This window comes from Pseudarthrobacter sp. PH31-O2 (assembly GCF_030063265.1).
GTDB lineage: Bacteria > Actinomycetota > Actinomycetes > Actinomycetales > Micrococcaceae > Arthrobacter.
Window position 1 is genome coordinate 178947 of the sequence record NZ_JASIST010000002.1, and the last position, 115343, is coordinate 294289.

A 115343-nucleotide genomic window follows, 5' to 3' on the forward strand; every position below is an offset into this window, starting at 1 on the left:
GTCGACGTGGTATCCGGCGAGGTCCGGTTCGGTCCCGGCGGTCCAGGCCAGGTTCACGGTGTTGGTCCCGGCGGTTGCGCTCAGCCCGGCGGGGGCCGCTGGCGCCGTGGTGTCCGGAGCACCGGCGGGGATGATTTCGATGGCGGAGATTTTTGGTTCGTCGGTGGTGGCGGTGAAGTCGAGGTTGAGGGTGCCGTCGGTGATGTTCAGTTGTTGGGTGATGGTGTGGGCTGTCATCGGGGCGACGGTGGCGTTGAGGTCGAGGTTGGTGATTTCGGGGGTGCCGCCTTCGAGGTTGACGTTGAAGACGCGTTGTCCGGGTCCGCCGGGTCCGCCGCCGGTGGCTCCGTGCCAGATTTCGGCGAAGTGGAGTTTGACGGTGTAGTTGCCGGGTTGGACGGGGATGGCGTAGCTGAAGCCGCCGGCGCCGCTGTGTTCGCTGAGGAAGAGCGGGTCATCGGTGGTTCCGGCGATGGCGGTCACTTGGGGGTTGGTGTAGGACTTTCCGCCGGTGAAGTAGGTGTCGGCGAGCCAGTTCACGCCTCCGGTGGTGAGGGCTGGTCCGCCGGCGTTGATGCGGATGGGTTGTTGGGTGGCGGGGGCTGTGGTGGTGGCCGTTGCGGTGGCCGAGGGGGCCGAGGCGTTGGCGGAGGTGTCGATGGCGATGATGCGGTAGAGCAGGGTTGTGTTGGCCGGGGGTGTGGTGTCGGTGTAGGTGGTCCCGGTGATGGGGGTGGTCCCGGTCAGGCGGTTCCAGGGGCCGGCTGCGGTGGTGGCGCGTTCGACGTGGTATCCGGCGAGGTCCGGTTCGGTCCCGGCGGTCCAGGCCAGGTTCACGGTGTTGGTCCCGGCGGTTGCGCTCAGCCCGGCGGGGGCCGCTGGCGCCGTGGTGTCCGGAGCACCGGCGGGAATGATGTTAGTGATGAGATAGACGTTGTCTTGGTAGTCGCAGTTGGCTGAACCCGCGGTGCAGTCGTTCGCCGAGTACATGTAGTCCTGGGCTACAACGTAGGATCCGGGGACCAGCTGGCCTGCCCTGTCCTTGACCGGCCAGGTCTTTACGGCAAGGTAATTGCTGTTATCGGTCGACTGGCCCGCGATTTTGAGGGGGAACGCGCCGGCCGGATTTGCATCGAACTCGAGCGGACCGGTCACCCCGAGGTTGAGCGGCAGGATGGTTTGGGCGTAGAGCCCGCTGGCGTCAGCGGCTGTGCCGTCAATGTCGATCCTCTCGCCGGAACTGCAGCAGCCATGGAAGGACGCCAATTGACGGACGGTCACGGCTTTGGTGCTGTCCGCGCGCTTCCAGAACGGGGAGCGGACTTCGTCTCCGTTCAGTGCAGAGCTAGGAATCTGGGCGCCCGGCGCGAGGGTCCCGTAGGCGGTGGTGATCCCAAAGGCCTGGCTGATCTGGGATAGCGTCAGTTCGTTCGTTCCTTCGGGTGCAGTCATAAAGATGCCGCGCAGCTGGACGGTCCTGACGGCGGACACGGTGTCGCTGGAGCTGATCTCCAGCTGGGCGGCACGGACTCCCTTGCTTCCGGCGGTTTCCGTGAACTGCGCCGTCAACGGCGCTGAGCCGCCCGGACCGATGACCAGGGGCAATACCGGGGGTGCTGCGAGGACGAATCCGCTGGCCCCGGTTCCGGTGATCGCCATTTTGGTGATGACCAGATCCTTGTCACCCGTGTTGCTCAGGGTTACCGAGGCGGAGTCCGTCACTTTATGCTGGACGACTCCGCTGTTGAGCCGGTGCATCACGAGCCAGTCGTCGTAGAAGCCGGGGACGGGCTGTCCGGCCCGGCGGGTTGCCTGCGTATTGCTGAGTGTCAGCGTCCCGCCGACATTTTGGACCACGAAGGACGCGCTGCGCGTTGAGGTCCGGCCGGCATCGTCAACGGCGGTAACCACCAGGGTGTGGGTACCGTTGCCGATGCTAAACGGGGCGCTGTAGCCGGCGGCTGGTGCGCCGTCGACTGCGTAGCTCAGTGTGGTGATCTGGGAACCGGCGGAAGCTTGTCCGCCCAGGGAAACGGTCGCCTGGCCCCCGGCGTAGTCACCGGCCAGGGTTTGCCCGTTGACCGTCACCGAGATCACCGGGTTCAGCAGGTTGGCGCCCTTGATGGTGACCCAGTTGATCTTGGTGTTGGTTCCGGCCGGGGAAAGGGTGAGCATACCGTCGGTGACGTTGACGGTGGTGGTGCCCGTTTTGAAGGGAGCCGTGCCGCTGGGGGTGAACGGTGCAACGAGTGCGGTGCCTTCGACATTCAAGGCATGCGTGGAGTCAAGATAGCCCGCGTCGCCGACGGAGGCACTGACTTCGTAACTGCCGTTGGGAACCGCGCGCTGCCACACGCCATCGGTGCCGCCCTTGCTGGCCGTCTGCATCTGAATCAGTGACTGCAGCAGCGGATCCGAGGGAAAGGTGATCCCTGCCGCCGCGGTCGTGCGGTTTCTTGCTTCCAGCGTGCGGTCCGTCGGGGTGCCGTTTACCAGCCAGCCGAAGCCGCGGGCGTCGTACATCCCACCGGTGTCGGCGGTCCACCCGCTGGGGGTGATGGCTCCCGGCAAAGTGAAGTTGTACGCGGCCGTGGGTACTGTGGGCGGCTGGGTGTCCAGGCCCGGACCCTTGATCGACACCCAGTTGATCTTGGAGTTGGTGCCGCTGGAGGACAAGGTCAACTTGCCGTCAGCGACGGTAATCTGCCGTGATCCGGTCTGGAAAGGCGATGTTCCGGTGGGAACGAAAGTGGCGATCAGCGGCTGCCCTTCGGCAGCAATCCCGTGGGTCGAGTCAAGGTAACCGGCGTCGCCGGCCGAGACTGAAACCGTGTAGGTGCCATTAGGGAGCTCGTACTCCCATACCCCGGTTGTCACGTTGCTTGCGGGTCCCATCGTGTTCAGCGACTGCAGCAGCGGATCCGACGGGTATGCGATTCCGGGTGTGGCCGCAGTCCGGTACCGGGTGGCGGCGCTCCGGTCAGTGGGCGTGGTGCCGACCAGCCAGCCGAACTTTCGCTGGGCCTGGAAGGCAGCTCCGGTATCAGCGGTCCAGCCGGCCGGCGTCGGAGCGCCGGCAGTCTGGAAATTCACCTTGACCTGGGCGCCGACCGTCGGATCGCCACCGGGATCGGTAGGGGCCGGAACGACATCGATGTAATCAATTTTGGTGTTGGTCCCGCCGAGGGCGTCAACGGTCAGAAAACCGTCGGTCACAGTCACCCGGGTCACAGCGGTGTTGTGCCGGGTGCCGCTGCCTGCGGCACCGGACGGGGCGAAGCGGTCGATGACCTTTTTGCCTTCCAGATTGATGGAATGCAACTCCGGCGCCGTCTGCGGTGCAGCATCTCCGACAGCCACCGTCACGTCGTAGTCGCCGTTGGGGACCGCCGCCTCCCAGAAGGCGTAAGTGGACAGGCCGTTGAAGGCTGCCAGGTCCGCCGACTGCATATGCATCAAGGTGTTCAGGCGCAGGTCCGGCTGGGTGGTGCTGCGAAGCCGGCCGTTCCCGGGACCCGCAGTCCCGGCCGTGGAAAGGTCGATCGGGGCACCTGTCGCCTGGCTCTTCCAGCCGTAGCTGAGGCCCGTGCCTTGGTCGGTGCGGGTCCTGGGGCCGAACGGCTCACCGAAGTCGCGGAGGTACCCGGTGGGCAGACCGGCCGCCAGATTGGAGAAGTTGACCTTGAAGGCTCCGCTACCGACCGGAGCGGCGGTGGCGGGACGCAAACCCGTGACCAGGAAAACGTAGTCCTGGAAGTCGCCGTTGCTGGCGTCCTCGAAAGCCACAATGTAGCTGTTGGCGATGGCCACTCCGGCGCGGTCTTTCGCCGGGTACACCCGGGCGCGGTGGGCCACGCCGCCGGTGTTGAGCCGGTCCTCCGTGTAGCCGGTCCGCAGGAATGCGTTGGAGTAGTAGTACAGCCCGAAGCTCTGGCTTCCCGGATCGAAAGTCTTCACCGTTCCGGGCGAGGACGGCGGCAGCAGTGACTGATATCCGGCGGTATCGATCGAGCCGAGCTTGTGCAGCTCCGCGGGCCGTCCGTCCCCGGTGTACCACCCGAACGGGAGGTCTTCCTTGGGGGCGTACTGGGCCAGTGGCGTCATTGAGACGGCTCCGGTGCCGGACTTGACGAACAGCGGCTCCAGCAGTTCGTCACCCTTGGCAATGGCCTGGGTGCCGCCTTCGAGGTTGCTCCAGCCTACGTTGATTTTGTACCCGAGGGTCCCGACGACGTCCTGAAGGGTTGGTTCGTTCAGCCCCTCAATGCCGTTCATCGTCAGGCCATAGAGTCCGACGTCGAGTGCGTTGCCACCGGCTGTGATGCGAAGGACCGCTGAGCGCTGCCCGACGGTGGTACCGGGTTTGAAGGTTGCCTGGATGGTGACGGTGGCGCCTGGAGCCAGCGTGGTCCCGTTCCCGCCTGTGGTGGTGAACTCGCCCGGGTTGGCCCCGGCGATGCTGGTGCCCAAGGCCGCGGGAGCGGACCCGGTGTTGGTGATGGTGACGGACTTTGTTGCTCCCGTGGTGCTCTTGACCGCCGAGAAGACCATCTCGGGCGCCGAAGAGGTGAGCGGCGCGGCTTGCTGGCCGGCCGGTACCCGAAGCAGGAACATGGCCTGGTTGCTGCCGCTGCGATCGTACTGGTTGACGTACAGGTTGCCGGTTTTGGGGTCTTCCACGACTTCCAGGGGGTCGTTGAAGCCGTCGACGTTGCCGATTGCGGAGTCGGGAACCCCGGTGATTCCCAGTGAGGTCTGCTCACCGAGGACCTTGCCGGTGGCGGGGTCCACCTGCATAAACAAGAGGTCATTGTTGTTGGAGAACCGGGTCACAATAAGCCGGCCTTTGAGCTGGCCGCCGAATGAGCTGCTCTTGTACTCGATGGACCCGTTGGGCGACTTGTTGAAGCCGAGGTCATAGGCGAAACCCCGGTAGTTTGGGTCGGCTTTGGTGCCGGTGGGGTATTTAGTGCCGCCCTGCCCGGGGGACACCGGCGGATTCGCCGGGTCGTTGCCTTCGTTCAGGACCCACTCACAGCGTTCCGGGTTGGGATGGCCATAGTAGCCTCCTTGCACGACGTCGAAGAGGAAGTCGCGCTGGGTGGGCTGGTTGCCGATCGCGGGAACCGAGCCGCCGGTGTATCCCCGGCGCAGGCACTGGGAGGTTACGTCCAGACCGTTGACGGAGCTGAATCCGGGAATCCCGGCCGCCGCCACCCTGGTGTAAGTGCCGTTGGAGTTCTTGATGACACCGGGGGAGTTTGCGCCGCCGGCGGTTCCGTTCGTGGGCACGTACAGGTGGCCATTTGAGTGCCACACCAGGTCGTAGGCATTGCGTATGCCGGTGGCATAGATCTTCAGTGGCGCACCTGCCGCGTAGGGGTTGTAGGTTCCCCCTCCGGAGGTCTGAACGCTGATCGGCGTCGCGGTGGAGATGGCCTGCTGCACGGCCGGGTCCGCCGGGTCGAAGACCAGAGTGGCCGCTGTGAGCAGTTTCTCGCCTCGCTGGCCCCAGGAGTTATCCAGGTCGCCGGCGCCTTGGTTGGATCCCTGCATAAAGTACAGCCGACCGTCCGGGCCATACGCCATCGAGTTGGTGAGGTGGTCAGCCTGGGAGCGGGGGAGGCCCGTGAAGACCTTGGACTCGGTCTGCAGCGAGGCCCCGGAGAGCATGCTGACGCCCGAAATCCATTCACCTTGTTCGTTGAAGGTGTTGGCACTTGTTGACGTAATCCACAGCTTCGGGCTGGCTGCCGTTCCGGTTTTGTCGAAGACCAAGCCGATGATGGCGCGGCCGGCATAGCCCAGGCTTTCCATGTTGGCGAGGGATCCGTCGGCTGCAACCGTGAACCGGAAGAGGCCTTGTCCGATGGTGGACGCATACATTTTGCCGTCCGGGCCGAACGCCATCGATGACCAGTATTTCCCTGCCGCCACCGGCTGTTCGACCTTGTCAAAGGACACCCCGGTCAGGGGTGAGTAGTTCGCGCCGGTACTCGTTCCACCGGAACCGGTGGTGAAGACAGAAGTGAAAGGGACGAATGCGGCACCGTAGTTGTCCTTGACGTTGCCGGTCACGACGAAGCGGTAGCTTGTGTTGGCCTTTAATGGGCTGCTTGCCTGGGTGGAAATCACATCGTTGCCACCGGAGGTTCCGGTCGATGACGGCACCTCGACACCGGTGGATGTTTCGTAGAGGTGCACGTTGCCGGGCAGTGTTGTGGCATCCACACCCACGCCGGCGTAGGGGACGCGGATGGTTGCCGATACGCCGTCGGTGGGATCCTGCCCGGTTGAGCGGTTGTCCGGGCGCATCGTGTCAACATGGGGCGCCCGCTCGATGCCGACAATATCGATGTAGGCGATCTTCGTGTTGGTTCCGCCCGCGGCGGTCACGGTGAGGGCGCCGTCCCAAACACCGACGACGACGGTCGTGGTCTGGTACTCCTGACCGGCTGTGCCTTGGAACTTCTCAATGCCGACGCCCGCCTCGACGTTGAGGGCATGAACGGAGTTGTACCCTGCCGCGAACGCCATGTCCCCGGCCGCGATCGTCACCCGGTAAAGTCCGTCCGGTACCGAGGCTTCCCAGACGCCTTCGGTTTTGACACCGTTAGTGCCTGGGTCGTCGCCGTACTGCATGTGCAGGATGGAATCGAGCCGGTCGTCGATGCCTACCCGGCCCCTGTCACGGCCATTGCCGACCAGGCTCAAGGGATTTCCGTCCGGGGTTTTCCAGCCGTAGGTCAAGCCCGTGCCCTGGTTGGGTCCGGTGCGCGGACCGAAGGATTCGCCCCAGTCAGCGGCGTAGCCGGGAGCCGGAAGGCCTGATGTGGTGGTGAAATCGACCTTGATATTGGTCGTGTTGGGTACCACCGGAACGGCGTGGGCCTCATTGGAGGGTCCCGATTCGTTCGCCGAGAGGTCCACGGCAGTGACCACGTAGAAATACGTGGTCCCGTTGGTGGCGGTGGTGTCCGTGTAGCCGGTGGCCGTGACGAGCGCCGAGCCGGACAGGAGGGAGCCGGTATCGCCAACGACCGGCTGCAGCGAACGGTAGACACGGTAACCGGCAAGGTCCGCTGCGGCGGAAGCGGTCCAGCTCAGCGTTACTTTTGTGTCGCCGGAAACCGCTGAAAGCGCCGCCGGCGCCGGTGGCGGAGTAGCGTCCAGGGCCTGGATCGTGGCACGGGCCGACGAGGTCCGCTGTCCGGCTGCTTCGTTCGAGCCCGCGGAGACATTCCCGGCGCCGTCAACGGCGGTCACCGCGTAATAGTAGGTCGTCCCCGAAACGGCGGAGACGTCGCTGAATGAGGTGCCTGCAAGGGTTTCCGTCCCGGTCAGCGGCAGTCCCTTCAAGTCGACGCCGCTGCTGGTGGCCCGGAAGACCCGGTAGCCCGTGACGTCGCGGGAGCGGCTGGCTGTCCAGGCCAGATCGACGCCAGCGGACCCACCGGTGGCGACGAGCTCCGTTGGCGCAATGGGAGCCTCGCTGTCCACCCCGTCCTTGGAGTAGCCCACAGAGATCAGAGCGTCACCGTAGGCCTGGAAGTACTCCACGGTCACCAGGTGCGGACCGTCGGCCAGGACAACATCAGTGGTTTTGACTGCAGAGGCGGACTGCTGAACCCACTGGTCAACGATCGTCCGGCCGTCAACTATCAGTCGAAGTCCGTCGTCGGCCCGGGTGGTGAAGCTGTAGGTCCCGGCACCGGAGGTGATCGTCTTGGCCCAGCGGGCCGAGTATTGCTCGGGACCAACGCCGGCAGGTCCGGAGCCGGCGGTGAAATTGAAGCCAATGTCGGCATCACAATCCGCGCGAACCGGGGACCCGGACAACGAGGTACCGATGAAATACTGCACCTGCCATTCGCCTGCGAGGCACGAGCTGTTGTTCACGGCGGTGGCGGCGGCCGGTTCTGGCACAGGGGTGGAGCTGATCGTCGGCGTCGGCGTCGGCACCGGCGAGGCGGTGGTGGTCGGCGTTGCGGTCGGCGTCGGCGTGGCGGTGGTGGTCGGCGTGGCGGTCGGCGTCGGCGTGGCGGTGGTGGTCGGCGTCGGCGTGGCGGTGGTGGTCGGCGTGGCGGTCGGCGTCGGCGTGGCGGTGGTGGTCGGCGTTGTGGTCGGCGTCGGCGTCGGCGTGGCGGTGGTGGTCGGCGTTGCGGTCGCTGCGGGCAGTTCAGCCGAGGCGAAGTCCTGGAACACTGCCGTCATGGGGGTGGACGCGGGCAACGCGCCCCGGCTGGCCAGGATCCCGGCGAAAGTTGCGACGTCCGTCAGGGGGGACGGCTTGAGGGCGGAACCGTCGATGAAATTCGCTGGCAGGTCCAGCCGTCCCACCGGAACGGGTGCGTCAGCGCCGATCTGATAGGCGGCGATCAGGGAGTTCTCGGCAGGGTTGACGTCCAGGGTCAGCTGAACCGGACGGTTCCCGATCAGGCTCTGGCTGGTGCCGACTGATACCAGATCCGCGGAGGTCGGCGCAGCCGTGGTGGCGGGCTCGGACACGCCGTTCCGTTCGCGCTTGAGCTCGATTCGGCGCTCGCCGGCTGTTCCTCCGCCGCCCAACATCAGGGTCGCGAGGTTATCGTCGTTCGGACCGAACCATAGGCCGAGCTGGGCGCCGCCGGCAAGATCCGCGGGACTGATCACAGTGGTGGATAGCCGAAGTGTCCTCGTGGTCAGTTTGAGTCCTACGCCCAGCGCGTTGTCCTGGTCGTTCGCGGCTCCTGACACCGTTCCCGGTGTGGCGACGACGTTCAGGGCGCCGTTCGCGGTGGCGAGGTTTTCCCGGGCGAAGTAGGGTGTGCTGCCCGTGGCAGCCGAGGGAAGCACGGACGTAAAACCGGTCCCGGCGCCGTCGGGGGTCTGCAGGCCGCCTGATATCCCCGCGAAGTCCAGGGATACGGTGTTACCGGCCGCAACGACCCCGTTTGGGGGCAGCGGAGAATAAGGCGAGCTGTCCCACTGTGCGGGATCGGCGGGGTACACAGCCGTCGGGGCTGCACTCGCGGTAGTCGCTGAAAGCGTCGCCGCGAGGACTGCGGTGGTGGCGATAACTGCGGTTCCTTGGTGGAGCCACCCACGGGTCCGCGGGTCCACGGCATTGACGGCTTTTCTAGACACAGGCTGTCCTTCCCCACAAAACATTTGTTGGCCGGCCGGCGCGAGGCGCGGCGGGCCATCCTAGTAATCGAGACCTCTGCAGAGCGGCTGTAGGAAGGCTGGCAGTGTGTTTTCCGGCGTCATTGACGTCACTGCAGCCGATTCGTGGCCCACTTCACTTCAACAATCTCTCAGGCCTGCGGACGGCTGAACATACCCGCTGGAAAAGACACGTAAGGAGCTTTTTGAAGCAAGTAGCATCACGAAGCTACCTAGGTAATACACGGTCCCCTGCAGCAAAAGGGCGCACGAAAAAGGGGCCAACCGGCTAGTGCCGGTGAGCCCCTTTCAGTGGGTCGGACAGGGCGCCGTCTCAGGATGTACGGCCCGCCCTGGCTCCGCGCCGCTGGCCATCAACCAGGACTGGAATCGTGTCCTGCGGCGGCGTGCCGGGTGCGGGCACGTTTACCGGCCTTGGCGCACGGGCCGCCGCGGCGGCCTCCTTGCTGCGCCGGCGTTCCTTTCGAGCGGCGGCCCTGAGCGTGCGGGGTGTTGGCCCATAGGTTCCGTAGCCGTAACGGTGGGCATCCGGCCCCTTCGACGGCATCCGGTTCAGCACTACCCCCAGCACGCCCGCATTGACCATCTGCAGGGAAGAAATTGCCTTTTTCACGTCGGCTATACGCGCTTTCCGGGCACCGACCACAAGGAGCACCCCACCCACTTCCTGCGACAGAACTGCGGCGTCGGTCACCGGGAGCAGGGGGGGAGCGTCGATTATCACAACGTCGAACCGTGCCTCCAGTTCCTGGAGGATCTCCTTCATGGCGTCCGAGCCGAGCAACTCGCTCGGGTTCGGCGGGATCTGGCCGGATGTGAGCACATGCAGCCCGTGTTCACCGTAGGGCTGCAGGAGATCATCGAGCCGGGCTTTGCCGATCAATGCGGTTGTCAGGCCAGCTGCGTGCTCCATGCCGAGATAGCCGGCCAGCCGTGGACGGCGGAGGTCGGCATCGACGACTACCACGGACTGGCCGCTCTGAGCCATGGTCATGCCCAAGTTGAGGCTGGTGCTGGTTTTGCCTTCCCCGGGCACCGATGAGGTCACAAGCACCGTCTTGGACTTATTGCTGACGTGGGTAAATTGCAGGTTGGTCCGCAATTGCCGGAATGACTCGGCCCGCGGTGAACTTCCCGCTGTTGCGGCGATGAGGGGCTTTTTGCTGGCCGTATTGTCGAAAGGAACTCCGCCAAGGACCGGCAGGTCGCTGATGCGGCGGACGTCGGCTTCGCCGCGGATCTTCGTGTCCAGTATCGTTCGGAGGACGGCGAGTCCGATCCCGAGGGCCAACCCGACAATAAAGCCGATGGCGAGATTCAGGCGGGTGTTCGGTGAAGCCGGCTCGGACGGAATATCGGCCGGTGTGACCACCGTAAGCTTCAACGGCGATTTTCCGTTGTCAGCAGCCGTCTCAAGGGTATCAACGGCTTCAATCAGGCTTTGTCCTACCCCACGGGCAATTGCCGTGGCGCGTTCCGGGGATTCATCGCTGGCCGTGATGGTCAGGACAACAGTGTTCAGCTCTGCCGTGATGGCCACCTTGGAACCGAGCTCGGCGGCGCTCATGGGAAGGGCCAGGCCGTCGACCACCGGCTGCAGGACAAGCGGCGTCGCGGCGGTGATGGCGTACGACTGCACGCGCTGTTGGCTGAAGTTATTTCCCTGCTGCAGTTCTGAAACGGACCCGGAATTCTGAATCGCCACGAACAGCTTGGTGGTGGACTTGTACACCGGTGCCATCGCCGCGGAGGCGGCACCTGCAGACAGCAAGCCTAAGGAAATGCACACCAGGATGAGTATCCAGTTGCGGCGCAAATGCCGACCGTAATCGCCTAATTCCAATTTTCCCCCTCGAGTGGATGATTTTTCGAGACCAGTTGTGTCTCCGCGAAGACCTTCGGCCGCCGCCATGAGGGGCGGTCGCGAGTGCGGCACCTGCATGTTCAGAACCTATCCGCAGGCCCAGCGAGGTGGCAATGGAATCCGGATAAAGCAGGGAGTTGGGCCAACAAACAGGTAGTGGTTTTGTGCGCTAACAAGTAGAAACCGGCCGAACTACTCATGGCTGTGCCGGCGGTCCGGCGCTAGGGTCTTAACAAGTTCCGTTTCTGCTGCGAATGAGTCGGCCCGGGGGGTAGCGACACCAAATGATTTCTATGCTCTCGCGGTCGTCGTGCTGACCCGCAGATTCACTGACGTAAGGGGTGCGGCGGCTGTTGCCGCCGCTTTCGTCGCGGTTGTCATTTTGTCGTGGGCCGCTGTCTGGGACGTGACCGTGCTGGTGATCCCTGCCGGCCTCGCGGCCCTGGTGCTCACCCTGCGCTATCCGCAGCCGGTGGCGCTGCTCCTGCTGCTCGTTGGGCCGCTGCTGACATCCACCTTCAAGCTGGGAGCGGTGAGCCTGGACAACGTGATGGTGATTGCCGGGCTCGGCCTGGTCGCCATCCTTGCCCTCATCCGGCGCCAGCTGCCCTTTAACCGCTGGTCAGTGCTTCCCCTGGTTCTCGCCGCGGCCATCTTTGTGACCGGGAATCTTAATGGGTCACCGAACTGGGAGGCCTGCCTGCGGTTCATTTCGCTGGCTGCGGTGCCTTGGGTTGCGAGCGATTCTCCGCGCAGTTCAGCGGCCAACCTGCGAATCTTCCTGGGAATTATGACCGTCGGTGCCCTCACGGTGTTTTCCCAGCCACTGATTGGGTACCCTCATCCGTTCAAGGACACCGAAAACACCGGCCTTCGGTACGGCGGACTTTTCGGCCATCCCAACTTTGCGGCCTACGCGCTCTCCCTGTCCATCCTCTATGTGCTGTCCCAGAAGCTCAACACCTGGCGGGTCGGATATCTCCTGATGGCCGGCGGAGCCGTGCTCACGACGGGGAGCATCACGGCGACCATGATGCTCTTCGGAGCCGCCGGCATTCTCCTGGCCCGAAACATCAAGCGGCTGATGGCCGGGCTGCTGGTCCTGGGCGTCTTTGTGGCCACCGTTGGCCAGACGCTGCTGAGCAGGCTGGATTTTGTCAGCCAGACGACGGCCGGGCCGGCTGCTGGCGGCAATTCCGGGACGTGGCGCGTCGGCCAGTGGCAACGCGTATTTCGGCTGCTCGAAGGCAACGAGGCCACCGGTATCGGTTGGGGAGAAATACAGCTGAAAAATGGAAACAATCTAGGCGCACACAATGCCTACGTCCAGCTGGCAGTTGAGCTGGGCTGGGCGGCGTTCGTCGCGGTGCTGCTGATCGTGGCGGCGTGTCTGGTGGCTTCGCTCCGGAACCGTATCCAGCTGGTGGCCTGGATTTACGTGCTAGCGACCTCTATGAGCGATCCGGTGCTGTTCTACCCGTCATCCATGACGATCCTGCTCTTTCTGATGGCCGCGACCGCCAATCTGAAGCCTTCCACCGACACAACGCCGGACAAAACACGGGAGGAATTTCCGTCGACCGGTTCATCCGAGAAGGCCGCGACCACCCAATCGGAGCGCGGTGTCCGGTCTGCTGGTTAAGCGTGGAAGAGCGGGCCTCCGAGATTCAACACTGCGGAAGCGGGCTATTTGGGGTTGCTCGCTGAGGGTAAACGGACATTCCTTACCGATACTGGGGTTCTGCGGCGAGTCTGACGCCTTTATGGATTCAACTGACTGCCGTAGACTTACTTCGCTTTCTTCCATATAGTGGCTTTGGAATCCGCCTTTCTAGTGTCGCCTCCCGCATCATTGGGGCTGCCGCCTACATCGTCGAGGTGATCCAGGTCCTAAGAAATTGGCGACTCACCCAAGTGGAGGAAACGCAGTGTCGGAAAGTGTTCAAATTTTGGAGGATGTCAGAGCTAATAGGGGTCGTCCGCACCTTCAGTTTGCTTTGCTTCTGTTTCGATTGGCTCAGGCGTCCAGGGCCCGCTCCGGGCTCCTAGCCCAAACATCTAACGTTGTATTTACCGCCGCTTACCGGGCGTATGCGTTGTCTGTACTCTCGCTGGACATTCCGGTATCGACCAAAGTCTCGCCGGGGCTAGTCATTCATCACGGGATGGGATTGGTGGTTCACAATGATGCAGTCATCGGGCGCGGCGTCACTCTGCGGCAAAACACCACCATCGGTGCGAAGCCCGGATTGGGTGCGCCGAAGTTGTTGGATGGGGTCGATGTGGGGGCAAATTCAGTCATTATCGGAAATATCACCATTGGGGAGAATTCTGTTGTTGGCGCAGGTGCCGTCGTGACCGTGAGTATTCCCGAGAATAGCATTGTGGTTGGCAACCCGGCTAGGATCCTACGTGTCCGCGAACTTGACGAGAGCCAGTAGGTGGAGAGTTGGTGTGAATACTTTTGAACAACCAGAATTTGCTATCCGCTGAATTGGCTTGGGTCACCCTTTGCGGAAGGCCTCCAGCGCGTTGGTGGCGACTTGGATGACGCGGAACGGATCGAAACGGATGGCCGCGTTTGGGGCGTTGGCCCTCATTGGTTGAGGAAAGCCGGCCCCAAATCCCTGCTGACTGCCTCTGGCGCCGCCGTGTTCGCCGCTCCGATCTTTTAGAAGAATTCGTCCAGTGTGGCCGCGATATTCCCTGAGGCGCCCCACAATATTTGGAGGTGTAGTGGACCGCGTCGAGGGTCATGCAATGGTGATGCCTGCGCAAGGAAATCTCTTCTACCCCGATCTTGACTAGGCCTTCGTGCCGGGTCATATCGAGTTGTTCGGCAACGACCGTTCGCAGATCGCTTCGTCGGTTCCGCCACGCGATCCGGGCGAAGGCACCCTCAGAAACGCACCAGGAAACTCCCACTAGGCGTACATCCTTTTATCACCGGCAAGCTTTCGCCGGAGCACCGTGAGGAACTGCGCAGGGCTGGAGTTTGCCCACATCAGGACGAAATGGTAGGCGGCGAGATGCTGGCGCTGGCCTACGTACCGCTGGGCGAGATGCACTTCCCGTTTAAGGGCTCGGAGCTGGCCTGCGTTTAATTGGGTGCTGTGCTTCGAGATGTATTTCTGGATGCCCGCGGCCCGCCTCGCGCTGCGGGAGGACAAATGCTCGTCGCCGTCGGCTGTCTGAATGAACAGTTCCTCATCCACAACCGCGTAGTGCCTCCCGGATTGAAGGTACCGGACGAAAAAATCCAAGTCGTTGAAGACCGGGAGGGTATCGTCGAATCCGCCGATGTCCTCGAAGGCCGTCCGGCGGATCACAAAGTTGCTGCCCGTCACTCCCGGGTTCCATGCCAGGCAATCCCGGGCGGTAACCGGGCGTGAGCCCAGCCATGGGCGCCGCGTGCGCTCCGCCCCGATTTCTACGGCGCCGGCGACGGTGACCAGATCAACGTCCCCGAGTTCGAGCCTGGCCACGCACTGCTCCAGGAACCCGGCCTCCCAGCGGTCATCGTCGTCGAGAAAAGCCAGGTACTCCGATGAAGCGAGAACTGCCCCGGCGTTGCGTGAGGAGGAGGCGCCGGGCCGTTGTGTGCCGGAGTTATCCACATAGGTGATGTCCGGGTGGCCGGTTCGCTCCCGCGTCAGCTGGCGGGTGTCCGGGGAAGCCACGTCGTCGACGACGACAACAACGGCAGGCGTGTGGCGCTGTTCGACGATTGACGCAAGGGCCCGGGCCAGCGCGGCATCACGCCGATGCGTCGGAACGATGCAGGTCACTGAGCCTGTCGACATCATTTGTCCTTTCAAAACCGCCGCTGTCGAGGCGGGGCTGCAGTTGCGAGTAGACGAGTTCCAGCCGCGCGGCAATCGATTCGTTGGAAGTATGGGCAGCACTCCAGATGGCTGCGGCCCGGCTGCGGGCCGACTGCTGCGCCGGGGCGGTGGCCAAAAGGTCTTCGATGGCGTCCTGGAGGGATGAGGCCTGGGGTTCGCAGTAGTACACCGCCGAGGAGGCCCGCACAGAATCAAGTTCGCCGGCGTGGGAGGCTACTACCGGGACACCCAGCCGCAGGGATTCGAGCACGCTCATCGGCAGGACCTCGCGCCGGCTCGGCAGGAGCAGCGCCTCTGCGCCTCGGAGCAAGGACTGAACCTCTGCCCTGGAAACGGTGCCGTGATAGCTTGTCTGCGGAAGCGGCTGCGTGATGTCAACATCGGCGGCCGGACCGCAGACGTGCAGCCAGAGATCCGGGTGATTCCTGGCGATGCCGGGCCAGATTTCCGCAATCAGGTCAAAGCCCTTTCGGGTGCCGACCTCGCCGGCGAAAACGAAATGCCGGGTGGCAGGACCAAAGGGCCCCGCCGCATCCAGGGAAGCAGCCGGGGCCGGCCCGCTCGGGTTAAAAACGACCTCGGTGGGGACGTCCGGGACGATGCCCGCCACAAGTTCCTTCTGCTTCGGTCCCAGGCAGATCAGCTGCGAGGCACGCGAGAGAACGGCCTTTGTCAGCCGTGGATATTTTTTGACCGAATCGCCGAAATCGGCGCCATGAAGGGAAACACACGTGGGTATCCCAAGCATCCGGGCCAGAACGATGACGGCACCTTCCCGGACGAGGCTGCCGGACTCGCTGACATGAACATGGAGGAACTGCTGGGAGTGCTTGCCCCGCATCATCGAAAGACCCAGCTTTGCCGTCCTCAGGACGGACCCTGCCTTGGAGCCGGGCGCCCACGTGGCGTAGCTGGTCATGGTGAAGTCGCTCATGCCGAAGGTCAGGTACTCGGCGATGACAGACGCCATACCGCCTTGGGTCGTGACGTCCGGCCCGACGTGGAGGACTACCCGCTTAGGCCGTTCCGCGGTAGTGGGTGCCGGATCCTGGCGGGGCGCGTTCCAGTAGCCCAGAGCGGCGATGGCCAGGACCGCCCGGCGGACGGGTGCCTTGGGCCGGGCACGCAGCGCAAGCCCGTAGGCTGCAGAACGGAGCACGTAGGGCAGGATTCGGGTGTTATCGAGCAGATAGCGGCGCCACAGCCGCCGAGGTTCCTGGACAAGGCGGAAGAGCCATTCCAGCCCCAGGGTTTGGATCGCCGCCGGTGCCCGGCGGACTGTTCCGGCCGCGAAGTCCACGGCTGCCCCGACGCCGAGAAAGCAGCCCTGCAGCTCAGCAAACCGCGCAAGCTGGTGATACAGCTGCTCCTGCTTGGGCGAGCCGAGGCACAACGCAACAATCTTGTCCGGTTCGGCGGCAAGCCGATCCGCCAGGCCGCGCACGTAGTCGTCGTCGGCGAGCTGCGCGGGGGAGGGGGAGTCGAGGAGGAAGAAGCGCAGGCCCGGGCGTGAAAGCGACAGCTGCGCGGCCGCGGCTTCGGCAACACCGTCTTTGCCCCCGATAATGGCGACCGGAACCCCTTGGGTTGCTGCGCGGTCCATGGCTGACATAAAGAGGTCGGATCCGGTCAACCGGGTGGCACCGGAGTGACCCTCGAACCTCGCCATCAGCGGCAAGGGGAACCCGTCGGGGAGGACAAGCGCCGCCCCGTCATAGAGTGACCGGAAAGCCGCGGAGCGCTGCCAGCGCAGGAAGTGGTCCGAATTGGGTGTGACCACAAGCGCCGCCCGGGGGCCGCGGGCGAGATCCACAACGGAATCAGCCGCCTCCTCAAGCGTGACATCGTCGATGCGCAGGCCGTGCAGTACGTAGACCTTCGCTTTGTCTTGCATCATGACGGTCCCCTTTTTGCTGTTAGCTTGCCGAGTTGGTGAGCCAGATGACGGCGCTCCGTGCCGGAGAGGTGCCCGCAGCGCGCGTCCAGGAAGGACGAGAGTTCCGCGACAAGACGCGCTTCGCCGGTAAAGTGCGCTCCCTGCACCACAGCATCGAAGAAGTCCGGACCATCCCAGCCAACGGACGCTGCAAGGGCCCGGTGGGAGGACCGGAGGGCCGGATCATCGAGCACCCGGCGCTTCCAGTCGGCCTCTTTTGTTGTCTGGGACTGGTGATGGCGGTAGGCGGTGAACGGCACTGCGGTGCGGCGTAGCCGGTAGCCGGACGCCGCGAGACGCATCCAGAGTTCGTAGTCCTCGGCAGGTCCGGCGATGTACCCGGACATGCGGCGCAGTGTCTCGGTGGAGCCGTACATCGCCGAGTGGAACAAGGGATTCCCCAGCAGGAGGAAGTACGGCATAGCCTCGGCAGTGATGCCGATCGGGATCGCGGGCTTCCAGTTGCCGATTCGCGGGCCGAAGTTCACGACGGAGGTGAACGTCACTTCGTGGTCGCTGCCGAGATGGGTACGCTGTGCCGCGAACCTGAAGGGCATGGCGAGGTCGTCGGCGTCCATTCGGCCGATGTAGGGGGTTCCGGCGCGCCAGAGCAGCGCATTAAGCGTAGCGGCCACCCCAAGGGACTTTTCGTTCCGGAAGACCGTGAGGCGAGAGTCCCTGAAACGGCCGAGGATTTCCGGCGTTCCGTCGGTGCTGCCGTCGTCGGTGACCAGCAACTGACCCTCCCGTGGCAGTGCTGCCAAGGTGGACCTGACGGCGGACTGGATGGTTTTGCTGCCGTTGCGCACCGGCATAAGGACGGACACTGCGGGGCGGCCGTTTCGTTTCACGTCATCACACCGTTCCGGAGGGGGCCAGGCGCGACTGCGACGGGACCGTGATTGGGGTGGCTTTTGCGCTTTGCAGCCGGCCGAAGAGGACCAGGGACTTCGCCGAATAGACTATGGCGACCCCTGCGGCGGCACCGGCGGGGCCCCACAGCAGTGCACCGAGCAGGACACCGCCCAGGTTCAGGACGGCGAAGATGATGCCGTTGGTCGCGACGAATGCCTCAAGGCCCTGGCTTTGCAGCAGTCCTCCCAACGGTGGTGCCAGGGAAAGGAACGGCAGTGCCGCGACGGCAAAAGCAAAGGCCGGGGCGGCTGCGGCAAACTCGGACCCGAATAGCAGTTCAACGATTGCCGGGGACCAGATGATGACGGGAATCAACGGCAAGCTGGCGAGGAGGGCCGCCAAGGACAACTTCTGGCCCAGTTTCTTGGCTTCAGGGAGTCCTTGCCGTGACGCGTGGGGCAGCACAACGGCGACGATGGAGCCGGAGACCAGCATCAGCGGGTTGATCAGCCGGAAGGCCGCGGAATAGAGCCCGGCAGAGGCTACGGAGCTGGCCGCCCCAACGATGGCGGAGTCCAGTGTTCGGGCCTGGGAACTCAGATTGGCCAGGAAGTACGGGATCAGGAACTTGTACATCTCCCGGGCGCTCGCGGCGCGGGCCCGGCCGGCCAGCCGCTGGTGCAGAACACGCAGCACGTGCGCGATTCCCACCGCCGAGGCTGTAGTCAGTCCGAGGGAATAGGCGGCAATAGTCTCAAGGCCCAGGGCGTAGAGCGAGACGAACAGGCCAAAAGAGGTTACTCGGCGCAGCACCAGCGAGATGACCAAAGGCGCTTTCGCTTTGTCGGCAATCGGAACTGTCAGCCCGACCTCAACGAATTGCTCCAGCGCAAGTGCCACCGGGACCAGGATGAACCATGGATTGAGGCCGGTCGTGGCGGCCACAGCGGTGAGGACCAGTGCCGCGACGCTTCCGGCGGCTGCGTTTCCGATCAGGTCCATCTTTAGTCCGGTGGCCACCTCGGCGTCGCGGCCCTTGGCGCGTGCCCGGGGAATGTAGGAGGACAGCCCCCAGTCGGCGACGGTAAAAAGGACAGCACCGACGCCGGCAATCACCGCCACAATCCCGAAGTCCCGGACGCCGGCCCAACGCGCGAGCAGGATAAACGTCACGGCCTGCATGCCGGTGGCAAAGACCCGTGCCGACACCAGTACCAGGAACTGGGTCTTCATGCATCCTCCCTCAGCCAACGGTGCAGGTTTCCTCCATTAGCTAACAGCGCCGGGTTCCCTCCGAACAGCGAGGCAGGGACTGGTCTTTGGCGGCGGCAGCACGTGGCCGGGGCCGATCCCTACTCAGCATTTTCGGGCTTTCTACCTGCACTGCCACAAACGCCTACTTGGGGCCGCCGGGGCACCTACTGGACTTCCGGATCGGCCGCCATTTGCCATTGAAGGCCCCAATCCCGGATGGATAAACTGCGGCCAAGACCGAACCACACCACCACCCTGACAAGGACCAGACATGACCGGAAACGCATTCCAGAAACCGGCAGTGAACTCCTCCCGGTCGCCTTTGCCGGACTATCAGGTGGGCAGGCGGACCGCCGTCCTGATGGGCTTGGCGGCCTTCGGCACCGTCACTGTCGCATCCCAGCTCAAAGCCCAGGCAGCAACACCGGCAGCAATTCGCATCAACGCCGGCGGACCCGCTGTGACCACCGGCGGAGTCGTGTGGTCGGCCGATCAGTACTTCAGCGGGGGCAAGGCGTTCACGAACCCAGCTGTCTCGTCGATCGCCGGCACAACGGATGATGCCCTGTACCTGACCGAGCGCAGCGCCACCAGCAACCTCGGCTCCTTTAACTACTCCATACCGGTCCCGGCCGCCGGCAGCTACACCGTCAACCTGTATTTTGCGGAAATCTGGTTCGGAGCTCCGGGGGGCGGCCCCGGCGGTGCCGGGAAACGTGTGTTCAGTGCCAACCTTCAAGGCGGCGCCGTGGAACTGGTCAACTACGACCTGTTTGCGAGCGTGGGGGCCGTGGCGGCCGCTGTAAAGACCTTCACCGTGGATGTCAGCAACGGTGTTCTGGACATCGCGTTCTCCGCGGCCGCGGACCAGCCCAAAGTCTCGGCCATCGAAGTTGTCTTCCCGACAGGCACCGTCACACCCCCGCCGGCGGGCGGAGCCACCCTGCGGATCAATGCAGGGGGCCCGGCCCTGGTCAGCGGTGGAGTGTCCTGGTTGGCGGACCAATACTTCACCGGCGGCAAGGCCTTCACGAATTCAGCGGCCACCGCCATCGCCGGAACCACCGATGACGTTCTGTACACCACGGAGCGCAGTGCGACAGCAGACGGCGGAAGCTTCGGGTACGCCGTCCCGGTCACGGCGGCGGGCGCCTACACCGTCCGCCTGCATTTCGCTGAGATCTGGTTCGGGGCCGCCGGCGGCGGTCCGGGCGGAGCGGGTAAACGAATTTTCAGCGCAAACCTCGAGGGCGGCGCGGTGGAGCTGGCCAATTACGACATCTTCGCCGACGTGGGTGCCGCCAGTGCGGCCGTCAAGGAATTTACGGTCGACGTCACCAACGGCGTCCTTAACCTGGACTTCACGGCCACGGTGAACCAGCCGAAAGTATCGGCAATTGAAATCACCTATCCTTCGGGCGCACCGCTTCCGGTGCCGGGAAACACCCCGTGGCCTGCCAGTTGGGCGGCCGGAAAATCGTCCCCCGTCGCCTGTTTTGAAGCGGCCGGCCTTGCGCTGGGAGGCATAATCTACCGTTTTGGCGGCTTCGATTCGAGCTTCCGGGCCATTAGGTCCTACTCCAGCTTCAACCCGGCCACGAACACGTGGACCACGCTGGGGAGCCTGCCCGCAGGGATGGCCGAGACCCATCTCGGCATCACGGAGGATGGCCGCTACATCTACTTCGGCGGTGGTTTTGCCGGCAACCTGGACACCACCAAGACGCCCACCCAGACGGTGAGCGACCGGGTCTACCGCTACGATCCCTCCACCAATTCCTTTACCCTGCTTACGCGCTTGCCGGCGGGCCGCGGAGCCGGTGCGTTCGCTGCCCTCAACGGCGAGCTGCACTATATCAGCGGTAATCCCGCGGACCGCGTGACGAATGTGGGAGACCACTTTGTCTACAACCTCACGACAACGCGGTGGACTGCTGCGGCGCCGTTGCCCAATCCGAAGGACCATATGAGCTGTGTGGTGCTCGGCGGGAAGATCTACGTTGTGGGAGGCGAACACGGACACGACAAACTGCACCTTCAGCAGGGAGACGGACACGCCTACAACCCGGTAACCAACAGCTGGACGCAGATCTCCAGCCTGCCGATGCCCAAGAGCCACATCGAGGCGGGCACCTTCGTGGCGGACGGCAAGATCATTATGGCCGGCGGCCAAATGGACAACTTCCAACCGACGTCCCAAGTTGTTGCCTACGACCCCGTCGGCAACAACTGGTCGGTCCTGCCCTCGCTGCCGGTCGCACGGCAAGGGGCCATCGTCCAGCGGGTGGGCACAAAGGTCATCCTGGCCGTCGGAGGCGCCCAGACCAACCAGCCCCAGACGGGTGTATGGCTCGGAACAGTGCAGTAATCGTCGCGACCATCGCCGATCATCTCATCGGCGGGTGTACGTCAACTTTAACCATGGGGGGAAACATGATTCGCAAGGCAGTCATTCCGGCGGCAGGGCTGGGGACCCGCTTCCTGCCGGCAACCAAGGCAGTTCCCAAGGAACTGCTGCCGGTGGTGGACAAACCGGCCGTCCAGTATGTCGTCGAAGAGGCGGTAAGGGCCGGACTCGAGGACATTCTGATGATCACAGGCCGGGACAAAGGGGCACTGGAGGATCACTTTGACCGCTCGCCGCAGCTGGAGCGCATCTTGGAATGCAAGGGGGACCTCACGAAACTGGCGGCGGTCCGGCAGGCCTCGGAGCTCGCCGACCTGCACTACCTCCGCCAGGGCGAGCCCCTGGGGCTGGGCCACGCGGTGCTTATGGCCGAAAAGCACATTGATAACGAGCCGTTCGCTGTCCTGCTCGGAGACGACTTGATCGACGAACGCGAGGACCTCCTGGCGCGCATGATTGAGGCGCAGGCGATCAGCGGAGGATCCGTAGTGGCCCTGATGGAAGTCGACCCGGAGCAGATTTCAGCCTATGGTTGCGCAGCGGTTGACGTTGTGCCGGGCCAGGACTATGTCCGGATCACCGGAATGGTCGAGAAGCCTGAACAGGAATGTGCACCCTCGAATCTCGCCGTGATTGGCCGCTACGTTCTGCACCCGGAGATATTTGCAGAACTGTCACGAACCAAACCGGGACGCGGATGCGAAATTCAACTCACCGATGCCCTGCAATCATTGGCAGCGGCAGGCAGCACGGGCAACGGTGTATTCGGCGTCATCTATAACGGCCGCCGATTCGACACCGGGGATAAGTTCAGTTACATCAAAGCGGTGGTCACTATTGCTTTAGAGCGAGATGATTTCGGCCGGGAATTACGCAAATGGATGCAGGAGATCGTCGATATCAGCGAATTTTCCGGACCGTCGTACATAAGCGGGAATTCGCCGTTCTCCAATAGTGGTTTCTTCGCCTCAAAGGAAGCCTCGCCCTATGGGTAGGGGTGCCGGGATACTTCGGGTTGCGGGCCTGACGGGTCTGGTGGCCACCACCATTTTGACGACGGTCACGGTCCTCACCCCACCGGTGGCCCCGCCGCCGGCGGCTGACCTGGATCGAGCTGATGCCTACGTAGCCCAGGTCGAGTCACGAATGGCCCAGCGCGCCGAGGCTGCCCTTGATGCAGTGACAGTCAAGGTGGTTTTCCCGCCGGACCGGCCCTTGCGGGTGCTGCTTGTCGGAGATGCGATTACCCTTGGCTCCTCTGCGTCCACGGAGGGGACTCGCTACCGGTCCCTCCTCGCAGCGGGGCTGGAGTCCAAGGGGCCGGTGGAGTTAACAGTGCTTGCGTCGTCCGCGACGGGGGGGACCCTGAAAACCGACGAGCTTGCCGCGAGGCTCCCCGCCAGGAAGGCATTCGACCTGGTTCTGGTGATGGTCGGGACGAACGAGGCTGCCACGGCGGACCTCGCTGGATTTACCGCGGCCTACCCGGGGCTGGTCTCGGCGATACGCGCCGCTTCCCCAACGGCCGGGTTGCTCTGCCTGGGTGCGTGGGGAGACAAAAAGTCGACAGCGGAATTCGACCGGCTCGCTGAGGATGCCTGCGGCCGGAACCAAGGACGGTTCCGGCCCCTGAACGGTCTCTTCCAGTCCGAGAAGAACCGCTGGGCTGACAAAAAGCTGCCCGACGGGCGGGCCACGGACAACTTCTTTCCAAGTGATCTTGGTCATGCCGCCATTGCGAAAACCATCCAGGCGGCACTCAGGTTTCCGGACCCCAAAGGCGCTCCCCAATCGATGGCTGACCAGCGGGTCCATTAACGCCCAGGCGGGCCGATCGGTACGATCCTGCCGGTAGAGTACCCGCCCCGTCGTCGCCGTCGTGCGCAAAATTAAGTGACGCAGATCACCTTCCGATTGGCCGTGCGGTCCGGCGCGTGTGTAACGTTCTGATCGTAAACACCCAACAATCAACATGCGGGTAGACGTCGCGGGAACACAAGTTCCTGCGACGTTGTGTTGTCGGCTTGGGGGCGGACGCATTCCGCAAGAGGTCATGAATGTCACACGAAACTTCACACAAGAGTACGAAAAACCACCTGAACGGCGTTCGGTCCGCCGTCTTCTCACGTAGTTCGTTCCTCAAAGGTCTCGCGGCTTCTGCCGTAGCCGCCGCAGGTATGGGCGCCACCTCAGGTTCGGCGATGGCAGCCACGGCAGGTGCTCAAGCCGCCGCCACTGCCGGTTCACGAAGCGTCTTTCGTCACCCCTTCAGCTCCACGTCATTCTGGAACACCGCGCTGGGTTCCGCTGCCGTCTTCGAAAGCCCGTCAGCGGCCAAGACCAGCAGCCTGCTGTCCGGCGGCTGCTACATCAACTGCGAGCAGTGGTCCATTCCCGTGGTCAACGCAACAACCAGCGATCCGACAGCGTCCGTGTCAACCAGCCCGACCTGGACGTGGAACTACCGTGTTCCCTCGAACGCCCAGGTCGCCATCGGCACTGACGGCCACTCGGTCATCACGCAGCCCGATGCTGCCACCGCCTACGAGAACTGGACAATGAAGAAGGTCTCCGCGACCGCTTGGAAGTCCGGTTTCCAGGTGAAGACGGACCTCAAGGGCGACGGCGGCACCAATGGGGTCCGGGCAGCAGGAGTCAGCGCACTCGGGGGCCTGATCCGGGCCCACGAGATCCAGGAACTGCAGATTCCGCACGCCTTGGCCATCGCGATTCCGCGTTCCAAGCTCAAGCTGGGTCCGGTCTGGCCGGCCAAACGCCAGGACGGCAACGCCAGCTCAACGTACAGCGGTCCGATCCCGATGGGTACCCTGTTCGGTATTCCCGGAAACGTCAATGTGGCCGCCCTTCCCCTCAGCCCGGAGGGCCGTGCGCTGGCCGAAGCCCTGCAGAACTTTGGGGCCTACGTCGTTGACGCGGCAGGTGGGACCGTGCTTTACGCCGAGCCCGCGGCGGCCGGCGCCGCCTTCAACCGCATGCGCAACGACTTTGCGGCCATCCGGCAGTACCTGCGTGTTGTGTCGAACAATTCGGCCACCGCTGTCGGCGGCGGCGGAACCCCCCGGGTACCGCAGGCTGCCCAGCTGCTCTAGCCAGGATCGCCGGCGCTGATCGTCCGCTGCACGGCCCGGTTCCCGGGACGGGGCAGCGCCGGTCTGTCCATTGTGATCACACGGAAGGGGACTGCCTGTCGGCGGTCCCCTTCCGTGCGATGATGGGCGTTGGCCCACTCGACCCGACCGGAGGAGGCAAGGTGTTACCTGTACCGATGTCACGGACCCAGGCGCCCCGGCTGCCCGCGCTCAACGACGACGAAGTGCTGCGCATCCGCAACGATTTCCCCATCCTCTCCCGCTCCGTTGGCGGGCGTCCGCTGGTGTATCTCGACTCCGGGGCGACATCCCAGAATCCGGTAAGCGTTATCGACGCCGAACGGGAATTCTACGAACAGCGCAACGCCGCAGTCCACCGCGGCGCCCACCAATTGGCCGTCGAAGCGACGGAGTCCTTTGAAGATTCACGGGAAACGCTGGCAGCCTTCGTGGGTGCGGCGGCCGCGGAAATCATCTGGACGGCCAACGCCACCGAAGGGCTGAACCTGCTCAGCTACTCCTTCCTCAACGCCTCCCTGCCGGGTGCGCCCAGCGAGGCGGCCCGGTTCGCGTTGGGCGCCGGTGACGAGATTGTGGTCACGGAAATGGAGCATCACGCGAACCTCATTCCGTGGCAGCAACTTGCCGCACGCACGGGCGCGGTCCTGCGGTTCATTCCGGTTGACGACGCGGGACACCTGGATATGGCCGCCGCAGCCGGAATCATCAATCCTGCTACCCGGCTGCTCGCCTTCAGCCACGCCTCCAACGTCCTTGGCACGATCAACCCGGTCAAAGACCTGGTGGCACTTGCCCGGGCCGCCGGTGCGCTGACTGTCCTGGACGCCTGCCAGTCGGCGCCGCATCTGCCTTTGGACATCAAGGATCTCGACGTCGATTTCGCGGTTTTGTCCGGTCACAAGATGCTCGGGCCAACCGGAATCGGTGTGCTTTACGGCCGGGCAGAACTGCTCAACGCCCTTCCGCCGTTCCTTACCGGCGGCTCCATGATCACTACCGTCTCGATGGAGCGGGCCAGCTTCCTGCCTTCCCCGCAGCGCTTCGAAGCAGGAACGCAGAAGATCTCCCAGGCGATCGCGCTCGCCGCCGCAGCCAACTACCTTACTGAGACCGGGTTGGAGCGCATCCATGCGTGGGAGTCCCTGCTCGGGCAGCGCCTGGTGGAGGGCTTGACCGGCATCCCCGGGGTGCGGGTGCTTGGTCCGGCTCCGGGCGTGGATCGGATAGGCCTCGCGTCCTTCGACGTCGAAGGCGTCCACGCCCACGACGTTGGGCAGTTCCTCGACAGCCGCGGCATCGCGGTGCGGGTGGGCCACCATTGTGCGCAGCCCCTGCACCGCCGTTTGGGCGTAACAGCCACGACCCGGGCCAGTACTTACCTGTACAACACCACCTCGGAAGTGGATTTTTTGCTCGCCGCCGTCAGTGAAGTCCGCGCCTATTTCGGCGCATAAAGGAAGAGTCCCATGAGCCTTGAACAGCTCTACCAACAAATCATTCTCGAGCACGCGAAACTTCGTCACGGCAGCGGCCTCGGCTCGGCTGCGCTCCCGCCGGGGTCAACGTCGGGCCAGTCGCACCAACTCAACCCGGTGTGCGGGGACGAAATAACCGTGCGCCTGGCCCTTTCCCACGGCAAGGTAGAACAACTGCGCTGGGACGGCGCGGGCTGCTCCATTTCCATGGCTTCAGCCTCGGTGCTCACCGATCTTGCCGAAGGGATGGAAATCGAAGCATTCCGGGAGATGATCGGCAGTTTCCGGGACGTGCTCCGCTCGCGCGGAAAGCTCGCCGCTGATCCGGAAATTCTTGGCGACGCGGCGGCCTTTGAAGGAGTCTCCAAATATGCTGCGCGGGTCAAATGCGCGATGCTCTCCTGGGTTGCCGCGGAGGAGTCCCTGGCCCGGGCGCTGCCTGACTGAAGCGCCTAAGGGCGGCCCATTCCGCGGTACGTCCACCCGGCAGCGCGCCATTTGGCAGGGTCCAGGACGTTCCGCCCGTCGAGTATCCGGCGCGAGGCGACCAGTGCGCCGGTCGTGTGCGGGTCCAGGTCCCGGTATTCCTTCCATTCAGTGAGCAGCAGCACTGCGTCGGCATGCTGGAGGGTGGATTCAAGATCAGACTCCATTTGCAGTTCCGGGAACCGCTTGGCGGCATTCGACAACGCCTGGGGATCGGTCACGGTCACCACTGCGCCCTGGAGTTGCAGCTGCGCGGCGGCGCTCAGCGCCGGAGAATCCCGGACATCATCACTCTCCGGCTTGAACGCGGCACCGAGCACTGCGATGCGCTGGCCCATCAGGGTGCCGCCGCAAAGTTCGCGGGTGACTTCCACAACGCGGGTTCGGCGCCGCATGTTGATGGCGTCCACTTCGCGCAGAAACGTCAAGGCCTGGTCCGCCCCGAGTTCGCCGGCCCTGGCCATAAAAGCCCTGATGTCCTTTGGCAGGCAGCCTCCGCCGAAGCCGATGCCGGCGTTCAGGAACTTCCGGCCGATCCGGTCATCCAGGCCGATGGCATCGGCCAGCCGGGTAACATCGGCCCCGGCGGCCTCACACACCTCGGCCATGGCGTTGATAAATGAAATCTTGGTTGCCAGGAACGAGTTGGCGGCCGTCTTGACCAGCTCAGCCGTGGCAAAATCCGTTATCAGCCTCGGTGTTCCGGTGGAGAGCGCCGTCTCGTAGACGTGATCCAGCACCCTGACGGCGGGGTGGTCTTCGTTGCCGTCCTCGACGCCGTAGACGAAGCGGTCCGGGCTCAGGGTATCTGATACGGCGTGGCCCTCACGGAGGAACTCCGGGTTCCACGCGAGATGTGCGTCCTTTTCCGCATCCTTGATGATTTCCGCCAGACGGGCAGCGGTCCCGACCGGGACGGTGGACTTCCCGGCCACCACATCGCCGGGGCTCAGCTGGCCCGCGAGCGAATGTACGGCAGCATCGACGAACTTAAGGTCCGCGGCGTTCTCACCGCGCTTTTGTGGCGTTCCGACGCAGATGAAGTGCACCTCGCAGCCGCGTGCCTCTTGTATATCCGTGGTGAACCGCAAGCGGCCCGACTGGGCAAGATCAACAAGGAGATCATCGAGTACCGGCTCATAAAACGGTGCCTTGCCTGCGGCCAGTGCGGAGATCTTTTTCTCGTCGAGATCGATTCCCACAACATCGTGCCCGAGCTTGGCCATACAGGCGGCATGGACGGCTCCCAGATAGCCGCAGCCGATAACGGAAATTCGCATTTGCAGATCCCTTTCATGGAGCAACGGAATTTACTCAGTTTTCCACAAAATTTGCCATTTCGAGACGTCACAGCCAACATTTCTTGACCTGTTCCCTAGCATTTAGGCGATTGTTGGAAAACCTTGGCTCCACGGTAATTCGCCGGCGTCCGGAAAGGGCGGGTTGCGGCCTCGGGTCAGGGGGCGGAGCGGTCCGGGCGAGCGCTGCCCCGATCGCGCCGCAGGGAAGGCAGACGGCGCGCGCCGGGACCGATTTTGTGCCAGAGCAGGTAGCTAAGGGCGCCGCCAAGGACTCCTCCGGCGGTGTTGGCGATGACATCGGAGAATGTCGGGAACCTGGCGGGCAGGAAGAGGAACTGGCCGAGTTCGATGGCCCCCGAGGTGATCAATGCGGCGGGCGCGGCGACCCACCAGCAACTGCGTCCGAGGATCCATACCAGCAGCACTCCGAGCGGGACAAACAGCAGGATGTTGGCAACGCTCTCGGCAAGGTCGTAGTTGATCCACTGCGGCGCTCCCCAGCTGTGGAGCTTACGCAATACCCGCGCGAGGAGGCCCGCGGCCGGGGCATCGACCGGGGAGGGCCAGAATGCGATCAGGGCCAACACGGCGAGATACGCGAACAGTTCCCGCTTGGCCAGCCGCTTGGATGGCATCGGCAATTCCCTTCGAGACCGAATCGATTCACAAAAAGTATGCCGCGTCCCACTGGGTCGCGTTGGCTGCGACGGTGCGCACAGCAGGTGGAACCTTACTCTAGTCCTGAGCAGGCCGCGGCGGAATGTGCCGCCGTGTATGCCGGACCGGATCGGGCCTTGCGCTCAGCCCAGCAGGCCGGCGATCCCGATGGCCGCCGTCGCCGCGCCGAAGAGCAGCGAGATACTGACCAGGGCCACGTGCACGGTCAGGAACCGGGTGGCTTTGCCGTTGCCGTCGTGGGCCCGCGGGTCCTTAAGGACCCGGCGCAGGAAGGGCGGCCAGACCACAAGGGACCAGATGCCGGCGACGAGCAGGACGACGGCGGGAAACCCCGTCAGCGCCATCGGCTAGTGGCTTTCGAGCCAGGCCCGGGCCTGGGTGGACTGGATATTAAGTGCTTTGCCCACCATCGGCTCGGCCGCCTCGGCGATCTTGCCGCCCAGGAACGGGACCGAGGACGTGACTGTTCCGTCCAGCTCGATCCGGGTGCCGCCGCCGTCGGCGACGAGCCGCTGGACGGCCTTAACGTCCAACGGCGCGCCGGAGACTTTCAAGGTGATGTTGCTCAACCGGGACCCATCGGCCGCGGGGGCGTCCCAGGCCTCCAGCTGCGTCACCTTCAAGGTTTCGCCAACGAACTTCCGGGCAATATCCGGCATCCGGGTGGTCGGGATGGTCCGGACCGTAGTGGTGCTGAAGGCGCCGGCGGTGTCACCGTCCACGGTGAACGACTCAAGGGTGCCGCCGACAAGTTCACTTGTGTGGCGCAGGAAGTCCTGGTTCACGAACACAGCTGTGACGCTCTCGACGCTGTGCGGAAGGGTAGTGGATGCGCTCAATGCCATTGGGGGTCCTCCATTGGGGTGGAACTCGTCGTTTGGGCTCCAAACATCCTACGCGGTGTGACTTGCCGGCTTCGATTCCTCATCCTGGAGAGCCTTTGCCGCGGCCGTGATGTTTCGCGACATGGCAGGAAAGATCAGGCTGTGGAACGGCAGTACCGCGAGCCAGTACAGCCGCCCGCTGAGACCTTTCGGGAAGAAGATCGCCCGCTGCCGGTAACGGCTCCCGGTTCCCTCCGGCTCCACCGAGAGCTCCAGCCAGGCACGTCCCGGGACTTTCATTTCCGCCCGGAGCCGCAGGAGGCTGCCGCGTTCAACCCGCTCGGCCCGCCACCAGTCAACCGCTTCGCCTTCGGCCAGCAGGTGGGGGTGCCGGCGCCCGCGGCTGAGCCCGGCGCCGCCGGTGACGCTGTCGATCCAGCCCCGGACACTCCAGGCCAAGGGCATGGAGTACCAGCCGTTTTTACCGCCGATGCCCTCGATGATGGTCCAGACATGCTGTGGGGCCACGTCGCTGCTGAAGGAGCGGTCATCAAGGTACACACGGTGGCCGGCCCAATCAGGGTCACTGGGCAGCGGGTCCGCGTCGGCCCCGGCGTTGGACCATACGGTGGTCACCTGGCCGTCGCGCTCCCGTCCCAACGCCAGCGACACGGCTGAGCGGAAGTCGGTTAGGCCGCCGTCGGGCTGCGGGATGACGGCGTCGATGTCGTGTTCCCGGGAGACTGCGTCGTGTTGCAGCGATTCCACCAGCGGCAGCGACATCGACAACGGAATGGGTGTGGTCAACGCTACCCACATGCCGGCGAGCTTGGGCGCGGGAACCGGCAACGCCAGGACAAACCGCTTGGGCAGACCGGCTTCGGCGGCGTATTCCTGCATCATGCCCGCGTAGCTGAGGACCTGCCGGCAACCGATGTCGAAGGTCCGGTTGACCGGGCCCTTGAGCGAAGCCGCCCCGAGCAGGTAGTGCAGCACGTCGCGTACGGCGATCGCTTCGATTTTGTTGCGCACCCAGCTCGGGGCGGGCATCACCGGAAGCGCCTCGGACAGGTGGCGGATCATCTCGAAGGACGCCGAACCGGAGCCGATCACAACGCCTGCCTGAAAAACGACGGCGTCAACCGGACTGTCGAGGAAAACCTGGCCTACCGCCTCGCGGGACCTCATGTGGGTGGACAGCTCGACGTCGGAAGGGTGCAGGCCGCCGAGGTAGACGATCCGGTCCACGCCGGCCTCGACCGCGGCCTGCGCAGCGGTCCGGGCCATCGCTTTTTCTTTGGCTTCGAAACCCGCACCGCCGGCCATTGAGTGCACGAGGTAATAGAACACGTCGACGCCCTCCAGCGCAGCGCGCAGCGCATCGCCGTCGTCAAGACTGCTTTGGATGACCTCGACGTCGGCCAGCCACGGCACGCCGGCGATTTTGGCCGGGGTCCGGACCAGGACCTTCACCCTGTGACCGGCTTCCAGCAGCCGGGGGACCAGCCGGCCGCCGATATAGCCGGTCGCACCGGTGACCAGCACCGTCTTCGCAGCGGTGATTGGCGCGGGTGTCTTCTGCTGGTTTTCGGGCATGCCGGTCATGCTGACTCCTTCTCGTCACTAAGCCATTCGGAGCGCCAGGCCGTTTGGACGGCCCGGTATTCAGCCAGCCTAGTCCGGGAGCCGGCACCGCTCTGTCCGGGCTGCCGCGACGGCTCGGTGCGGCGTGGTGTCCGGGCTGCGCGGTAGGCTGGAGGTACCCGGAATTCTCGCGAATTTCGGGTATTTGTGTTGCCTGCACCCCGTGATCCCTTCAGGAGCAACAGCTATGAGCCTCAACGGCCCCACTCTCACCGGTCTGCGCCGTGTCCTTGCCGAAGACCGGAACTACGCCCGCGTCCGCGCCGAAGCCGCCCGCGGTTTCGCGGACCGCAGCGAGGACTACCAGATCAGCGCCCCCGCCGGCCTGCGTTCCGCCCTGCTCGCGGAAATGGCCGACGGACTGGCCGCGGCAGGGACCAGCACCGAAACCCCGGCGGCCGGCAGCACCGATGGCGGCGGCCCCGCGCCCGTCGTCCTGGCGATCACCGCGACGGGCCGTGAAGCCGAGGACCTGACCGAGGCGCTGCGTGCCTTCCTTCCTGCCGACGCCGTCGCCGAGTTCCCCAGCTGGGAAACCCTCCCGCACGAACGGCTCTCGCCGCGCTCGGATACTGTGGGCCGGCGCCTGTCGGTACTGCGCCGGCTGGCACATCCCGAATCAACCACCGCCGGCACGCTGCGCGTGGTGGTGGCCCCGGTCCGCGCCGTGGTCCAGCCAATCGTGGCAGGCTTGGGCGAACTGGCCCCTGTCACCCTGAAGGTCGGACAGGAAGTCCCTTTCAGCGACGTCGTCAGGAACCTGGCCGACGCCGCCTACGCCCGGGTGGACATGGTGACCCGCCGCGGTGAGTTCGCCGTCCGCGGCGGGATGCTTGACGTTTTCCCGCCCACCGAGGACCATCCCATCCGGGTGGAGTTCTTCGGCGACGAAGTAGACCAAATGCGTTGGTTTGCCGTCGCCGACCAGCGCTCGCTCACCGCGCCCGGGGTGCACCACCCCACCGAACTGCACGCCCCGCCGTGCCGCGAGATTCTGATCACCCCCGCCGTGATGTCCCGCGCCGCGACGCTGAAATCGCAGCTCCCCGCCGCCGCTGACATGCTGGAAAAAATCGCCGGCGGCATCGCCGTCGAGGGTATGGAATCCCTGGCCCCGGTGCTCGTGGACGCCATGGTGCCGTTCCTGGACCAGCTCCCGGCCGGTTCCATGGCGGTGGTGATTGAGCCCGAGAAGGTCAGGACCCGCGCCCATGACCTTGCAGCCACGAATGAGGAATTCCTTGAGGCGGCATGGTCCACCGCATCCGACGGCGGGACCGCGCCGCTCGATTTGAGCGCCGCGGCGTCCGAGGCGCTGCACTCGGCCAGTTTCCGCTCGCTCACGGAAACCCGTACCGCTGCCCTGGCACACGAGGTGTCCTGGTGGTCGATCACCTCGCTGGCCACCGACGAGGAATTGTTGCCCGACGTCGATGTGCTGAACCTGCACGCCCGCGAACCCCGCGGCTACCAGGGCGACGTCGCCGAAATGATGGACTTCATTGGCTCGCGGGTGCGCGGGCAGTGGCGGATCGTTGTGGTCACTGAAGGCCCCGGCCCGGCCCAGCGGCTCGCGGAACTCTTCCACGACCACAACATTCCCTGCGCCCGGGTCGACGCCCTGGACGAGGACCCCCAGGCAGGGCTGATCGAGGTGACAACGGCCGCCGTCGGACGCGGTTTTGTCCTGGACCCGCTCAAGGTTGCGCTGCTGACCGAGGCCGACCTGCTGGGCCGGACGTCCGCGGGGTCCACCAAGGACATGCGCCGGATGCCGTCCAAGCGGCGGAACGCCGTCGATCCCCTGCAGTTGGTGGCCGGTGACTCCGTAGTCCACGAACAACACGGCATCGGCCGGTTTGTGGAGCTGATCCAGCGCAAGGTGGCCGGCGGCGGCGACGGGGTGCGCGAGTACCTGGTGCTCGAATACGCGCCGTCCAAGCGCGGCGCCCCGGGCGACCGGCTTTTTGTCCCCACTGACCAGCTTGACCAGGTCACCCGCTACGTCGGCGGGGACACCCCGGCGCTGAGCAAGATGGGCGGCGCTGACTGGGCAAGCACCAAGTCCAAGGCCCGCAAGGCGGTCAAGGAGATTGCCGGCGAGCTGATCCGGCTCTACTCGGCCCGGATGGCCTCCCGCGGGTACGCCTTCGGCGCGGACACCCCGTGGCAGCGCGAGCTTGAGGAAGCGTTCCCGTATGTGGAGACCCCGGACCAGCTGACCACCATCAACGAGGTCAAGGCCGACATGGAGCGGGAGATCCCGATGGACCGGCTGATCTCCGGTGATGTTGGCTACGGCAAGACCGAGATAGCGGTGCGGGCGGCGTTTAAGGCCGTCCAGGACGGCAAGCAGGTGGCCGTACTGGTGCCGACGACGCTGCTTGCCCAGCAGCACTATGAAACGTTTACCGAGCGGTTCTCCGGCTTCCCGCTGGTGGTCAGGCCGTTGTCCCGTTTCCAGAGCGGCAAGGAAGCGAAGGAAACAGCCGAGGGCGTTAAAGTCGGTTCCGTGGACGTGGTGATTGGGACCCACCGGCTGCTCTCCAAGGACTTCGCGTTTAAGGACCTGGGCCTCGTGATCGTGGACGAGGAGCAGCGCTTCGGCGTCGAACACAAGGAGGCGCTCAAAAAGATGCGCACCAACGTGGACGTCCTGGCCATGAGCGCCACCCCGATTCCCCGGACCCTGGAGATGTCGTTGACGGGAATCCGCGAGACCTCGACGCTGGCCACCCCGCCGGAGGAACGCCACCCGGTCCTGACGTATGTCGGCCCGTACACGGACAAGCAGACGTCAGCAGCGATCCGCCGGGAGCTGATGCGCGAAGGCCAGGTGTTCCTGGTGCACAACCGGGTCTCCAGCATCGACCGCACCGCGGCGAAGATCCGCGAGCTTGTCCCGGAAGCCCGGGTGGAGGTGGCGCACGGGCAGATGTCCGAGAGCCGGCTGGAACAGATCATCGTGGACTTCTGGGAAAAACGCTTTGACGTGCTGGTCTGCACCACCATCATCGAGACCGGCCTGGACATCTCCAACGCCAACACGCTGATCGTGGACGGGGCGGACAAGTACGGGCTTTCGCAGCTGCACCAGCTGCGCGGACGGGTGGGCCGCGGCCGGGAACGGGCCTACGCATACTTCCTGTATCCCGTGGAAAAGCCGCTGGGCGAGGTGGCGCTGGAACGGCTCAAGGCAGTTGCCGCCCATAACGAGCTTGGCGCCGGTATGCAGCTGGCCATGAAGGACCTTGAGATCCGCGGGGCCGGTAACCTCCTGGGCGGGGAACAGTCCGGCCATATCCAGGGCGTTGGCTTCGACCTCTATATCCGCCTGGTCGGCGAGGCAGTCGCGGAATACCGCGGCGAGGCCGAGGAGAAAGCCGCGGAAATGAAGATCGAGCTGCCGGTCAATGCGCACCTGCCGCACGACTACGTGCCGGGCGAACGGCTGCGCCTCGAGGCGTACCGGAAGCTCGCCGGGGCGATCACCTACGTGGCGATAGATGAGGTGCTCGCCGAGCTTGTGGACCGCTACGGCGAATTGCCGCTGCCGGCGAAGAACCTGCTGGACGTTGCCCGCTTCCGGGTGGGGGCCCGCGAGGCCGGGCTGTCCGACGTGGCCCTGCAGGGCAATTTCATCAAGTTCTCCCCGGCTCAGCTGCCGGAGTCCAAACTCATGCGGCTCAGCCGGATGTACCCCGGAGCACAGTCCAAGCCGGCCCTGGACGCGGTGCTCATCCCGAAGCCGAAGACCGCCCGGATCGGCGGCCGGGACCTGCAGGACGCCGAGATCCTCGAATGGGCCAACGGCGTCATCCGAAACATCTTCTCCGACGCGCCACTAGCTGCCGCGCCGGCGGTGACGTAGCCGGTGATGGGAGGACACCACGCCGCGTCGGGAGCCGCGGCGTGGGTTGCCGTTGCGTCATCGGGCCCCTACGCGATGGGCTGGTATCCGCTGGATGCTACCGGGATCCTTATCGGCGGGATGGCGACGGCGGGAACAGCGCTTGTCTGCGACTGGGACCACCGCTCCAGCACCGTGGCGCACTCGCTGCCGCCGCTGTCGAACATAATCGCGGTCGGCATCGAGAACGTCTCCGGCGGGCACCGGCAGGGCACCCATTCGCTGCTCGGTGCGGCGTTTTTTGTACTGGTCGCGGCGCTGGCCGGGCAAGTCCAGCTTCAGACGGACTGGGGCCTGCTGTCGGTGGGTGCCGGACTGCTGTGTATGTTTATGATCAATATCGCCGCGAAGGCGCTGAAGCTCTTCCCGAAGTACGGTTGGATCAGCAACTGGGTCTTCGCCCTCACGATGGCCGGGCTGGTGACCTGGTTCGCGCCGCACCAGTGGAGCTGGCTCCCGGTCTCGATGCTGACCGGCGTGCTGGTGCACATTGTCGGGGACATGATCACCACCGGGGGAGTGCCGCTGCTCTGGCCGATAGTGGTCAAACCGCCGAAGTTCCTGCGCAAACTGCCCCTGCTCAAGAACCTCTGGAGGGCCAACGGCGCGTTCTCCATCCCGCTGCTGGGCCGCGCCGGTTCACGCCGCGAATGGTTCATCCTGATCCCGGTCAGCGCCTATGCCATGATCGGGATGTTCGGCGCCGCGCTGGCCCTGGCCAGGGAGCACTGGCCCGCCGCGGCCGCGCTGGGCACCGGACTCACCAAGAGCCTGATCGCACTGCTTGCCGGGGCCTGACGGACACCTGGTTAAACGGCTGAAGCCCCGGAAATCCGGGGCTTCAGCCGTAAAAGTCCGGTGCAGCCTTAGTTTTCGCCGGCGGAGTCCGAGCGGCCAAGAATCGTCTGCGGGATCCAGAACGCCGCGGCGAACAGGACCAGGCAGGCGGCCATCGGCCACGGGTTGCCCAGCGTCAGGAAGTTCAGCGAGTACAGGGACCCGCCAAAGAGGACCATCATCAGGACAAACAAAATGATGGTGGAACCGAGGCTGTTCTCGTTCTGCGGCGTCTGCTGGGTCTTGGCGGTATTGCTAGACATTCGTTCGTTCCTCCTCGGCCCCGTAGGGCTCAAAACTGTGGCGGCTGCCGGAGCGGATCAGTACGCGGACGAACCCTGTTCACCGTTTACGATCGCGATTCCGGAGCTGGCGCCAATACGTGTTGCACCTGCAGCAATCATAGCCCGTGCATCGGCGAGCGAACGCACCCCGCCCGAGGCCTTGACCCCGAGGTCAGGGCCCACCGCGCGGCGCATCAGCGCGACGTCCGCGACGGTGGCGCCGCCACCGTTGAAGCCGGTGGAGGTCTTCACAAAATCGGCGCCGGCCTCGACGGCCGCTTCGCAGGCGAGCACCTTCTGGGCGTCGTCAAGCAGGGCGGTTTCGATGATGACCTTCAGGATCGCGCCGCCGTCATGCACTGCTGTGGCCACGGCCCGGATGTCATCGGCCAGGGCGCCCTTGTCGTTGGCCCGGGCCGCGGCAATGTTGATCACCATGTCGACTTCTTCGGCACCGTCCAGCACGGCGCCGCGGGCCTCAAAGGCCTTGACGTCGCTGGGGGTGGCACCGAGGGGGAAGCCGACGACTGAGCACGTCAGCACCTCTGTTCCCTTCAAGGCCTTTTTGACCGTCTTGACCCAGACCGGGTTGACGCACACAGACTTGAACCGATACTCGGCGGCCTCGGCACAGACCGAGAGGATCTCAGCTTCGCTGGCCTCCGGCTTGAGCAGGGTGTGGTCGATGTAGGAGGCAATGTTCGCGGCTTCGTCGCTCATGGTGGTCCCTTTCCTGGCGGGCCTGGGACTGGGATTTAGCCCCTGAGTTGTCCCTTCGGGGGCCTTGTGGGCCTGCAGACACCGCATTCTTCGTCGCTTCTCAGGTGTCCATCTTGCCACAACAGGACCGTCGCCCGCGGGCGTTCGCCCGGCAGGCCGGCAGCGGTTCAGGCGGCCTCCGAGAGGAACTCCGGCAGGCCGTCCTGAAGCAGTTGCGAGGCGCACACGGAAGCGGCGGAGGAAGCGGCCACCAGCAGCCCCAAGCGCACGCCGTCGAACACTGCGGCGTCCCCGATGGCCCAGATTCCAGGCACGGACGTGCGGAAGTCGCGGCCGATGACGATGCCGCCGTGCCGTGCTGTCGTGAGCCCGGCACTGACCGCGAGGGCGTCCCGGGCAATCGGTTCCTCGGCCAGAACCACCAGGTCCGCGGCCATCACGGAGCCGTCCTCGAACACAAGACCGCCGGCGGGGGGTGTGGAACCGGCAAGGTTGGCCACCACGGAGGCCGGACGCCGCGTGGTGCGGACGGGGCGGATACCACGGGCGCGCAACACAGCCTCGGCCTGACCCGCGGCGGTCCCGGTGCCAACCAGGATCCCCAGGGGCCTGCGGCCCAGGACGCGGGTGATATCCCGGACGGCCTCGCCCAGCCGGGCCGCGTCATCGATGGTGGCGTAGTTCAGGCACCGGCCCCCACCCGGGAGCGGGGCGCCGGCGGGCGAGGACCCGGTCGCGATCACCAGGTGGTCGTAGTTGAATTCCAGGCCATCCGAGGTTGTGACGCAGCGGCTGTCCGGGTCGATGTAGCTCGCCGGCTGGCCAAGCCGCACGGAAACCTGCGGGAGGGCCGCGAGTTCCAGCAACTGCCCGGAAGCATCATCCCGATTGCTCAGCACTGTGATGCCGCCGGCGAACGGGGTCCGGGTGAGCTGGCGGACCAGGGCCTGCGCGGCGGGGCCGGCGCCGGCAATAACGATCCGGGGCCGGGCAGTTGACGGAGCAGGAACGGGGGAACTGGCGGACATGGTGAGGCCCTTTCGATGGCGGCCGGTGGTGTGGCCGGAGTCCTTGATGGTCCCCAGCCTAGGCGGGCGATCTTTCCGGGGTGTTTCACCGGTGTTGCCGGATTTTGGGGTTCCGTTTCCCAATGTTTACCGGCCGGTAATGGCGTGCGTCATACGCCGATCCGGTAGCCGCGCTTCACCACGGTTTCCACCAGCCGGCCATCGGGCAGGGCGGAGCGCAGTCTGCTGACGGTCATGTCCAGGGCGTGCACGGAACCGTGGAGTCCCAACAGCTCGGAGAGTGACTCGCGGGACAGCACAGCGCCGCCGGCGCCCAGCAGCGCCCGCAGCAGCAGCAGCTGGGCCGGAGTCAGCTCGACCGGACCACCATCGATCCGCAGGGAGCGGCCGCGGAGTTCCACCCGGCCCGAGACGGTGTCCAGGCGGCGGACGTGGTTGAGGGCAAGGTGCTCCACCACGAGCCGGATCAGGGCGCCCAGCCGGAACCGGTCCGGGACCAGCGGCTGCAGCCCGGCATCGATCAGCGGCTGCGCCGTAATGGGACCGACCACTGCGGTGGCGACAGTGGTCTTCAGGCTCGCCACGAGTTCCCTGTAAACGCCCATCTCGTGCGCCGTGCTCCACATGGCATCCACGGCCTGGGGCGAGGCGGCACTGATGGCCGGGCACCAGGTGGCGGTGTTCCGGACCGCGTCCGGCGAGGTTTTTGCGGTCGGCCACGAGGACCCGGCCACCGCGGCGCACGTGATGGCCCGCGGGATTACCGGCTCCCGCGGGATGCGCCATACGTTCGCTCCACCGCTGCACAAGGAGGTCTACGACCTCGCAACGGGGCAGTGCCTGGGCACGCCGGGAATTCGGCTCCCGACCTTCGGTACCCGGATTGTGGGCGGGTACATTGAGGTCGGGTTGTAGCCCCGGAGGCTACAACCCGAGCGCCTCGCGGACATCTGCCAGCACGCCGTCAAGCGCGGCGCGTGCCTCGTGCCGCGCTGCGGGCAGCTCGGCGGCCGATCCGACGGTGCGGATGACCTCCAGGTAGCACTTGAGCTTCGGCTCTGTGCCGCTGGGGCGGATGATGATGCGGCTGAGGTCCTTCGTCAGGTACAGCAGGCCGTCGGTGGGCGGCAGCTGATCGCTGCCGTCCGCGAGGTCCGTGATGGATTCGACTGCGGAGCCGCCAAAGGACTCCGGCGGGCTGACGCGCAGCCGGTTCATCATGGCGTCCAGCAGGCCCAGGTCTGCGACCCGGATGCTGAGCTGGTCGCTCGCATGGAGCCCGTGGACCAGGTAAAGCTCGTCGAGGGTGTCGAAGATGGTTTTGCCCTGCGCCTTGGCCGCGGCCGCGAATTCCGCGATCAGTACCGCCGCCGAGATCCCGTCTTTGTCCCGGACCAGGTCGGGGGCGACGCAGTAACCCAGCGCCTCTTCGTAGCCGTACAGCAGGCCGGGAACGCGGGCGATCCACTTGAAGCCGGTGAGGGTTTCCTCGTGGGCGTAGCCTGACGCAGCCGCGATCCGTGCCAGCAGCCGCGAGGACACGATCGAATTAGCGAAAACACCTGCCGTGGTTTCGGTGCTACCGGCGGCTGCCAGCCGGGCCACGATGTGCGCGCCGAGCAGCGCGCCGACCTCGTCGCCGCGCAGCATCCGCCAGGATCCGGTATCGGGGTCCTTGGCAGCAACCGCTGCGCGGTCCGCGTCGGGGTCGTTGGCGATCACGATGTCCGCATCCTCCCGGGCCGCGGTCTCGAGGGCCAGGTCCAGGGCGCCGGGCTCTTCGGGGTTGGGGAAGTTCACGGTGGGGAAGTCCGGGTCCGGCTCGGCCTGTTCGCTCACCACCGTAACGTTGGCAAAACCGGCCGCGTGCAGCACCGCGACGGCGGTTTTGCCGCCCACACCGTGCATCGGGGTCAGGACGATGTTGAGGTCGCGGGCCGGAAAGGCCGCCGGCATGGCCAGTGCCGCGGCGGCGGCCTCGTAGCCGGCAACGATGGAGTGATCCAGCACGGTCCATCCCGCCGTGGCCAGGGCGACGCCGGACAGCCCGCCGACCGCATCGATTTTGGCTGCGATCAGGGCGTCGTAGGGCGCCACGATCTGCGCGCCGCGGCCGCTCTCCTCGACGGCGTGCCGGCCGAGGTACACCTTGTAACCGTTGTCCTGCGGCGGGTTGTGGCTGGCGGTCACCATCACACCGCCGTCGCACTCCAGCGCACGGACCGCGTAGGCGAGCAGCGGGGTGGGCAGGGCGGAAGGCATCAGGAAGGTGTTAATGCCGGCGGCGACGAGGATTGCGGCGGTTTCTTCCGCGAAGATATCTGAGTTGTGCCGGGCGTCGTAGCCGACGACGGCGCGTGGCCGGGTGCCCGGGGCGGCGTGGGCGACCGTGTCGGTCAGGAAGGCCGCGAAGCCTGCTGCGGCGCGGCGGACCACCATGCGGTTCATCCGGTTCGGGCCGGGGCCGAGGGCCGCGCGCAGGCCGGCGGTGCCGAACTGCAAGGTTCCGCTGAAACTGTCCGCGAGCTCCTGGCGGGCCGACGCGGCGCCGTCCTCGGCGAGGCGGATCAGTTCGGTCAGGGTGGCGGCGGTGGCGGGATCAGGGTCCTGGGTGGCCCAAGCCCGGGCGTCGCTCAGCAGGCGGGCGAGTTCGGCATCAGAAGACGTCATAGCAACCAAACTAGCCGCATTAGCGGCGGATGCCTTCCCGACAAGCGAGAGTCCCCTGAAAGATCGATCACAACCGGCTGGTGCTCCGGGCCTTGACAGCTATTTTTCCGGACACGTAGCGTCTGGAACATGAAGATGGGCCGGGGGGTGGAATGGGCCGTTCATAGTTGCGTGAACATGGCTTGGACGCCGGCCGGCGAGGCGGTTAACAGTGCCCGGTTGGCGGAGTACTACAGCCTTCCGGGTGCGTATCTGAACAAGCAGCTCCAGGCGCTGGTCCGGGCCGGTATCCTTGTTTCCGTTTCCGGCCCGCGCGGCGGCGGGTTCCACCTGGCGCGCAGGCCGGAGAACGTTACAGTCCTCGATATCGTGCTGGCCCTGGAAGGCGCCGATCCGTTGTTCCGTTGCCAAGGCATCATGGCAAGCGTCCCGGATGCCGACATGGAGCGCAACGTTGTCCGGACCTGCCTGATCTCCCAGACCATGCGCCAGGCCGAACTCGCCTGGCGGCAGGCCCTGGCGCGGCAGACCATAGCCGGGATCGCGGACTCAATGGATCGGCGTTTCCCGCAGGACAGGCAGAAGGCGCTGCGCTACCTTGCCGTGGGGAGCTGAGCCCTTAGAGCTTGGCGATGATCTCGGCGAGCAGTTTGGAGATCCGTGGTCCGGCAGCCTTGCCCGCTTCGAGGACTTCCCCGTGGCTCAGCGGCACCGGGCTGATGCCGGCGGCGAGGTTGGTGACGAGCGAAATGCCGAACACCTCCATGCCCGCATGCCGGCCGGCGATGGCTTCCAGGGCGGTGGACATACCCACCAGGTCCGCGCCGATCCGCTTGGCGTACTGCACTTCGGCCGGGGTTTCGTAGTGCGGGCCGGTGAACTGGGCATAGATGCCTTCGTCCAGCGTGGGGTCGACTTCGCGGGCCAGGCCACGGATCCGGGCGGAGTACAGGTCGGTGAGGTCCACGAACGTGGCCCCTTCGAGCGGTGAGGTGGCTGTGAGGTTGATGTGGTCGCTGATCAGCACGGGAGTGCCCGGCGTCCAGTCCTCGTTGAGGCCACCGCAGCCGTTGGTCAGGACGAGGGTCTTGCAGCCGGCCGCGGCGGCGGTGCGCACCCCGTGGACGACGGCGCGGACGCCCTTGCCCTCGTAGTAGTGGGTGCGTGCGCCCAGGACCAGGGCGCGTTTGCCCTCCTTGGTCAGCACGGAGCGGATGGTGCCAACGTGGCCCACCACCGAGGGGGAGGAGAAGCCGGGGACTTCGTCGGCGGAGAGTGTCGCCGTGGTTTCGCCGATCAGTTCCGCGGCGTCGCCCCAACCCGAACCGAGCACCAGCGCGACGTCGTGGGCGTCGACGCCCGTCTCCTCGGCGATGTAGTCGGCGGCGGCGCGGGCGGCGTCGAAGGGGTCAGTGTTCAGGAATTCTGTTGTACTCACCGTTACAAGTTATCCTGCCGGCCGGGTACTGCCCAGCGCCGCGCGCTGTGTGGTGGGCTGTTCTGGGCGGGCCGGGATTCTTGGTAGTGACGGTCCGGATGGTGGACAATGGCTGATTGTGACTACGCATCCCGATTTCAGCTCACCCCGTATCGCAATCCTGGGCGGAGGGCCCGGCGGCTACGAAGCAGCCATGGTTGCGGCGTCCCTGGGCGCACAGGTCACCATCATTGAACGTGCGGGGCTCGGCGGCTCAGCGGTGCTCACCGACGTTGTTCCGTCCAAGACCCTGATTGCGACGGCGGACCTGATGACCCGTGTCGGCGAGGCCGGTGAGCTCGGCGTCAAGTTCGACGTCGACGGCGGAGACTGCACCCCGACGATGCGCGCTGACCTCAAACACATCAATGACCGCTTGCTGCGGCTGGCCCGGCAGCAGTCCACCGACATCCAGCGCGGCCTGGAAAACCAGGGCGTCCGGATCATGCTGGGATCCGGCAAAATGCTGGACAACCACACCATCGAGGTCCTCACGGTCGACGGCACCGAGACCATCGAAGCGGACGCGATCCTGCTCGCCGTCGGGGCGCACCCACGGGAGTTGCCCACCGCCCGGCCGGACGGCGAGCGGATCCTGAATTGGGCGCAGATTTACAACATGGATGAGCTGCCCGAGGACCTGATTGTGGTGGGCTCCGGTGTCACCGGCGCCGAGTTCGCCTCCGCCTACAACGGGCTCGGGTCCAAAGTCACCCTGATTTCCAGCCGCGACCGGGTGCTGCCCGGCTCGGACACCGATGCCGCCGAGGTGCTGGAAGGCGTCTTCGAACGCCGCGGCGTCAAGGTCCTCTCCCAGGTCCGCGCAGAGTCCGTCGAGCGCACCGCGGACGGCGTTATCGTCACCCTCGGAGACGGCTCCCAGGTCACCGGCAGCCACTGCCTGGTCGCCGTCGGCTCCATCCCGAACACCGCAGGGATCGGCCTCGAGGAGGCGGGCGTCGCGCTCACCGGGAGCGGGCACATCAAGGTAGACGGCGTCTCCCGCACCACAGCGCCGAACATTTACGCCGCCGGCGACTGCACCGGTGTGCTGGCGCTCGCGTCCGTGGCCGCGATGCAGGGCCGGATTGCTATCGCGCACTTCCTGGGCGACAGTGTGGCCCCGCTCAAGCTGCACCAGGTGGCCTCCAACATCTTCACCTCGCCCGAGATCGCCAACGTGGGTGTGTCCGAGGCCGAGATTGAATCGGGCAAATACCAGGCCGACGTCGTGAAGCTCTCGCTGCGCAGCAACGCGCGCGCCAAGATGCGCAACCACCGGGACGGTTTTATCAAAATCTTCGCGCGCAAGGGTTCCGGCACCGTCATCGGGGGTGTTGTGGTGGGTCCGAACGCTTCCGAGCTGATTTTTGCGATCTCCCTCGCGGTCACCCAGAAAATGCACGTCGACGACGTCGCCAGCACCTTCACCGTCTACCCGTCGCTGAGCGGGTCGATCTCCGAAGCCGCCCGGCGCCTGCACGTCCACATGTAGTCTGCGGCGGCTCAGGAGCAGGCGTAAGGCGGGACCGTGTCCCCGGCACCGAAAGGCTGGAACCAGTGCTCGAAGCCCAGTTGGTCGGCGTCGTCCTCCAGGACGGCGAGGCCCTCTGAGTACAGCGCTGCACTGTCCGCGTCCGCCAGCAGGACTTCATCAACCTGTGCCCGCCAGTCGGCCGGGAGGTCGAGTTCGTAGATATCCTCGGTGATCTCCGCCTGGTCGAGCAGGCAGCGGACGGCGAGTTCGGCGGCAAGGCACCCGGGTGCGGTCCAGCCACGGACCAGTGAGGCTGTTACGTCGGCGGCGACGACGATGAACTTCTGGGTGAACTTAGCGTCGTAGCTGGACGCAAACTGTGGCGGCAGCGAGGACAGCACGGAGGTCCCGGCGATTTCGGACGCCGTGACGGACTGCAGCTGGCTCAGTGTACCCAGGTCGCGGAAGAGCTGGTCGATCAGGATGCTGGAGGAATTCCACAAGAGACCGGCGAGAAGTCGGGCCTGTTGCACTTGTTGCCCGCGGTCCTCTGGCCCGAGGGCTGCCATTTCAGCCAAGTCTTCCGGGTCAAACTGGAGCCGCTGTTCCGGCGTCATGTCCGCCGGATGTGGGTCCAGGCCCAGCAATTCCAGGCTCAGCCCGGTCAGCTTGTCGGCGTCGGTCAGGAGTTCTTCGGTGATGTCGTCGTCGTCGGCGCTCATGGCCCCGATGCTACCGGGCTTCCGGCCGATGCCCGATTCCCGTGACGCGGAAGCCGATAACGGGCCGCGGCTGGCCTGATGCCGTCTGGACCCGGAACGAGGGCCGCTGACTGCCGGCGAACCGAACCCGAGGCCAGCGTTGAAGCCCTTCGGCATGCTGCTAATGTGACGTCGTCTCAATCGCATCATTCTTAATTTCCCGGGGGAAAATATGCTCGATTTTTCAAAAGCTTCGCCGCGCACGAAGTTCGGTTGGCGCCCGACGGTCCTGTTTTGGGTCGTTGCGGTCGTTGTGTTCCTTCTGGCCCTCCTATTCGCCGCTGCGGGAGGCTTTGGTGCCGTCCTGATCCTCCTGGGCCTCATTGCCGTGGTGACCGGACTCTACGCGCTGTTGTTCAAGCGGCGATCGTGGGTAGGCATTCCGCACCGCAAGAGCGCACTGCTGGTTGCCGGCTCGGGAATTGCACTTTTCATCGTCGGTGGCATTGTTGGCGGAGCGACGGCTTCGTCGACGGGCAACCAAAGCAGGTCTTCACTGGTTTCTCCGCAAGCATCCGCGAACGCGACGCCGACGCCGACGCCGACAGCCACGAATCCGGCGAAGTCGGCCTGCCTGACGGTCAACGAGACTAAAAGCTACAACGGCGATGTCTTTGTTTGCACGATGGGCGCGGATCAGCGTCTGGTGTGGTTGCCGGAAGCGGAGTCAAAGAAGATCGTTGCAAAGGCTGCCGCCGATAAGTTGGCAGCGGAGAAGGCTGCTGCGGACCAGTTGGCAGCGGAGAAGGCTGCTGCAGACAAGGCAGCGGCGGATAAAGCTGCTGCAGACGCTGCGGCGGCTGACAAAGTTGCTGCCGACAAGGCAGCGGCGGATAAGGCTGCGGCAGACGCTGCCGCCCGACGGGCCCCCGCTCCCGCTCCTGCGGCTCCTCCGGTGGTCCCTGCAGTCCCCGCGGTACCCGCTCCGGTCGGGGGCACGATCATCTGCAAGGACGGTTACATCTGGCCCAGCGCCACGCGGCAGGGAGCATGCAGCAGGCACGGTGGCATCAGGAACTAAACCACAGCCGAAGTGCTGGACGGCATTCTGAATGAGAATGCCGGGGGTCTTTAGGCGCCCGGCATTCTCGTCTCCAAGTCAACTAGGCCAGGAGTGTGGTGGCGGTTGGGACGGCGAGCTGTGCGACGGCGGCGCCGAGGTTTCCGCCGCCGGCGTTTAGCCCCAGCGCCCAGCCCTTTTCGTGGGCCGGATAGAAGAAGGTGATATTGGCCATCGAGCTGGCGAAGTTGCCCCCCGCCGAAGCCGGCCAGCGCTGCCACGAAGAGCATGGTGCCGAAGGGGGTCTCCGGGTTGGAGACGCACAGGGCCAGGCCAGTTGAGGGGATGAGCAGCAGCAGGGCCGGGCCGATGGTCCAGTTGCGGCCGCCGAAGCGCGGACCATAAAGGCATAGGGATCCCGGGGGTGGCGCCGACCAGGCTCGGCATGGAAATGAGCCAGATGATTTCCGAGGTGGTGAAGGTGAAGCCGGCCGCCGGCAGTAAGGTAAGCCGCGTTTCCGGGAGCCTCGCCGTTTGTTAACGTGCTGTGACGTTTGGCTATCGGCGCGTTTGTAACGGTGTTAGGGGTGACGTGGGGCGTAGTGTGATGAGCACCACGTGAGACGAATCCCGGTGTCCAAATAGTGGAACACTTGTCCATTGGATGGACTGTTGGAACTATCATGTAATCCTACTTATCCCCATCCGGGCGGTCTCAATCATCACCGGTCCGGTCTTTATGAAAGCGCTACTACATGTCATCCACTGCCACTTCCGCAGAGCAGGGGTCCGCCAAGCCGGTGAACTCGCGCGGCCGCGTTATCGTCGCCAGCCTGATCGGGACCACCGTCGAGTTCTACGACTTCTACGTGTACGCCACCGCCGCCGTGCTCGTGTTCCCCAAACTGTTCTTCCCCGGTCAAAACGAGACCACCCAGCTGTTGAGCTCCTTCGCTGTCTTCGGCGTCGCGTTCGTTGCCCGGCCGCTCGGGTCCGTGATCTTTGGCCACTTCGGTGACAAGTTTGGCCGCAAGGGCACCCTGGTCGCCTCGCTGCTGACCATGGGTATCGCCACCTTCCTGATCGGCTGCCTGCCAACGGCGACCGTTCCCGGCTGGACCTTCTGGGCGCCTGCCCTGCTGGTTGTTATGCGCTTCGCCCAGGGGCTGGCCCTCGGCGGGGAATGGAGCGGCGCGGCGCTGCTGGCGACCGAGAACGCGCCGGTGAACAAGCGTGCCATCTACGGCACGTTCCCGCAGCTGGGTGCCCCGATCGGCTTTATCATCGCTAACGTGATCTTCCTGGTGTTCAGCTACACCCTGACGCCGGCCGCCTTCGAGGCGTGGGGCTGGCGCGTGCCGTTCCTGCTCAGCGCCGTGATGGTGATCATCGGCCTTTACGTCCGGCTCAAACTGATCGAAACCCCGGCGTTCACCAAGGTCCTGGAATCCAAAGAAGTTGCCAAGCTGCCGCTGGCCCGGGTCTTTAAGTCGAGCTGGCGCCAGCTGATTCTCGGGACGTTTATTATGCTCGCCACCTACGTGTTGTTCTACCTGATGACCACCTACACCTTGACCTACGGCACCCGCGCCTCCAGCCTTGAAACCGCCAAGGCCGCAGCCGAGAAGGCCGGCAAGCCGATGACGGAGGCCGCTGCAGCAGCGTTCGTCCCCGGCCTGGGCTACACCCGCAACGACTTCCTGTGGATGCTGATTGCCGGCGTCGTATTCTTCGGCATCTTCACACTGGTTTCCGGGCCGCTGGCCGAAAAGTACGGCCGCCGCAAGATGCTTATCGTCGTCACCGCCGGCATCTTCGTTTTCGGCCTGCTTTTTGTCCCGCTGTTCAGTGCCGGCTTCGTGGGCACCATGGCGCTGCTGATCATCGGCTTTTCGCTGATGGGGTTGACCTTCGGGCCGATGGGTGCGCTGCTGCCGGAGCTGTTCCCGACGAACGTGCGGTACACGGGCTCCGCCATCAGCTACAACTTCTCCAGCATCCTCGGTGCCGCGGTGGCCCCGTTCATCGCTGTCTGGTTGTGGGAATTGGCGAAGGGCAGCCCAGTGCTGGTCGGCATCTACCTTGCCGCCATGTCCGTGCTGACGCTGATCGCACTCTTCGTCAGCAAGGAAACCCGCGACCTGGAGTACACCAACAACGTCTCCTAATCCTCGATCCCAGGCCCGCTCCCTGGCCTGGTAGGGAGCGGAAATGCCCGGCGTGTTCACCGAACACGCCGGGCATTTCGGTGTCGCGGCGCTCCCGCAGGTCCGGTCGGGAAGGGGCCGACGCTCCCGCAGGTCCGGTCGGGAAGGGGCCGACGCTCCCGCAGGTCCGGTCGGGAAGGGGCCGACGCTCCCGCAGGTCGATTCCGAGGATGCGGGAGGGTTGTTCGGATGGCGGCAGGATCTGCGGGAGGGTTGTTAGGGGCAGGCTAGCGGGAGTAGCGCTCCACGAAGTTTCGCAGGATCTGCATCGGTTCCGTGACGGTGGACCGCCTGACCTCCGCCAGCAGCGTTTCGGCCGAATCCGGCGGGAAGTACCCGGCATGGCGGTAGATATCGATCCGGGTCGCCAACCCGTCAACATCGAGCTCGGGGTGGAACTGGGTGGCGTACAGGTTGGTTTTAATCCGGAACATGTGCACCGGGCAGGCGGCGGAGCTGGCCAGAAGCACCGCGTGGGGAGGAAGGAGGGTGCAGGCTTCCTTGTGGCCGGTGAAGGCCGTGAAGCTCTCCGGCAGACCCCGCAGCAGGGGATCCACCAGGCCTTCCGCACTCAGCTTGATGCTCACACCGGCCAGCCCCTCGCCGTAAGTGCGGTCAATCACGGCGCCCTGGTGCCGGCCGAGCGTACCCACGCCGTAACAGCCACCGAGGAACGGGAAATCCAAAGGCACGATCCGGTCGAGCAGGGCCGCGAGTTCACGCTCCACCCGGTGCTGGACGCCGCTTTTTTGCCCGGCAGGATCACTGGAGGTGAACGGACTCCCTCCTACGATCACCCCCGAGTAATCGGACAGGTCCAGTGGGGGCAGCGGCGCGGCTTCCATCCGAATGCGCGTCAGCTGCGCGGGTTCGAGGCCGCCGTAGCGCAGGTAGGCTTCGTATTCATCCTCGGCGGCGGCGTCCTCGGCCCGGGACGCGAGGAGCAGGAAAGGTTTCACAGACCAAGTCTGCACGGGCGGAAGAGCGCTGCGCCAGAGGCGCGCCTGCGTCCTGCCCGTGCAGCAGTGGCCGGGAAGCTACTGGCCGGCTGCGTCCTCGATCAGAGCGATGATGGCGCCGGCGGAGACCGTCTCGCCGGCGGACGCTGTCAGTCCGATCACGATGCCGGCGCGGTGCGCTGTGAGCGGCTGTTCCATCTTCATGGCCTCGAGCACCACAACAAGGTCACCCTCGGCCACAAGGTCCCCCTCGCCGACAGCTACCTTCACGATGGTTCCCTGCATGGGGGACGTCAGGGCGTTGCCGCCGGCCGCCGCGACGGCCCCGCCGGCGCGCGAACGCTTCTTCGCCTTAGCCGGTTTAGCGGCGCCGCCGCCGGTACCCAACGACGCAGGGAGGACGACCTCAAGGCGTTTGCCGCCGACCTCGACGACGACGCGCTGGCGTTCGACGGCGTCGGGCGCTTCAGCCTCGGTGCCGGTCGGCGTCCACGCGGGGATGTCATTGACGAACGCCGTCTCGATCCAGCGGGTGTGGACCTTGAACGGGCCCTCGGCGGGGGCGAAATCCGGGTTGGTGACGACGGCGAGGTCAAACGGGATGACGGTGGGGATTCCCTCAACCACCATCTCTTCGAGGGCGCGGCGGGCGCGCTGCAGGGCCTGCGGGCGGGTGGCGCCGGTGATGATCAGCTTGGAGAGCATCGAGTCGAAGTTGCCGCTGATGACGTCCCCCTGCTCCACCCCGGAGTCGATCCGGACGCCGGGTCCGGTCGGGTTCAACAGCCGGGTGATGGTGCCGGGGGCGGGCATAAAGCTCCGGCCCGGATCCTCGCCGGTGATGCGGAACTCGATCGAGTGGCCGCGGATCTCCGGGTCCCCGTAGCCGAGTTCCTCGCCGCGGGCCAGCCGGAACTGCTCGCGGACAAGGTCAATGCCGGTGACTTCCTCGGAGACGCAGTGCTCTACCTGGAGTCGGGTGTTGACCTCGAGGAAGGAGATGGTGCCGTCTTGGCCCACGAGGAACTCGCAGGTGCCGGCGCCAAGGTAGCCGGCCTCCTTGAGGATGGCTTTGGAGGATTCGTAGAGCCGGCGGTTCTGCTCCTCGGTGAGGAACGGGGCCGGTGCCTCCTCGACGAGCTTCTGGTTGCGGCGCTGCAACGAGCAGTCACGGGTGGAGACCACCACGACGTTGCCGTACGCGTCGGCGAGGCACTGGGTCTCGACGTGCCGCGGGGCGTCCAGGAAGCGCTCAATAAAGCATTCGCCGCGGCCGAAGGCGGCGACAGCCTCGCGGACGGCCGATTCGAAGAGTTCGGGGATTTCCTCTCGGGTGCGGGCCACCTTGATGCCGCGCCCGCCGCCGCCAAAGGCTGCTTTGATGGCGATCGGCAAGCCGAACTTGTCCACAAACTCAAGGATTTCCTCGGCCGACTCCACCGGGTCGGCGGTGCCGGGAACCTGCGGTGCGCCGACCTTTTCGGCGATGTGGCGGGCCTGGACCTTGTCGCCCAGGGCGGCGATCGCGGCGGGGGAGGGCCCGATCCAGGTGATGCCGGCGTCGATCACCTTGGCGGCGAACTCGGCGTTCTCGGCGAGGAAGCCGTAGCCGGGGTGGATGGCGTCGGCGCCGGAGCGGTGGGCCACCTCGATCAGCTTGTCCATCACGAGGTAGGACTCGGCGGCGGTGTTGCCGCCCAGGGCGTAGGCCTCATCAGCAAGCTTTACGTGCAGGGCGTCGCGGTCCGGGTCCGCGTAGACCGCTACGGAGGCGATGCCTTCATCGCGGGCGGCGCGGATGATGCGCACCGCGATTTCGCCGCGGTTGGCGATCAGCACCTTGCTCAGGGGGTGGGTTACTACGGCGGTGCCTTCTTGGGCTGATCGCTGCACGGGATTTGCGGACTGCTCCGAATTTGCTGACAAGGCGTCTCCTTCTTTCCTTCAGGGAGCCTAGCGCGGTTTTGTGGGTTCCGCCGATATTACTTGCGGATTCCGCGGGTAAAGCCCCTTGCCTTTGTAGGGTTGCTACAAGTGCGTGCGAATTAGCTCACTCGGCCCGGAGGAGGGCGGGATCGGCGGCACCGCTGGTCCACAATTCGGTGATGCCTACTTTCGCCTGTCCCAGCAGCCCGCGGAGGGTGGAAATGGACAGCCCGACGACGGCGTGCGGGTCCCCGTCGACCTTGCGGATGAACGCCCCGCCGTAGCCGTCGATCGTGAAGGAGCCGGCGCACTGCAGCGGCTCCCCGGTGGCGATGTAGGTGTCGATTTCCTCGGGGGTCATCTCCATAAAGTGGACTTCGGCGGAGGTGACGTGCCCGAGGGTGGCGCCGGAGCCGGCGGCCTGGGACTCGTCGGTGCCCTCGGTGTCCCGGCAGTCAACGAGCCAGTGCCCGGTGTGCAGGACGCCTTTGCCGCCGCTCATCCGGAGCATCCGCTCCCTGGCGACGTCGGCCGTGTAGGGCTTGCCGTGCGCCTCGCCGTCGAACTCAAACACGGAATCGCAGCCGATCACCAGCGCGCCGTCGGCTTCGGGCAGGGAGGCGACGGCCTCGGCCTTGGCGCGGGCGAGCAGCAGCGCGGTATCGTGCGGGTCCGTGACGCCGTAGCGGGCCTGGACGGCATCCTCGTCGACGTCCGAGACGAGGATCTCGTGCCGGATTCCGGCGTCGGTGAGCAGCTTGGTTCGGGCGGGGGACTGGGAGGCAAGAATGAGGCGGGTCACCGCTCCAGCCTAGTTCGTTGTGCCGGTAGTCGAGGTGACCTAATGTCCGAGGCCACTGGGAAAGTTCGTTCATAAAGGGGAATCAAGGACCGGAAGGGAACCTTCGCTGCGTGCTGGCGATGTCCGGCCGCGCGCTTCAGGAGATTAGTTTGCCCGAGAGCAGTACACGGCGGATCGAACTGAATTGGCGGGTGGCGGAGCTGGCCTTCGAAGCGGTTGGCCGGCTTCTATAGGCGTTCAATAATGTCGTAGCCCTGCGGAACACTTGACCTATGGACGGTTATGGGTCGACCGCGGCGGTTCCGGCAGCAATGGGGTGCACCTGCGCCTTTGGCTGCGGGAAGAAGCCGGGAACGGAAGAGGCAGCCATGGCTTTCGGGAGCGACGTGCCTGTGCCGGACGCTGCCTGGCTAATTGCTGAAATCCGGTCCCTGGAGGACCAAAAGTCCGCCCTGGCCGCCCGTCAGGCCCGGCTGTCCGTCGCTTTCGATCTGCTCCAGCGCCGCGAACAGTCGAACGCCGGGATGCCGGCCGCGGAGCTCGGTGCCGGGGTCGGGGCGCAGATCGCCCTCGCCCGCCGCGAATCACCCGCCAAAGGCAGCCGGCTTTTAGGGTTGGCGAAGGCCCTGGTCACCGAAATGCCCCACACCTTGGCCGCGCTGGAGGCGGGGCAGCTCAACGAATGGCGCGCCACCCTCCTCGTGCGTGAAACCGCGTGCCTGTGCGCCGAGGGCCGCTGCGCCGTGGATGAGGAACTGGCGCCGGACACCGGAACCTTCGACGGCGCCGGAGACCGTGCGCTCGTCGCCGCGGCCCGCACCGCGGCCTACCGGCGCGACCCCCGCTCCGTCACCGGCCGTGCCAGCCACGCCGCCGCCGAACGCCACGTTAGCCTCCGCCCGGCCCCGGACACCATGTGTTATCTGACCGCCCTGCTCCCTGTCACCGAGGGCGTGGCTGTCCACGCAGCCCTGAGCAGGAATGCAGACAGCCTTCGCGCCGGCGGGGACCCCCGGACCCGTGGCCAGCTCATGGCGGATGCCCTTGTGGAGCGCACCACTGGAACCCCAGGGGGTATCAGCGGCATCGAGATCCAACTCGTGATGACCGACCGCACCCTCTTCCAGGCCGACAGCGAACCCGCCCGCCTCCCCGGCTACGGCATCGTCCCCGCCGGCTGGGCCCGCGAAGTTCTTGCCAACCCGGGTAACGGCGAAAACACGGCCTTGAACGTTTGGCTCCGCCGGCTCTTCACCGCGCCCGGCCCGGGCGAGCTGACAGCGGTGGAGTCGAAGGCCCGGCTCTTCCCGCCCGGGCTGCGTCGCTTCCTCACCATCCGGGACCAGACCTGCCGCACACCGTACTGCGACGCCCCGATCCGGCACGCCGACCACATCATCCCCTGGCACCACAACGGCACCACCAGACACAGCAACGGCGCCGGGCTCTGTGAAGCCTGCAACCACACCAAAGAAACCCCCGGCTGGAGCTCACGGCCACGCCCTGGACCACTGCCGGGCCAACGGCACATCCTTGAAGTCACCACCCCCACCGGCCACAGCTATCACTCCACCGCCCCTCCGTTACCGGGGGCAAGTGCAGGTGCAGAAGCAGGCGCGGGGACAAGCGCGGGTGCAGGTGCAGAAGCAGGCGCGGGGACAAGCGCGGGTGCAGGTGCAGGAGCAAGCGCGGGTGCAGGTGCAGAAGCAAGCGCGGGAAAAGGTGCAGACCCGCCGCAGCCGGACCCAGCGGTGGCCAGCAACCGCGACCGCCGCGACCGCCGCCGCGAACGCCGCGAACGCCGCGAACGGGCCAGGACGCTCCTTCGTGCCCGGGCGAAGAGCCGCCAAGGGGCCCAATGAGTAACCGGTAAGGCCGCCGTCGAACGTGCCCACAACAGAGCCGCCCGCCGATCAGAGTGATCAGCGGGCGGCCAGTTTGGTGCTTGGGGGCAGCCGGTGGAGCTACCGGGCAGCGGTTCCGGCGCTTTCCGCGACGGGATCCCCGGCGTCGGCATTGGGCTTGCGCAGCTTGGCACCTTCGACGTCCACATCCGGCAGGATCCGGTCCAGCCAGCGGGGCAGCCACCAGGCCTTTTCGCCGAGCAGGTACATCACGGCCGGAACGATCGTCATCCGGACCACAAAGGCGTCAATCAGCACACCAAAGGCCATCGCAAAGCCGAGCGGCCGGACCATGTTCAGGTGCGAGAAGATAAAGCCCGAGAACACACTGACCATAATGATCGCGGCGGCGGTAACCACCGCAGCGGCATGGCTGAAGCCGGAGCGGACCGCATGTTTGGCCGATTCGCCGTGCATATATGACTCGCGCATGCCGGAGGCGATGAACACCTGGTAGTCCATCGCCAGGCCGAACAGCACACCGATCAGGATGATGGGCAGGAAGCTCAGCACTGCACCGGGGTTCTCGACGCCAAAGACAGCCCCGAGCCAGCCCCACTGGTAGACCGCGACGACGGCTCCGAAGGCGGCGGCCAGCGAGAGCAGGAAACCGCCGGTCGCCAGCAGCGGAACCCAAATGGAGCGGAACACCAGCAGGAGCAGGACCAGCGAGAGGCCCACCACAATCATCAGGTAGGGCGGCAGCGCGTCACCGAGCTTGGTGGACACATCGACGTTGCCGGCGGTCTGGCCGGTGAGGCCGATGCTGACGCCGGTGGAGTCCTTGATCTGGCCCTTCTCGGCGCGGAGTTCGGAGACCACCCGGACGGTGCTGGCGCTGGCGGGGCCTTCCTTCGGAATGACCTGGAACACGGCGGTCCGGCGGTCCTCGCTCAGGGCCAGCGGCACGGCTGCGCTGACATTGTCGGTTCCGCGCAGGATGTCCGCGACGTCGAACTGCTTGGCCTGGGCCTCGGCTACGCTGAGTCCCGCCGGGAAGTCACCCACCACAATGATCGGGCCGGTCATGCCCTCACCGAAGCTTCGTTTGGTGACGTCATAGGCCTTGAATGCCTGCGAGGCGACCGGCTCGGAGCTGGCGTCCGGCAGGGCGAGCCGGAGCTGGCTGGCCGGCAGCGCCACAACCCCGAGCAGGACCACTCCGGCGAGCAGGGCCAGCCACGGGTGGTTGGTTACCACACCGCCCCAGCCGTGGCTGCTGCGGTACTCGTCCTTGGCACGGTCATCGGTTTCGTGGCCGGGCGCGGCATTGTGCTTTTCCGCCTTGGCCCAGGCCCGTTTAGAGATCAGTTTTCGGCCCACCAGGGAGAGGACGGCCGGCGTCAGTGTCAGGGCAACGACGACGGCGACGGCCACCGTCGCCGCGGCCGAGAGGCCCATCACGGCGAGGAACGGAAGACCCGGGACCACCAGGGCTGCGAGGGCGATGATCACGGTGAGGCCGGCGAAGAGCACGGCGTTGCCGGAGGTGCCGGTTGCCAGCGCCACTGACTCCTCGGGGTCCATGCCCGCGAGCATTTGGCCGCGGTGCCGATTGACGATGAACAGGGAGTAGTCGATCCCGACCGCAAGGCCAAGCATCAGTGCCAGCATCGGCGAGATGGAGCTCATGTCCATAGTGCCGCTGAGGGCAAAGGTGCCGCCCACTCCGACGGCGACGCCGACAATTGCCATCAGCAGCGGAAGTCCGGCGGCGATCAGGGTCCCGAGCATAATGATCAGCACCAGGGCGGCTACGGCGATGCCGAGAATTTCGGCGGTGCCAAAGAGCTCGGAGATGTCTTCGCTGATTTCCTTGCTGGGCAGCGCCGTGACGTTGGCGGCGGAAACCTCCTTGGCGATGTCCTGGACTTCCTGGCGGACCTCTGGCTTGAGCCCGTTGATTGAGGTCTTGAACTGGACCTGTGCGATCGCGGCCTTGCCGTCCTCGGAGACGAAACGGAGGCCCTTCGAGGCTTCCATCTGGCGTGCTCCCAGGGCCAGCTTGGCTTCGCCTGCCTGGAGGTCCTTGGTGCCGGCGTCCAGCTTTGCCTGACCGTCGGCGAGGGCCGCCTTCTGCTGGCCGAGCTGTGCCTCGATCGCGGCGGGCGCCATACCGGCCGCCGTCATTTGCTGCTCGGCCGCGTCCAGCTTGGCTTTTCCTGCCGCGAGTTCTGCGGCCGACTGCTCCAGCCGGGCTTTCCCGGTGGCGGACTGCTCCTGGCCTGCTGCCAGATCCGTGCCCGCCTTATCCAGCTGCGCCTGGGTGGCGAACGGATCAACCGTTCCCTGAACGTCGGGGAGCGTCTTGAGCTTGGCCAGCGCAGCCGTGACGGCTTCCTTTCCGGCCTGGCTGAACTGGGCATCGTTCGCTTCGAAAACCACACTCGCGGAGCCGCCGGAGGATGAGGGGAGCTCATTTTTGAGCTTGTCCGCCATCTGCTGGGTCTCGGTTCCCGGGATCTGGAAGTTGTTGGACAAGGTGCCGTGGAAAGCGGCTGCCGCGCCGCCGACGGCCACCAACACGGCGAGCCATACGGAGATGACAAGCCAGCGGTGCCGGTAGGAGAACTTGCCGAGGCGGTAGAGCAAAAGTGCCATGTCAGAGCCGATCTGCGAAAAGGGTGGAGTTGGAGTTGGCGGCCGGAGTGCCGGCCTGAAGGGTGCCGGGGCGGGCAAATCCGGAGCCGAGCAGGCTCATGGAATCGATCAGGAGCTGCCGGAGGACGGATAGGGACTCCGGTGTGAGTGATCCGCCGCACCGGGCGAACCAGACATCCATGGCGGCTTTGCCACAGGAGATTACTGAGCCGGCCAGTGCCCGGAGGTACAGCTCATCGAGTTCGACGCCGCCGCCACTGACACGCTCGCGGGCTGCGGTGATGATCTGGCCCGTGCAGTGGTCCCAGGCTTCCAGCTCGGAGCGGCTCAGCTGCGGATAGGCCTGGCCGAGGCTGTACAGCTCGGCCAACGGGGCCACCGTCATCGGATCGGCCAGTTCCGCCAGCGCGGCACGGGCGGAGTCCAGGAAGGGTTCTCCGGCCGGGCGCAGCCGGAACTGCTGAAGGGCCTTGTCCAGGAAGCCGAAGGTGACCGCGGCGATGGCGGCTTCGGTGCTGCCGAAATAGTTAAAGAACGTGCGGCGCGAGATTCCGGCAGCATCAGCGATGTCTTCGACCGTGAAGTTGCCCGGACCATTGGATCGGAGCAAGGCCAGCGCTGAGTCGATGATGGCCTGGCGGGTGGCGGCCTTGTTCAGCTCACGGCGCGACGGCGCCTCGGGCAGGGTCTCGGCCGCAGGAGGTACCGCGGCTCGGGAGGGCAGGGATGGATGCACGTATTTACACTACGTGCATGTTTGCACTCAGGGCAAATTTCTGTCCGCGGCAGCTTGGCTCAGGAAGGCCGACTGGCCGGTGGCCCCCGGTTCGCCGGCCGGGATCGGCACGATGAATACCGCTGTACCGTAGGCGCAGACCTCGGTCCACGTGGTCCCCAGCTGGGAGTTGTCGAAACGCAAGGCAACTATGGCGTTGGCCCCGCGTTGTTCCGCCTCTGTGACCATCCGCGCCATCACCTGCTGCCTGCTCTCGTAGAGCATGCGCGTCATTTCGGGCAGTTCCCCGCCGCCAAGGGAACGGAAGCCGGCCATCACCTGGCCGCCGATATCCCGGGCGCGGACGGTAAGGCCCATGACCTCGCCGAATACTGCGTCAATCCGGTGGCCGGGGATGTCATTGGAGGTCACGATCAGCATGCACCGAGCCTACCGACTCCGGAGCTCCCCGGACCGGAACCGCAGCGCGGAAACCGGCCAAAGTTCCGGCAGGCGGCGGCCGCCTGGCTTCACAGGAAGATGAAAGGTTCCGGACAGCTTCTGCCGAAGTGCCCGGCGGAGACTGGAACTACGTCTTGGAAGAGACAATCACCAATGGCAGCGGGCACGAAGCTGCAGAACAGGAGACAGCGCATGTCACGAACGAAGAGAATGACACTCGCGATTTCGGCCGGGGCCCTGGCCCTCGGAGCCGGGCTTGGGGTCACCGGGATGGCCTCAGCCGCCACCACGCCGACCCTTAGCCCCAGCTCCAGCGCTTCGACAGAGGCAACGCCCGGCGCCACCGAGGGTGGGGGCATGCGGGGCGGACACGGACACGGTGGTGGCGATCGCGGCGCAGCCCAGGCTGCCGAACTCGCTGCCAAGCTCGGCGTGGACGAGGCCAAGGTAACGGAGGCCCTGAAGGCGTTCCGCGAAGCCAATAAGCCGGCCACACCGCTGGCCGAAGGCACCAAGCCGGACCGGGCCACCAGGGAGGCGGCACTGGCGAAGTCACTCGCTGCCTCCCTCGGAATCGATGAATCCAAGGTCACCACGGCGCTGGAGGAGCTGCGCACCGCTGCACAGGCCGACCGGGCTGCGGTATTAAAGACCCGTCTGGACAAGGCCGTCACCGATGGCACCCTGACCCAGGCCGAGGCGGACGCCGTGGCAAAGGCAGTGGCAGCGGGAGTTATCGGCGGGGGCGAAGGCCGGGGCGGACACTAGGATCCTGCGTCGCCGCCGTCCCTGAGCCGGCAACACCAAGGAAGTCCCCGGGAACCTCCCGGGGACTTCCTGTGGTTCTGCCCGGGGCCGGGTTATCCCTTGGCGGCGGCCAGCTCGCGGCCATCCGGGGACGCTGCGGGAGCGGCTGCGGGAGCGGCTGCGGCGGAAGGGTCGACGGCGCCGGCGGCGGTTTCGTCGTCGTCCGCGAACGGGTCACCGTTGCGCGGTGCGTTGTAGAGCGACTCGTCGAGGATGCCCTGGCGCTTGGCCACGATGGTGGGGATCAAAGCCTGCCCGGCCACGTTGACCGCAGTGCGGCCCATGTCCAGGATCGGGTCGATCGCCAGCAGGAGTCCGACGCCGGCCAGCGGCAGTCCCAGTGTGGAGAGCGTCAGGGTCAGCATAACGACGGCGCCGGTGGTTCCGGCGGTTGCGGCGGAGCCCAGCACGGAGACGAGGGCAATCAGCAGGTACTGCGTGAAGTCCAGCTGGATGCCGAAGAACTGGGCCACGAAGATCGCCGAGACGGCCGGGTAGATTGCGGCGCAGCCGTCCATCTTGGTGGTGGCGCCAAGCGGCACGGCGAAGGAGGCATAGGCGCGGGGTACGCCCAGGCTGCGTTCGGTCACGCGCTGGGTCAGCGGCAGGGTACCCACGGATGAGCGGGAGACGAAGGCCAGCTGCACGGCGGGCCAGACGCCGGAGTAGTACTGCTTGACGGACAGGCCGTGGCTGCGGATGAGGACCGGGTAGACCACAAACAGCACCAGGGCCAGGCCCACGTAGATGGCGAAGGTGAACTTGCCCAGCGAACCGATGGTGTCCCAGCCGTAGATCGCCACGGCGTTGCCGATCAGGCCGACGGTGCCGAGCGGGGCGACCCGGATGATCCACCAGAGGACCTTCTGGATCACGGCCAGGGCTGCGGCGTTGAGGTTCAGGAACGGCTCGGCGGCCTTGCCCACCTTCAGGGCTGCGATGCCAACGGCGACCGCGATCACCAGGATCTGCAGGACGTTGAAGCTCACCGAAGTGGTGGCGACGCCGTCGGCCACGGTAGTGCTGGCGCCGAGGCCCAGGAAGTTCTTCGGGAACAGGCCGACCAGGAAGGCCCACCAGTCGCCGGACTTGCCGTTGTACTTGGCCTCCTGGGTGATGCCGGTATTGGCGCCGGGCTGCAGGAACACCCCCAGGCCGATGCCGATCAGCACGGCGATCAAGGCGGTGATGGCGAACCAGAGCAGTGTGTTCCAGGCCAGCCGGGCGGCGTTGGAGACGGCACGCAGGTTGGAGATGGAGCTCACGACTGCCGTGAAGATAAGGGGCACTACGGCGGTCTGCAGCAGCGAGACGTAGCTCGAGCCGATGGTCTGCAGGGTTGCGCCGAGGGCATTGGGGTTCGCCTTGGTGCTGCCCGTGTACTTGGCCAGCAGGCCGAGACCCAGGCCTACGATCAGGGCGGCGATGATCTGGAAGCCGAACGAGCCGGCCCACTTGGGCAGCTGGAAGCCGGTCTTTCCGGCGGATGCGGGGGTGCTTGTCTGAGTGCTCACTGGAACACGCTAGGACTGCGGCACTTAGCACGGCGAACGAACGTTGAGAAATGTTACGCGGGGGGTTTTCGGTCCCGGCCACGGAATCACGGGATTTCCGCCGGAAGACTACCCGTTTGTGAAGTTATTCCCCGGTCGAATGTGGCGATTGTCTCGTGAAGCAGGGACCGGAGGATGGCCGATCTCCGGGACGGAGGGTCGTTGCGGGCCTATCCCAGCAGCGCCCGCTTCAGGGTGTCCAGTCCGACGGAGCCCAGGTTGAGCGCCTTGGTGTGGAAGGCCTTCAGGTCAAAGCCCGGCCGGGATTCGAGCTCGGCGCGGATCTGCTCCCACAGCCGCTGGCCCACCTTGTACGACGGCGCCTGGCCCGGCCAACCGAGGTAGCGGGTGAATTCGAAGCTCAGCTGGCCTTCGCTGATGGCGAGGTTCTGCTGGAGGAAGCCGTACCCTTGCTCCGGAGTCCAGGTGCCCGACCCCCAACGCTCGGGCACCTCCAGCTCCAGGTGGACACCAATGTCGAACACCACGCGGGCGGCACGCATGCGCTGCATGTCCAGCATGCCCATGTGGTCACCAGGGTCCGTCAGGTAGCCCAACTCCTGCATCAGCTTCTCGGCGTAGAGCGCCCAGCCTTCACCGTGACCGGAGGTCCAGCAGACGTTCCGGCGCCACTTGTTCAGCAGCTCCCGGCGGTAGGTTGCGGTCGCCACCTGCAGGTGGTGGCCGGGGACGCCCTCGTGGTAGACCGTGGTGGTCTCGGCCCAGGTGGTGAAGGTGTCCTCACCCGGCGGGACGGACCACCACATCCGGCCCGGACGGCTGAAGTCGTCCGAGGGTCCGGTGTAGTAGATGCCGCCTTCATCAGTCGGGGCAATCTTGCACTCCAGGGTCTTCATCACCTCCGGGATGTCGAAGTGCACTCCCGCGAGGTCGGCCACGGCCTTGTCGGAAAGCTCCTGCATCCAGGCCTGCAGGGCATCGGTGCCCTTAAGCTGCCGGGCGGGGTCGTTGTTGAGGATCTCCTTGGCTTCCCCGATCGTGGCGCCGGGACGGATCTGCCCGGCCACATGCTCCTGTTCGGCGATCAGCCGGTCGAGCTCCTGCACACCCCAGGCGTAGGTTTCCTCGAGGTCCACGGTGGCGCCCAGGAACGCGCGGGAGGCCAGCGCGTAGCGCTCACGGCCCACTGCGTCCTTCGCCGGGGCAACGGGCAGCAACTCGGACTCGAGGAAGCCGGCCAGCCGGGAGTAGGCGACGCGCGCGGCGGCAGCCCCGGCGTCGAGCTTGGACTGCACGTCCTCGGGCAGCGGGCCCGCCGTGGTCTTGGCGTTGGCGGCCAGCCTGGCGAAGAAACCGTCCTCTGCGGCGTGCTTGGTGGTCTGCTCGATCACAATCTCCACCTGGCGGGCGGCGGCGACCTTGCCGCCCTCCTTGGCGGCGCGCAGCGACACTATGTAGCCGTCCAGCGCGTCGGGAACGTTGGTCGCGCGGCCGGCAATGTGGTCCCACTGCGCGGCGGTGTCCGTCGGCATCAGGTCGAAGATTGCGCGGATCTCCTGCGCCGGGGAAGCGATGTTGTTCAGCTCCGCCAGGCCCCAGCCGGAGTCGTGGATTTCCAGCTGCAGGCCCAGGCGCTCGCGCATGGCATCGAGGGTGACGGCGTCGACGTCGTCCGCCGGTTCCAGGCCGTCCAGCGCCGTTAGGGCCTCGCGCGCGGCAGCGGCGAAACCCTCGTGCCCGGCGGGGGAGTAATCCTGGTATTCCGTCTCGTGGCCCGGAAGGCCAAGCTCGGTGGCGAAGCTCGGGTTGAGCCGGATCAGGGTCTCCGTAAAAGCGTCGGCGACGGCGTCGATGGCGGTGTGCGCCCGCCCGGGACCCGGGTTGTTGGCAGCTGTGGTGTCAGGGGTTTCTATACTCACCCGACAGACACTAGCCGGGCCCGGGCCGTTATGAAAGGGTTGCTGCACTTTCCCCGGTGGCTGACGGCCGGAACCCAACCTGGGGAGGGAGGCTCAGCCCCGGCTGCGCTTCCACGAGCCAGGCCCGGGCCCGGGTGCCAGCTGCAGCTGCTGCCGGCGGATCCAGTGCCGGGCGCTTGGCTTGTCCGTGCCGGCCGGCTCGCTGCTGCCCAGGGAAAGCACCACTGCTGTCAGGGCCGCGAGTTCCTCGGGTGTCGGCTCGCCCTTGACCACGGCGAGCAGTGGGTGCTCCGCCGGCTGCGCATCCCCGGGCTCGACTGCCGACGTCACAGCGGGATGTTCCCGTGCTTCTTCGCAGGCAGGCTGGCGCGCTTGTCCCGCAGGGCACGGAGGCCCTTGATGATCTGCACCCTGGTCTCGGACGGGGCAATCACTGCGTCCACATAGCCGAGCTGGGCTGCCTGGTAGGGGTTGAGCAGCTCCTCTTCGTACTGCCGGATGACCTCGGCACGCTTGGCTTCGACGTCGCCGCCGGCTTCCGCGACTGCGGCGAGTTCGCGGCGGTACAGGATGTTGACGGCGCCCTGGGCGCCCATCACACCGATCTGCGCGGTCGGCCACGCCAGGTTGAGGTCGGCGCCGAGCTTTTTGGAGCCCATCACGATGTACGCTCCGCCGTAGGCCTTGCGGGTGATGACCGTCAGCTTCGGCACTGTCGCTTCGGCGTAGGCGTAGAGCAGCTTGGCGCCGCGGCGGATGATGCCCTGGAATTCCTGGTCCTTGCCGGGCAGGAAGCCTGGCACGTCCACGAGCGTGATGATCGGAATGTTGAACGCGTCGCAATGCCGGACAAAGCGGGCAGCCTTCTCCGAGGCCGCGATGTCCAGCGTGCCCGCGAACTGCATGGGCTGGTTGGCCACAATGCCCACGGTGTGGCCTTCGACCCGGCCGTAGCCGATGATGACGTTCGGTGCGTACAGCGACTGCATCTCCAGGAAGTGTGCGTCGTCCACGATCTGCTCAATGACCTTGCGAATGTCGTACGGCTGATTGGCCGAGTCCGGGATCAGCGCGTCCAGGGCGAAGTCTTCGTCGTCGAGTTCCAGCTCTTGGGAATGCTCCAGCACCGGGGCCTCGGCGAGGTTGTTGGAGGGCAGGAAGTCCAGGAGTTCGCGGACGAACTCGACCGCGTCGGCCTCATCGGAGGCCAGATAGGTGGACGTTCCCGTGTTGGTGTTGTGCTGGCGGGCGCCGCCCAGGGTTTCCATGTCCACGTCTTCGCCAGTGACCGTCTTGATCACGTCCGGGCCGGTGATGAACATGTGGGAGGTCTTGTCCACCATCACCACGAAGTCGGTCAGGGCGGGGGAGTAGGCCGCGCCGCCGGCGGAGGGGCCCATGATGAGGGAAATCTGGGGGACAACGCCGGAGGCATGGACGTTGTTTCGGAAGATGTCCGCGAACATCGCCAGCGAGGCAACGCCCTCCTGGATCCGTGCTCCGCCGCCGTCGAGGATGCCAACAACAGGGCAGCCGTTGCGCAGCGCGAATTCCTGGACCTTAACGATCTTCTCGCCGTTGACCTGGCTCAGGGAGCCGCCGTAGACGGAGAAGTCCTGGCTGTACACGGCTACGGGCCGGCCGTCCACCGTGCCGTAGCCGGAAACCAGGCCATCGCCGAGCGGCTTCTTCTTCTCCATGCCGAAGGCCGTGGAGCGGTGCACGGCCAGGGCATCAAACTCGACGAAGGAGCCGGCGTCGAGCAGCAGGTCGATCCGCTCGCGGCCGGTGTTTTTGCCGCGGGCGTGCTGCTTCTCGATCGCTTCCGGGCCGGAGGGCTGAACAGCTCGGGCCTGGCGGTCGCGGAAATCGGCAATCTTTCCCGCGGTCGTGGTCAGATCGTGGCTCATCAAGTGTCTCCGGCTCTGTAGCTGATGTTCTGCTGAATCGTGGTGGTATTCATGGTGCGCGGTGCGGTGGCCCCGTCCGTGTGGCGCTTTAGCTGGTCTCCACAAAAACCGGTCCTTGTTGGCAAGTCTAGTGACGCTATTGGCCCAGGCTGCTGTAGAAAACCTACAATAATCGCCCCGACTCTCACCGGCACCACCACCCCGGCCGGCCCGGAAATTGTCCGGACCGGAGCATCGCCGGGCGCCGCATCAGTGTTACTGGTCGGTAACATGAGTCGGCTAGAGTGTCCTTATGACTTCGAGCACTGATGCTTCGGGCGCCGCTGCAGGGCCCTACCAGGCCGCCGGTTCCCTCCAGGGCCGCACCATCCTCATCTCCGGGGGAAGCCGCGGCATCGGGCTGGCCATCGCTACCCGCGCCGCGCGCGACGGCGCCAACATCGTGCTGATGGCCAAGACCGCCCAGCCGCACGCCAAGCTGGAGGGAACTGTCTACTCCGCCGCCGAACAGATCGAGGCGGCAGGCGGGCAGGCGCTGCCGCTGGTCGGTGACGTGCGCAACGACGCGGATGTTGCCGGCGCCGTCGCAGCCGCCGTCGAACGCTTCGGCGGGATCGACATAGTCATCAACAACGCCTCCGCCATCGATCTTTCCAAGACCGACAAAGTCGACATGAAGCGCTACGACCTGATGCACGACATTAACGTCCGCGGCACCTTCCTGCTCTCCAAGCTCGCCCTGCCGGCGTTGCGCGAATCCGACGCCGGCCAGATCCTGACGCTCTCCCCGCCGCTGAACCTGGACCCCAAGTGGGCCGGCCTGCACCTGGCCTACACAATGGCGAAGTACGGCATGAGCCTGACCACCCTGGGCCTCGCCGAGGAGCTGAAGATCGACGGAATCAACGTGAACTCGCTCTGGCCCTGCACCCTGATCAACACCGCCGCAATCCGCAATATGCCGGGAGGCGAAAAGATCGTCCAGGGTGCCCGCGGCCCCGAAATCATGGCGGACGCCGCCCATGCGGTGCTGACCAGCAGCAATGCGATTCCGGAATCCGGCAGCTGGAGCGGGAACTTCTACACCGACGAGCAGGTCCTGGCCGCCGCCGGCGTCACCGACTTCACCGGCTACAGCCTTGGCGCACCGGAAGACCGGCTCATTCCTGACATCTTCCTCTGAGTTCACTGTGGTTTCGGTGCCGCCGGCGGAGCGGGAAGCGCCACCCCGGCGCTGACTCGGTAGGATTCAAAGCATGGAAGCCGCGCAGGAAGCCCCGGACCGTCCGCCCTTTGACCTCAACGCCCTCAGCGATCAGGCGTTCCTCGCCGCGGCCGGGATACCGCAGCTGACGGTGGTCGACTCGACCGGTTCCACGAACGCGGACCTGCTCCGCGGTGTCACCGAAGACCCCCGCTCGTACCCGGATCTCACAGTGCTCACCGCCGAATACCAGAGCGCCGCCCGCGGCCGCCTTGACCGGCGCTGGGAGGCCCCTGCCGGAAGCTCAATCTCCGTCTCGGTGGTGCTGCGCCCGGTCAATGCCGGGGGAAGGCCGCTGCCTACCCAGAGTTACTCCTGGCTTTCGCTGCTGGCGGCCCTCGCCCTGCGTGAGGCACTGCTGGAAACGGCCGGAATTCCCGCGGAACTCAAATGGCCCAACGACGTACTGGTCCGTGGCCGGAAGATTGCCGGCATCCTGGCCCAGCTGGGCCCCAGGGACGGCGGCGCCGTGCCGCCCGTGGTGCTGGGGACGGGGCTGAACGTTACCCTCACCCAGGCCGAACTCCCGGTGCCTACCGCCACGTCCGTCCTGCTGGAGCACCCGACCACAGTGGATCGGACCGAACTGCTGAAGAGCTACCTGTCCCGGTTCGCCACCCTTTACCGCAGTTTCTGCAACGCCGACGGCGATCCCGCCGCGGGGCTGGCAGGGGGTCCCGCACTGCACAAGCGGGTCGAGCATGTGCTGACGACGCTGGGTAAGCAGGTCCGCGCGCAGCTCCCGGGGGACCATGAAATCATCGGCCACGCCACCCGCCTGGATGACTACGGCTCCCTGCTGGTGGTGGACGCCGGCGGGCACGAGCACGTGGTGACGGCCGGTGACGTTGTGCACCTGCGGCCCTGGTCGCCGCCAGGCGAGGGAACCAACCCCGGAAGTGCCCCAAGCGGTTATGCGTAAAGAGCTGCTCCCGGGCGAGCAGGTCATTGTGATCACCCGGCCGCAGCCGCGGACCCTGCTGTGGCCGGCGTTGGCGTTTATCCTTGTTCCTGCCCTCGCGGCCTTTGCCAGCGCCTGGATAGTCAAGGGCGGCCCGGCCAAGCTCGCCCCGGTCCTCGCAAATGAGGCGGCAAACGCGACGCCCTGGCTGATCGGGAGCTGTGTGGTTCTCGCCGCCTCGGTGCTGCTGGGCTATTGCCTGCCCCGGACCATAACCTGGCAGACCACAAAGTACATCCTGACCAGCCAGCGCCTGATTGCCCGGTACGGCATGCTCAGGCGGCGGGATCAGCAGGTTTTCCTGGCCGCAGTCCGTAATGTGGTGATCCACCAGTCGTTGCTCCAACGCGTATTGCGCTCCGGGAATATATCCTTGGAAGCCGGGCACCCCGCGGGCATGGTGGTTCCCGACGTCCCGGAAGTCGCGACGTTCCGAAATTTCATCCTCGACGCCATTAATGAACTCCCGCGGGAGGTTCCAGGCGCCGTGGATCTGATGCACAACCCCGATCCGGTCTGGCCGGGGGAGACGAGAGAAGGTGGAAGAAATGAGCGCTGAGAACGTTCCCCCGGAGCAGCCCCGGGCTGAACCAGCAGAACCGGACGCCATCGCCCCTCCCACCGGGACCATGTCCGCCGAACGCATCGCGTTGAAAGCCCTGGAGCAGCGGCTGCTCGGCGGGGAACGCAAGCTCCGCCGCCGTGAAGTCGCCGCCGGCGCGGGCCTCTCGCTGCTTTCCGCCCGCAAACTCTGGCGTGCCCTGGGTTTTCCCAACATCGGCGACGAGGACGTCGCCTTTACCGAACGTGACCAGGCCGCGCTGAACACCATCGTGGATTTGGTCCGCGCCGGCAAACTCACCGAGGAAGCCGCGATTTCCGTCACCCGCGCCATCGGCCAGATGACGGACCGGATGGTTGTCTGGCAGGTCGAGGCGCTGGTGGAGGACATGGTTGACCAGCAGGGCGTCTCAGACCCTGTCGCCCGCAAAAACATGGTCAGCCAACTGCCTTCGCTCGTGGACGCACTCGAGGAGATGCTGGTTTACTCCTGGCGCCGCCAGCTCAACGCCGGCGTCCAGCGCCTGGCTGTCCGCGCCGAGGCCGGGCTGGCTTCCAGTGAGGAAGGCCGCGAAGGTGACGAGGATGACGCCCCGCTTCCGCTGGCCAGGGCGGTCGGCTTCGCGGACCTGGTCTCGTACACGAGCCTGTCGCGCCGGATGAACGAAAAGACCCTTGCCCAGCTGGTGCAGCGTTTCGAGAACAAGTGCGCCGAGATTATTTCGGTGGGCGGCGGCCGTCTCGTCAAGACGGTGGGCGATGAAGTCCTCTACATTGCCGAAACACCCGCAGCCGGCGCTGAGATCTCCCTCGCCCTGTGCCAGGCCTTCACCGACGATGAGATCCTGCCGCAGGCCCGGGTGGCGATGGTGTGGGGCCGGATCCTGTCCCGGCTCGGCGACATCTACGGACCCACGGTGAACCTGGCGGCCCGGCTCACCGCGCTGGCGGACCCGGGCACTGTGCTCGTTGACTCGATGACCGCGGCCGCGCTGGAACAGGACGACCGCTTCGTCCTTCAGCCGCGGCCGGCCGAAGACGTCCGCGGCTTCGGCGAAATCCACCCGGTCCAGTTGCAGCGCGGCAGTGGCCGCGGACTGGTCCTGGACTAAAGCAGCCGCCGGGCTGCGCCGATGCCGTCCCGTCCGGCCGTGAACCGGCAGGTGTTTCTCTAATCGATGGTTGATATGGAATAGTCGACGCTATCTGGCAACCACACGCGCAATGCGCCCTGTGCCGTGGCCGGGACTTTCTGGGGGACATAAGCACACATGAAGACCTTCCTTGACGCCTTGCGGCCAAAAACCCGCCGGCCGGATGCCGCACGCCCGCTGACCGGCCCCTTCGCCGCCCCCCGGCGCCGGGTTATGGCCGGCACCGGCCTCGCTGTTGCCTCCGCCGTCCTGATTACCGGGGCCATCATTTATCCGGGGTTTAAGACCGCTGAGGTTCAGTTGAACGATGGCGGGGTGTGGGTGGTGTCGAAGTCGAAGAATGCGGTGGGTCGGTTGAATTATCCGTCCCGGGTTTTGGATGGTGCGGTGACGCCGGCGAGTTCGACTTTTGATGTGTTGCAGGATGCCGGGACTGTGTTTGTTGATGATAGTGCGGGTTCGACGTTGAATCAGGTGTCGGCGGCGCAGATGCGGTTGGGTGGGGATAAGAAGTTGCCGGGTTCGGCGGCGGTGAGTTTTGGTTCGGCGGTTATTGCGGTGACGGATCCGGCGAAGGGTACGGTGTGGGCGCTCTCGCCCTCGACGGTGAATGGTTTTGATGCTGAGGAGTCCGAGCCGGTGCTGGCTGGTTCGGCCGGGACGGTCTCTGCGGTGGGTTCCGATGACCGGATTTACAGTGCGGATCCGAAGACCGGTCAGGTGACGGTGACCTCGGTGGATGCTGAGGGCAAGGTGGAGCACTCGAGCGTCAGCGTCTGGGACGGGCTCAAGGGTGCTGGGGACCTGCAACTGAGCGTGGTGGGGGATGCGCCGGTGGTCCTGGATGCGGGGCGGGGAAAGTTGTTCCTGCCGGGCGGGCGTGAGTTGGCGTTGGAGCAGGCTCGGGATGCGAAGTTGCAGCTTTCGGGTCCGGCTGCGGACTCGGTCGCCGTTGCCACGCCGAAGGCGTTGTTGAAACAGCCGCTGGACGGGTCGACGGCGAAGACTGTCAGCTTTGGCGGGCAGGGTGTGCCGGCGGCGCCGGTGCAGCTTGCGGGGTGCATTCATGCGGCGTGGTCGGGGGCGAATAAGTATGTCCGTGAGTGTGTTAATGATGCTGATGACAAGAGCGTGGATGTGCCGAAGGCGAGTGCTTCGCCGTCGTATGTGTTCCGGGTGAACCGGGATTTGGTGGTCCTGAACGATGTGAACTCGGGCAATGTGTGGCTGGTGAACCAGAACATGCAGCTGGTCAACAACTGGGACGACGTCATCCCGCCGCAGCAGACTTCCGACGACGCCGACAAAGACTCCGCCGACGAAGTCCAGCAGACAGTGCTCCCGGACCGCACCAAACCCAACAGTGCCCCCGCGGCCAAACCGGACAGCTTTGGGGTGCGTGCCGGCAAGACCACCATCCTCCCGGTACTGGATAACGATTCCGACCCCGACGGCGACATCCTCACCGTCCGGGCGCCGGATCCGATCAGATCCGGGCTCCTGGCCCCGATCTACGGATCGACCGGATTCCAGGTCAGCGTGCCGGCAGACCGGACCGGCTCGGAAACGTTCAAATACACGGCAGACGATGGCCGCGGGCTCTCCGCCGCGGCCGACGTTACACTCACAGTCATCCCCGCCGGGGAGAATTCCGCCCCGCGGCAGAAAACCAACCGCAACACTGCCCTGGTGGTCCAGTCCGGCAAAATCGTCAGCCAGAACATCCTCCCCGACTGGATCGACCCCGACGGCGATGACCTCTACGTCGTCAGCGCCACCAGCAGCGACCCCCGGGACCAGGTCAAGGCCCGTCCGGACGGCCTGCTGAGCTTCCAGGACGCCGGTGCTGAGCCGGGACGCAAGACCGTCACCGTGACGGTCTCCGACGGCCGGTCCAGTACCGAAGGGAAGATCACCGTCGACGTCCGTGCGGCCGGCGCCCTCCCGCCGATCGCCAACGCGGACCACGTGGTCGCCGTCGCCGGTGTGGACACCCTGATTGCTCCGCTGAAAAACGACTCGGACCCCCAGGGCGGCGCGCTCCGCCTCGCCCAGGTCAGCCCGGACGGCAACTCGACGGCCACGATGGGGGCGGACCAGCAGACCTTTACCTTCAACTCCACCGCCCAGTCCGCCCACTACGTCACCTACCTCGTGACCAACGGCCCGGCGAGTGCCCAGCAGCTGGTCCGCGTCGATGTGGTCCCCGGCGGCGGGGACGGCACCCCCGTGGCCGTCCGCGACACCGCCCTGCTGCCCAGCGGCGGCAGCGTCCTGGTGGATGTGCTCGGCAACGACTCCGATCCCTCGGGCGGTGTGCTGGTGGTGCAATCCGTGACCGCGGCAGACGGCCTGCCCGTGAACGTTGCCGTGCTGGACCACTCCGTTGTCCGGATCACCGACATCCGCGCGCAGGGCCAGCTCAACATCACTTACACCATCTCCAACGGCAAATCCTCCGCCAGCGGGGAGATCGCCGTACTGGTGGTCCCGGCCCCGACCAAGCTCCAGGCCCCGCAGGCGAAACCGGACGAAGCGACCGTGCGGGCCGGGGACGTCGTGACCATCCCGGTCCTGGCGAACGACACCGACCCCAACGGTGGAAAACTCACCCTGGAACCGGTGCTCGCGCAACAACCGGATGCCGCGGACGGCCGCATCTTCACCGCCGGTAACTCCCTGCGCTTCATTGCCGGTGAAGTTCCGAAGACCGTCTACGCGATCTACAAGGTCACCAACGCCTCCGGGCAGTCGGACTCCCAGCAGGTCACCATCCGGGTCCGGGGCCGCGACGACGAGCGGAACACCCGCCCCGAGCCGAAGAACCTCACGGCCCGCGTGGTGGCAGGGATGACCGTCCGGATCCCCGTGCCGCTAGACGGTGTTGATGCCGACGGCGACTCCGTCCAGCTGACCGGCGTGGAGAAGGCCCCCGCCATGGGAACAGCCTTGGTCAAGGACGGCTACCTCGAATTCACCGCGGCCGGCAAGGCGGCCGGAACAGACACCTTCAGCTACCGCGTCCGGGACCGGATCGGCGCCGAAAACACCGGCACGGTCATCATCGGCATCGCGCCGCAGGAGGCAAACAACCAGAAGCCCATCGCCGTCGATGACGGGGTGGACGTCAGGCCCGGCCGCAAGATCGCCGTCGAGGCCCTCCAGAACGATTCGGACCCGGACGGGGACCCGATCAGCCTGGTCGGCAACGGCTTTGAGGCCCGCGGCGAACTCGCGGTCGAGGCGGCCGAGGGTGGCAAGGTGCTCCTTACAGCCCCCGGCGCCGCCAGCAACGAGAGCGTCAGCTACAAGATCCAGGACGACAAAAAAGCTCAGGGCAGCGCCGTCATCCGGGTCCGGGTCAGCCCGGACGCCGCCCTGAAACTGCCCATCGCGAGGGACGACGTGGTGACCCCCGCCGAAACACTTGGCAAGGCCGCCGTCGACGTCCCCGTCCTGAAGAACGACTCGGATCCCGACGGCGTCGGGTCCGACCTTAGGATCAGCCTGCCCGACGGCAACCCGAACGCCCGGGTGGGCGACGGCAGTGTCCGGGTGGCCCTCGCGCCGACGGACCAGCTGGTCCCCTACACAGTTACCGACGTCGACGGCCAAAGCGCGACGGCGGTCATTTGGGTCCCCGGCCAGGGCGAAGAGCACCCCACGCTGGCCAAAACCGACGTCGTCGAAGTGATGGCCGGCAAGCAAATCGACCTGGACCTGAACGACTACGTCCGGGTCCGGGAGGGCCGCACGCCCCGGATCACCCAGCTGGACAACGTCCGTGTGCAGGGCGCTGACCCGCAGAACGTCGTGGCAGGCAACGGCAGCGCGCTGCGCTACGCCGCGCTCAAGGACTATGTGGGCCCCGGCTCCGTCACCTTCGAAGTCACCGACGGCACCGGACCGGACGATCCGCAGGGCCTCAAATCCACCCTCAGTATCATCACCACTGTGATTCCCGATCCGAACGCGAACCACCAGCCGAGCTTCAGCGGAGCCACCCTGGAGGTGCCCAAGGCTGAGTCCGCGAGCCTGGAGCTGGGCAACCTGGCCAAGGACGTTGACTCCGGGGACCAGGAGAAGCTCACGTTCGAACTCGACGGCACCCTGCCCGAAGGCTTCAAGGCATCCATGGATGGCGGGACCCTGAAGGTCACCGCAGACTCCGCCAAGGCCGCCGGCTGGAAGGGCAGCATCCCGGTCAAGGTCACCGATGGCCGCTCCGAGCCGGTCAAGGCAAGCATCACGGCGACCGTCGTGGCCTCCAACCGTCCGCTGCCGGTCGCGAACGAGGACGTCATCGAGAAAGCCAACGCCGGCAAGACCGAGACCATCAATGTGCTCGCCAACGATTTCAACCCCTTCAGCGACACCCCGCTGAAGATTGTCGCCGCCACCGTGGAAACCGGCTCCGCAGCCGGACAGCCAGTAGTTGCCGGGGACTCGATCACGCTCACCCCGGCCGCCGGTTTCAAGGGCGTGCTGGTGCTGCGCTACACCGTGATGGACAAAACCAACGACGTGTCCCGGCAGACCGATGGCCGGGTCCGGATCACGGTCCGGGACAAGCCGGATGCCCCCTCGGCGCCGGCCGCCACCGACGTGCGCAGCCGGACAGCTGTGCTCAAATGGGCGCCGCCCTCGGACAATGGTGCCACCATCAGCAAATACGCGGTGCGCTCCAGCAACGGCTTCAGCCAGGAGTGCCCGACCACCACCTGCACACTCAGCGGACTGACCAACGACGTTAAGTACGTCTTCACCGTAACCGCCACCAACGAGGTGGGGGAGTCCGTGCCCTCGCCGGCCTCCAACGAGATCAGGCCGGACGAGAAGCCCTCGCCGCCGGAGGCCCCCACGGTCAAAGCCGGGGACAAGAACATGGTGATCGCCTGGCCCGCGGCCAAGTCCGAAGGCTCGGCCGTGAAGAGCTACAACCTGGAGATCTCCCCGCCGCCGGCCAGCGGAATCGCCGTGAAAAACGGTGTGGCCGGCCTCGGCTACACCTGGCCCGGGCTGACCAACGGCGTGCGGTACAAGGTCCGCGCCCAGGCCGTCAACGAACTCGGCCCCTCTGAGTGGGGCCTCTACTCGGCCGAAGACAACCCCGCCGGCATGCCGGCCGCCCCGGCAGCCCCGACGACGGCTGTGGCATCCGCCGTCGGGAGCTCCAACCAGCTGAAGGTGAACTGGACCGAGCCGAACACCAACGGCGACGCCATCAAGAACTACTACGTCACCATGAGCGGCGGCGGCGGCACCACCCAGACCCAGCTGGTCGCCGGAACGGTGCGGACCGCGAACTTCACCGCGAACAACTCCGAGGCCGGCTACACCTTCACGGTCCAGGCCGAGAACAAAGCGGGTAAAGGCGCGGTCAGTGCGGCCTCGGCACCGCGCCGTGCCACCGGCAAGCTCAGCCCGGTCTCCGGCGTGAGCGCGACGCCGGCGGACACCGGCGGCGCGGGCCGGGCCGTGGTCATCAACTTCCGCGAACTCGACGCGGCCGGGCGCAACGGCTCCCAGCCCGGGGAGGTCAGCTACACGTACTACGCGAGCCCCAGCGGAAAGACCGGGGCAGTGACGCCGGGCCAGAAGGTCGGCGGCTTCACCAACGGCCAGGCCGGCACCATTACCGTGACGGCCAACTCGTCCGTCGCGCCGAGCTCCGACGCCAGTACCGGGGCCGCCGCCACACCGTACGGCGCACCCGGAACGCCCGCGGCGTCCGGGCAGAACGGCGCCGAGAACCAGAAGAACCTCAGCTTCAACTGGAGCTCGCCGTCCACAACGGGCAACGACGTCGCCTACACGCAAATCAAGATCGACACCGGAGGCTGGGAACGGGTCGCCGCCTCGGGCAGCCGGACCATCAACACCGGCGGCTTCAGTGAACCGCACCAGATCCAGGTCCAGACCGTCAACTCAGTCGGTACCGGCGGTCCGATCGCGTCGGCCTCGGCCCGGTCCGGGACCGAGAAGACCCGTTGGACCACCAGGCTCAACACGGGCATGACCCGCAGCTGCACCGACCTGCCCGGCGCGACGTCGTACGACAACAGCCAGCCGGGGAACTTCACCTGCGACGGCCAGGGCGGCACCAACCGGCCGTGGATGGCAGCGTCCGACGTCTTCGACATCATGTGCTGGAAGCCGCACGGCACCCCGTACAGCGGGAACGGCGAGTGGTACTACATCGTGCGCGGTTCGCCGAACCAGACGCGCTGGATCGATTCGCGGCACACGACTATCGGACCACCCGGGCAGAGCGGCGTTCCGCTGTGCACCTTCCCGGTCGGAGCAACACCATAGCCGCCGGCCCGGGCCGGGAACCGCTCGGCGGGCAGTCCTCCCCATCGCATGCCGCCGGATCATTGGGTAGGCTGTGGCGGGAAGTGCGCGGCCCTGTCTCGGGTCTGCCGGGGAACCACAACGCAATCTTGAAGGAATCTGAGCTGTGACACGTCTGCTCGCCACGCTGGAATCCAAAATGCCGGGATCCAAGAAACCCGGATCAACGAAGCCGCGATCCGGCCATCCTGGGTCCAACGCACGGCGCAAGAAGCTTATTGCTGGTGCCGCTATTGTGTCTGCTGCGGCCGTCCTGGTTGCTGCTGCCATCATTTATCCGGGGTTTAAGACCGCTGAGGTTCAGTTGAACGATGGCGGGGTGTGGGTGGTGTCGAAGTCGAAGAATGCGGTGGGTCGGTTGAATTATCCGTCCCGGGTTTTGGATGGTGCGGTGACGCCGGCGAGTTCGACTTTTGATGTGTTGCAGGATGCCGGGACTGTGTTTGTTGATGATAGTGCGGGTTCGACGTTGAATCAGGTGTCGGCGGCGCAGATGCGGTTGGGTGGGGATAAGAAGTTGCCGGGTTCGGCGGCGGTGAGTTTTGGTTCGGCGGTTATTGCGGTGACGGATCCGGCGAAGGGTACGGTGTGGGCGCTCTCGCCCTCGACGGTGAATGGTTTTGATGCTGAGGAGTCCGAGCCGGTGCTGGCTGGTTCGGCCGGGACGGTCTCTGCGGTGGGTTCCGATGACCGGATTTACAGTGCGGATCCGAAGACCGGTCAGGTGACGGTGACCTCGGTGGATGCTGAGGGCAAGGTGGAGCACTCGAGCGTCAGCGTCTGGGACGGGCTCAAGGGTGCTGGGGACCTGCAACTGAGCGTGGTGGGGGATGCGCCGGTGGTCCTGGATGCGGGGCGGGGAAAGTTGTTCCTGCCGGGCGGGCGTGAGTTGGCGTTGGAGCAGGCTCGGGATGCGAAGTTGCAGCTTTCGGGTCCGGCTGCGGACTCGGTCGCCGTTGCCACGCCGAAGGCGTTGCTGAAACAGCCGCTGGACGGGTCGACGGCGAAGACTGTCAGCTTTGGCGGGCAGGGTGTGCCGGCGGCGCCGGTGCAGCTTGCGGGGTGCATTCATGCGGCGTGGTCGGGGGCGAATAAGTATGTCCGTGAGTGTGTTAATGATGCTGATGACAAGAGCGTGGATGTGCCAAAGGCGAGTGCTTCGCCGTCGTATGTGTTCCGGGTGAACCGGGATTTGGTGGTCCTGAACGATGTGAATTCGGGCAATGTGTGGCTGGTGAACCAGAACATGCAGCTGGTCAATAACTGGGACGACGTTATCCCGCCCAAGAACCAGTCCGATGACCAGGACCAGGAGTCGGCGGACAACAACACCATCAATATCCTGCCGGACCGCACCAAACCCAACCGGCCGCCGGAAACCAAGCCGGACGCCGTCGGCGTCCGTCCGGGCCGCACCACAGTCCTGTCCGTACTCGATAACGATTCCGACCCCGACGGCGACGTCCTCACGGCCTCCGTGGGCGACAAAGGCCCCGCCTCCGGCGGCCTCGAGAACATCTACGGCGGCACAGCTTTCCAGGTCACAGTGCCGGCCGACGCGAAACCGGGCACCGAAACGTTCGGCTACAGCGCCGCAGACGGCCGCGGTCTCTCCGCCGCCGGCAGCATCACCCTCAGCGTCGTGGGCCCGGACGAGAACAGGCCGCCCTTGTTCAAACGCGGAGACCCCACCACCATGCTGGTGGAGCAGGGCAAAACCGTCAGCCAGAACATCCTCACCGACTGGACTGATCCCGACGGCGATGACCTGGTGCTGATGGACGCCAAGGCGGACAACGAACAGGACCAGGTCAAGGTCCGCCGCGACGGCCTGCTCACGTACCAGGACTCCGGCGCCGCGCCCGGTAAAAAATCCGTTACGGTGTCCATCTGGGACGGGCGCGCCACCACCACTGCCAAAGTCATCGTCAACGTCCAGCCCCCCGGCGCCCTGCAGCCGGTGGTCAACGCGGACCACGTCACCGCCGTCGTCGGCCAGGACCTCCTGATCGCGCCGCTGAAAAACGACGTCGACCCCAACGGCGGCGCCCTGCGCCTCGCCCAGGTGGAAGGCGCCGGAACCGCCCAGCTGGGACCCGTGACGGACGGTGGCACTTTCACCTTCCGCAGCGACACCCCCGGACCGGTTTACCTGACGTACATTGCCAGCAACGGCCCGCAGAGCAGCCAGGGCCTGATTCGTGTAGACGTTGAATCCGGCAAGGACTCCGGCAAGCCGGTGGCCGTCCACGACGTCGCGCTGCTGCCGGTCGGCGGCAGTGTGCTCCTGGACCCGCTGGCCAATGACTCGGATCCGTCCGGGGGAGTGCTGGTGCTGCAGTCCGTCCAGCTGCCGGAGAACACAACAGCCTCTGTCAGCGTGATCGATCACAGCATGCTGCGGATCACTGACGTTGTGGGCACCAAGGAACCCTTTACCTTCAGTTACACCATGTCCAACGGCACCAGGTCGGCCACGGGCAGCGTCGCCGTGGTCCCGGTCCCGGCCCCCGCCGTCGTCGAGGCCCCCCAGCCCAAACCGGACGAAGTGAACGTGCGGGTCAACGACGTTGTCACCATCCCGGTGCTGGCCAACGACACGCACCCGCAGGGCGAAAAGCTGAGCGTGGACCCGGTGCTCCCGCAGCCCGTCCCGTCGGCCGACGGCAAGAGTTTTATCTCCGAAAACACGCTGCGCTTCATCGCCGGCGCCGAGCCCAAGACGGTCCGCGCCATCTATAACGCCGTGGACCCGCAGGGCCAAAAGAGCGCCGCTGCCGTCACCATCCACATCCTGCCGCTCGACGGCGCCCAAAACACCCGGCCGCAGCCGAAAAACCTCACCGCCCGCGTCGTGGCGACCGGGTCCGTGCGGATCCCGGTGGAACTCGACGGGATCGACCCCGACGGCGACTCGGTCCAGCTGACCGGCATCGACAGCACCCCCGCCATGGGCACAGCCACAGCGGGCAGCAACTTCATTGACTTCACGGCAGCCGGGGACGGCGCCGGAACGGACAGTTTCCGCTACAAAGTCGTGGACCGGCAGGGAGCCATCAACACCGGCACCGTGACCGTCGGGATCGCCCCGCGCGGTGACACCAACCAAAAGCCGACCCCTGTCGATGACGAGGTCAAGGTCCGGCCCGGGCGGCAGATCGCGGTGGACGCCATGCGCAACGATACCGATCCCGACGGCGACCCCATCCGGATCGCCGGCGACGGCATCGAGGCCGCCCCGGAGCTGCAGGCGACAGTCAGCAAGCAGAGCTCCCGCATCATCCTGCTTGCACCAGGCGGGGAAGGCACCGTCAACGTGCGCTACTCGGTGGCGGACGACCGCGGCGCGACGGCCCAGGCGGCCATTTCCGTCAAGGTCGACAAGAACGTCCCGCTGCTGGCTCCGGTTGCCCGGGATGACCGGGTGACCTCTGCCCAGACGCTCGGGAAAACGGCCGTCGACGTCCCCGTCCTGAAGAACGACGAGGACCCTGACGGCGTGGGCGAGAACCTCAAGATCGCCTCTGAGGTGCCCACGGCGAAGCCCGGCACCGACGGCAACATGATCGTGGAGCTGACGGAGCAGCCGCAGCTGATCCCCTACACCGTCGAAGACGTGGACGGCCAGCAGTCCACCGCCATCATCTGGGTCCCGGGGCTGGGCCAGCAGGTACCCACCCTGGCCAAGGACGAGGTCATCGAGGTTATCGCCGGGCAGTCCGTGCCAGTGGACCTCAAGGAGTGGGTCAAGGTCCGCGAGGGCCGCACGCCGCGCCTGACCCAGACGGACCGGATCAAACTTATTGGCGCCGACGGCTCCGACCCCGTGGCCGGCAACGGCACTGCCCTGAAATACAGTGCGGGCAAGGACTATGCGGGTCCCGGTTCCCTCAGCTTCGAGGTCACCGACGGCTCCGGCCCGGACGACCCCGCCGGCCTGAAAGCAACCCTCAGCATCCGCACCAGGGTGCTGCCGGACCCCAACCGCAACAACCCGCCAGTGCTGCTGGGCAGCCAGGTGGACGTGCCCAAGGCTGACTCCGCCACGACCGACCTGGCCAAGTTGACCACCGATCCGGATGACGGCGACGTCGACACGATGAAATACGAGCTCGTCGGCAGCGTGCCGGCCGGCTTCGATGCCAGCATCGACGGCAAGACCCTAAGAGCCGCCGCCAAGGACGGCACCAATGCCGGGACCGCGGGCGCCGTCCAGGTCAAGGCCAAGGACCCCCGGGGACTCGAGGCGACGGCCACCTACCAGCTCACCGTGACCGCCTCCAACAGGCCCAAACCGGTCGCCAACGACGACGTCGAAACCAACGCCGCCGCCGGGAAGCCCGTCACCGTCAGGGTGCTCGACAACGATGCCAACCCGTTTCCGGAGACCGCGCTGAAGATTGTCTCGGCAGTGACCGAGACGGGCCAGGGCACCGCCGCCGCCACCGGCGACACTGTCACGGTGACCCCTGCCGACGGGTTCTCGGGAACCATGATCGTGGCCTACACGGTGGCGGATAAGACCGGCGAGTCCTCGCGCTACGCCACGGCCCGGATCCGGCTGACGGTCAAGGACAAGCCGCTGGCGCCGACCACGCCGCAGGCCGCGAGCGTGGGGGACAGCACTGCGTTGCTGAACTGGGCCGCGCCAGCGGACCGCGGCTCGGCCATCACCAAATACACGGTGTTTGGGGAGGGCGGCTACAGCCAGGACTGCCCGGCCAACTCCTGCACGCTGACCGGACTGACCAACAACACCAAATACCATTTCCAGGTCACGGCCACCAACGCCCTGGGCACCTCGGAGCGGTCCCCGGCATCGGCCGAGGTACGCCCCGACGTTAAGCCGGACACCCCGGCCGCGCCGGCCCTGAAGTTCGGCGACACCCAGCTCGCCGTGGCCTGGACGGCCCCCGCGTCCAAGGGCTCGCCGGTCAAGTCCTACGACCTGGAAATCTCGCCGGCGCCGGCAGGCCAGAACGCCCAGATCCAGAACCTCACCTCGGTGAGCTACCTCTGGAAGGGCCTCAAAAACGGTGTCGCCTACAAGGTCCGCGTCCTGGCCCGGAACGATGCGAAGGAGCCCTCCGAGTGGAGCGCCTATTCGGCCGCCGAGACTCCGGCAGGGGTCCCGGTGACCCCGGCGGCACCGAGCGCCAGCCAGGCCGGTTCCGTGGGGAACCAGAGCCAGCTTAAGATTTCCTGGGCGGCGCCGAACAACAACGGCGACGCGGTCTCGGCCTATACGCTGACTACCCTGAACGGCGGCGCGCCGGTATCGACCCAACAGGTCGCCGGCACCTCGCAAAACGTCACGGTGGCGAATTCGGAAGCGGATTACACCTTTACTGTTTCGGCAACCAACAAGGCCGGGACCTCCGGAGTGAGTCCGCAGTCAGCCCGGATCCGGGCCGCAGGCAAGCCCGGCACGGTCAGCAGCGGGACCGTAAAGGAGACCGGCACCAGCGGCCAGTTGGCCGTGACGTTCACGCCGCTCACGCAGGCCCAGCGCAACGGCTCCCAGGCCACGGAGATCACCTACCGCTGGTCCACCGCCAGTGGCTCCGGCCCGATCAACGCCGGCGGCGGCACCATCGGCGGCCAGCCGAACGGCCAGAACGTCACCGTCAACATCATCGCCGCCTCCACCAAAAACAATGTCGCCGGGGACGCGAACGCGATCGGTACGGGCAATCCATACGCCCCGCCGAACGCCCCCAACGTCAACGGCGGCAAGTCAGGTGCCGGGGATGGCCAGGTCCACTGGACGTGGAACAACCCCAGCACCAACGGCCGGCCCCTGGCCCGGTATGAAGTGAACCTCGACGGCGGCGGCTGGACATCCGTTGGCACGGCCAACAGGTTCGATGCTGCCGGGGGCGGCTGGGACAAGACCAGGACCCTGCAGGTGAGGGCCTTCACAGTGGCCTACGGCGGGGCGGGACAGGCATCGGCCACGTCCGGGAACGATCCCACACCGCCGCCGCCTGCCTCGCAGATCCAGGTCGATGCCTCAAGCGTCCGGACGTGCCCGGGCCAGCCGGGAAAGCCTGATTCCTTCGTCCCCGGTTCCCCCTCGAGCTGCGGTGTCGGTTGGGTGGATCGGGCCGAGGGCAAGCTCACCATCAACTGCACCAAGGACATTTACGGCAACGGCACACCCTGGTTCCGTGTGACCCAGGGCAGCCACCCAAACTGGTTCGTCAAGTCCACCACAGTGGATCTGTACGGACCCCGGCCCGGCGGCTGCTGATGCCTGCCACTGTCCCCAACGCCGCCCCCCGCGGGGCTCCCCGCCGCCGGCACCCCACGCAATTCCACCCAGAACAGAACAGGACCACCCCATGACCATGACCACCGAACAGGCCGAATGGTTTTCCGGCACCTTCGAAAAACTCGTCGCCAACGTCGGCCAGGCCGTCCTGGGCAAGGCCCACGTCATCCGGTTGACTTTTACCGCGATGCTGGCCGAGGGGCATGTCCTCTTCGAAGACGCCCCGGGGACCGGCAAAACCTCGCTTGCACGCGCCCTCGCGGCCACCGTGCAGGGCTCCAACAACCGCATCCAGTTCACCCCCGACCTGCTGCCCTCGGACGTCACAGGCGTGACCATCTATGACCAGAAGACGCAGAAGTTCGAGTTCCACAAGGGACCGATCTTCAACAACATCGTGCTGGCCGATGAAATCAACCGGGCCTCGCCCAAGACGCAGTCGGCGCTGCTTGAGGTGATGGAAGAATCCCGTGTCACGGTGGACGGCACCACCTACGAGGCGGGACGGCCGTTTATGGTGATGGCCACCCAGAACCCGATCGAACAAGCCGGCACCTACCGGCTGCCGGAGGCCCAGCTGGACCGCTTCCTGATCAAGACCTCCATCGGCTACCCGGACCACGCCTCCACGGTGCAATTGCTCGGCGGCGCCAACCTGAAGGACCGGTCCAAGGGAATGACCGCAATCATCACCACCCAGGCGATCGCGGACATGGCGGACCTCGCCGCCACCACCCACGTGGACACCGCCGTGCTGGAGTACATCTCCCGGCTCTGCGAGGAAACCCGCAACGCCCCGGAAACCCGCCTCGGCGTTTCCGTCCGCGGTGCCCTCGCCATGGTCCGTGCCGCAAAAGTCTGGGCCGCCAGCCAGGGCCGGAACTTCGTGCTCCCGGACGACGTCAAGGACCTGGCCGCCGTCGTCTGGACCCACCGCCTGGTCATGGACCCGGAAGCCGAATTCTCCGGCGCCAGCCCCGAGGCCGTCCTGGCCCGGGTACTGGGCGAAGTTGCCGCACCGCAGCAACGCGCCGCCGCGCTGTAGCGGCACCGAGTAGCGCTCCCCGTCACCCCGAACGAACAAAGGCACCCATATGTCCTCCAGCACTCCGCTGGCCCGGCTTGCTGAACGCCTGCAACGGCCCTTCCACCGGGACGGCAGGCCGACCCGGCTGCACCCGGCCTCCCTCTGGGCCGAGGCCGGGAGCACCGCTGGCCTTGCCCTGGCCCCGGCCCGCCGCAGCCTGCGGGCGCTCTGGCTGCGCTACGCGTGGCCGGTGCTCTCCCTGGTGAGCGTGCTGGGCTGGTTCGTGCTGGCTGCCGCGGCCCTGCTGTGGACCGTCGGGCAGGCCTTTGGCTGGCAGGAAGCCAAGGCGGCCGCGATCGCCGCGTTTGTCCTGTTTGTGCTTGCTGTCGGCTTCGTCCTGGGCCGCTCGTCCTACGGCGTCGTGCTGGACCTGGCCCGGAGCAGGGTGGCAGTCGGCGACAGCGCCGTCGGCAGCATCTCGGTCTCCAACACCTCCGTCCGGCCCCTGCTGCCGGCGGACCTGGAACTTCCGGTCGGTGCCGCCACCGCCGTTTTCCACTTGCCCCGGATGAAACCGCAGCAGACCCATGAGGACCTGTTCACCATCCCCACCGCGCGCCGCGCCGTGATTGTTGTGGGCCCGGTCCGGTCGGTCCGCGCCGATCCGCTGCACCTGCTGCGCCGCCAGGTGCTGTGGACGGAACCAGAGGACTTGTTTGTGCACCCGAAAACCGTGGCACTGGCCGGCTCGGCTGCCGGTTTCATCCGAGACCTCGAGGGTATGCCCACCACTGACCTTTCCAGCGCCGACGTCTCCTTCCATGCCCTGCGCGACTATGTGCCCGGCGATGACCGGAGGCACATCCACTGGAAAACCACAGCCCGCACCAACAAGCTGATGGTCCGGCAGTTCGAGGAAACCCGCCGAGCCCACCTCGCCATCTCGCTGTCCATCAACACAAACGAATACGCCTCCGAGGAGGAATTCGAGCTCGCCGTCTCAGCGGCGGCCTCGATCGGACGGCAGGCCATCCGCGAACAACGCGACCTCGACGTTTTGACCCAAAAAGGACCGCTGCGCTGCGAAACGGGCCGCAACATGCTCGATGACATGACCCGGATCGTCGGCGCACCCCAGCGCAAAACCGCCGTCGACCTGGCCCGCAGCCTGGCGGACACCGTCCCCAATGCCTCCGTTGTGTTCCTGCTCGTCGGCAGCAACGTCACCCCCACCCAGCTGCGCTCCGCCTCGGCCTCGGTGCCGCTGGGTGTCCGCAGCCTCGCGGTCCGGCTCCAGTCCGGAGCCGCGCCGGCCAGGGCCAACATCGGGGACCTGACCGTGCTGACCCTCGGAGACCTCTCAGACCTGGCCGCAGTGCTGCGGAAGGCGGCAGCATGAGCACCGCCACAACGGCCCGGCGGCGCAGCAACGCCGCCGCGCCGAAACGTTCCGGATTCGCCGGCGGCCAGCCGCTATGGCATCTCGCGCTCGACGCCGGTGCCCTCACCGTGCTGCTGGGCCTCGGCGTGCTCGGCTTCGGCCTCAGCTTCGGCGGCGACCCGTACTACCTGGTCGCGGGCTTCGGCGGCATCCTGCTGGGCCTCGCCCTGGCCGCGGCCACAGTGCACTACCGGCTCGGGCTCCTGATTACCGCCGCCCTGACACTTACTGTATACCTCGTTTTCGGCACGGCACTGGCGGTCCCGGAGGCCTCGTTCGCCGGCGTCCTGCCCACCCTCGCCTCGCTGCGCACCCTGCTGCTGGGCGTTGTGTTCGCCTGGAAGGATATGCTCACCGTCGGCGTTCCGGTCGGCACCGCCGGTGGAACGTTGATTGTGCCGTTCCTGAGCTCGCTCCTCACCGCGCTGGCCGCCGGGCTGCTGATTTGGCGGCTGAAAAGCCCGTACTGGCCGCTGTTGCCGGTGCTGGTGCTGTTCATCACGGGCATTGCGTTCAGCACAAACGCCAGTTTCCTCACGGTCGAACGCGGTATCTCACTCACGGTTGTCGCTATCGCCTGGGCCACCTTTCGCCGCGACGCGCTGCGCCGCAGCGACACCCGCAAGGTCTCCGTGAACCGGCTGGAGACGGACCCGGCCAACGCCCGCTCCGCCACCCTTCGCCGGCTGGGCACCGCCGCGGCCGTGATCGCCGTCGCCGTCGGGGTCACCGCCGTCGCGTCCCCGCTGGTCACCGCGGGCGAGGACCGCCGGGTGCTGCGCAACACAATCGTTCCGCCGTTCGACCCCAAGGACTACGTCACCCCGCTGGCGAGCTTTCGGAACTTCGTCAAGGACAAAAAGGACGACAACCTCTTTGTCGTCAAGGGCCTGCCCAAGGACGCCCGGGTCCGGCTCGCCGCCCTCGACTCCTTCAACGGCACCAACTACAACATGGATCCCAACGGCTCCGGCAGCTTCAGCAAGGTCGGCGACGCCAAGTCCATCAACACCCTGGCCGACGCCGGCGGGATCGTCCCGAGCAACAATTACGCCCTGGACATCACGATCGGGGACTACCAGGGCTACTTCTTGCCCGGCGGCCGCAAAACCACCGGGATCAGCTTTGTCCGCGACGGCTCCGGCGCGGCGTCCGGCCTGTACTTTAATGCCGGCACGGACACCGCTGTGACGACCAAGGGGCTTGCCAAGGGCGACTCCTACCGGGTCCAGGTAGCAGATCCCGCCACCCTGGAACACGGCCAGCTGACGCAGTACGACTTCGCCAAGATAGCCCTGCCGGATGCCGCCGAGGTACCGCCGGTTGTCGGGTCCCAGGCCAACGAGCTGGCGGCCGACGCCCCTACGGCCATTGACCGGGTGCGCCAGGTCGAGGCTCACTTCCAGAAGAAGGGCGCCTTCAGCAACGGCCTGATCGCCGACGGCCAGCTGCCCAGCGTCTCCGGTCACAGCGCGAACCGGATCCGGAGCCTGCTCACCGCCAAACAGATGCTCGGCGACGACGAACAGTACGCCGTCGCGATGTCCCTGATGCTCCGACACCTCGGCATCCCGTCCCGGGTAGTGATGGGGTTCTACCCGGACCCGAAAAGCCCGGAAAACGGTGCCGGCGAGGTGAAGATCACCGGCAAGGACGTTCACGCCTGGGTTGAGGTCGCCTTCGACCGTGTGGGCTGGGTGTCCTTCGACCCGACGCCGCCGAAGGACAATGTGCCGATCCCGCCGGACCCGGAAAACAAGTCCAAACCCAAGCCGCAGGTGCTGCAGCCGCCGCCCCCGCCGCAGGAACCCGCGGACCTTCCGCCGGACTCTTCACCGGATGCGCTGGACGCGGATGAGAAGAAAAACAACCCCTGGCTGTTCTGGGGACCGCTCCTGACGGCGATCGGGTTCGCGCTGATCCCGGTGGGGATCCTCGCGCTGCCGTTGCTGCTGATCGCGCTGCTGAAGTCGCGGCGCCGGAAGGCGCGCTTCAGTGACGGACCGGCTGCGCAGCGTGTCGGCGGTGGCTGGCGCGAAGTGGTGAGCCTCGCGGCCGACCTCGGCGCCGAAGTGGACAGCCGCGCGACCCGCCGGGAGTCCGCCGTTGTGCTTGCCGAGGCGTTTCCGTCCGCCCGGGGGACCACCATCCTGCTCGCCAACCGGGCCGATGCCGCAATCTTCGGCGCCGGCCAGCCCAGTGAGGACCAGGTGCGGCAGTACTGGGAAATCGTGGACGGCTCGCTGCAGGAGATGACCGGAGCGCTCGGGTTTTGGGGACGGCAGCGGGCCCGGTTCTCGCCGCGCTCCCTGCTGGCTGACGGCCGGGCGGCGCTCACCCTGCGGGGCCTCAAACCCCGCGTTCCGGGCACAAAACGCGGCCGGCAGGCAGCTCCGGCAACACCGGCAGGTACAGTGGAGTCCGGCCCGGTGCAGGCAGCCTCCGTTGCTGCTGCCGCCGACTCTGCAGCCGACGCCAGCCAGACCGCCAGGAAGAACCACAACGAGCCATGACCGACGACGTCGAACGCTGCCCGCGCTGCCAACAGCCGCTCCGGCCGGGGGCTGCCTTTTGTACCTCCTGCGGGACGCCGCTGAGCAACCGTTCCGCGCGGAACGCGCACAACTTACGGGAGCCTTCGCATGCGCACGGGATCCCCGGTAGGATCCCCGTAACGCAGGGCCCCGCCCCGGCCCGCGGACAAGGGGGAGGTCCTTCGGTGCCACACAAGCTGGAGCTGGTACCCGCGGCTGCCGGGAAACGGCTGGGTGCGGCAGTGCTGGACTGGCTGGCGCCGGTGACCATCCTGACTGTGCTGCTGGCCATCGGGCTGGCCGGTATTACCCGGAGCCAGAGCGGCGGCTTTATCGTGTACAACACCTCGTCCCTGGTGCTGTTCGGCGGCATTGGTGCAGGCCTCACCCTGATCTACACAGTGGTTCTTGCCGTGCTTGAGGGCCGTTCCGGCGTGACGGCCGGCAACAGCCTGATGGGCATCCGCAGCTCGGACGCCGATGGTTTCGCGCCGGGCGGGGGAGCGGTGTTCCTGCGTGGCCTTATCACCGGGGCCGGTCTGCTGCTCGCCGTGATCGCTGCGGCTGCCGTGGTGATTTTCCAGTGGTTTGGTGTGGCCTTGGTGGTGCTGGGGCCCCTCGTGTTCCTCGGCGCTGCCTGGGCTGTCCTGGTGGTCCTGTCCAGCTCGTGGGATCGGAACGGGAAGCTCCGCGGCTGGCACGACGCTGCCGCGAAGACCTTGGTCTTCGATGTAAAGGCCGGACGCAACCCGATCACGACCGGTGGGATCCAAGGCCCTTACAGCTTCGCGCCCCTTGACCTTCCAGCGGTCCGGCAGGTCGCTTCGCCGTTGGCCGGAGCCATGGCCGCCGCGCCGCCCGCGTCCGCCCGGCCCGCCCCGGCCGCAGCCGCGGCGCCCGCGTCCGCCCCGGCCGCAGCCGCGGCGCCCGCCGCCGGCCAATGGCAGCCGCCGGTGCTCGGGCCGCAGCCCGGGCCAGCCCATCAGCCCGGGCCAGCACCGCGGCCCGGCCCAGCACCGGAGGCCGCCGTCGCAAGCGTCCTGCCGGCCGCGCACCCCGACGAGGACCACGACCGTACCCAGGTCCGCGACACGCAGGCCCCGATCACCGTGGCGATGCTCCGGATCCGGCTTGATGACGGCCGTGAGATTGAGCTGGACCGCACGGTGCTGGTCGGCCGGAACCCCGCCGGGCACCCCGGCGAGGGGCCGGTGCAGCTTATCCCGGTCGCCGATCCCGGGCGTTCCATTTCCAAGACCCACCTCCATCTGCACGCCGGAAACGGGGGCGTCTGGGTGACAGACCGCAACTCCACCAACGGCAGCGCCGTCAGCACCCCGGACGGTACCCATGCCGTCCTCGCGGCGGGGGTACCCACCCACGTCCGCCCAGGTTCCACCGTGCACTTCGGTGACCGCTCCTTCTACCTAGGACAGGCATGATTCCCCAGCCGGCCGCCGTTCCCTCCCCAGCCACCCCAGGCACCGCCCCCGACGGGCCCCCCAGCGGTACCTCCGGACTCCGGCTGAGCTGCGGCTACGGCACGGACCGGGGCCTGCGGCGCGAGATGAACGAGGATTCCTACATCGCCGCCGATCCCGTCTTCGCCGTCGCGGACGGCATGGGCGGGCACGAGGCCGGCGAAATCGCCAGCGGCATCTGCGTCCGCACCCTTGCCCGGATCCCGCAGCTGGCGAGCGGCGGGCGTGATGCCACCGCCGGCGTTGTGCAGGAATACCTGCTGCTGGCCGACGAAAGTATCCGGGAAGCCACCGGTTCCCGCGCCGGGACCACACTTTCCGGGGTTGTGGTGGTGGAGCAGACGGGCGTGCCTTACTGGCTGGTCCTGAACATCGGTGACTCCCGGACCTACCGGCTCAGTCAGGGCCAACTAAGCCAGGTCAGCGTGGACCATTCCGAAGTCCAGGAACTTGTTGATGCCGGGCAGATCAGCCCGGCGCAGGCCGCCGTGCATCCGCGCCGGCACGTTGTCACCCGGGCCTTGGGCACCGGCGACGAAATCGAAGCCGACTACTGGCTGCTGCCGATTGAGGAAGGCGACCGCATCCTGGTCTGTTCCGACGGGCTCAATGGCGAACTCGACGACGAGCACATCGGCAGTATCCTGCGCTCCCGGGCGGACCCGCAGGCAGCCGTGGATGAGCTCATCCAGGCGGCCCTGCGCAGCGGCGGCAGGGACAACGTCACCTGCATTGTGCTGGACGCCACCGATGTCAGCAACGACGACGGCGTCGTCCGGACAGCGCCGCGCAGTGCGTCCGCAGCGGAAGACGAAGACACCCTGCCCAGGGCCGATGCGCGCGAACATGCTGTTGAGCGACAAGCTGTTGATGGACCGGCTGTTGGTGGACCGGCTGTTGGTGGACCGGCTGTTGGTGGACCGGGCAAGGACCCCAACGATGCCAAGCACTAACGCCACCGCTGCAGTGCGCTACACACCGGGCAGCTGGCTCGGGGTGGTGCGCTCGGGAACCGTGGTGCTGCTGCACCCGGACAGCACACCGGCCCTCGTTGAGTCGCTGTGGGAACTTCTGGGCACCGGACCGGAAGCGCCCGAAGTCCTCGATACCTTGTCCGCGGCCTCGGGCGGGTCACTTGCCCGGCTGCCGTGGTTTGCGATAGTGGCCGGCACCGGTTCTCTCCAGTTGTTCCTGCGCGGCGGGATCGACCTGACGGTGGAGCTGCCCGGCGGCCCGGTGGAACTGAGCGGCCGAGACGTGACCACGTGGACCGAACGGCGGTTCGAAGCTGCCGACGGATTCAGCCTGAGAATTCCCGGTGCGGAGGCCGCAGGTGCGCCCCGCGCCGCCGCGGAGCTGCGGCTGGCAGACGGGGTGGTTCTGCTCAAGGGCCTGCGGATGGACCTTCGTGCGGCTGCCCTGCCGGGTGCACTGACGGCCGCCGGGGCGGGCGCCGACGGTGCGTCGGCAGAGACCGTGCTGGCATATCCCGTCGAGGACCTGGAGCTGGAGCGGACGCTGCACGGGGAACCGGAACCGGAACCGGAACCGGAACCGGCGGCCGCAGCGCCGGCCGAACCGGAACCGGCGGCCGCTGAACCGGAACCCGAACCGGAACCGGCGGCCGCAGGCCGGGAACCCGCCGGTCCGGATCAGGATCAGGAAGCCTCCGGAGCGCAAAAGCCCGCCGCATCGGAGCCCGCCGAACAGGAGCCGACAGGCAGCTACGATCACCTTTGGGAACAAACGGTGATGCGGAATATCGAAGACGCAGCCGTCCGCGAGGACCCGGACGCCGACTCGGAACTCTCCGGTGACTTTGCCGAAACGCCCCCAGGGCCGACGCCTGAGCCGGCCGCGGCGGTGGCGGTGGCGGAACCAGCAGCCGCTCCCGCCCCTGCCCCGGATCCACCCGCGGCCCCGCACCCGGTGTCCACCGGACTGATCGATTCCGTCCCCTGGCACACCGGCGGGGCCCGTTCCTCGCCGGCTGCGCCCGCGCCGGCACCTGCGCTTGCGCCACTGCCGGCGGTCCCCCTGCCGACGGCGGCACAGCAGCACGTTCCGATGCTCCCGGCCGCCCGCACCGAAACGGACGCCGACCACGACGGCCAGACCATCATCAAGGGCGACCTCGCCGGTGCCGGCCCGCAGCCGCCCAGCACCCAGCGCGCGGCGGCGGAACAGGCTACCGGACCGATGGTGCTTGCCCGGGTCTGCCCGCAGGGCCACGCCAACCCGTCCACGTGCGCCCAGTGCGGCCGCTGCGGCCAGCCGCTGCCCGGTGACGGCGTCCAGGTCAGGCGGCCCCGCCTCGGCCAGATGCGCCTGTCCACCGGTGAGCTGATCGACCTGACCCAGTCCCTCATCGTGGGACGCCAGCCTTCGGTGTCCCGCGTCCAGGGCGCCGTGATGCCCAAGCTGATTCAAGTAGCGAGCCCCAGCGGAGACATCTCCCGCTCGCATGTGGAGGTCCGGCTAGAAGGCTGGCACGTGATGCTGTGTGATTTGAAGGCGACCAACGGCACGGTACTGGTCCGCGAAGGACAACCCCCGCGCCGGCTCGCCCAGGGCGAAATGGCAATCGTGCTGGACGGTGACATCGCCGAGGTCGGCGACGGCATCTCGCTGCGTTTTGAGGAGATCCCGTGAGCTCCAAACGGCCGGTAGCCCCGCCGCCGGTGATTCCGGGCTTCAATTACATCAGCCTGCTCGGCTCCGGCGGATTCTCCGACGTCTATCTCTACGGGCAGGAGCGGCCGCGCCGCAATGTCGCCGTCAAGGTACTGCTTTCGGACCTGAAGACCGAGGGTGCCCGCCGCCGCTTCGAATCCGAAGCAAACTTGATGGCGCAGTTGTCCTCGCACCCTTACATCGTGACGATCTTCGAAGCCGAAATCACCGACGCCGGGCATTCCTACCTCGCGATGGAGTACTGCTCGCGGCCCAGCCTGGACGTCCGCTACCGTCGGCAGCCCTTCAGCGTGGACGAGGTGCTCGCAGTCGGCATCCAGGTGGCGTCCGCCGTCGAGACCGCCCACCGGGCCGGGATAGCGCACCGCGACATCAAGCCGGCGAACATCCTCGTCACCGACTACAACCGGCCGGCCCTGACTGACTTCGGGATCTCCGGAACCCTCGCCGGCGACTCGGACGAGGACGCCGGCATGTCCATCCCGTGGTCGCCGCCCGAGCAGTTCACCGTCCACCATGTCGACGGGGTCCTGGTGGACGTCTGGGCGCTCGGCGCCACGCTGTACACCCTGCTGGCCGGCCGGTCCCCGTTTGTGCTGCCGGGGGCGGACAACTCCCAGCGGGAGCTGATCTCACGGATCACCAACTTGCCGGTGCCCAAGCTGGGCCGCGCCGATGTCCCGGAATCCCTGGAACTGGCGCTCGCGACGGCGATGGCCAAGGCCGCACCATCCCGATACTCCTCGGCGCACGCTTTCGCACTGGCCCTGCAGCGGATCCAGGCCGAGCTGAACCTCTCCGTGACACCGTTCGAGGTCCTGGAGGAACCGCGCGCGGAGGAAAACCATCCGGACGACGGCTTCGAAGAAACCAGGGTCCGCAGCGTCGCCGCGATCGACCCGGACGCCACCGGCAACACACCGACCTTCCCGGCCCGGTTCGGCGGCGCTGACACCAGTTCCACAGTGGACAACGCAACAACGTTCAACAACGCAACCATCCACCGCCCGCCGGCGCTGCCGGCCTTCGAGGCCCCCGTAACCGGAGCCGCCGAAGGAGCTGCGGCCCCCGAAGATGACCTTGCGGCCACGGTCAACCGCTCCAGCACGGCCCCCGCGGCCAGCCCAAACGACGGCGCGGAGGCCCACCCGGCCGGCCACGGCCGACGCACGCTGCTGCTCTCGATTGTCGGCGGCACCGTCCTGGTGGCCGCCGCCGTGCTCGGAATAGTTGCGTCAACCACCGGGTCCGAGCCGGCTCCGAAAGCCACCGACCAGGTCAGCAAACCGCCCGCCGACGCCCTGGACAACGGCACAGTGCCCGACGTCACCGCGCTGGCCGGGGTGGCCGGGGCGGCCGGGAAGGTCAGCTTCACCTGGACCAACCCGCAGCCGAAACCCGGCGACAGCTACAAGTGGCGGGTCCACACTCTCAAGGGTGACGGGGACTACCAGTCGTCCGCCGGGCCGGCCGCTGAAATTGCCGCGAATCCGGCCGAACCCAGCTGCATTCAGGTGATGATCGTCCGCACCGACGGGGCGTCTTCGCCGCTGGGTCCGGATTCGATCGCCTGCGTCGGCAAATAGCAGCAACAATGTCCAGAAAGGCATGGCATATGGGGGATCTGGCGATAGATTTCTGCGGCGAGTGGCATGAGCCCGCGGACGATGACATCTTCAGCATCGGCCGCGAAGGCGACCTTGAGGTGGATGACAATCCGTACCTGCACCGGCAGTTCCTGCAGATCGCCCGCTACGACGGCATCTGGTGGCTGAACAATGTCGGCAGCAGGCTCTCGGCCACCATCGCTGACGCCTCCGGCGGGATGCAGGCCTGGCTCTCGCCGGGCGCACGGATTCCACTGGTCTTTAGCCTGACCAACGTCATCTTCACCGCAGGCCCCACCACCTACGAGTTTGCCGTCCACCTGCGGACTCCTGCGTTTCGGCAGGAATCCCGCGACGCGGACAGCAGCGGAGACACCACTATCGGCCCGGTGCTTTTTACCGACTCGCAGAAGGCCCTGATCGTGGCCCTCGCCGAACCCATGCTGCGCCGCGACGGGACCGGCTTCAGCGCCATCCCGTCCTCGGCAGAGGCCGCCAGGTCGCTGGGCTGGGCCCTGACCCGGTTCAACAGAAAGCTGGACAATGTGTGCGACAAGCTCGACAAAGCGGGGGTCGCCGGCCTGCGTGGAGGCGGCGGAAAACTTGCGAGCAACCGCCGCGCACGGCTCGTTGAACATGCCATCACCTCACACCTGGTGACGGCGGCGGACCTGCACCTGCTGGGCGGGCCCGGCCTGGGCCAGCCCGCTCATGACCTGAACGGAGTTGAGGAAGCGTGAGAATCCGACTGACGCTGCGCCGCGACCCGGCCGAAGCGAAAGACCTTGCCGTCACCGTTGACGGGCTAGCCACCGTGGCTGACATCGCCACCCAGCTTTGGGCGGCCGACCCCTCCCGGCGGGGCACTGCGCCGCCGCCAAACCTGTCCTTGAGCATCGAGGAAGCCTTCGCCGCCGGCGGCATGAAGGGCAGCGTCCTGGACCGCGGGGACAACCTGCTCGAATCCGGGCTGCGGCCGGGCTCCATTGTCTCGCTCGCCCGGCTCAGCGAGCAGTTCGGGACGCCCGGGGCGAGCCGCGGTCCGGCGGCGGCAACGCTGCGTGTGCTCTCCGGACCCGACGTCGGACGCGAATTCTCGCTGCCCTCGGGCACCAGCTACCTCGGCCGCGGCCGCGACGCCGACGTCCGGCTCACGGACCCCCTGACTTCCAAGCGGCACGCCCGCATCACTGTCGGCGAGACAGTCGAGATCGTGGACACAAATTCGGCCAACGGGCTGTTGATGGACGGGCTGCCGGTCACCCGCGCGACGCTTAACTCCTCGGACACGGTGGCCCTGGGCGACACAACCGTCTCCGTGGTCTCCCTTGGCACCGGGCACAGCTCCGCGCCAAGCTCCCCGTTGATCGACTTCAACCGCTCCCCGCGGGTGGTGCCGCGCTTCGAACTGCAAAAACGGATGCTCCCGGCCGGACCCAAGCGCCAGGAGCACCACGCCTTCCCGTACATCATGCTGCTGGCGCCGCTGATGATGGGCGGAATCCTGTTTGCCGTCACCCAAAATGTGCTCTCGGTGGTGTTTATGCTGATGATGCCGTTGTTCATCGTGGGCCATTACGTAGACCAGAAGCTGCAGGCCAAACGGGAACGGAAGGAACAGCTAAAGCAGTTCCGCGAGTCGATGGCGGCGTTCCGGGCCGAAACTACGCGGCTGCAGAACGTGGAACGCTCCGTCCGGCTGCAGGAAACACCCTCGGTCAGTGACACCGTGGACTCGATCTACAAGCTCGGCCCGCTGCTCTGGACCCACCGGCCCGAGCACACCGGATTCCTGGGACTTCGCTTCGGCCTGGGCACCGCGCCCTCAAGGATCCAGTTCGAAGAGCCCAACAGCAGCGATACCGAAGCCGAGTACATGGCCGAAATCCAGCAGTGCCTGGCACAGTTCCGGGACATCGAAGGTGTGCCGATCGTCTCGCAGTTGCGCTCCGCCGGCTCCTTCGGCCTCGCCGGTCCCCGCGGCCTGGTCGACGATGTTGCCCGCGGGATGGTCTTGCAGCTCGCGGGCCTGCATTCGCCAGCGGAAGTGGTGCTGGCCGCCATCACCTCGGCGCAATCCAAGGAACGCTGGGAGTGGCTGCAGTGGCTCCCGCACGTCGGCTCCGGCCACAGCCCGCTCAGCGGCGACCATCTTGCCGCCGGCCCGGGGGGCGGCTCGGCCCTGCTGTCAAGGCTGGAAGACCTGATCGACCAGCGCGAGGCAGCATCCCAGACGCCCCGCCCCGTCCTGCGGCCCGGCGTCGACCCGCTCAGCACCGACCTTGCCGGGCCGCTGCTGCCCGCCGTGCTGGTGGTCGTCGAGGACGACGCCCCGGTGGACCGCGGCAGGCTCACCCGGATGCTCGAACGCGGCCCCGACTCGGGGGTACACGTGATGTGGGTGGCTTCGTCGGTGCAGCAACTGCCGGCCGCGTGCCGGGACTTTATGGCCATCGACGGCGAGCACGGAACCACCACCGGCCAGGTCCGGCTCGGCCGGCACACCTTCCCGGTGAGCTGCGAAAGCCTCGATGCCGGCCTGGCAGCCCAACTGGCGCGGATGCTCACCCCCGTTGTGGACGTCGGCAAGCCGCTCGAGGACGAATCCGACCTGCCCCGGGCAGTTTCCTACGCCACCTTGATCGGCAAGGATTTCCTGGACAACCCGGCCGTCGTGGCCGAACGCTGGACCGAGAACAACTCCGTCCGGGCCTCCGCGGTGCCCAACCGCAAGGACAACGGCACGCTCCGGGCACTGGTCGGCTCCAAAGGCATCGAACCGCTCTACCTCGACCTCAAAAACGAGGGACCGCACGCACTTGTTGGCGGCACCACCGGCGCCGGAAAATCCGAGTTCCTGCAGTCCTGGGTGATGGGAATGGCCGCAGCGTACAGCCCGGACCGGGTAAGTTTCCTTTTCGTTGACTACAAGGGCGGCGCCGCGTTCGCGGACTGCCTGCAGCTGCCGCACACCGTGGGCTTGGTCACCGACCTGTCCCAGCACCTTGTCCGCCGTGCCTTGACCTCCCTGCGGGCCGAACTGCACTACCGCGAACGGCTGTTGAACCGGAAAAAGGCCAAGGACCTGCTGGAGCTCCAGCGCGAAGCGGACCCGGACGCGCCGCCGTACCTGATCATCATTGTGGACGAGTTCGCGGCGTTGGCCACCGAAGTCCCGGAGTTTGTCGACGGCGTGGTGGACGTCGCCGCCCGCGGCCGCTCCCTGGGCCTGCACCTGATCCTGGCCACCCAGCGCCCGGCCGGGGTGATCAAGGAAAGCCTGCGCGCCAACACCAACCTGCGGGTGGCGCTGCGGATGGCCGATGAGGATGACGCGATCGACATCCTCGGCGTGCCGACGGCTGCGTACTTCGACCCCTCCATTCCCGGACGCGGCGCCGCCAAGACCGGTCCCGGCCGGATCCAGGGCTTCCAGACCGGTTACGCCGGCGGCTGGACCACCGAGAAGCCGCAGCGGCCGCAGATCGAGATCGTCGAGATGGCCTTCGGCTCAGGTCCGGCCTGGGCCGCGCCGGTACCCGAGAACCCGGTGCAGGAAGAAGCGGCGGGCCTGAACGACATCGCCAGGATGACGGCGAACATCATCAAAGCCGCCGACGTACTCTCCATCGAGCCTCCCCGCAAACCCTGGCTCGACGAACTCGCCACGACCTATGACTTCTCCCGGCTGCCCAACCCCCGCACTGACGAACGGCTGCTCTTGGGCGTCGCGGACGACCCGGCGCACCAGGACCAGCCCACGGTGTTCTACGAGCCGGACCGGGACGGCAACATGGCCATCTACGGCACCGGCGGATCCGGCAAGTCCGCTGCCCTGCGCGGCATCGCGATCGCCGCCGCTGTCACCCCGCGCGGCGGCCCGGTAAACATCTATGGCATCGATTGCGGCTCCTCGGGGCTGAAGATGCTCGACGGACTGCCGCACGTCGGCGAAATCATCAACGGCGACGACGTCGAGCGGGTCGGCCGGCTGCTGCGCTGGCTCCGGGACCTGGCCGACGACCGGGCGGCCCGCTACTCGGAGGTCCGGGCGTCGACCATCGTGGAGTACCGGACCCTGGCGGAGCAGCCGGCGGAAAAGCGGATCTTTGTGCTGGTGGACGGTATGTCCGCCTTCCGGGAAGCCTACGAATACAGCAAGCTCTCCGCGTTATGGGACATCTTCCTGCAGCTCGCCACCGACGGCCGTCCGCTCGGCATCCACCTTGTCATCAGCGGGGACCGGCCCAACTCGGTGCCGGCGTCGCTGCTGGCCTCGATCCAGCGCCGGCTGGTGCTGCGGCTGTCCTCCGAGGACGACTACCTCTCGATGGATGTGCCCAAGGACGTCCTGGGCCAGGCCTCGCCTCCGGGGCGCGGCCTGCTGGGCAACCTCGAAGTGCAGCTCGCCGTGCTTGGCGGCAACTCCAACCTGGCCGTGCAGGCCCGCGAGGTCAACAAACTCAGCCAGGCCATGCTGCGCCAAGGCGTCGAACCGGCCCCGCAGATTGAACGCCTGCCGGACCACATCGACCTCGACATCCTGCCCGCCGGCAGCCCTGACCTGCCGGTCATCGGCGTCGACGACGAAACGCTCCAGCCCGCCGAGATCCTGGCCAAGGGCCCGCTGCTCCTCGCCGGCCCTCCCGGTGCCGGCCGCACCGTGGCACTGGTGACCCTTGCCTACGCGCTGCGCCGGTCAAACCCCGGCGTCGAGCTCTTCTACATCGGTTCCCGCCGCTCGGCGGCAGCGTCCCTGAAGCTCTGGGACCGTTCCGTGGTGGGCGCCGACGACGTCGAGGAGGCACTTGACGAACTGGTGGACTACTCCACCGGCACCCCGGGCAAGCTCGCAATCTTCATCGAGGGGCTGACCGACTTCACCGACACAGGGGCGGAATCCGGGATCGAACGGCTCGTCACGGCCTCGATCAAGGCCGAACAGTGGGTGGTGGGCGAGTCCGAAACCTCCACCTGGTCCTCGGCCTGGTCCCTCGCGCAACCGTTCAAGTCCGGCCGCCGTGGCCTGCTGCTGAACCCGGGCGACATCGACGGCGACAGCCTGCTCAGCACCTCGCTTGGCCGGATCAGCACTGACTTCGTCCCCGGCCGCGGCTACATCGTGGGCCGCGGCAAGGTCCGCAAACTCCAGCTCGCGCTGCCGCCGGAGAACCGGAACTAGGCCGCTGCCAGCGGCGCGCCGGCCCTGCTTTAGGTTATCGATGATTGTCGATACGCTAGGGGGAGTTGCCGTCTAGGGAGGACCACATGCCTGCTATCCGAACCTGCGAATCCGCCCCCTGTTGCGGCCCGGGTGCCTGCGGCCCTGGTGCCTGCGGCCCTGGTGCCTGCGGCCCGGTGCCGCATCTCCGGGGCCCGGGCGCCGGCATTGCGCGCCACAACCTGGCCAGCGAACCCACGGGGGAGTTGCCGGCGTGAAGTTTCTTGAGAACACGCCCCGTTTTTTGTTCTTTACCGGCAAGGGCGGCGTGGGCAAGACCTCCGTAGCATGCGCAACAGCGCTCACCCTGGCCAGGGCCGGCAAGGCAGTCATGCTGGTCAGCACCGACCCCGCCTCCAATGTTGGCCAGGTCTTCGGCATAAGAATCGGGAACAGTGTCACTCCCATCCCGGCCGTGCCGGGACTCTCCGCCTTGGAAATTGACCCGGAGCAGGCGGCCGAGGCCTACCGCGAGCGGATCATTGCCCCCGTCCGCGGCCTCCTTCCCGAGACCGAACTGGCCGGCATCGCCGAGAGCCTGTCCGGTTCCTGCACCACGGAGATTGCCTCCTTCGATGAGTTCACCAGCCTGCTCGCCGACGACACCGCCTACGGGGACTACGACCACATCATTTTCGATACCGCCCCGACAGGTCACACGATCCGGCTGCTGCAGCTGCCCGGTTCGTGGACCGATTTCCTGGCCGCCGGCAAGGGAGACCCCTCTTGCCTGGGCCCCCTGTCCGGGCTGGAGAAGCACAAGCAGGTCTACGCCAAGGCGGTCCAGGCACTCACGGACCCGGCCCGGACCCGGCTTGTCCTGGTCAGCCGGGCGCAGACCTCGTCGCTGACCGAGATCGAGCGGACCTATCGGGAACTGAACCAGATCGGAATCGGGGGAGGTTACGTCGTTGTCAACGGCGTCCTGCCGCCTGCCGCCGGTGCGGAGCAGCTCGCACAGGCCCTGCGCACCCGGGAAGCCGCTGCCCTCGCTGCCATTCCCGAGGCGGTCGCCGGCCTGCCACGCGATGTCCTGGATCTGAAGCCGGGGAACATGGTCGGCATTGCGGCGCTTGAATCCCTGTTCGCGCCCACTTCCGGCGCCGCGATCACTGGTGATGCCGCGCTGCTCCCCGAGATTGCGGACGCCCCGCTGGCTGCCCTGGTGGACGACGTCGAGCTCGACGGCCACGGCCTCGTGATGTGCATGGGCAAGGGCGGCGTCGGGAAGACCACCGTCGCTGCGGCCATTGCGGTTGCCCTGGCCAGGCGCGGGCATGCGGTCCACCTCACCACGACCGATCCGGCAGCGCACCTGACCGAAACCCTCCATGGCTCCATTCCGGGCCTGACGGTTTCGCGCATCGATCCGGAGGCAGCCATCCAGGAGTACCGCGAACACGTGATGGCGACCAAGGGCAGGAGCCTGGACGATGACGGACGCGCGGCCCTGGCCGAGGACCTGATGTCCCCGTGCACGGACGAAGTTGCGGTGTTCCGGCAGTTCTCCAGGGTGGTCCAGGAGTCCCGCCGGCACTTTGTGGTGATCGACACGGCACCGACCGGCCACACCCTGCTGCTGCTGGACGCCACCGGTTCGTACCACCGGGAGATCGCCCGCCAGGTTGGCGACACCATGGGATTCGTAACACCGCTTATGCGGCTGCAGGACCCGGCCCAGACCAAGGTTGTCCTCGTTACGCTGGCCGAAACCACACCGGTCCTGGAAGCCGAAGAGCTGCAGAAAGACCTGGAAAGGGCGGGAATCCACCCGTGGGCCTGGGTCATCAACAACTCGATCGCCGCAGCACACCCGCAGACGCCGTTCCTGCGGGCCCGCGCCGCGAGCGAAATCGAACAGATCACGAAGGTGCACACCCTGACGGACCGGTTCGCCCTCATTCCGTTGCTGCCCGAAGAACCCATTGGTGAAGAGAAGTTGTCGGCCCTGACCGCCCTCAGCTCCCCACCCGCCGTGTAGCGGGGGCGATGCCCCGCCCGGAGCCGGCGAAGGCTAGGAACTGGTCGGTTCGGAACTGTGGGGGAGGACGACGGCGTCCGCGGTGCAGGCTGCGGAAGGGAACAGGACCAGGATCAGGCCAAGGCCGACTGCCGCGCCGACAAGCTGCGCCAGGACAAATCCCGGAACGGATGCCGGGGCGATTCCGGCGAAGGTGTCACTGAAGACGCGGCCGGCGGTCACTGCCGGGTTCGCGAACGACGTCGAGGACGTGAACCAGTACGCGGCGCCGATGTAGGCGCCCACGGCCGGCGCGGCGAGGACCCCGCGTTTGGTGGCTGCGAGGGCGAAGATCAGCAGGATGAGACCGGCGGTAGCTACGACCTCACCCAGCAGATGCCCCGGGGTTGCGCGCTCCTTGGCGGAGATGGACGTGCCCACCTCAAACATGGCGTTAGCGACCACACTGCCACCGACCGCGCCCAGGACCTGGGCAAAGACGTAGGTGCCAAGCTCCGGCAGGCTCAGCCCGGTACCGCTGCGCCGGCCCAGGATCCAGTCGGCAAGGGAGACCACGGGATTAAAATGTGCGCCGCTCACGGGCCCGAGCATCAGAATCAGCACCGTCAGGCCCAACACCGTCGCTGTGCTGTTCTGCAGCAGCTGCAGGCCAACGTCGTTGGGGGAGAGCTGCTGCGCGGCGATGCCGGAGCCGACCACTATGGCTACGAGCAAACTGGTGCCGAGGAATTCGGCCACGGCACGGCGCCACAGCGGCGGCTGGTTGAAAGTCATGGCAACAGCTTGACCCAAAGAATTAACTCAGTCAAAATTGAACCAATGAATATTGAGACAGTAGGCTTTAGGGCCCGGGTGGCCAAGCATGCGGCCCTGGCCGATCCTGCGCGGCTGCGCATCGTGGATCTGCTGACCCTGGGCGACTTTTCCCCGACGGAGCTGCAGGCAGAATTGGGAATGCCGTCAAATCTGCTCTCCCACCACCTGCGCGCGCTGGAAGAGGCCGGGCTGGCCGCCCGCCGCCGCTCCGAAGCCGACGGGCGGCGCAGCTATATACGGCTTGCAGCCGGAGCCCTGGCGGGCCTGGTGCCGGGAGCCGGGCACGGGGCACGCCGCGTTGTATTCGTCTGCACACGAAACAGTGCCAGGTCCCAGCTGGCCGCCGCCCTCTGGCAGCATGCCAGCGAAATTCCCTCGACGTCGGCGGGGACACACCCCGCGGACCGCATCGCACAAGGCGCTATCGACGTCGCCAGCCGGCACGGCGTGGACCTGGCAGACTGTCGTCCACGCAGCCTGCAGCAGGTGGCGGGAGAAGGTGACTTGCTGGTGACCGTGTGCGACAACGCCCATGAGGAACTGACCGGCCTGGGTGGTGTGCACTGGTCGGTGCCGGACCCGCTTCGCCTGGGCACCGAGGATGCCTTCGAGAAGGCTTTCGATGACATCGCCCACCGGGTCAATGGCCTCGCGCCGCGCGTGCTCGCAGCCTGACCGGGCCGCGACACCAGGCGGGACGGCCAAGCCTACATAAGCTAGAAATTGACATTCATCAATCTAAAGTCCACTACTTTCTACATCGATTCTTATCAATTTTCCGCCGAGCGCCACACTTGCCGGGCGCAGGACCTCAAACGGACCGCGAAGCACCCGTCCCACAGCTGATTCCAGGAGAAACCCGTGAGCTACGAAACCGCCAAAAAGCCTTCCGTTCTGTTCGTCTGCGTCCACAATGCCGGCCGCTCCCAGATGGCCGCAGCCTTCCTTAGCACGCTCTCCAAGGGCGCCATTGAGGTCCGCTCCGCCGGCTCCCAGCCCGCCGACAAGGTCAACCCGGCCGCCGTCGAGGCGATGGCCGAACTCGGCATCGACATGTCCGCCGAGATCCCCAAGGTCCTCACCACCGAGGCTGTGCAGGAATCCGACGTTGTGATCACCATGGGCTGCGGCGATACCTGCCCGATCTTCCCGGGCAAACGCTACGAGGACTGGGAACTCGAAGACCCGGCCGGCCAGGGCGTGGACTCGGTCCGTCCCATCCGTGACGACATTAAGGCCCGCATCGAGGCCCTCATCGCCTCCCTCACCCCCGCCGCCAAGTAGGAGCACGACCATGACTGAACAGCTGATCATTATCGGGTCCGGCCCTGCCGGCTACACCGCCGCGATCTACGCCGCACGGGCCGGGCTGGCGCCGCTGGTCATCGCCGGAGCAGTCACCGCGGGAGGCGCCCTGATGAACACCACCGAGGTGGAGAACTTCCCCGGCTTCCCCGCCGGCGTCCAGGGCCCGGAGCTGATGGACGGGCTCCAGCAGCAGGCCGAAAAGTTCGGCGCGCGGGTAGTGTTCGACGACGTCACCGAGGTGACGCTCACCGGGCACACTAAGCGTGTGGTCACCGGGGCCGGGGAGACCCACGAAGCCACCGCCGTCATCCTCGCCACCGGCTCGGCCTACAAGGAACTCGGCCTGCCTGAAGAAAAGAAGTTCAGCGGGCACGGGCTCTCCTGGTGCGCTACCTGCGACGGGTTCTTCTTCCGCGGCCAGGACATCATCGTCGTCGGCGGCGGCGACTCGGCCATGGAGGAAGCGACCTTCCTGACCCGGTTCGGAAAGTCCGTGACAGTTGTGGTCCGCAAGGGCGAGCTCCGCGCCTCGCGGATCATGGCCCAGCGGGCCAAGGACAACCCCAAGATCAGCTTCGCCTGGAATTCCGCCGTCACCGCGATCCACGGCGACGCGAAGGTCACCGGCGTCACCCTGACCGACACCGGCACGGGCGAAACCCGGGAACAGGCTGCCACCGGGATCTTCGTCGCGATCGGCCACGTCCCGCGCACCGAGCTGCTGACCGGCCAGGTAGAGCTGGACGCCGAGGGCTACATCAGGGTCGATGCACCCACCACGGTCACCAACCTCTCCGGCGTCTTCGCCTGCGGGGACGCGGTGGACCACCGCTACCGCCAGGCCATCACCGCCGCGGGCACCGGCTGCGCGGCCGCCCTGGACGCCGAACGCTACCTCGCCGCACTCGAGGACGCGGACAGCATCGCCACAGCGCTCGTCGAGGAACCCACCCACTCCTGACCACCTCCCGGCCTGCGCCGCCGCGCGTCGCGGGCACCCTCCCGGGGCGACTGCTCCGGGGTAATCCTGACCGGACAATGTCGGTGATCTAAGGCAGGATAGGTCTGTGAGCACAGGGAACACTGCAGCAGAAGCCGACACACAAAACCCCTCCGGGGCCGTCCGCGAAGAGTACGAGGTCCTCGTCGAGGAGGTCCGCAGGCACCGCTTCGCCTACTACCAGGACGACGCGCCGATCATTTCCGATGCCGAGTTCGACGAGCTCTACCGGCGGCTGGAAACAATCGAGGCCATGCACCCCGAACTCGTGGCCAATGATTCGCCGACCCAGGAGGTTGGCGGCGAAGTGTCGGCCGCTTTTACCGCTGTCGAACACCTGCAGCGAATGTACAGCCTGGAGGACGTCTTCTCGCTCGGGGAGCTGGAGGCGTGGATCGCCAAGGCCGAAGCCAACATCGCCAAACTGGGCAACGGGATGCCGGCCTGGCTCACCGAGCTCAAGATCGATGGCCTGGCCGTCAACCTGCTCTATCGTGACGGGGTGCTGATCCGGGCCGCAACGCGTGGGGACGGGAGCACGGGGGAGGACATCACCCACAACGTCCGGACCATCAAGGAAATCCCGCAGCAGCTCACCGGCACCGGCTTCCCTGCCGAAATGGAGGTGCGCGGAGAAGTCTTTATCCCGTCCAAGGCGTTCGCTGAATTCAACGAGGCGCTGATCGCGGCAGGCAAAGCGCCGCTGGCCAACCCCCGCAACGCCGCGGCCGGCTCGCTGCGCCAAAAGGACCCGGCGGAAACCGCCAAACGCCCGCTGCGGATGTACGTCCATGGCATTGGCGCGCGCGAGGGACTCGAAACCGCCAGCCAGTCGGATACCTACCGGCAGCTCGCCGAATGGGGGCTGCCCACCAGTCCGTACCTCGAGGTGCTGCCCGGGCTCGCGGAAGTGCTGGAATTTATCACCCGCTACGGGGACAAGCGCCACAGCCTCGCCCACGAGATCGACGGCATAGTTATCAAGGTCGACGCCTTCGCCACCCAACGTGCGCTCGGCTACACCTCCCGGGTGCCGCGCTGGGCCGTTGCCTACAAATACCCGCCCGAGGAAGTCAACACCAAACTTCTGGACATCCAGGTCAACGTGGGCCGCACCGGCCGCGTCACTCCCTATGGCGTGATGGAACCGGTCAAGGTGGCCGGCTCCACAGTTGAGATGGCCACGCTGCACAACCAGGAAGTCGTTAAGGCCAAAGGCGTCAAAATCGGCGACATCGTGGTGCTGCGCAAGGCCGGGGACGTTATCCCGGAGATCGTCGGCCCCGTCCTGGCCTTGCGCGGGCAGCAGGACCCGCCGGTCCGGGACTTTGTGATGCCCACCGAATGTCCCGCCTGCGGCACCCCGCTGGCGCCGGCCAAGGAAGGGGACGTGGACATCCGGTGCCCCAACTCCCGCTCCTGCCCAGCGCAGCTGCGCGAACGTGTGTTCCACCTTGCCGGCCGCGGCGCATTCGACATCGAAGCCCTCGGCTGGGAAGCCGCGATTGCCCTGACCCAGCCCGCGGAACCGGAAACTGCGCCGCTGACCAGCGAGGCGAACCTGTTCCGGCTCACCCACGCTGACCTCGCGGAGGTGCGGATCCGGCGGGAAAAGCGGGCCAAGGGTGTCGGCACCGGTGAGTTCGAGTTGGTGCCGTACTTCTTCAGCAAGGGCACCGCCAAGACCCCGTCCAAGCCCACGGCCACCACCGAGAAGCTGTTCCGCGAACTGGAAAAGGCCAAGGCCCAGCCGCTCTGGCGCGTCCTCGTGGCGCTCTCCATCCGGCACGTCGGTCCGCGGGCCTCCCGCGCGCTCGCGACGGCGTTCGGCAGCATGGACGCGATCCGGCAGGCCTCCGAGGAAGAGCTCGCCAACGTCGACGGCGTCGGGCCGGTCATCGCTGCCGCCCTGACCGAATGGTTCACCGAAGACTGGCACCGAGGGATCGTGGACACCTGGGCGGCCGACGGGGTCCGGATGATTGACGAGCGCGACGAATCCATGCCCCGGACCCTGGCAGGACTGACAATCGTGGTGACCGGCAGCCTGGCGGGCTTCAGCCGGGACGAAGCGAAGGAAGCCATCCTGATCCGTGGCGGCAAGGCATCCGGCTCCGTCTCGAAAAAGACGGATTACGTCGTGGCCGGGGAGAACGCGGGCACCAAACTGGACAAGGCCGAACAGCTCGGCGTGCCGGTCCTGGACGAGGATGGCTTCCGCGCCCTGCTGGCCAACGGGCCGGAGCCGTCGCCGGCAGCGAAACCCGGCCCCGCGCCCGCTGACGGATCCGGCGGCGGCGGCAATGACAGCGGCGGCGAGCACGACGGCGGTGGCAGCAATGACCGCGGTGGCCGCAGCGAAGACTCCGAAGAAAACCACCAGGATGTGATGACCGAATGAGCGCCGAAAACCCAGACCCGTCCACCGGGCTGCCGGCCGCGCTGCTGGAGCTCGCCCGGCGGGCGGCAGCTGCCGGTGCCGCCGTTCTGGCCGGCCGGAACGCTGCCGAACTGGACATCAGCAACAAGGGCGACGCCGGTGACTGGGTGACAGCTTTTGACCTCGCCGCGGAAAGAGCCGTCCGCGAAGTGATCAGCAGGGCCAGGCCGTTCGATACCATCACCGGAGAGGAGGGTGGCACAGTACTGCCGCCCTCGCCCAGCGGCTACCGCTGGTCGATCGACCCGCTCGACGGGACCGCCAACTTCATCCGCAACATCGTCTACTACGGCACATCGGTGGCCGTCGCGGACCCGCACGGAGTCTGGCTGGCCGGCGTGGTCGATGCCCCTGCCCTGGGCCGGCGCTACTACGCGCTCCGCGGGCACGGAGCCTGGCTCGAGGAAGGAGGCCGGCTGACACCACTTGCCGGGCCGCTGCCGGGCCGCAGCGGACAGATCCTGGCCACCGGCTTCAGCTACGACCCTGCCGTCCGGGCCGAGCAGGCATCCGGGCTGGGCAGCATTATGGACGGCTTCGCCGACGTCCGCCGCCTCGGCTCCGCCGCCTTGGACCTTTGCCTCGTCGCGGACGGCACGCACGACGCCTACGGGGAACGGGGACTCAATGAGCACGACTTCGCCGCCGGAGCCCTCATCGCCGAAGAGGCCGGCTGCTGGGTGCGTCGCCCGCGGCTGACCAGCCCGCTCGCCGGAGGCCCCTCCGACGACGAACGACTCGCCGCCTGGACCTGCGCCGGGACGTTGGAGCTGTCCGGAAAATTCCCGCTTTAGCCCCCGGTGCCTGCCCTGCCGTTCTGATTTCCGGCCGTTCTGATAGTTCAGTCACGGAAAACGCCGTTTCGGTGCCAGAGCGGCCCGGGCGCGCTTAGCATGGATAAGTGCATCCCCAGATCCTTATCCGTCCCGCAGTTCCGGCCGACTACAACGCCATCGCGCGCATTACCCGGGACGCCTACCTCGCGGCAGGCTATTTCCAGAGCGCCGACCACCCGTACATGCGGCAAATCCAGGACGTCTCCCGGCGGGCCGCGCACGCGACCATCTGGGTCGCGGAGCGTGCCGGACAGATCGTAGGCTCCGTGACCCTGGCCGTCGCCGGGGAACCCTATGCGGACATCGCCAAAAGCGACGAGCTGGAATTCCGGATGCTTGTGGTGGACCCTGAAGTCCAGCGCAGCGGTGCAGGCGGGGCCATGGTCCAGGCCATCCTCGAGCATGCCCGGCTGTTGGCCGGGATCAATGCCGTGGCGCTGACCACGGGCCTGACCTGGGAAAGCGCTCACGGGCTCTACCTCAAGACCGGTTTCCAGCGGGCCCCCGAACGCGATTGGGTTGTGCCGGACACCGACATCAAGCTGCTGGTCTACCGCCAGGAGTTGTAGCCCGGCCGGACGGGCAGGACTCCTCCTTGCGGCGCTCACCCTGGGGTAGGTTAGTGTCAATCGAAACGCTTAGGCACTCTGGAGGACCCATGGCAGCGCGCATCCCCGCCTCAATCGATGCAAAGCTCCTCGGCCTGTATCTCTCGGACCACCTGACCGGCTCCACCGCCGGAGTCTCCCGGATCCGACGCATGGCTGAGGCCTACGCCGACACCCCGGTGGCGGGCGAGCTCTCCCGGATCAGCCAGGAGATCAGCAGCGAACGCGAGGTGCTCCGCGGCATCATCAAGGATCTTGGGTTGCGGCCGCGCCGTCACCGTCAAGCCGCCGCCTGGCTGGGCGAGCACGCCGGCCGGCTCAAACTCAACGGCCGCATCGTCAGCCGTTCCCCGATGACCATGGTGCTGGAGGCTGAACTGATGCGCTCCGCAATCCTGGGAAAGCTTGGCGGCTGGCAGGTCCTGGCGGAGCTGGCGCCGGACCTCGGAGTCGACCCTGTTACGTTGGCCGCGCTGGCCGACGACGCCCGCAACCAGATCGAGGCTCTCACCCGCGTGCACGAGTACGCCCGCAGCAACGCCTTCCACCTGCACGGGGACCTGGGCTAGCCGGCGGCGCCGGCCGCCAGCCCGTAGCGGTGCTCCGGGCGCCCGGTGCTGCCGTACCGCAACTGGATGTCGACGGCGCCGTCGTCGGCGAGCGCTGACAGATACCGCTGTGCGGTGGCCCGGGAAACGCCTACCCGGGTGGCGACCTCGGCCGCGGAGTACTGCTCACCCGGTGCCAACGATTCCAGCACCGCTGCCTCGGTGGCGGACCTGGGCTTAGCGGAGGCCATCACATCGCCTGGGATGAGCGCCCGCTTGGCCCGTTCCACAGTGTCCTGGGTGACGTTCCCGGGCTGGGCCAGGATCCGCCGGTAGCGCGCGTACGAGCGCAGCTGCTGCGACAACGACTCGGCAGTAAATGGCTTGAGCAGATACGCCAGCGCCCCGCGCCGGAACGCGAGCCGGAGCGAGACCGCGTCCGCGGCGGCGCTGAGGATCATGGTGTCCACGTCCAGCTGGTGGAGCAGGTCCAGGCCGGAAGCGTCCGGCAGGTACACGTCCAGCAGCACCAGATCCGGGCGCAGGCTGTGGATGGCCTGCAGCGCCTGCGACGTGGAGCCCGCCGGGGGCAGGGCCAGGAATCCCGCCACCGAGTCCACGTAGGCCGCGTGCAGCTTGGCGACGTGGAAATCGTCGTCCACAATCAACACCCTGATGTCCTCAGGCATCGTTGTCCCTTTCGTTAGGCTTCGTCTCAGTGGGCACAATGGTCCCCGGCAGGGTCGCCATAAAAACCGCGCCGGGGCCGCCGGCGGAGCCCGGGTCAAGTACGCGCACGTCGCCGCCGCGCCGTCGCGCCAGCTGGCGGGCCAGCGCGAGGCCCAGGCCCTGGCCGGCGCCCGCCCGCGCCGGACGGCCGGCGGTGGTGAATCCGTCCTCGAACACGTCATCAGCACCGCCGGCCGCAGCGGCAGGCAGCCCGTCACCGGAATCCCCGACGACGATCAACAGCGTGCCGCCGTTGCCTCCGGTGCCGGGCTCGTCAAGCACTTCCACCTCGACCCAGCGGTCCGGTAACGGGCCCGCGACGGCGGCGTTCACCGCGTTGTCGATCAGGTTGCCGAGCACGGTGGTGACGTCCTGCGGCTCGGTGACCTGTCCCCGGACCAGGGTTTCCGGTCCGAGCCGCAGGCTCACGCCCCGCTCGTCCGCTTCCACCCCTTTGGCGCCGAGGAAGGCCTGCAGATAGGGGTCCTGGAGCAGTTCGGCCTGGTCCACGGGAAATTTCAGCGGCCCGGTGGCAGCCAGCCGGGCCAGGTAATCACGGGCCTGCTGATGCTCGCCGATGCTTATGAACCCGGCGATGGTGTGCAGCTGGTTGGCGAGCTCGTGCCGCTGGGCCCGGAGCGCGGTGGACATGGTTCCCACGGCGTCGAGCTGGCGGGTCAACTGCTGAAGTTCGGTCCGGTCCCGCAGCATCAGCACCCAGCCCAGGTCCTCCCGGCCGTGCAGGGCCTTGCGGGCGCTGGCCACCAGCACCCGCGCGCCGACAACAAGTTCCACGGCGTCCCCTTCAGCGGCGTCGGACCTGGTCAGCGCCAGCAGCCGGGCCGGCACCGGAGCATCGGCCCACGGCGTGCCGGTGAGATCAGGCTGGCCCAGCAGGCGCCGGGCGGCGGAGTTGAACACGCTGATCCGGCCGTCCGCGGCGACGCCGATCACGCCGTCGTCGACCCCTTGCAGCACCGCCACCTGGTCGTGGACCAGGGTGCTGATTTCCTCCGGTTCCAGGCCCAGCGTCAACCGCTGGAGCCGGCGCCGGAGCAGGAACGACGCGAGAACGCCGACCAGCAGGGCGCCGGCCGCGGTCAGGGCGATCGGAACGATGTCCCGGCCCAGGCTCTGGCTGACGCTTTCGGTAGAGTAGCCCACACTCACTTCGCCCACCACGGTGTCCGATTCCGGGGCGAACACCGGGACCTTGGCCCCGGCCGAGGGGCCCAGGGTTCCGGTGTTCCGGGTGGTGACTTCCTTGCCGGCGAGCGCCTCGGACGGGTCAGTGCTCACGCGCTCGCCCAGCCGCTCAGCCTCGGGGTGCGCCAGCCGCAGTCCGGTCTCGTCGGTGATGACCACAAAAAGTGCTCCGGTGCGGGTGCGGGCGCCCTCGGCTGCTGCCATCAGCGGCCCGGCCAGCAGTTCGGCCGGCGGGGGAGTGCCTGGCTGCGCGCTGATCTGCTGCACCGCGGCCCGCACCTGCGGATCGGAAGCGACGGTCCGGGCCAGTGTAAGGGCCTGGTTTTCGGCCTCGCGGCCCAGCCGGTCATAGGTGAGCCAGCCGTGCACGGCGCTCGTCAGGAGCACCACCAGGGCCACCACCGCCAGCTGGAGCAGCAGGGTCTGGGTAGCGAACCGCAGCGGCGTGCTGCCGGTTATGCGTGGCACGTTGACCCTCCTTCGGGTGTGAGCACAATGCGCACAATGCGTCCAACAAGCAGTATGCCAATCAAATGCGGCAAAGACCCGGCCGTGACGCGCGCCACCCTAGCGTCTGTAGTGCGCATCACACCGGGGTGGTGCACTTCACTGCAGAAGGAGCCGGCTGTGCTGGTATTACTAGGTTTCGCCATGATCACGGTTTTTATGGTGCTGATCATGACGAAAAAACTGACGCCCGTGCTGGCGCTCATTATTGTTCCCACCGTTTTCGGGCTTTTCGCCGGCGCCGGACTTGGCATCGGCGACATGGTGCTTGATTCCATGAAGTCGATGACCTCCACTGCGGCCCTGCTGATGTTCGCGATCATCTACTTTGGCCTGATGATCGACGTCGGGCTCTTCGACCCGCTGGTCCGGTTCATCCTGCGCCGGCTGGGCAACGACCCCGCCAAGGTGGTCCTCGGCACCGCCGTCCTCGCCGCGGCGGTCTCGCTCGACGGTGACGGATCCACCACCTTCATCCTGACCACCGCTGCGATGCTGCCGGTGTACCTGCGCCTGAAGATGAGTCCCGTGATCCTTACCTGCGTAGCCGGCCTGGCCAACGGCACCATGAACATCCTGCCGTGGGGCGGCCCGACCGCCCGCGCCGCCTCCGCACTGAAGATCAGTGTCTCGGAGGTGTTCGTCCCAATGATCCCCTCGCTGATCGCGGGCCTCGTCGTTGTGTTCGTCTTCGCCTGGCTGCTGGGCCTGCAGGAGCGCAACCGCCTGCGCACCGTCGCCCCCGAGATCTGGGGTTCTGCGGATACCCCCGGCGACAGCTACGCCGGTACCGGTACCGGTACCGGCACCGGCTTCGGCCGGCTCGGCTTCGGCCGCAAGCCGTCCGGTCCCGGCGGAAGCCCCGCCGCGGCACGGTCGGCAGTGGCGGTCCTGGAACACACCGGGGACCTCGCCGACGAACGCGATTCGGCCATGGCGGATACCGCGCTGGATCCCAACCGGTCCACGCTTCGGCCGAAGCTGCAGTGGTTCAACCTGGGCTTGACGGTTGCCATTATGGTGCTGCTGGTCGCCGACCTCGTGCCGCTGCCCTTTGTCTTTATGGTCGGCTCCGCCATCGCGCTGCTGGTGAACTTTCCCCGGCTCAAGGACCAGGGCGCGCAGCTGATCGCGCACGCACCTTCGATCGTCGCCGTCGTCAGCATGGTGATGGCCGCAGCGGTCCTGACCGGAGTGCTGAACGGGACCGGAATGGTCAAGGCCATGTCCCAGTGGCTTGTGGCCATCATTCCCGCCGACATGGGCCCGTTTATGGCCGTCATCACCGGCGTGCTCAGCATCCCCATGACGTTTTTTATGAGCAACGATGCCTTCTACTTCGGCGTCCTGCCGGTGCTCAGTGAAACGGCCGGCCACTACGGCATCAGCGCCGCGGACATGGCCCGCGCCTCCATCACCGGCCAGCCCTTCCACCTGCAGAGCCCGCTGGTACCGGCGATCCTGCTGCTGGTCTCCCTCGCCAAGGTGGACCTGGGCGACCACCACAAGAAGGTCCTCTGGCGCACGGCAGTTATCTCCCTGGTCATGCTGGCCACCGGAGTACTCACCGGAGCCATCGGCATCGGCTGACAAAACAAAACTGTGAGACTGTCGAGTTCGGAAATTTTCCGGACTCGGCAGTCTCGTTCGGTGAGCGCAGCACATCGGCGACGGGACGGACATCCGGAAGCGTGCGTCTAAGCGAGGAACGAGCGAGCACGCGGAGGATCGTCCGGCCCGCCGCCGACGGCGGAAGGGCTTAGGGCCACGTAGACTGGGACGGAAAATAATCCGAACTTGCAGGGGAGATCCATGGCTGCGATCAACCGCGACGACGTCGCGCATCTCGCGCGTCTCGCGCACATCGAGATGAGTGCTGAAGAGCTGGACACGATGGCAGGCGAACTCGCCGTCATCGTCGATTCAGTGAAGTCCGTAAGTGAAGCCGCCGGTGATGACGTCCCGGCCACGTCCCACCCGATCCCGCTGACGAATGTGTTCCGCGAGGACGTAGTAGGCCACACTTTCACGGCCGAACAGGCACTCTCCGGCGCTCCCGATGCGTACGAAGGCCGCTTCAAGGTCCCCGCAATCCTGGATGAGGGCTAAGAACATGACTGAGAACAACGAACTGATCCGTTCCTCCGCCGCGGCGCTCGCCGGCAAGCTCGCCGCCCGTGAGGTCTCCGCCGTCGAGGTCACCCAGGCGCACCTGGACCGCATCGCCGCCGTCGACGGCAAGGTCCACGCCTTCCTGCACGTCAACACCGACGAAGCGCTCGCCGTCGCCGCCGAAGTGGACGCGATCCGCGCCGCCGGCGGCGCCGCCGCCGAAGGGCTGCACGCGCTCGCCGGTGTGCCGATCGCCGTCAAGGACCTCATTGTTACGATCGGCCAGCCCACCACTGCCGGCTCGAAGATCCTCGAAGGCTGGCGCAGTCCCTACGACGCCACAGTCGTGGAGCGCCTGCGCGCCGCCAAAATGCCGATCCTGGGCAAAACGAACCTGGACGAATTCGCGATGGGCTCCTCCACCGAGCACTCCGCTTTTGGCCCCACCCACAACCCCTGGGACCTGGACCGGATCCCCGGCGGCTCCGGCGGCGGCTCGGCTGCTGCCGTGGCGGCCTTCGAAGCGCCGCTGGCCCTGGGCACCGACACCGGCGGCTCGATCCGCCAGCCCGGCGCCGTCACCGGCACCGTGGGCGTCAAGCCGACGTACGGCGGAGTGTCCCGCTACGGTGCGATCGCCATGGCGTCCTCGCTGGACCAGATCGGCCCGGTCTCGCGCACCGTACTGGACTCCGCACTGCTGCACCAGGTCATCGGCGGGCACGACCCGCGCGACTCCACCTCGCTGCCGGACCCGCTGGAGGACCTCGTGGCCGCCGCGTCGATCGGCAACGTGACCGGCATGAAGATCGGCATCATCAAGGAACTTCACGGCGAGGGCTACCAGGCCGGCGTCGAGAACCGTTTTAACGAATCCCTTGAGCTGCTCAAGGGCGCCGGCGCGGAAATCGTCGAGGTGTCCTGCCCCAACTTCAAGTACGCCCTCGGCGCCTACTACCTGATCATGCCCTCCGAGGCCTCCTCCAACCTGGCCAAGTTCGACGGCGTCCGGTATGGCCTGCGGGTCCTGCCCGAAGAGGGCCCGATGACGATTGAGCGCGTGATGACTGCGACCCGTGCCGCCGGCTTCGGCGACGAGGTCAAGCGCCGGATCATCCTGGGTACCTATGCGCTGAGCGCCGGCTACTACGACGCCTACTACGGCTCGGCCCAGAAGGTGCGCACCCTGATCCAGCGCGACTTCGACGCCGCGTTCGCCAAGGCCGACGTGCTGATCTCCCCAACGGCGCCCACCACGGCGTTTAAGCTCGGCGAGAAGCTCAACGACCCGCTGGCGATGTACCTCAACGACGTCGCCACCATCCCCGCCAACATGGCCGGCGTGCCTGGGCTGTCCCTGCCCGGCGGCCTGGCCGACGAGGACGGCCTGCCGGTCGGTGTCCAGCTGCTGGCCCCGGCCCGCCAGGATGCCCGGCTGTACCGGGTCGGTGCGGTGCTCGAATCCCTGCTGGAGGCGCAGTGGGGCGGCCCGCTGCTGGATAAGGCTCCTTCCCTGACGGCCCCATCCCTTAACGACGCTGTCGCGAGCCACGGAGGTTCCCACTAATGACTGACGCAACCCTCAGCTTCGAAGAGGCGATGGAGAAGTACGATCCCGTCCTGGGCTTCGAAGTCCATGTGGAGCTCAACACCAAAACGAAGATGTTCTCCTCCGCGCCGAACGTCTTCGGCGACGAGCCCAACACCAACGTCAACGAGGTGGACCTCGGGATGCCCGGCGTGCTGCCCGTGGTAAACAAGGCCGCGATCGAGTCCTCGATCAAAATCGGCCTGGCACTGAACTGCACAATCGCCGAAACCTGCCGTTTCGCCCGGAAGAACTACTTCTACCCGGACACCCCGAAGAACTTCCAGACCTCCCAGTACGACGAGCCCATCGCGTACGACGGCTACCTGGACATCGAGCTCGCCGACGGGACAGTGTTCCGGGTCGAGATCGAGCGCGCCCACATGGAGGAGGACGCCGGCAAGCTGACCCACATGGGCGGCGCCACCGGACGTATCCAGGGCGCGGACTACTCGCTTGTGGACTACAACCGCTCCGGGGTGCCGCTGGTGGAGATCGTCACCAAGCCGATCGAGGGTGCCGGGTCCCGCGCCCCCGAACTCGCCAAGGCCTACGTGGCTGCGGTCCGCGAGATCGTCAAGAACCTCGGCGTCTCGGACGCCAAGATGGAGCGCGGCAACGTCCGCTGCGACGCCAACGTCTCGCTGCGCCCGCACGGCCGCGAACGCTTCGGCATCCGCTCCGAGACCAAGAACGTCAACTCGCTGCGCGCCGTCGAACACGCGGTCCGCTACGAGATCCAGCGGCACGCCGCCGTGCTGGACTCCGGCGAGCCCGTCACCCAGGAAACCCGCCACTGGCACGAGGACACCCGCTCCACCACCTCGGGCCGGCCCAAGTCCGACGCCGACGACTACCGCTACTTCCCGGAACCGGACCTGGTGCCGATTGTTGCGTCACGCGCCTGGGTCGAGGAACTCCGGGCCACGCTGCCCGAGCCGCCGGCCGCCCGCCGTAAGCGCCTGCAGGCCGACTGGGGCTATTCGGACCTGGAGTTCCGCGACGTTGTTAACGCCGGCGTAATGGACGAAATCGAGGAAACCATCGCCGCCGGCGCCACGGCCACGGTGGCCCGCAAGTGGTGGATGGGCGAGATCGTCGGACGCGCCAAGAACGCCGACGTCGATCCCGGCCAGCTCGGCGTGTCACCGGCGACCATCGTGGAACTGAACACGATGGTCGAGGACGGCAAAATCAACAACAAGATGGCCACCGAGGTCCTGGACGGCGTACTCGCCGGCGAAGGTACCCCGGCGGAGATCGTCGAGCAGCGCGGCCTCGCAGTGGTCTCCGACGACGGCCCGCTCCTGGAAGCCATCGACGCGGCCCTCGCCGCGCAGCCCGGCGTTGCGGACAAGATCCGCGGCGGCAAGATCCAAGCAATTGGTGCGATCGTCGGCGGCGTGATGAAGGCCACCCGCGGCCAGGCCGACGCCGGCCGCGTCCGGGAGCTGATCCTGCAGCGCCTCGGCGTCGAAGGCTAGGCCCCGCCCAACTGACTCGCAGTTGTTGTCGTTTTGCCCCCTCAAAACGACAACAACTGCGAGTCAGTTGGGTTATCAGTTGGGTTAACGGACCAGTTCGGTCATGATCGTCTGCAATGCTTCGCAGACGATCATGACCGATCTGCGTTTAAGGTTCTCCGGCCGGGCCAGCACGTCGATCCGCCGCCGGGTGCTGATGCCCTCCAGCGGCCGCAGCACAATCCCCGGGTTCAGGGCAGGCCGGGCGGTGTAGCGGGGAAGCAGCCCGATCACACCCCCGGTCGCCACGAGCGCCGCCACAGTGGAGTAATCGTTGATCCGGTGGACGATGTTCAGCTCCCGGCTGGAGACGGCCGCGAGCGCGGCCAGGACGTCCGCGGGGGAGTAGCCCGCGCGGCTCGTCACCCAGGGTTCGCCCACGACGTCGTCCGCGGTCACCGCCGCCTGGCCTGCCAGCCGGTGCCCGGCCGGCAGCGCGACATCCAGCGGCTCGTGCGCGAGCGGGATTACCGCGACGCGCTCCTGGGGCCAGCCCGGGCTGTGGTCCATCCGGTGCGCGAGCACCAGGTCATACCGGGCCGTCAGCGCCGGGAAGTCCTGCTGGGCCACGTCCTCGTCCGTGAGCAGGATCCGCGGTTGCCCCGGCCCGGCCAGGCGCCGGGCGAGCGGGGCGAACAACGCCTGCCCGGCGCTGTGGAAACCGCTCAGCGTAACCGGCGCCACCGCCGAGCCGTGATAGGCGCCGATAGCAGTCCGGGCATCGGCCATGGCGCTGACGACGGCGGCCCCGGCGTCGGCGAGCACCTGCCCGGCCTCGGTCAGGACCAGGTTCCTGCCCTCCTTGCGGGTCAGCGGCACGTCCACGGATTTCTGCAGGGCGGCCAGCTGCTGCGACACCGCCGAGGGTGTAACGAGCAGGGTTTCGGCGACGGCCTTGACGCTCCCGAGGGCCCCGAGCTCGCGGAGCATCTCCAGCTGGTGGATTTCCATGCCGCCCAGTCTATGCGCAAGGGGAATCTAAATCGTCGATTGAGAAAAGTACGGTTGTGCTAATGCTTTTCACCGGCTCTAATGGGGTGAGTTGTCCCACACCCGCTGTCCGAGGCAGCGCACCCAACGTGCCGAACGGCACAGTGAGGAAGGCCCATGAAGGCTCTCTACAAGGCCGGCGCGCACGCAGGATTCGAACTCGTTGACCGTCCCGAACCGGAGGCAGGCCCCGGGGACGTCAAGATCCGGGTCATGACCACGGGCATCTGCGGCACCGACCTGCACATCCAGTCCTGGGACGCGTGGGCGCAGGGCATCATCAACACCCCGCTGATCGCCGGCCACGAGTTCTACGGCGAAGTCGTCGAGACCGGCGAGGACGTCCTGGACGTCAAGGTCGGGGACCGGGTGTCCGGTGAAGGCCACATCGTCTGCGGCATCTGCCGCAACTGCCGCGCCGGCCGCAAGCAGATGTGCATCAACACCGTCAGCGTCGGCGTGCAGCGCGACGGCGCGTTCGCCGAGTACGTTGTTATCCCCGAGACCAACGTCTGGGTGCATCAGGACTCCTCCGTGACGCCGGAACTCGGTGCCATCTTCGACCCCTTCGGGAACGCCGTGCACACCGCGCTGAGCTTCCCGCTGGTCGGCGAGGACGTGCTGATCACCGGCGCCGGGCCCATCGGATTGATGGCGATCGCCGTCGCCCGCCATGCCGGCGCCCGCAGGATCGCCATCACCGATGTCTCCGCACCGCGGCTGGAACTCGCGCGGACCCTCGGCGTCGACCTCGCCATCGACGTCTCGAAGACGCGGGTCAAGGACGCCCAGCGGGAACTGGGCCTGCGCGAAGGATTCGACATCGGCATGGAAATGTCGGGACACCCCACGGCGTTGCCTGAGATGATCGAGAACATGAACCACGGCGGCAGGATCGCGATGCTGGGACTGCCCAGCCAGTCCATCGACATCGACTGGGGCAAAGTGGTCACGCACATGCTGACCATGAAGGGCATCTACGGCCGGGAAATGTTCGAGACCTGGTACGCCATGAGCGCCATGCTGTCCTCCAACCCGGTCCTGCACGCCAACATCTCCGCCGTTGTCACGGACACCCTTCCCGCCACCGATTGGGACCGGGGATTCGAGATCGCCCGGGCCGGCGTCGGCGGCAAAGTGGTCCTCGACTGGACCTGCTTCTAACCCCCCACCGTTTCGGCCCACCGACCCCACCAGCGCAGGAGCCCACACCATGTATTCAGCCATTAAGAACCAGCTGCAGCACGAACTGGAAGAGATCCGCGGCGCCGGCCTGTTCAAGACCGAGCGGCACATTGACTCGCCCCAGGCAAACCACATCAAGGCGGGCCAGATCGGCGGGGCCAGCGCGGACGTGCTGAACTTCTGCGCCAACAACTACCTGGGCCTCGCGGACCACCCCGAAATCATTGCCGCAGCCAAGTCCGCGATGGACGAGCGGGGCTTCGGCATGGCCAGCGTGCGGTTCATCTGCGGCACCCAGGACCTGCACCTGGCCCTGGAGGAACGCGTCTCGGCGTTCCTCGGCACCGAGGACACCATCTTGTTCTCGAGCTGCTTCGACGCTAACGGCGGTGTGTTCGAGTCCCTCTTTGGCCCGGAAGACGCCGTCATCTCCGACGCCCTGAACCACGCCTCGATCATCGACGGCATCCGGCTCTGCAAGGCCCAGCGGTTCCGCTACGCCAACCAGGACATGGCGGACCTCGAATCGAAACTGATCGAGGCCAGCACGCAGGAGAACCCGGCCCGCCGCAAGATCATTGTCACGGACGGCGTCTTTTCGATGGACGGCTTCCTGGCCCCGCTGGAAGCGATCTGCG

The 115343-nt window shown here is 66.5% G+C and carries 77 protein-coding genes and 2 pseudogenes (1 of these 79 only partly in view); 46 read left to right on the top strand and 33 right to left on the bottom strand.

The features are described from left to right. Positions 1-9126: malectin domain-containing carbohydrate-binding protein (locus QMG72_RS04780; protein ID WP_283479830.1), on the bottom strand; the 9126-nt coding region annotated here is incomplete at its 3' end. A 352-nt stretch (positions 9127-9478) separates the two neighbouring features. Continuing rightward, a complete protein-coding gene (locus QMG72_RS04785) occupies positions 9479-11008 on the bottom strand; it encodes a tyrosine-protein kinase domain-containing protein (RefSeq protein WP_282359199.1) in 1530 nt (509 codons plus the stop codon). Between the two features lie 403 nt (positions 11009-11411). On the opposite strand from QMG72_RS04785, the gene QMG72_RS04790 reads away from it, so the two are divergent. Together QMG72_RS04790 and QMG72_RS04795 are read left to right on the top strand one after the other, a co-directional pair. After that, entirely contained in the window at positions 11412-12671 is a 1260-nt protein-coding gene (locus tag QMG72_RS04790; protein ID WP_283479831.1) for an O-antigen ligase family protein, read from the top strand. 286 nt (positions 12672-12957) lie between these two features. Then, entirely contained in the window at positions 12958-13470 is a 513-nt protein-coding gene (locus tag QMG72_RS04795; RefSeq protein ID WP_283479832.1) for an LbetaH domain-containing protein, read from the top strand. Between the two features lie 483 nt (positions 13471-13953). On the opposite strand, the gene QMG72_RS04800 is transcribed toward QMG72_RS04795, so the two are convergent. From QMG72_RS04800 to QMG72_RS04815, 4 genes are read right to left on the bottom strand one after another with little or no spacing between them, the layout of a single operon-like run. Beyond that, entirely contained in the window at positions 13954-14835 is an 882-nt protein-coding gene (locus QMG72_RS04800; protein ID WP_283479833.1) for a glycosyltransferase family 2 protein, read from the bottom strand. After that, positions 14786-16771, bottom strand: coding sequence for a WecB/TagA/CpsF family glycosyltransferase (locus QMG72_RS04805; protein WP_283479835.1), 1986 nt, complete (start codon positions 16769-16771; stop codon positions 14786-14788). The genes QMG72_RS04800 and QMG72_RS04805 overlap by 50 nt, the downstream gene beginning before the upstream one ends. Then, the gene (locus QMG72_RS04810) at positions 16768-17661 is read right to left on the bottom strand and encodes a glycosyltransferase family 2 protein (RefSeq protein WP_283479836.1); all 894 of its coding nucleotides are present in this window, start codon (positions 17659-17661) and stop codon (positions 16768-16770) included. Before QMG72_RS04810 ends, QMG72_RS04805 begins: the two co-directional genes overlap by 4 nt. A gap of 4 nt (positions 17662-17665) precedes the next feature. After that, complete coding sequence (locus tag QMG72_RS04815; RefSeq protein WP_283479838.1) at positions 17666-18898, bottom strand: lipopolysaccharide biosynthesis protein; 1233 nt, start codon at positions 18896-18898, stop codon at positions 17666-17668. A 292-nt stretch (positions 18899-19190) separates the two neighbouring features. On the opposite strand from QMG72_RS04815, the gene QMG72_RS04820 reads away from it, so the two are divergent. The 6 genes from QMG72_RS04820 (at position 19191) to sufU (ending at position 26379) form a co-directional block, all read left to right on the top strand. Continuing rightward, positions 19191-21287 (top strand): malectin domain-containing carbohydrate-binding protein, encoded by a 2097-nt coding sequence (locus QMG72_RS04820; RefSeq protein ID WP_283479840.1) that lies wholly within the window; start codon positions 19191-19193, stop codon positions 21285-21287. A 65-nt stretch (positions 21288-21352) separates the two neighbouring features. Next, positions 21353-22321 (top strand): UTP--glucose-1-phosphate uridylyltransferase, encoded by a 969-nt coding sequence (locus QMG72_RS04825; protein ID WP_283479841.1) that lies wholly within the window; start codon positions 21353-21355, stop codon positions 22319-22321. Beyond that, positions 22314-23144 (top strand): SGNH/GDSL hydrolase family protein, encoded by an 831-nt coding sequence (locus tag QMG72_RS04830; protein ID WP_283479842.1) that lies wholly within the window; start codon positions 22314-22316, stop codon positions 23142-23144. The genes QMG72_RS04825 and QMG72_RS04830 overlap by 8 nt, the downstream gene beginning before the upstream one ends. A 239-nt stretch (positions 23145-23383) precedes the next feature. Continuing rightward, positions 23384-24436, top strand: a complete 1053-nt coding sequence (locus QMG72_RS04835; protein WP_283479843.1) for a hypothetical protein — start codon at positions 23384-23386, stop codon at positions 24434-24436. Positions 24437-24612: 176 nt separating this feature from the next. Then, positions 24613-25911, top strand: coding sequence for a SufS family cysteine desulfurase (locus tag QMG72_RS04840; protein WP_283479844.1), 1299 nt, complete (start codon positions 24613-24615; stop codon positions 25909-25911). Positions 25912-25923: 12 nt separating this feature from the next. Then, a complete protein-coding gene (gene sufU / locus QMG72_RS04845; protein ID WP_226773656.1) occupies positions 25924-26379 on the top strand; it encodes a Fe-S cluster assembly sulfur transfer protein SufU in 456 nt (151 codons plus the stop codon). A gap of 5 nt (positions 26380-26384) precedes the next feature. On the opposite strand, the gene QMG72_RS04850 is transcribed toward sufU, so the two are convergent. The 5 genes from QMG72_RS04850 to QMG72_RS04870 form a co-directional block, all read right to left on the bottom strand. After that, positions 26385-27698 (bottom strand): UDP-glucose dehydrogenase family protein, encoded by a 1314-nt coding sequence (locus tag QMG72_RS04850; RefSeq protein WP_226773655.1) that lies wholly within the window; start codon positions 27696-27698, stop codon positions 26385-26387. Positions 27699-27874: 176 nt separating this feature from the next. Then, entirely contained in the window at positions 27875-28354 is a 480-nt protein-coding gene (locus QMG72_RS04855; RefSeq protein WP_226773654.1) for a VanZ family protein, read from the bottom strand. A 165-nt stretch (positions 28355-28519) separates the two neighbouring features. Further along, complete coding sequence (locus tag QMG72_RS04860; RefSeq protein ID WP_283479846.1) at positions 28520-28741, bottom strand: SCO4848 family membrane protein; 222 nt, start codon at positions 28739-28741, stop codon at positions 28520-28522. Between the two features lie 3 nt (positions 28742-28744). Continuing rightward, on the bottom strand, positions 28745-29242 hold the full coding sequence (locus QMG72_RS04865) for a DUF2505 domain-containing protein (protein ID WP_226773652.1): 498 nt from the start codon (positions 29240-29242) through the stop codon (positions 28745-28747). Between the two features lie 48 nt (positions 29243-29290). After that, positions 29291-30826 carry an SDR family oxidoreductase gene (locus QMG72_RS04870; protein WP_283479848.1) on the bottom strand — a complete coding sequence of 512 codons (1536 nt, stop codon included), beginning with the start codon at positions 30824-30826 and terminating at the stop codon, positions 29291-29293. Positions 30827-31052: 226 nt separating this feature from the next. Here QMG72_RS04870 and mfd point away from each other — a divergent pair, with 226 nt between their 5' ends. Together mfd and QMG72_RS04880 are read left to right on the top strand one after the other, a co-directional pair. Further along, positions 31053-34736, top strand: coding sequence for a transcription-repair coupling factor (gene mfd, locus QMG72_RS04875; protein ID WP_283479849.1), 3684 nt, complete (start codon positions 31053-31055; stop codon positions 34734-34736). Positions 34737-34742: 6 nt separating this feature from the next. Beyond that, positions 34743-35573: a metal-dependent hydrolase gene (locus QMG72_RS04880; RefSeq protein WP_283479850.1), complete on the top strand. Its 831-nt coding sequence runs from the start codon at positions 34743-34745 to the stop codon at positions 35571-35573. A 68-nt stretch (positions 35574-35641) separates the two neighbouring features. On the opposite strand, the gene QMG72_RS04885 is transcribed toward QMG72_RS04880, so the two are convergent. The 4 genes and pseudogenes from QMG72_RS04885 to QMG72_RS04900 form a co-directional block, all read right to left on the bottom strand. Then, a complete protein-coding gene (locus QMG72_RS04885) occupies positions 35642-35875 on the bottom strand; it encodes a hypothetical protein (RefSeq protein ID WP_226773648.1) in 234 nt (77 codons plus the stop codon). A gap of 57 nt (positions 35876-35932) precedes the next feature. Beyond that, the gene (gene deoC / locus QMG72_RS04890) at positions 35933-36616 is read right to left on the bottom strand and encodes a deoxyribose-phosphate aldolase (RefSeq protein ID WP_283479852.1); all 684 of its coding nucleotides are present in this window, start codon (positions 36614-36616) and stop codon (positions 35933-35935) included. 167 nt (positions 36617-36783) lie between these two features. Next, positions 36784-37644 carry an FAD-dependent oxidoreductase gene (locus QMG72_RS04895; protein ID WP_283479853.1) on the bottom strand — a complete coding sequence of 287 codons (861 nt, stop codon included), beginning with the start codon at positions 37642-37644 and terminating at the stop codon, positions 36784-36786. A gap of 149 nt (positions 37645-37793) precedes the next feature. Continuing rightward, positions 37794-38291 (bottom strand): annotated as a pseudogene (locus tag QMG72_RS04900) (winged helix-turn-helix domain-containing protein); the annotation flags it as partial. Here QMG72_RS04900 and QMG72_RS04905 point away from each other — a divergent pair. After that, entirely contained in the window at positions 38248-38559 is a 312-nt protein-coding gene (locus QMG72_RS04905; RefSeq protein WP_502934649.1) for a nitrite reductase small subunit NirD, read from the top strand. The pseudogene QMG72_RS04900 and the gene QMG72_RS04905 overlap by 44 nt on opposite strands. 9 nt (positions 38560-38568) lie before the next feature. On the opposite strand, the gene QMG72_RS04910 is transcribed toward QMG72_RS04905, so the two are convergent. Next, a complete protein-coding gene (locus tag QMG72_RS04910; RefSeq protein ID WP_283479854.1) occupies positions 38569-40314 on the bottom strand; it encodes a phospho-sugar mutase in 1746 nt (581 codons plus the stop codon). A 135-nt stretch (positions 40315-40449) separates the two neighbouring features. Between QMG72_RS04910 and QMG72_RS04915 the strand changes: the two genes are divergently transcribed. Continuing rightward, positions 40450-40929: an RrF2 family transcriptional regulator gene (locus QMG72_RS04915; protein ID WP_283479994.1), complete on the top strand. Its 480-nt coding sequence runs from the start codon at positions 40450-40452 to the stop codon at positions 40927-40929. A gap of 4 nt (positions 40930-40933) precedes the next feature. On the opposite strand, the gene QMG72_RS04920 is transcribed toward QMG72_RS04915, so the two are convergent. Then, on the bottom strand, positions 40934-41752 hold the full coding sequence (locus QMG72_RS04920; protein ID WP_283479855.1) for a purine-nucleoside phosphorylase: 819 nt from the start codon (positions 41750-41752) through the stop codon (positions 40934-40936). A 118-nt stretch (positions 41753-41870) separates the two neighbouring features. On the opposite strand from QMG72_RS04920, the gene QMG72_RS04925 reads away from it, so the two are divergent. After that, on the top strand, positions 41871-43286 hold the full coding sequence (locus QMG72_RS04925) for an NAD(P)H-quinone dehydrogenase (RefSeq protein WP_226773642.1): 1416 nt from the start codon (positions 41871-41873) through the stop codon (positions 43284-43286). Between the two features lie 11 nt (positions 43287-43297). Here the strand turns inward: QMG72_RS04925 and QMG72_RS04930 are convergent, their stop codons facing one another. Beyond that, the gene (locus QMG72_RS04930; RefSeq protein ID WP_283479856.1) at positions 43298-43990 is read right to left on the bottom strand and encodes a hypothetical protein; all 693 of its coding nucleotides are present in this window, start codon (positions 43988-43990) and stop codon (positions 43298-43300) included. A 211-nt stretch (positions 43991-44201) separates the two neighbouring features. On the opposite strand from QMG72_RS04930, the gene QMG72_RS04935 reads away from it, so the two are divergent. Then, positions 44202-45050 (top strand): DUF3761 domain-containing protein, encoded by an 849-nt coding sequence (locus QMG72_RS04935; RefSeq protein ID WP_283479857.1) that lies wholly within the window; start codon positions 44202-44204, stop codon positions 45048-45050. Positions 45051-45135: 85 nt separating this feature from the next. Here QMG72_RS04935 and QMG72_RS04940 read toward each other — a convergent pair. Beyond that, a pseudogene (locus QMG72_RS04940) lies at positions 45136-45530 on the bottom strand (MFS transporter); the annotation flags it as partial. Positions 45531-45784: 254 nt separating this feature from the next. Here QMG72_RS04940 and QMG72_RS04945 point away from each other — a divergent pair. Further along, entirely contained in the window at positions 45785-47197 is a 1413-nt protein-coding gene (locus tag QMG72_RS04945) for an MFS transporter (protein ID WP_226773639.1), read from the top strand. A gap of 266 nt (positions 47198-47463) precedes the next feature. Here QMG72_RS04945 and QMG72_RS04950 read toward each other — a convergent pair whose 3' ends face one another. From QMG72_RS04950 to QMG72_RS04960, 3 genes are all read right to left on the bottom strand, one after another. After that, positions 47464-48195 carry a glutamine amidotransferase gene (locus QMG72_RS04950; RefSeq protein ID WP_283479859.1) on the bottom strand — a complete coding sequence of 244 codons (732 nt, stop codon included), beginning with the start codon at positions 48193-48195 and terminating at the stop codon, positions 47464-47466. 78 nt (positions 48196-48273) lie between these two features. Beyond that, positions 48274-50088: an acetyl/propionyl/methylcrotonyl-CoA carboxylase subunit alpha gene (locus QMG72_RS04955; protein ID WP_282359421.1), complete on the bottom strand. Its 1815-nt coding sequence runs from the start codon at positions 50086-50088 to the stop codon at positions 48274-48276. A 157-nt stretch (positions 50089-50245) separates the two neighbouring features. Further along, positions 50246-50923: a Maf family protein gene (locus tag QMG72_RS04960; protein WP_253033322.1), complete on the bottom strand. Its 678-nt coding sequence runs from the start codon at positions 50921-50923 to the stop codon at positions 50246-50248. Between the two features lie 368 nt (positions 50924-51291). Between QMG72_RS04960 and QMG72_RS04965 the strand changes: the two genes are divergently transcribed. Beyond that, complete coding sequence (locus QMG72_RS04965) at positions 51292-52785, top strand: HNH endonuclease (RefSeq protein WP_283479862.1); 1494 nt, start codon at positions 51292-51294, stop codon at positions 52783-52785. Between the two features lie 102 nt (positions 52786-52887). On the opposite strand, the gene QMG72_RS04970 is transcribed toward QMG72_RS04965, so the two are convergent. Genes QMG72_RS04970 through QMG72_RS04980 form a run of 3 tightly spaced genes read right to left on the bottom strand, consistent with a single transcriptional unit; the run spans position 52888 to position 56584 of the window. After that, on the bottom strand, positions 52888-55428 hold the full coding sequence (locus QMG72_RS04970) for an MMPL family transporter (RefSeq protein ID WP_283479864.1): 2541 nt from the start codon (positions 55426-55428) through the stop codon (positions 52888-52890). Position 55429: 1 nt separating this feature from the next. After that, positions 55430-56164, bottom strand: coding sequence for a TetR/AcrR family transcriptional regulator (locus QMG72_RS04975; RefSeq protein WP_502913756.1), 735 nt, complete (start codon positions 56162-56164; stop codon positions 55430-55432). Between the two features lie 27 nt (positions 56165-56191). After that, complete coding sequence (locus QMG72_RS04980; RefSeq protein WP_226773634.1) at positions 56192-56584, bottom strand: YbjQ family protein; 393 nt, start codon at positions 56582-56584, stop codon at positions 56192-56194. Between the two features lie 213 nt (positions 56585-56797). Here QMG72_RS04980 and QMG72_RS04985 point away from each other — a divergent pair, with 213 nt between their 5' ends. Continuing rightward, positions 56798-57373 (top strand): hypothetical protein, encoded by a 576-nt coding sequence (locus tag QMG72_RS04985; protein WP_283479865.1) that lies wholly within the window; start codon positions 56798-56800, stop codon positions 57371-57373. 92 nt (positions 57374-57465) lie between these two features. Here QMG72_RS04985 and QMG72_RS04990 read toward each other — a convergent pair whose 3' ends face one another. From QMG72_RS04990 to QMG72_RS05005, 4 genes are all read right to left on the bottom strand, one after another. Continuing rightward, the gene (locus QMG72_RS04990; RefSeq protein WP_282359242.1) at positions 57466-58926 is read right to left on the bottom strand and encodes a dicarboxylate/amino acid:cation symporter; all 1461 of its coding nucleotides are present in this window, start codon (positions 58924-58926) and stop codon (positions 57466-57468) included. Positions 58927-59135: 209 nt separating this feature from the next. Beyond that, on the bottom strand, positions 59136-60845 hold the full coding sequence (locus tag QMG72_RS04995; protein ID WP_226773631.1) for a DUF885 domain-containing protein: 1710 nt from the start codon (positions 60843-60845) through the stop codon (positions 59136-59138). Positions 60846-60938: 93 nt separating this feature from the next. Continuing rightward, positions 60939-61175, bottom strand: coding sequence for an acyl-CoA carboxylase subunit epsilon (locus QMG72_RS05000; protein WP_282359243.1), 237 nt, complete (start codon positions 61173-61175; stop codon positions 60939-60941). After that, positions 61172-62755: an acyl-CoA carboxylase subunit beta gene (locus QMG72_RS05005; RefSeq protein ID WP_226773629.1), complete on the bottom strand. Its 1584-nt coding sequence runs from the start codon at positions 62753-62755 to the stop codon at positions 61172-61174. Before QMG72_RS05005 ends, QMG72_RS05000 begins: the two co-directional genes overlap by 4 nt. Before the next feature lie 292 nt (positions 62756-63047). Between QMG72_RS05005 and QMG72_RS05010 the strand changes: the two genes are divergently transcribed. The 16 genes from QMG72_RS05010 (at position 63048) to arsA (ending at position 97309) form a co-directional block, all read left to right on the top strand. Then, positions 63048-63938 (top strand): SDR family oxidoreductase, encoded by an 891-nt coding sequence (locus QMG72_RS05010; protein ID WP_283479866.1) that lies wholly within the window; start codon positions 63048-63050, stop codon positions 63936-63938. A 73-nt stretch (positions 63939-64011) separates the two neighbouring features. Further along, positions 64012-64941, top strand: coding sequence for a biotin--[acetyl-CoA-carboxylase] ligase (locus QMG72_RS05015; RefSeq protein ID WP_226773627.1), 930 nt, complete (start codon positions 64012-64014; stop codon positions 64939-64941). Further along, positions 64934-65539: a PH domain-containing protein gene (locus QMG72_RS05020; RefSeq protein ID WP_226773626.1), complete on the top strand. Its 606-nt coding sequence runs from the start codon at positions 64934-64936 to the stop codon at positions 65537-65539. The genes QMG72_RS05015 and QMG72_RS05020 overlap by 8 nt, the downstream gene beginning before the upstream one ends. Further along, on the top strand, positions 65529-66653 hold the full coding sequence (locus QMG72_RS05025) for an adenylate/guanylate cyclase domain-containing protein (protein WP_226773625.1): 1125 nt from the start codon (positions 65529-65531) through the stop codon (positions 66651-66653). The genes QMG72_RS05020 and QMG72_RS05025 overlap by 11 nt, the downstream gene beginning before the upstream one ends. A gap of 255 nt (positions 66654-66908) precedes the next feature. Continuing rightward, positions 66909-73010, top strand: coding sequence for an Ig-like domain-containing protein (locus QMG72_RS05030; protein ID WP_282468161.1), 6102 nt, complete (start codon positions 66909-66911; stop codon positions 73008-73010). Positions 73011-73188: 178 nt separating this feature from the next. Next, entirely contained in the window at positions 73189-79302 is a 6114-nt protein-coding gene (locus QMG72_RS05035) for an Ig-like domain-containing protein (protein ID WP_502934650.1), read from the top strand. A 91-nt stretch (positions 79303-79393) separates the two neighbouring features. Further along, the gene (locus QMG72_RS05040) at positions 79394-80368 is read left to right on the top strand and encodes an AAA family ATPase (protein WP_226773093.1); all 975 of its coding nucleotides are present in this window, start codon (positions 79394-79396) and stop codon (positions 80366-80368) included. 49 nt (positions 80369-80417) lie between these two features. Continuing rightward, complete coding sequence (locus QMG72_RS05045) at positions 80418-81749, top strand: DUF58 domain-containing protein (protein ID WP_226773094.1); 1332 nt, start codon at positions 80418-80420, stop codon at positions 81747-81749. Then, the gene (locus QMG72_RS05050; protein ID WP_226773095.1) at positions 81746-84304 is read left to right on the top strand and encodes a transglutaminase-like domain-containing protein; all 2559 of its coding nucleotides are present in this window, start codon (positions 81746-81748) and stop codon (positions 84302-84304) included. The genes QMG72_RS05045 and QMG72_RS05050 overlap by 4 nt, the downstream gene beginning before the upstream one ends. Further along, on the top strand, positions 84301-85767 hold the full coding sequence (locus QMG72_RS05055; RefSeq protein WP_282468102.1) for an RDD family protein: 1467 nt from the start codon (positions 84301-84303) through the stop codon (positions 85765-85767). The genes QMG72_RS05050 and QMG72_RS05055 overlap by 4 nt, the downstream gene beginning before the upstream one ends. Further along, positions 85764-86759, top strand: a complete 996-nt coding sequence (locus QMG72_RS05060; protein WP_282468103.1) for a PP2C family protein-serine/threonine phosphatase — start codon at positions 85764-85766, stop codon at positions 86757-86759. Before QMG72_RS05055 ends, QMG72_RS05060 begins: the two co-directional genes overlap by 4 nt. Next, positions 86746-88458, top strand: coding sequence for an FHA domain-containing protein (locus tag QMG72_RS05065; RefSeq protein WP_282468104.1), 1713 nt, complete (start codon positions 86746-86748; stop codon positions 88456-88458). Before QMG72_RS05060 ends, QMG72_RS05065 begins: the two co-directional genes overlap by 14 nt. Continuing rightward, positions 88455-90086 (top strand): serine/threonine-protein kinase, encoded by a 1632-nt coding sequence (locus tag QMG72_RS05070; protein WP_283479871.1) that lies wholly within the window; start codon positions 88455-88457, stop codon positions 90084-90086. The genes QMG72_RS05065 and QMG72_RS05070 overlap by 4 nt, the downstream gene beginning before the upstream one ends. A gap of 29 nt (positions 90087-90115) precedes the next feature. Continuing rightward, the gene (locus QMG72_RS05075) at positions 90116-90847 is read left to right on the top strand and encodes a hypothetical protein (protein WP_226774649.1); all 732 of its coding nucleotides are present in this window, start codon (positions 90116-90118) and stop codon (positions 90845-90847) included. Beyond that, positions 90844-95289, top strand: a complete 4446-nt coding sequence (locus tag QMG72_RS05080) for a type VII secretion EssC family protein (RefSeq protein ID WP_283479872.1) — start codon at positions 90844-90846, stop codon at positions 95287-95289. Before QMG72_RS05075 ends, QMG72_RS05080 begins: the two co-directional genes overlap by 4 nt. A gap of 253 nt (positions 95290-95542) precedes the next feature. Continuing rightward, positions 95543-97309, top strand: a complete 1767-nt coding sequence (gene arsA, locus QMG72_RS05085; protein ID WP_283479873.1) for an arsenical pump-driving ATPase — start codon at positions 95543-95545, stop codon at positions 97307-97309. Between the two features lie 33 nt (positions 97310-97342). Here arsA and QMG72_RS05090 read toward each other — a convergent pair whose 3' ends face one another. Next, complete coding sequence (locus QMG72_RS05090) at positions 97343-98083, bottom strand: aquaporin (RefSeq protein ID WP_283479874.1); 741 nt, start codon at positions 98081-98083, stop codon at positions 97343-97345. 45 nt (positions 98084-98128) lie between these two features. Between QMG72_RS05090 and QMG72_RS05095 the strand changes: the two genes are divergently transcribed. The 7 genes from QMG72_RS05095 to QMG72_RS05125 all read left to right on the top strand — a co-directional run bounded on the left by QMG72_RS05095 (position 98129) and on the right by QMG72_RS05125 (position 104886). Continuing rightward, positions 98129-98800: a metalloregulator ArsR/SmtB family transcription factor gene (locus tag QMG72_RS05095; RefSeq protein ID WP_283479875.1), complete on the top strand. Its 672-nt coding sequence runs from the start codon at positions 98129-98131 to the stop codon at positions 98798-98800. Positions 98801-98986: 186 nt separating this feature from the next. Beyond that, positions 98987-99409, top strand: a complete 423-nt coding sequence (locus QMG72_RS05100) for an arsenate reductase ArsC (RefSeq protein ID WP_283479876.1) — start codon at positions 98987-98989, stop codon at positions 99407-99409. Positions 99410-99419: 10 nt separating this feature from the next. After that, positions 99420-100394 carry a thioredoxin-disulfide reductase gene (gene trxB / locus QMG72_RS05105; RefSeq protein WP_282359256.1) on the top strand — a complete coding sequence of 325 codons (975 nt, stop codon included), beginning with the start codon at positions 99420-99422 and terminating at the stop codon, positions 100392-100394. 106 nt (positions 100395-100500) lie between these two features. Then, positions 100501-102834, top strand: a complete 2334-nt coding sequence (gene ligA, locus QMG72_RS05110; RefSeq protein WP_282359258.1) for an NAD-dependent DNA ligase LigA — start codon at positions 100501-100503, stop codon at positions 102832-102834. Beyond that, entirely contained in the window at positions 102831-103667 is an 837-nt protein-coding gene (locus QMG72_RS05115) for an inositol monophosphatase family protein (protein WP_283479877.1), read from the top strand. Before ligA ends, QMG72_RS05115 begins: the two co-directional genes overlap by 4 nt. Positions 103668-103774: 107 nt before the next feature. Beyond that, positions 103775-104278 carry a GNAT family N-acetyltransferase gene (locus QMG72_RS05120; RefSeq protein WP_283479879.1) on the top strand — a complete coding sequence of 168 codons (504 nt, stop codon included), beginning with the start codon at positions 103775-103777 and terminating at the stop codon, positions 104276-104278. 89 nt (positions 104279-104367) lie between these two features. After that, complete coding sequence (locus QMG72_RS05125; RefSeq protein WP_283479881.1) at positions 104368-104886, top strand: hypothetical protein; 519 nt, start codon at positions 104368-104370, stop codon at positions 104884-104886. Here QMG72_RS05125 and QMG72_RS05130 read toward each other — a convergent pair. Beyond that, positions 104883-105554, bottom strand: coding sequence for a response regulator (locus QMG72_RS05130; RefSeq protein WP_283479883.1), 672 nt, complete (start codon positions 105552-105554; stop codon positions 104883-104885). The two genes, QMG72_RS05125 and QMG72_RS05130, sit on opposite strands and share 4 nt — an antisense overlap. Beyond that, positions 105547-107268, bottom strand: a complete 1722-nt coding sequence (locus tag QMG72_RS05135) for a sensor histidine kinase (RefSeq protein WP_283479885.1) — start codon at positions 107266-107268, stop codon at positions 105547-105549. The genes QMG72_RS05130 and QMG72_RS05135 overlap by 8 nt, the downstream gene beginning before the upstream one ends. Positions 107269-107427: 159 nt before the next feature. Here QMG72_RS05135 and QMG72_RS05140 point away from each other — a divergent pair, with 159 nt between their 5' ends. From QMG72_RS05140 to gatB, 4 genes are all read left to right on the top strand, one after another. Then, positions 107428-108897 carry a CitMHS family transporter gene (locus tag QMG72_RS05140; protein WP_283479886.1) on the top strand — a complete coding sequence of 490 codons (1470 nt, stop codon included), beginning with the start codon at positions 107428-107430 and terminating at the stop codon, positions 108895-108897. Between the two features lie 222 nt (positions 108898-109119). Then, entirely contained in the window at positions 109120-109416 is a 297-nt protein-coding gene (gene gatC, locus QMG72_RS05145; protein WP_226774633.1) for an Asp-tRNA(Asn)/Glu-tRNA(Gln) amidotransferase subunit GatC, read from the top strand. Positions 109417-109420: 4 nt separating this feature from the next. Further along, the gene (gene gatA, locus QMG72_RS05150) at positions 109421-110986 is read left to right on the top strand and encodes an Asp-tRNA(Asn)/Glu-tRNA(Gln) amidotransferase subunit GatA (RefSeq protein WP_283479888.1); all 1566 of its coding nucleotides are present in this window, start codon (positions 109421-109423) and stop codon (positions 110984-110986) included. Next, positions 110986-112491, top strand: coding sequence for an Asp-tRNA(Asn)/Glu-tRNA(Gln) amidotransferase subunit GatB (gene gatB, locus QMG72_RS05155; RefSeq protein ID WP_226774631.1), 1506 nt, complete (start codon positions 110986-110988; stop codon positions 112489-112491). The genes gatA and gatB overlap by 1 nt, the downstream gene beginning before the upstream one ends. A gap of 84 nt (positions 112492-112575) precedes the next feature. Here gatB and QMG72_RS05160 read toward each other — a convergent pair whose 3' ends face one another. After that, positions 112576-113481: a LysR family transcriptional regulator gene (locus QMG72_RS05160; RefSeq protein ID WP_226774630.1), complete on the bottom strand. Its 906-nt coding sequence runs from the start codon at positions 113479-113481 to the stop codon at positions 112576-112578. A 156-nt stretch (positions 113482-113637) separates the two neighbouring features. On the opposite strand from QMG72_RS05160, the gene tdh reads away from it, so the two are divergent. Both tdh and QMG72_RS05170 read left to right on the top strand, forming a co-directional pair. After that, complete coding sequence (tdh, locus tag QMG72_RS05165) at positions 113638-114684, top strand: L-threonine 3-dehydrogenase (protein ID WP_226774629.1); 1047 nt, start codon at positions 113638-113640, stop codon at positions 114682-114684. A gap of 49 nt (positions 114685-114733) precedes the next feature. Next, on the top strand, positions 114734-115343 hold the 5' portion of the coding sequence (locus QMG72_RS05170) for a glycine C-acetyltransferase (RefSeq protein WP_226774628.1). The gene runs 599 nt beyond the window's last position; the window shows 610 of its 1209 coding nt (coding positions 1-610); it begins with the start codon at positions 114734-114736; its stop codon lies off the right edge, out of view.

Bases quoted from the DNA above. Each gene is read 5' to 3' on its own strand.
- QMG72_RS04800 (WP_283479833.1), bottom strand. From the start codon at position 14,835: ATGATGTCGACAGGCTCAGTGACCTGCATCGTTCCGACGCATCGGCGT.
- QMG72_RS04805 (WP_283479835.1), bottom strand. From the start codon at position 16,771: ATGATGCAAGACAAAGCGAAGGTCTACGTACTGCACGGCCTGCGCATC.
- QMG72_RS04815 (WP_283479838.1), bottom strand. From the start codon at position 18,898: ATGAAGACCCAGTTCCTGGTACTGGTGTCGGCACGGGTCTTTGCCACC.
- QMG72_RS04820 (WP_283479840.1), top strand. From the start codon at position 19,191: ATGACCGGAAACGCATTCCAGAAACCGGCAGTGAACTCCTCCCGGTCG.
- QMG72_RS04825 (WP_283479841.1), top strand. From the start codon at position 21,353: ATGATTCGCAAGGCAGTCATTCCGGCGGCAGGGCTGGGGACCCGCTTC.
- QMG72_RS04830 (WP_283479842.1), top strand. From the start codon at position 22,314: ATGGGTAGGGGTGCCGGGATACTTCGGGTTGCGGGCCTGACGGGTCTG.
- QMG72_RS04835 (WP_283479843.1), top strand. From the start codon at position 23,384: ATGTCACACGAAACTTCACACAAGAGTACGAAAAACCACCTGAACGGC.
- QMG72_RS04840 (WP_283479844.1), top strand. From the start codon at position 24,613: ATGTCACGGACCCAGGCGCCCCGGCTGCCCGCGCTCAACGACGACGAA.
- sufU (WP_226773656.1), top strand. From the start codon at position 25,924: ATGAGCCTTGAACAGCTCTACCAACAAATCATTCTCGAGCACGCGAAA.
- QMG72_RS04850 (WP_226773655.1), bottom strand. From the start codon at position 27,698: ATGCGAATTTCCGTTATCGGCTGCGGCTATCTGGGAGCCGTCCATGCC.
- QMG72_RS04855 (WP_226773654.1), bottom strand. From the start codon at position 28,354: ATGCCATCCAAGCGGCTGGCCAAGCGGGAACTGTTCGCGTATCTCGCC.
- QMG72_RS04860 (WP_283479846.1), bottom strand. From the start codon at position 28,741: ATGGCGCTGACGGGGTTTCCCGCCGTCGTCCTGCTCGTCGCCGGCATC.
- QMG72_RS04865 (WP_226773652.1), bottom strand. From the start codon at position 29,242: ATGGCATTGAGCGCATCCACTACCCTTCCGCACAGCGTCGAGAGCGTC.
- QMG72_RS04870 (WP_283479848.1), bottom strand. From the start codon at position 30,826: ATGACCGGCATGCCCGAAAACCAGCAGAAGACACCCGCGCCAATCACC.
- mfd (WP_283479849.1), top strand. From the start codon at position 31,053: ATGAGCCTCAACGGCCCCACTCTCACCGGTCTGCGCCGTGTCCTTGCC.
- QMG72_RS04880 (WP_283479850.1), top strand. From the start codon at position 34,743: ATGGGAGGACACCACGCCGCGTCGGGAGCCGCGGCGTGGGTTGCCGTT.
- QMG72_RS04885 (WP_226773648.1), bottom strand. From the start codon at position 35,875: ATGTCTAGCAATACCGCCAAGACCCAGCAGACGCCGCAGAACGAGAAC.
- deoC (WP_283479852.1), bottom strand. From the start codon at position 36,616: ATGAGCGACGAAGCCGCGAACATTGCCTCCTACATCGACCACACCCTG.
- QMG72_RS04895 (WP_283479853.1), bottom strand. From the start codon at position 37,644: ATGTCCGCCAGTTCCCCCGTTCCTGCTCCGTCAACTGCCCGGCCCCGG.
- QMG72_RS04910 (WP_283479854.1), bottom strand. From the start codon at position 40,314: ATGACGTCTTCTGATGCCGAACTCGCCCGCCTGCTGAGCGACGCCCGG.
- QMG72_RS04915 (WP_283479994.1), top strand. From the start codon at position 40,450: ATGGGCCGGGGGGTGGAATGGGCCGTTCATAGTTGCGTGAACATGGCT.
- QMG72_RS04930 (WP_283479856.1), bottom strand. From the start codon at position 43,990: ATGAGCGCCGACGACGACGACATCACCGAAGAACTCCTGACCGACGCC.
- QMG72_RS04935 (WP_283479857.1), top strand. From the start codon at position 44,202: ATGCTCGATTTTTCAAAAGCTTCGCCGCGCACGAAGTTCGGTTGGCGC.
- QMG72_RS04945 (WP_226773639.1), top strand. From the start codon at position 45,785: ATGTCATCCACTGCCACTTCCGCAGAGCAGGGGTCCGCCAAGCCGGTG.
- QMG72_RS04965 (WP_283479862.1), top strand. From the start codon at position 51,292: ATGGCTTTCGGGAGCGACGTGCCTGTGCCGGACGCTGCCTGGCTAATT.
- QMG72_RS04970 (WP_283479864.1), bottom strand. From the start codon at position 55,428: ATGGCACTTTTGCTCTACCGCCTCGGCAAGTTCTCCTACCGGCACCGC.
- QMG72_RS04980 (WP_226773634.1), bottom strand. From the start codon at position 56,584: ATGCTGATCGTGACCTCCAATGACATCCCCGGCCACCGGATTGACGCA.
- QMG72_RS04985 (WP_283479865.1), top strand. From the start codon at position 56,798: ATGTCACGAACGAAGAGAATGACACTCGCGATTTCGGCCGGGGCCCTG.
- QMG72_RS05005 (WP_226773629.1), bottom strand. From the start codon at position 62,755: ATGAGCCACGATCTGACCACGACCGCGGGAAAGATTGCCGATTTCCGC.
- QMG72_RS05010 (WP_283479866.1), top strand. From the start codon at position 63,048: ATGACTTCGAGCACTGATGCTTCGGGCGCCGCTGCAGGGCCCTACCAG.
- QMG72_RS05015 (WP_226773627.1), top strand. From the start codon at position 64,012: ATGGAAGCCGCGCAGGAAGCCCCGGACCGTCCGCCCTTTGACCTCAAC.
- QMG72_RS05020 (WP_226773626.1), top strand. From the start codon at position 64,934: ATGCGTAAAGAGCTGCTCCCGGGCGAGCAGGTCATTGTGATCACCCGG.
- QMG72_RS05025 (WP_226773625.1), top strand. From the start codon at position 65,529: ATGAGCGCTGAGAACGTTCCCCCGGAGCAGCCCCGGGCTGAACCAGCA.
- QMG72_RS05030 (WP_282468161.1), top strand. From the start codon at position 66,909: ATGGCCGGCACCGGCCTCGCTGTTGCCTCCGCCGTCCTGATTACCGGG.
- QMG72_RS05035 (WP_502934650.1), top strand. From the start codon at position 73,189: ATGCCGGGATCCAAGAAACCCGGATCAACGAAGCCGCGATCCGGCCAT.
- QMG72_RS05040 (WP_226773093.1), top strand. From the start codon at position 79,394: ATGACCATGACCACCGAACAGGCCGAATGGTTTTCCGGCACCTTCGAA.
- QMG72_RS05045 (WP_226773094.1), top strand. From the start codon at position 80,418: ATGTCCTCCAGCACTCCGCTGGCCCGGCTTGCTGAACGCCTGCAACGG.
- QMG72_RS05050 (WP_226773095.1), top strand. From the start codon at position 81,746: ATGAGCACCGCCACAACGGCCCGGCGGCGCAGCAACGCCGCCGCGCCG.
- QMG72_RS05055 (WP_282468102.1), top strand. From the start codon at position 84,301: ATGACCGACGACGTCGAACGCTGCCCGCGCTGCCAACAGCCGCTCCGG.
- QMG72_RS05060 (WP_282468103.1), top strand. From the start codon at position 85,764: ATGATTCCCCAGCCGGCCGCCGTTCCCTCCCCAGCCACCCCAGGCACC.
- QMG72_RS05065 (WP_282468104.1), top strand. From the start codon at position 86,746: ATGCCAAGCACTAACGCCACCGCTGCAGTGCGCTACACACCGGGCAGC.
- QMG72_RS05075 (WP_226774649.1), top strand. From the start codon at position 90,116: ATGGGGGATCTGGCGATAGATTTCTGCGGCGAGTGGCATGAGCCCGCG.
- QMG72_RS05090 (WP_283479874.1), bottom strand. From the start codon at position 98,083: ATGACTTTCAACCAGCCGCCGCTGTGGCGCCGTGCCGTGGCCGAATTC.
- QMG72_RS05095 (WP_283479875.1), top strand. From the start codon at position 98,129: ATGAATATTGAGACAGTAGGCTTTAGGGCCCGGGTGGCCAAGCATGCG.
- trxB (WP_282359256.1), top strand. From the start codon at position 99,420: ATGACTGAACAGCTGATCATTATCGGGTCCGGCCCTGCCGGCTACACC.
- QMG72_RS05115 (WP_283479877.1), top strand. From the start codon at position 102,831: ATGAGCGCCGAAAACCCAGACCCGTCCACCGGGCTGCCGGCCGCGCTG.
- QMG72_RS05125 (WP_283479881.1), top strand. From the start codon at position 104,368: ATGGCAGCGCGCATCCCCGCCTCAATCGATGCAAAGCTCCTCGGCCTG.
- QMG72_RS05130 (WP_283479883.1), bottom strand. From the start codon at position 105,554: ATGCCTGAGGACATCAGGGTGTTGATTGTGGACGACGATTTCCACGTC.
- gatC (WP_226774633.1), top strand. From the start codon at position 109,120: ATGGCTGCGATCAACCGCGACGACGTCGCGCATCTCGCGCGTCTCGCG.
- gatA (WP_283479888.1), top strand. From the start codon at position 109,421: ATGACTGAGAACAACGAACTGATCCGTTCCTCCGCCGCGGCGCTCGCC.
- gatB (WP_226774631.1), top strand. From the start codon at position 110,986: ATGACTGACGCAACCCTCAGCTTCGAAGAGGCGATGGAGAAGTACGAT.
- QMG72_RS05160 (WP_226774630.1), bottom strand. From the start codon at position 113,481: ATGGAAATCCACCAGCTGGAGATGCTCCGCGAGCTCGGGGCCCTCGGG.
- tdh (WP_226774629.1), top strand. From the start codon at position 113,638: ATGAAGGCTCTCTACAAGGCCGGCGCGCACGCAGGATTCGAACTCGTT.